The sequence below is a fragment of the Streptomyces soli genome, from assembly GCF_003999195.1.
In the GTDB taxonomy this organism is placed as follows: Bacteria; Actinomycetota; Actinomycetes; order Streptomycetales; family Streptomycetaceae; genus Actinacidiphila; species Actinacidiphila soli.
Genome location: NZ_RJVR01000309.1, coordinates 1 through 89,513 on the forward strand (window position 1 = coordinate 1; position 89,513 = coordinate 89,513).

At 71.2% G+C, this 89,513-nt stretch carries 86 protein-coding genes, 2 pseudogenes and 1 riboswitch; of the genes and pseudogenes, 43 read left to right on the forward strand and 45 right to left on the reverse strand.

Features of this window, described 5'->3' with window-relative positions; all coding sequences use genetic code 11:
- Positions 1 to 1,182 (forward strand): zf-HC2 domain-containing protein (locus tag EFK10_RS34965; protein WP_322973445.1); only part of this gene is annotated, 1,182 nt, incomplete at its 5' end.
- A gap of 10 nt (positions 1,183 to 1,192) precedes the next feature.
- Here the strand turns inward: EFK10_RS34965 and purU are convergent.
- From purU to EFK10_RS34985, 4 genes are all read right to left on the reverse strand, one after another.
- The gene (purU, locus tag EFK10_RS34970; protein ID WP_127359662.1) at positions 1,193 to 2,062 is read right to left on the reverse strand and encodes a formyltetrahydrofolate deformylase; all 870 of its coding nucleotides are present in this window, start codon (positions 2,060 to 2,062) and stop codon (positions 1,193 to 1,195) included.
- 45 nt (positions 2,063 to 2,107) lie between these two features.
- Positions 2,108 to 2,554, reverse strand: coding sequence for an SCO4402 family protein (locus EFK10_RS34975; RefSeq protein ID WP_206305717.1), 447 nt, complete (start codon positions 2,552 to 2,554; stop codon positions 2,108 to 2,110).
- A gap of 344 nt (positions 2,555 to 2,898) precedes the next feature.
- Positions 2,899 to 4,209, reverse strand: a complete 1,311-nt coding sequence (locus tag EFK10_RS52350; RefSeq protein WP_265737586.1) for a hypothetical protein — start codon at positions 4,207 to 4,209, stop codon at positions 2,899 to 2,901.
- A 189-nt stretch (positions 4,210 to 4,398) separates the two neighbouring features.
- Complete coding sequence (locus EFK10_RS34985) at positions 4,399 to 5,781, reverse strand: transcriptional regulator (RefSeq protein WP_127359665.1); 1,383 nt, start codon at positions 5,779 to 5,781, stop codon at positions 4,399 to 4,401.
- Positions 5,782 to 6,012: 231 nt separating this feature from the next.
- On the opposite strand from EFK10_RS34985, the gene EFK10_RS34990 reads away from it, so the two are divergent.
- From EFK10_RS34990 to EFK10_RS35000, 3 genes are read left to right on the forward strand one after another with little or no spacing between them, the layout of a single operon-like run.
- A complete protein-coding gene (locus tag EFK10_RS34990) occupies positions 6,013 to 6,684 on the forward strand; it encodes a bifunctional DNA primase/polymerase (protein WP_127359666.1) in 672 nt (223 codons plus the stop codon).
- Positions 6,685 to 6,732: 48 nt separating this feature from the next.
- Positions 6,733 to 7,566 (forward strand): ABC transporter ATP-binding protein, encoded by an 834-nt coding sequence (locus EFK10_RS34995; protein ID WP_127359667.1) that lies wholly within the window; start codon positions 6,733 to 6,735, stop codon positions 7,564 to 7,566.
- Entirely contained in the window at positions 7,563 to 9,146 is a 1,584-nt protein-coding gene (locus EFK10_RS35000; RefSeq protein ID WP_127359668.1) for a transporter, read from the forward strand. The genes EFK10_RS34995 and EFK10_RS35000 overlap by 4 nt, the downstream gene beginning before the upstream one ends.
- Here EFK10_RS35000 and EFK10_RS35005 read toward each other — a convergent pair.
- Together EFK10_RS35005 and EFK10_RS35010 are read right to left on the reverse strand one after the other, a co-directional pair.
- On the reverse strand, positions 9,133 to 10,017 hold the full coding sequence (locus EFK10_RS35005; protein WP_127359669.1) for an alpha/beta fold hydrolase: 885 nt from the start codon (positions 10,015 to 10,017) through the stop codon (positions 9,133 to 9,135). The two genes, EFK10_RS35000 and EFK10_RS35005, sit on opposite strands and share 14 nt — an antisense overlap.
- 316 nt (positions 10,018 to 10,333) lie before the next feature.
- The gene (locus tag EFK10_RS35010) at positions 10,334 to 11,026 is read right to left on the reverse strand and encodes a metal-dependent transcriptional regulator (protein WP_127359670.1); all 693 of its coding nucleotides are present in this window, start codon (positions 11,024 to 11,026) and stop codon (positions 10,334 to 10,336) included.
- 112 nt (positions 11,027 to 11,138) lie between these two features.
- Between EFK10_RS35010 and EFK10_RS35015 the strand changes: the two genes are divergently transcribed.
- Positions 11,139 to 11,900 (forward strand): SIS domain-containing protein, encoded by a 762-nt coding sequence (locus EFK10_RS35015; RefSeq protein WP_127359671.1) that lies wholly within the window; start codon positions 11,139 to 11,141, stop codon positions 11,898 to 11,900.
- An 84-nt stretch (positions 11,901 to 11,984) separates the two neighbouring features.
- On the opposite strand, the gene EFK10_RS35020 is transcribed toward EFK10_RS35015, so the two are convergent.
- Entirely contained in the window at positions 11,985 to 13,085 is a 1,101-nt protein-coding gene (locus EFK10_RS35020) for a citrate synthase 2 (RefSeq protein ID WP_127359672.1), read from the reverse strand.
- A 186-nt stretch (positions 13,086 to 13,271) separates the two neighbouring features.
- On the opposite strand from EFK10_RS35020, the gene pdxH reads away from it, so the two are divergent.
- The 3 genes from pdxH to serC all read left to right on the forward strand — a co-directional run bounded on the left by pdxH (position 13,272) and on the right by serC (position 16,796).
- A complete protein-coding gene (gene pdxH / locus EFK10_RS35025; RefSeq protein ID WP_127359734.1) occupies positions 13,272 to 13,892 on the forward strand; it encodes a pyridoxamine 5'-phosphate oxidase in 621 nt (206 codons plus the stop codon).
- Positions 13,893 to 14,254: 362 nt separating this feature from the next.
- The gene (locus EFK10_RS35030) at positions 14,255 to 15,601 is read left to right on the forward strand and encodes a PAS domain-containing protein (protein ID WP_127359673.1); all 1,347 of its coding nucleotides are present in this window, start codon (positions 14,255 to 14,257) and stop codon (positions 15,599 to 15,601) included.
- Positions 15,602 to 15,677: 76 nt separating this feature from the next.
- Positions 15,678 to 16,796 (forward strand): phosphoserine transaminase, encoded by a 1,119-nt coding sequence (gene serC, locus EFK10_RS35035; RefSeq protein WP_127359674.1) that lies wholly within the window; start codon positions 15,678 to 15,680, stop codon positions 16,794 to 16,796.
- A gap of 309 nt (positions 16,797 to 17,105) precedes the next feature.
- Here serC and EFK10_RS35040 read toward each other — a convergent pair whose 3' ends face one another.
- A complete protein-coding gene (locus tag EFK10_RS35040) occupies positions 17,106 to 18,116 on the reverse strand; it encodes a hypothetical protein (RefSeq protein WP_127359675.1) in 1,011 nt (336 codons plus the stop codon).
- A gap of 163 nt (positions 18,117 to 18,279) precedes the next feature.
- On the opposite strand from EFK10_RS35040, the gene EFK10_RS35045 reads away from it, so the two are divergent.
- From EFK10_RS35045 to EFK10_RS35055, 3 genes are read left to right on the forward strand one after another with little or no spacing between them, the layout of a single operon-like run.
- The gene (locus EFK10_RS35045) at positions 18,280 to 18,966 is read left to right on the forward strand and encodes a GDSL-type esterase/lipase family protein (RefSeq protein WP_127359676.1); all 687 of its coding nucleotides are present in this window, start codon (positions 18,280 to 18,282) and stop codon (positions 18,964 to 18,966) included.
- Positions 18,967 to 19,025: 59 nt separating this feature from the next.
- On the forward strand, positions 19,026 to 20,021 hold the full coding sequence (locus EFK10_RS35050) for an aldo/keto reductase (RefSeq protein ID WP_127359677.1): 996 nt from the start codon (positions 19,026 to 19,028) through the stop codon (positions 20,019 to 20,021).
- Positions 20,018 to 20,251: a hypothetical protein gene (locus EFK10_RS35055; protein ID WP_206305719.1), complete on the forward strand. Its 234-nt coding sequence runs from the start codon at positions 20,018 to 20,020 to the stop codon at positions 20,249 to 20,251. Before EFK10_RS35050 ends, EFK10_RS35055 begins: the two co-directional genes overlap by 4 nt.
- Before the next feature lie 124 nt (positions 20,252 to 20,375).
- On the opposite strand, the gene thpR is transcribed toward EFK10_RS35055, so the two are convergent.
- From thpR to EFK10_RS35080, 5 genes are all read right to left on the reverse strand, one after another.
- Positions 20,376 to 20,939, reverse strand: coding sequence for an RNA 2',3'-cyclic phosphodiesterase (thpR, locus tag EFK10_RS35060; RefSeq protein ID WP_127359678.1), 564 nt, complete (start codon positions 20,937 to 20,939; stop codon positions 20,376 to 20,378).
- A complete protein-coding gene (locus EFK10_RS35065; protein WP_127359679.1) occupies positions 20,936 to 21,727 on the reverse strand; it encodes an RsiV family protein in 792 nt (263 codons plus the stop codon). Before EFK10_RS35065 ends, thpR begins: the two co-directional genes overlap by 4 nt.
- A gap of 89 nt (positions 21,728 to 21,816) precedes the next feature.
- The gene (locus EFK10_RS35070) at positions 21,817 to 22,428 is read right to left on the reverse strand and encodes an antibiotic biosynthesis monooxygenase (protein ID WP_127359680.1); all 612 of its coding nucleotides are present in this window, start codon (positions 22,426 to 22,428) and stop codon (positions 21,817 to 21,819) included.
- Between the two features lie 91 nt (positions 22,429 to 22,519).
- Positions 22,520 to 23,878 carry an MFS transporter gene (locus EFK10_RS35075; RefSeq protein WP_127359681.1) on the reverse strand — a complete coding sequence of 453 codons (1,359 nt, stop codon included), beginning with the start codon at positions 23,876 to 23,878 and terminating at the stop codon, positions 22,520 to 22,522.
- Positions 23,879 to 23,932: 54 nt separating this feature from the next.
- Complete coding sequence (locus EFK10_RS35080; protein ID WP_240677667.1) at positions 23,933 to 24,310, reverse strand: MarR family winged helix-turn-helix transcriptional regulator; 378 nt, start codon at positions 24,308 to 24,310, stop codon at positions 23,933 to 23,935.
- Between the two features lie 220 nt (positions 24,311 to 24,530).
- Here EFK10_RS35080 and EFK10_RS35085 point away from each other — a divergent pair, with 220 nt between their 5' ends.
- Positions 24,531 to 24,743, forward strand: a complete 213-nt coding sequence (locus tag EFK10_RS35085; protein WP_127359683.1) for a ribbon-helix-helix protein, CopG family — start codon at positions 24,531 to 24,533, stop codon at positions 24,741 to 24,743.
- Here EFK10_RS35085 and EFK10_RS35090 read toward each other — a convergent pair.
- Positions 24,710 to 26,167 carry an NCS2 family permease gene (locus EFK10_RS35090; RefSeq protein WP_127359684.1) on the reverse strand — a complete coding sequence of 486 codons (1,458 nt, stop codon included), beginning with the start codon at positions 26,165 to 26,167 and terminating at the stop codon, positions 24,710 to 24,712. The two genes, EFK10_RS35085 and EFK10_RS35090, sit on opposite strands and share 34 nt — an antisense overlap.
- A 146-nt stretch (positions 26,168 to 26,313) precedes the next feature.
- Here EFK10_RS35090 and EFK10_RS35095 point away from each other — a divergent pair, with 146 nt between their 5' ends.
- Together EFK10_RS35095 and EFK10_RS35100 are read left to right on the forward strand one after the other, a co-directional pair.
- Positions 26,314 to 26,592 (forward strand): DUF2530 domain-containing protein, encoded by a 279-nt coding sequence (locus tag EFK10_RS35095; RefSeq protein ID WP_127359735.1) that lies wholly within the window; start codon positions 26,314 to 26,316, stop codon positions 26,590 to 26,592.
- A gap of 75 nt (positions 26,593 to 26,667) precedes the next feature.
- Positions 26,668 to 29,064, forward strand: coding sequence for an HAD-IC family P-type ATPase (locus EFK10_RS35100; RefSeq protein WP_127359685.1), 2,397 nt, complete (start codon positions 26,668 to 26,670; stop codon positions 29,062 to 29,064).
- Between the two features lie 11 nt (positions 29,065 to 29,075).
- Here the strand turns inward: EFK10_RS35100 and EFK10_RS35105 are convergent, their stop codons facing one another.
- From EFK10_RS35105 to EFK10_RS35115, 3 genes are all read right to left on the reverse strand, one after another.
- Positions 29,076 to 29,648: a hypothetical protein gene (locus tag EFK10_RS35105; protein ID WP_127359686.1), complete on the reverse strand. Its 573-nt coding sequence runs from the start codon at positions 29,646 to 29,648 to the stop codon at positions 29,076 to 29,078.
- Positions 29,636 to 32,791, reverse strand: a complete 3,156-nt coding sequence (locus tag EFK10_RS35110) for a sacsin N-terminal ATP-binding-like domain-containing protein (RefSeq protein WP_240677662.1) — start codon at positions 32,789 to 32,791, stop codon at positions 29,636 to 29,638. The genes EFK10_RS35105 and EFK10_RS35110 overlap by 13 nt, the downstream gene beginning before the upstream one ends.
- Before the next feature lie 413 nt (positions 32,792 to 33,204).
- A complete protein-coding gene (locus EFK10_RS35115; protein ID WP_127359687.1) occupies positions 33,205 to 34,086 on the reverse strand; it encodes a DUF3027 domain-containing protein in 882 nt (293 codons plus the stop codon).
- A 225-nt stretch (positions 34,087 to 34,311) separates the two neighbouring features.
- On the opposite strand from EFK10_RS35115, the gene EFK10_RS35120 reads away from it, so the two are divergent.
- The 4 genes from EFK10_RS35120 (at position 34,312) to EFK10_RS35135 (ending at position 38,118) form a co-directional block, all read left to right on the forward strand.
- On the forward strand, positions 34,312 to 35,673 hold the full coding sequence (locus tag EFK10_RS35120) for an MFS transporter (RefSeq protein WP_127359688.1): 1,362 nt from the start codon (positions 34,312 to 34,314) through the stop codon (positions 35,671 to 35,673).
- Positions 35,674 to 35,963: 290 nt separating this feature from the next.
- Positions 35,964 to 36,446 (forward strand): hypothetical protein, encoded by a 483-nt coding sequence (locus EFK10_RS35125; RefSeq protein WP_127359689.1) that lies wholly within the window; start codon positions 35,964 to 35,966, stop codon positions 36,444 to 36,446.
- Between the two features lie 5 nt (positions 36,447 to 36,451).
- The gene (locus EFK10_RS35130; RefSeq protein ID WP_127359737.1) at positions 36,452 to 37,219 is read left to right on the forward strand and encodes a futalosine hydrolase; all 768 of its coding nucleotides are present in this window, start codon (positions 36,452 to 36,454) and stop codon (positions 37,217 to 37,219) included.
- Positions 37,220 to 37,233: 14 nt separating this feature from the next.
- Complete coding sequence (locus EFK10_RS35135) at positions 37,234 to 38,118, forward strand: 1,4-dihydroxy-6-naphthoate synthase (RefSeq protein ID WP_127359738.1); 885 nt, start codon at positions 37,234 to 37,236, stop codon at positions 38,116 to 38,118.
- Positions 38,119 to 38,140: 22 nt separating this feature from the next.
- Here EFK10_RS35135 and EFK10_RS52885 read toward each other — a convergent pair whose 3' ends face one another.
- Complete coding sequence (locus EFK10_RS52885) at positions 38,141 to 38,524, reverse strand: cold-shock protein (protein WP_127359690.1); 384 nt, start codon at positions 38,522 to 38,524, stop codon at positions 38,141 to 38,143.
- Positions 38,525 to 38,692: 168 nt separating this feature from the next.
- Here EFK10_RS52885 and EFK10_RS35145 point away from each other — a divergent pair, with 168 nt between their 5' ends.
- Complete coding sequence (locus EFK10_RS35145; RefSeq protein WP_127359691.1) at positions 38,693 to 38,914, forward strand: hypothetical protein; 222 nt, start codon at positions 38,693 to 38,695, stop codon at positions 38,912 to 38,914.
- On the opposite strand, the gene EFK10_RS35150 is transcribed toward EFK10_RS35145, so the two are convergent.
- Together EFK10_RS35150 and EFK10_RS35155 are read right to left on the reverse strand one after the other, a co-directional pair.
- Positions 38,893 to 39,531, reverse strand: a complete 639-nt coding sequence (locus EFK10_RS35150) for an HAD family hydrolase (protein ID WP_127359692.1) — start codon at positions 39,529 to 39,531, stop codon at positions 38,893 to 38,895. The two genes, EFK10_RS35145 and EFK10_RS35150, sit on opposite strands and share 22 nt — an antisense overlap.
- 17 nt (positions 39,532 to 39,548) lie before the next feature.
- The gene (locus EFK10_RS35155; protein ID WP_127359693.1) at positions 39,549 to 40,481 is read right to left on the reverse strand and encodes a hypothetical protein; all 933 of its coding nucleotides are present in this window, start codon (positions 40,479 to 40,481) and stop codon (positions 39,549 to 39,551) included.
- A gap of 352 nt (positions 40,482 to 40,833) precedes the next feature.
- Between EFK10_RS35155 and EFK10_RS35160 the strand changes: the two genes are divergently transcribed.
- Positions 40,834 to 43,275 carry a helicase-associated domain-containing protein gene (locus EFK10_RS35160; RefSeq protein ID WP_127359694.1) on the forward strand — a complete coding sequence of 814 codons (2,442 nt, stop codon included), beginning with the start codon at positions 40,834 to 40,836 and terminating at the stop codon, positions 43,273 to 43,275.
- Here the strand turns inward: EFK10_RS35160 and EFK10_RS35165 are convergent.
- A complete protein-coding gene (locus EFK10_RS35165; RefSeq protein ID WP_127359695.1) occupies positions 43,238 to 43,786 on the reverse strand; it encodes a VanZ family protein in 549 nt (182 codons plus the stop codon). The genes EFK10_RS35160 and EFK10_RS35165 overlap by 38 nt on opposite strands.
- Positions 43,787 to 44,040: 254 nt before the next feature.
- Here EFK10_RS35165 and EFK10_RS35170 point away from each other — a divergent pair, with 254 nt between their 5' ends.
- Positions 44,041 to 45,681 (forward strand): DNA repair helicase XPB, encoded by a 1,641-nt coding sequence (locus EFK10_RS35170; RefSeq protein ID WP_127359696.1) that lies wholly within the window; start codon positions 44,041 to 44,043, stop codon positions 45,679 to 45,681.
- Here EFK10_RS35170 and EFK10_RS35175 read toward each other — a convergent pair.
- A complete protein-coding gene (locus tag EFK10_RS35175) occupies positions 45,645 to 45,851 on the reverse strand; it encodes a hypothetical protein (protein ID WP_127359697.1) in 207 nt (68 codons plus the stop codon). The two genes, EFK10_RS35170 and EFK10_RS35175, sit on opposite strands and share 37 nt — an antisense overlap.
- A gap of 264 nt (positions 45,852 to 46,115) precedes the next feature.
- Between EFK10_RS35175 and EFK10_RS35180 the strand changes: the two genes are divergently transcribed.
- Both EFK10_RS35180 and EFK10_RS35185 read left to right on the forward strand, forming a co-directional pair.
- Positions 46,116 to 48,209 carry a HelD family protein gene (locus EFK10_RS35180; protein ID WP_127359698.1) on the forward strand — a complete coding sequence of 698 codons (2,094 nt, stop codon included), beginning with the start codon at positions 46,116 to 46,118 and terminating at the stop codon, positions 48,207 to 48,209.
- Between the two features lie 136 nt (positions 48,210 to 48,345).
- Complete coding sequence (locus EFK10_RS35185; protein WP_127359699.1) at positions 48,346 to 49,359, forward strand: aldo/keto reductase; 1,014 nt, start codon at positions 48,346 to 48,348, stop codon at positions 49,357 to 49,359.
- Between the two features lie 114 nt (positions 49,360 to 49,473).
- On the opposite strand, the gene murQ is transcribed toward EFK10_RS35185, so the two are convergent.
- Positions 49,474 to 50,385 carry an N-acetylmuramic acid 6-phosphate etherase gene (gene murQ, locus EFK10_RS35190; protein ID WP_127359700.1) on the reverse strand — a complete coding sequence of 304 codons (912 nt, stop codon included), beginning with the start codon at positions 50,383 to 50,385 and terminating at the stop codon, positions 49,474 to 49,476.
- Positions 50,382 to 51,281, reverse strand: coding sequence for a MurR/RpiR family transcriptional regulator (locus tag EFK10_RS35195; protein ID WP_127359739.1), 900 nt, complete (start codon positions 51,279 to 51,281; stop codon positions 50,382 to 50,384). Before EFK10_RS35195 ends, murQ begins: the two co-directional genes overlap by 4 nt.
- 63 nt (positions 51,282 to 51,344) lie before the next feature.
- On the opposite strand from EFK10_RS35195, the gene EFK10_RS35200 reads away from it, so the two are divergent.
- The gene (locus EFK10_RS35200) at positions 51,345 to 51,704 is read left to right on the forward strand and encodes a hypothetical protein (RefSeq protein WP_127359701.1); all 360 of its coding nucleotides are present in this window, start codon (positions 51,345 to 51,347) and stop codon (positions 51,702 to 51,704) included.
- 5 nt (positions 51,705 to 51,709) lie between these two features.
- Positions 51,710 to 51,985, forward strand: coding sequence for a DUF4031 domain-containing protein (locus tag EFK10_RS35205; RefSeq protein ID WP_127359702.1), 276 nt, complete (start codon positions 51,710 to 51,712; stop codon positions 51,983 to 51,985).
- A gap of 202 nt (positions 51,986 to 52,187) precedes the next feature.
- Here the strand turns inward: EFK10_RS35205 and EFK10_RS35210 are convergent, their stop codons facing one another.
- A complete protein-coding gene (locus EFK10_RS35210) occupies positions 52,188 to 52,820 on the reverse strand; it encodes an HD domain-containing protein (protein ID WP_322973446.1) in 633 nt (210 codons plus the stop codon).
- A gap of 25 nt (positions 52,821 to 52,845) precedes the next feature.
- On the opposite strand from EFK10_RS35210, the gene EFK10_RS35215 reads away from it, so the two are divergent.
- A complete protein-coding gene (locus tag EFK10_RS35215) occupies positions 52,846 to 53,550 on the forward strand; it encodes a copper homeostasis protein CutC (RefSeq protein WP_127359704.1) in 705 nt (234 codons plus the stop codon).
- Between the two features lie 118 nt (positions 53,551 to 53,668).
- Here EFK10_RS35215 and EFK10_RS35220 read toward each other — a convergent pair whose 3' ends face one another.
- The 5 genes from EFK10_RS35220 to thrC all read right to left on the reverse strand — a co-directional run bounded on the left by EFK10_RS35220 (position 53,669) and on the right by thrC (position 59,157).
- Positions 53,669 to 54,817 carry an NADH:flavin oxidoreductase gene (locus EFK10_RS35220; protein ID WP_127359705.1) on the reverse strand — a complete coding sequence of 383 codons (1,149 nt, stop codon included), beginning with the start codon at positions 54,815 to 54,817 and terminating at the stop codon, positions 53,669 to 53,671.
- 136 nt (positions 54,818 to 54,953) lie between these two features.
- The gene (groL, locus tag EFK10_RS35225; RefSeq protein ID WP_127359706.1) at positions 54,954 to 56,582 is read right to left on the reverse strand and encodes a chaperonin GroEL; all 1,629 of its coding nucleotides are present in this window, start codon (positions 56,580 to 56,582) and stop codon (positions 54,954 to 54,956) included.
- 406 nt (positions 56,583 to 56,988) lie between these two features.
- Positions 56,989 to 57,192, reverse strand: coding sequence for a cold-shock protein (locus EFK10_RS35230; protein ID WP_037910665.1), 204 nt, complete (start codon positions 57,190 to 57,192; stop codon positions 56,989 to 56,991).
- Positions 57,193 to 57,601: 409 nt separating this feature from the next.
- On the reverse strand, positions 57,602 to 57,880 hold the full coding sequence (locus tag EFK10_RS35235) for a ubiquitin-like small modifier protein 1 (RefSeq protein WP_127359707.1): 279 nt from the start codon (positions 57,878 to 57,880) through the stop codon (positions 57,602 to 57,604).
- Positions 57,877 to 59,157 (reverse strand): threonine synthase, encoded by a 1,281-nt coding sequence (gene thrC, locus EFK10_RS35240; RefSeq protein ID WP_127359708.1) that lies wholly within the window; start codon positions 59,155 to 59,157, stop codon positions 57,877 to 57,879. Before thrC ends, EFK10_RS35235 begins: the two co-directional genes overlap by 4 nt.
- Before the next feature lie 15 nt (positions 59,158 to 59,172).
- A riboswitch (SAM riboswitch) is annotated at positions 59,173 to 59,300 on the reverse strand.
- A gap of 205 nt (positions 59,301 to 59,505) precedes the next feature.
- On the opposite strand from thrC, the gene EFK10_RS35245 reads away from it, so the two are divergent.
- Complete coding sequence (locus tag EFK10_RS35245; RefSeq protein ID WP_127359709.1) at positions 59,506 to 60,471, forward strand: glucosyl-3-phosphoglycerate synthase; 966 nt, start codon at positions 59,506 to 59,508, stop codon at positions 60,469 to 60,471.
- Positions 60,472 to 60,632: 161 nt separating this feature from the next.
- The gene (locus EFK10_RS35250) at positions 60,633 to 62,090 is read left to right on the forward strand and encodes an alpha,alpha-trehalose-phosphate synthase (UDP-forming) (protein WP_127359710.1); all 1,458 of its coding nucleotides are present in this window, start codon (positions 60,633 to 60,635) and stop codon (positions 62,088 to 62,090) included.
- Between the two features lie 2 nt (positions 62,091 to 62,092).
- Here the strand turns inward: EFK10_RS35250 and EFK10_RS35255 are convergent, their stop codons facing one another.
- Together EFK10_RS35255 and EFK10_RS35260 are read right to left on the reverse strand one after the other, a co-directional pair.
- Entirely contained in the window at positions 62,093 to 62,500 is a 408-nt protein-coding gene (locus EFK10_RS35255) for a hypothetical protein (RefSeq protein ID WP_127359711.1), read from the reverse strand.
- The gene (locus EFK10_RS35260) at positions 62,497 to 62,931 is read right to left on the reverse strand and encodes an ATP-binding protein (protein ID WP_407647218.1); all 435 of its coding nucleotides are present in this window, start codon (positions 62,929 to 62,931) and stop codon (positions 62,497 to 62,499) included. Before EFK10_RS35260 ends, EFK10_RS35255 begins: the two co-directional genes overlap by 4 nt.
- On the opposite strand from EFK10_RS35260, the pseudogene EFK10_RS53570 reads away from it, so the two are divergent.
- From EFK10_RS53570 to EFK10_RS35270, 3 genes and pseudogenes are all read left to right on the forward strand, one after another.
- Positions 62,834 to 63,031 (forward strand): annotated as a pseudogene (locus EFK10_RS53570) (Scr1 family TA system antitoxin-like transcriptional regulator); the annotation flags it as partial. The gene EFK10_RS35260 and the pseudogene EFK10_RS53570 overlap by 98 nt on opposite strands.
- Positions 63,032 to 63,224: 193 nt before the next feature.
- Positions 63,225 to 63,602, forward strand: coding sequence for a hypothetical protein (locus tag EFK10_RS35265; RefSeq protein WP_127359712.1), 378 nt, complete (start codon positions 63,225 to 63,227; stop codon positions 63,600 to 63,602).
- Positions 63,599 to 63,826, forward strand: coding sequence for a hypothetical protein (locus EFK10_RS35270; RefSeq protein WP_127359713.1), 228 nt, complete (start codon positions 63,599 to 63,601; stop codon positions 63,824 to 63,826). The genes EFK10_RS35265 and EFK10_RS35270 overlap by 4 nt, the downstream gene beginning before the upstream one ends.
- A 53-nt stretch (positions 63,827 to 63,879) precedes the next feature.
- On the opposite strand, the gene EFK10_RS35275 is transcribed toward EFK10_RS35270, so the two are convergent.
- Complete coding sequence (locus tag EFK10_RS35275) at positions 63,880 to 64,857, reverse strand: SAM-dependent methyltransferase (protein WP_240677664.1); 978 nt, start codon at positions 64,855 to 64,857, stop codon at positions 63,880 to 63,882.
- Positions 64,858 to 65,036: 179 nt separating this feature from the next.
- Between EFK10_RS35275 and EFK10_RS35280 the strand changes: the two genes are divergently transcribed.
- The gene (locus tag EFK10_RS35280) at positions 65,037 to 65,984 is read left to right on the forward strand and encodes a carbohydrate-binding protein (protein ID WP_127359715.1); all 948 of its coding nucleotides are present in this window, start codon (positions 65,037 to 65,039) and stop codon (positions 65,982 to 65,984) included.
- A gap of 433 nt (positions 65,985 to 66,417) precedes the next feature.
- Here the strand turns inward: EFK10_RS35280 and nagA are convergent, their stop codons facing one another.
- Positions 66,418 to 67,608, reverse strand: coding sequence for an N-acetylglucosamine-6-phosphate deacetylase (nagA, locus tag EFK10_RS35285; RefSeq protein ID WP_127359716.1), 1,191 nt, complete (start codon positions 67,606 to 67,608; stop codon positions 66,418 to 66,420).
- Complete coding sequence (locus EFK10_RS35290; protein WP_127359717.1) at positions 67,608 to 68,507, reverse strand: ROK family protein; 900 nt, start codon at positions 68,505 to 68,507, stop codon at positions 67,608 to 67,610. Before EFK10_RS35290 ends, nagA begins: the two co-directional genes overlap by 1 nt.
- A gap of 89 nt (positions 68,508 to 68,596) precedes the next feature.
- Between EFK10_RS35290 and EFK10_RS35295 the strand changes: the two genes are divergently transcribed.
- The 3 genes from EFK10_RS35295 (at position 68,597) to EFK10_RS35305 (ending at position 71,069) form a co-directional block, all read left to right on the forward strand.
- The gene (locus EFK10_RS35295) at positions 68,597 to 68,845 is read left to right on the forward strand and encodes a DUF3263 domain-containing protein (protein ID WP_127359718.1); all 249 of its coding nucleotides are present in this window, start codon (positions 68,597 to 68,599) and stop codon (positions 68,843 to 68,845) included.
- Positions 68,846 to 68,995: 150 nt separating this feature from the next.
- Complete coding sequence (gene otsB / locus EFK10_RS35300) at positions 68,996 to 69,886, forward strand: trehalose-phosphatase (protein ID WP_127359719.1); 891 nt, start codon at positions 68,996 to 68,998, stop codon at positions 69,884 to 69,886.
- 40 nt (positions 69,887 to 69,926) lie between these two features.
- Positions 69,927 to 71,069, forward strand: a complete 1,143-nt coding sequence (locus EFK10_RS35305) for an NADH-quinone oxidoreductase subunit D (RefSeq protein WP_127359720.1) — start codon at positions 69,927 to 69,929, stop codon at positions 71,067 to 71,069.
- A gap of 44 nt (positions 71,070 to 71,113) precedes the next feature.
- On the opposite strand, the gene EFK10_RS35310 is transcribed toward EFK10_RS35305, so the two are convergent.
- Both EFK10_RS35310 and EFK10_RS35315 read right to left on the reverse strand, forming a co-directional pair.
- A complete protein-coding gene (locus tag EFK10_RS35310) occupies positions 71,114 to 72,139 on the reverse strand; it encodes a hypothetical protein (RefSeq protein ID WP_127359721.1) in 1,026 nt (341 codons plus the stop codon).
- A 182-nt stretch (positions 72,140 to 72,321) separates the two neighbouring features.
- Positions 72,322 to 72,587, reverse strand: a pseudogene (locus tag EFK10_RS35315) (glycine betaine ABC transporter substrate-binding protein); the annotation flags it as partial.
- Between the two features lie 197 nt (positions 72,588 to 72,784).
- On the opposite strand from EFK10_RS35315, the gene EFK10_RS35320 reads away from it, so the two are divergent.
- From EFK10_RS35320 to EFK10_RS35345, 6 genes are all read left to right on the forward strand, one after another.
- Positions 72,785 to 74,470: a phosphatidylglycerol lysyltransferase domain-containing protein gene (locus EFK10_RS35320; RefSeq protein WP_127359741.1), complete on the forward strand. Its 1,686-nt coding sequence runs from the start codon at positions 72,785 to 72,787 to the stop codon at positions 74,468 to 74,470.
- Positions 74,471 to 74,703: 233 nt separating this feature from the next.
- Complete coding sequence (gene folP, locus EFK10_RS35325) at positions 74,704 to 75,558, forward strand: dihydropteroate synthase (protein WP_206305721.1); 855 nt, start codon at positions 74,704 to 74,706, stop codon at positions 75,556 to 75,558.
- Positions 75,555 to 76,034 carry a nuclear transport factor 2 family protein gene (locus tag EFK10_RS35330; protein WP_127359722.1) on the forward strand — a complete coding sequence of 160 codons (480 nt, stop codon included), beginning with the start codon at positions 75,555 to 75,557 and terminating at the stop codon, positions 76,032 to 76,034. Before folP ends, EFK10_RS35330 begins: the two co-directional genes overlap by 4 nt.
- Positions 76,035 to 76,242: 208 nt before the next feature.
- Complete coding sequence (folB, locus tag EFK10_RS35335) at positions 76,243 to 76,602, forward strand: dihydroneopterin aldolase (protein ID WP_127359723.1); 360 nt, start codon at positions 76,243 to 76,245, stop codon at positions 76,600 to 76,602.
- On the forward strand, positions 76,599 to 77,189 hold the full coding sequence (gene folK, locus EFK10_RS35340; RefSeq protein ID WP_127359724.1) for a 2-amino-4-hydroxy-6-hydroxymethyldihydropteridine diphosphokinase: 591 nt from the start codon (positions 76,599 to 76,601) through the stop codon (positions 77,187 to 77,189). Before folB ends, folK begins: the two co-directional genes overlap by 4 nt.
- Positions 77,190 to 77,256: 67 nt before the next feature.
- Positions 77,257 to 77,748, forward strand: coding sequence for a DUF3180 domain-containing protein (locus EFK10_RS35345; RefSeq protein WP_127359725.1), 492 nt, complete (start codon positions 77,257 to 77,259; stop codon positions 77,746 to 77,748).
- 12 nt (positions 77,749 to 77,760) lie between these two features.
- Here the strand turns inward: EFK10_RS35345 and folE are convergent, their stop codons facing one another.
- The 6 genes from folE to dacB all read right to left on the reverse strand — a co-directional run bounded on the left by folE (position 77,761) and on the right by dacB (position 85,185).
- A complete protein-coding gene (gene folE / locus EFK10_RS35350; protein ID WP_127359726.1) occupies positions 77,761 to 78,369 on the reverse strand; it encodes a GTP cyclohydrolase I FolE in 609 nt (202 codons plus the stop codon).
- 93 nt (positions 78,370 to 78,462) lie between these two features.
- Positions 78,463 to 80,499, reverse strand: a complete 2,037-nt coding sequence (gene ftsH / locus EFK10_RS35355; RefSeq protein ID WP_127359727.1) for an ATP-dependent zinc metalloprotease FtsH — start codon at positions 80,497 to 80,499, stop codon at positions 78,463 to 78,465.
- Positions 80,500 to 80,717: 218 nt separating this feature from the next.
- Positions 80,718 to 81,272 carry a hypoxanthine phosphoribosyltransferase gene (gene hpt, locus EFK10_RS35360; RefSeq protein ID WP_407647217.1) on the reverse strand — a complete coding sequence of 185 codons (555 nt, stop codon included), beginning with the start codon at positions 81,270 to 81,272 and terminating at the stop codon, positions 80,718 to 80,720.
- Between the two features lie 20 nt (positions 81,273 to 81,292).
- The gene (gene tilS / locus EFK10_RS35365) at positions 81,293 to 82,279 is read right to left on the reverse strand and encodes a tRNA lysidine(34) synthetase TilS (RefSeq protein WP_127359728.1); all 987 of its coding nucleotides are present in this window, start codon (positions 82,277 to 82,279) and stop codon (positions 81,293 to 81,295) included.
- Positions 82,280 to 82,430: 151 nt separating this feature from the next.
- Complete coding sequence (locus EFK10_RS35370) at positions 82,431 to 83,606, reverse strand: zinc-dependent metalloprotease (protein ID WP_127359729.1); 1,176 nt, start codon at positions 83,604 to 83,606, stop codon at positions 82,431 to 82,433.
- Between the two features lie 163 nt (positions 83,607 to 83,769).
- The gene (dacB, locus tag EFK10_RS35375) at positions 83,770 to 85,185 is read right to left on the reverse strand and encodes a D-alanyl-D-alanine carboxypeptidase/D-alanyl-D-alanine endopeptidase (protein WP_240677665.1); all 1,416 of its coding nucleotides are present in this window, start codon (positions 85,183 to 85,185) and stop codon (positions 83,770 to 83,772) included.
- 111 nt (positions 85,186 to 85,296) lie between these two features.
- On the opposite strand from dacB, the gene EFK10_RS35380 reads away from it, so the two are divergent.
- Positions 85,297 to 85,791 carry an inorganic diphosphatase gene (locus EFK10_RS35380; RefSeq protein WP_127359730.1) on the forward strand — a complete coding sequence of 165 codons (495 nt, stop codon included), beginning with the start codon at positions 85,297 to 85,299 and terminating at the stop codon, positions 85,789 to 85,791.
- A 58-nt stretch (positions 85,792 to 85,849) separates the two neighbouring features.
- Here the strand turns inward: EFK10_RS35380 and EFK10_RS35385 are convergent, their stop codons facing one another.
- Together EFK10_RS35385 and EFK10_RS35390 are read right to left on the reverse strand one after the other, a co-directional pair.
- A complete protein-coding gene (locus tag EFK10_RS35385) occupies positions 85,850 to 87,517 on the reverse strand; it encodes a threonine/serine exporter family protein (RefSeq protein ID WP_240677666.1) in 1,668 nt (555 codons plus the stop codon).
- A 52-nt stretch (positions 87,518 to 87,569) separates the two neighbouring features.
- Positions 87,570 to 88,280, reverse strand: coding sequence for a DedA family protein (locus EFK10_RS35390; protein WP_127359732.1), 711 nt, complete (start codon positions 88,278 to 88,280; stop codon positions 87,570 to 87,572).
- 128 nt (positions 88,281 to 88,408) lie between these two features.
- Between EFK10_RS35390 and EFK10_RS35395 the strand changes: the two genes are divergently transcribed.
- Positions 88,409 to 89,513, forward strand: a 1,105-nt coding sequence (locus EFK10_RS35395; RefSeq protein WP_164836278.1) for an ABC transporter ATP-binding protein, incomplete at its 3' end; no start/stop codon positions are given.

Sequence of the window (89,513 nt, forward strand, 5' to 3'; positions counted from 1 at the left end):
CTGCCGGAGCTGCCACCCGAGCCGGCCGCGCCGGCCGGCCCGCTGCCGCCCGCGCCCCCCGCCGCCCCAATGCCGGAGCCGGCCGAGCTGACCGCCTACAACCACAACACCCTGCGCTCCCTCCTCGGCGCCTGGGCACTGACCGCCTGCTCCCGCGACGAGGCCGCCGCCGTCGAGATGCACCTCGGCGACTGCGCCTCCTGCGCGGGCGAGGCTCTGCGGCTGCGCGACGCCGTCGGCCTGCTGCACCAGGAGGAGTCCCTCGAGCTCGATCCGCTGCTACGGGCCCGGGTCCTGGAGAACTGCCTCGGCCGCCGCCCGGCGCGGATCCCCGTCCCCGAGTGGGCCGCGCCCTACGACGCCGAAACCGCCCGGCTCGACGCACTCCTCGGCGACCTCGGCATCCCCGAGTGGGAAGTGCCGATCAAGCTCACCTGGGCCCGCGGCGAACGCACCCTCACACTGTGCGGAGTGCTGGCCCACCTCGGCTCGGTGGACGGCATCGTCGCCACCTCCCTCGGCCTGGACGACCCGCTCGGATCCGGCGCGCCCCGCACGATGCTGGACCGTACGAACGCGGCGGTCGACCGGTGCAGGGAACACCCGAAGGACTTCGTACGGAACAAGTGGCGCAACCAGACCCGCAACATCGTGCGGACGCTGTCCTTCGCGGGCTCCTCGACCGGCGGACTGCCCGTCGGCTTCACCGAGTTCGACGTGCCGATGCGCGACGCGCTCATCGACCGGGCCTTCGAGTGCTGGATCCATGCCGAGGACATCGCCAACGCCCTCGACTACCCGGAGTACGGACCGCCGGCCCCGCGCCACCTCAACCGGATGATCGATCTCGCCGCCCGCATGCTGCCCACGGCGATAGCCGAACGGCGCCGGGCGGGACTCGCCGCCTCAGCCACCCGCCTGGTCGCCGCGGGCTCCCCGGGCCGGGCACTGCATCTCCATGTCGAGGGCCCCGGCGGCGGCCACTGGAACATCTCACTCGACTCCCCGGGCGCAATGGCCTCCGAGGAGAACATCGTCGCGGAAATCGCCGTCGACCAGTTGGACTTCTGCCAGCTCACCGCCGGCCATCTCGCACCCGAGCGGATCGCCGCAGGCCAGCAGGGCGATCGGGCCGCGATCCGGGACGTGCTGTTCGCCGCGGCGAACCTGTCGCGGCTCTGAGCAGCAGGCCCTAAGCGAAGACGACCGTACGGCGGCCGTTGAGCAGCACGCGGTGCTCGCTGTGCCACTTCACGGCCCGCGCCAGCGCCTGGCACTCGACGTCGCGGCCGACGGCGACCAGCTGCTCGGGCGTGACCTCGTGCCCGACGCGCTCGACCTCCTGCTCGATGATCGGGCCCTCGTCGAGGTCGGCGGTGACGTAGTGCGCGGTGGCGCCGATCAGCTTCACACCGCGAGCGTGCGCCTGGTGGTAGGGCTTGGCGCCCTTGAAGCTCGGCAGGAAGGAGTGGTGGATGTTGATGATCTTGCCCGACAGCTCCTTGCAGAGGTGGTCCGAGAGCACCTGCATGTAGCGGGCGAGCACGACCATTTCGACGCGCTCCGCCTCCACCAGCGCGAGCAGCTCCGCCTCCGCCTCCGCCTTGTTCTCCTTCGTCACGGGGATGTGGCGGAAGGGAACACCGTAGGAGCCGACCAGCTCCTCGAAGTCCGTGTGGTTGGAGACCACCGCGGCGATCTCGATCGGCAGCGCGCCGATCCTGGTGCGGAACAGCAGATCATTCAGGCAGTGCCCGAACTTGCTGACCATGAGGACGACCCGCATCCGCTCCTCGGCGAGGTGGATCTGCCAGTCCATGTGATACGAGTCACCGATCGCCGCGAAGCTGGCCCGCAGCTTGTCCGCGGTCACCGGAGCATCGGCCGAGAAGTGCACCCGCATAAAGAACAGACCCGTGTCGTGGTCCCCGAATTGCTGGCTGTCCTCGATATTGCAGCCGGTCATGAAGAGGTAGCTCGACACGGCGTGCACGATGCCCTTCTTGTCGGGGCAGGACAAGGTCAGGACGTACTGCTCGGGCTTGGGCTGCGACTCGTTCACGAAGCTAGCGTCGCATACCGCGTGTGCCCCGGACCAAGCCGTCCGTCAGGCGGAACGTGTATAGATCTTCAGCACGTCCAGCGAACGCGGCGGCGTGTCCGGGTCCTCCCCGTCGGCCGTCGCGAGGCGTACGTGGGCCTCGCGCGCGGCCCGCACGGCCTCCGGCCACGCGTGATGCTCCAGGTATGTGGCGACCGGGGCGTCGGCGCCGACCTGGTGCAGGATCTTCAGCACACGCAGCACCGCGAGATCGACCAGCGCGGCCTCCTGCGAGTCACGGAAGATCGTCCCGACGTATTTCTCGGCGGACCAGTTGTCGAGCCAGGTGTCCTCGACGAGCCGGTAGACCGCGTCCGTGACGTCCCCGTAGCCCGGCAGGCCGGCCAGCCAGCACTCCTGCTGGAAAACCAGGTCGCTGATCATGTGCAGCGCCGAGCGCACATTGCTGCGCCAGCGCCACCAGGGCATGTCATTGAGGGGCATGCCACCCATCGTGGATGAGCGGGCGCCTCGACGGGAAGACTTTTGCGGACTCTGCACGATGCACGATCGTACGTGCCTGTGGATCCGGCCCCGCAGGCACAGCCTGTTCACCGGAAGGTGACCCTCTGTTCCCCTCCACTCACCCAAGCGTTGAGTCCGGCGCGGAATCTTCACTTGCCAGGGGCGACAGGCGCGAGGGGCGCGACCGCCGTAAGCGCAAGGCCGTACTGCTCGGCATCGCCATGGCCAGTGCCGCGCTACTCAGCGGCTGTGGTGTGGTCCCGGGGGGCGCGGGGGGCTCCCCGGCGCCAATCACCGCCCTGGCCCCCGGGCCAGGGGCCAGGGCCCTGGGCTCAGAGCTGGGTGTACGAGCGCTGGGTCAGGCCGTACTTCTTGGCGATGGTGTTCCAGAGCCGGACGGCGGTCTTCTTGTTCTGCGAGGCGGTGCCGCTGGCCTTGGTGCCGGCGGAGGTCTGGCCGGTGTTGCGGGCCGAGCCGTGCTTGCAGTACTTCTTGCCGTCGTTCGCGACCTGGTCGCCCCAGGCCGCGTAGTGGGTGTCGGCCTCGGCGGAGGCGTTCCACGCCTTGGTGAGGGCGTCGGTGAGCGCCTGGTGGTTCGGGAGCTGGTCGACCGAAAGGGTGCCGAGCTGGGTGACCAGGCTCTTACGCTGGGTAGCGGCCGACCGCAGGTCGGAGGCGGCCGTGCCGGCGTTCTGGCAGGACTGAATGCTCGCCACGGCGCTGATCACGGACGCCCGGCTGCTGCCGCTCGTCTTGAGCAGCGCGTCCAGCTTCTTCGCCTGCTCCTCCGCGGCGCTCGCGCCGCTGCCCGAGTCCGCCGCCGTGGACGTGCTCGCCGCCGCCGACGGTGAGCCTGTCGGCGTCGCCTGCGCGCCGCCCCCGCCGCCGCTGAGCAGGGCGCCGGCCAGGAGGCCCGCGACAGCGCAGCCGGCCACCACGATGCCGATCACCGCGGCCGGGGACAGCTTCTTGCGGCCGGCCGGCGGCGGGGCATACGGGGGCTCGTAGGACTGCTGCTCGTAGGACTGCTGCTGGTACGGCTCCTGGTAGGGCGCCGCCTGGGGAGCGGGGGGCGCCGGCGGGGCACCGTCCTGCCGGTAGAGGTGCGCGAAGGCGTCCTGGGGCTGAGGCTGGGCCTGCTGGGGCTGGGCCTGAGGCCCCCCGTAGCCGTAGTCGTCGAAGCGCGGCAGGTGCTGGGTCGGCTCCGCGTCGCCGGGCGCACCCGGCCGTATCGCGAACGGCGCCGCCTCCGGAGGCAGCTCCGCCGGCACCGGCCGCAGGATCTGCGTGGCGTCCGCCACGGGAGGCATGGTCTGCGGCATGCCCTGCGGGTACGGAGGCAGCATCTGCGTCGCGTCCGCCGCCACGTGCGCCGGCGCCGGGGCCTGCGGATAGGGCGGGAAGAGCTGCGTGGCGTCGCTGTCCGGCAGCGGCGGCGGGGACTGCGGCTGCGGGGGGTACAGGGGCTGCGGCTGCTGTACGTAGCCGCCGTCGAAGGGCGAGTACGAACCCTGCGGCAGCTGCTGCGGCGGCTGGCCCCAGGGCTGGCCGCCTACCGGCGCCACGTCCCACGGCTCGCTCTGCGCGGGCAGCACCACACCCTCACGCACCTCCGGCGTCTCCTCGTCGCGCCCGTTGTGCATCACCGGAACTCCTGCCTCAACCCCACGTACGGAATCGTCAGCTCACGCTACCCGGTGCCGTTCGCGCCCGACCACGCCGCATGGTGAGGGTGGGACGGCGTGCGTCCCGATCGCTCTGCATATCCGCCCAATTGGGCTGGCCGGGGCGCCGCGACGCCCCGGTGTCGGTCCCGTAACGATTCCGGATGACTAGGCCGCTGCGTCCAGTTCCTCCAGCCGGGAGCCGAATTCGCGGACGACGGGCTCCCGGGCGTAGGGCTCGAGGCGCTGGCGGAAGTCGTCGAGATATTCGGCGCCGCGGGTGGAGCGGAGGCCGGAGAGGAGTTCGACGGCCTGGGTGCCGGAGTGGCAGGCCTGCTCGATCTCGCGTTGCTGAACCTGGGCCTGGGCGAGGACCAGGAGGCCGATGGCGCGGCGCCGCGCCTTCGTGGGGCCGTGACCGGCTAGGGCTTCCTCGGCGCGGCGGACGGCGAGGGCGGACTGGGCGAGATCGCGGTGGCAGTGGGCGAGTTCGTCGGCGAGGTAGGCCTGGTTGAAGTGGGCGATCCAGTCGGGGTCGTCGTCGGGGGTGGCGCGTTCCAGGGCCTCGACTGCCTGGCCGGCGACGGCGGTACAGGCACGGGCATCGCCGAGCAGCGCATGGCCGCGGGCCTCGGCGGCGTAGAACATGGCCTGGGCGGTGGGAGTTACCTGCCCTCGGGTGCCTTCCTGGGCGGCACGGGCGAGTTGGGCGATCTCCCGCGGATTGCCGAGCTGGGCGGCGAGGTGACTCATCCCGGCGGCGAGCACGTATCCGCCGTAGGCGCGGTCGCCGGCGGCCTGGGCGAGGCGGAGGGCCTGGATGTAGTAGCGCTGGGCCAGGCCGGGTTGGCCGGTGTCGACGGCCATGTAACCGGCGAGTTCGGTCAGGCGCGCGACGGCGCCGAAGAGTTGACGGCCCGTCGACTCACGGTAGGAGCCGGCGAGCAGCCCGGAGACGACACTGTTGAGGTAGTGCACGACGACGGGCCGCACATGGCCGCTGCCGAAACGGTGGTCGAGGTCGGTCAGGGCCTGGGTGGTGGCCTGCACGGCGGCGACGTCCGACATGCCGACCCGCGGCCCGCCGGTGCGGGCGACAGCCGCGTCGGTACGGGTGATCAGCCAGTCCCGGCTGGGCTCGACGAGGGCGGAGGAGGCGACGGTCGAGCCGGTGAGGAAGTCACGGCGGCCAACGTCGCTGCGCCAGAGCTCGCAGACCTGCTCGATCGCGCCGAGCACGGTCGGCGCGAAGTGCAGGCCGACGCCGGTGGCAAGGTTCTTGCCGTTGGCCATGCCGATCTCGTCGATGGTCACCGTACGGCCCAGCTTGCGACCGATCGCCTCGGCGATGACGGCCGGGGCGCGCCCGCGCGGCTGCTGGCCGCGCAGCCAGCGGGCTACGGAGGTCTTGTCGTAGCGGAGGTCGAGGCCGTGCTCCGCGCCGCACATGTTGACCCGGCGGGCCAGTCCGGCGTTGGAGCAGCCTGCCTCCTGGATCAGCGCCTGCAGCCGTTCGTTCGGCTGCCGGGCCACGAGTGGACGTGCGGCCATGGGATCCCCCTCATCACTGCCGCGGCTGGCATCTTCAAGATCCATGCCCGGTGCGCGGCATCCCAATTCGCCATAATCGCGTTTATTTGCGGCTGGATGTACGTCTACGCACCCAAGGGTGATTACCCGGATCACGGGGCCAAGCCTCACGCGCGCCCCCGTTCGTGCATCCGTGCGCCCGCCATGAGACCGGAAGTTCGCCGCGCATCGGCGCGTAGCTGCCCGTAACCCATGCTGTACGCCGGAGTTGTGAAGGTCGTGGACGACACCATCACGACCGGCGGCCAACTGCTCGACGCGGCGGTCCGATACGCCGAGGAGCGGCACTGGGACGTGCTCCCCGGCGCCTGGCTCGAAGACGGCCCCGGCACCGGCGCGCTCTGCTCCTGCGGCGAGCCGCGCTGCGGGGCGCCCGGCGCACACCCCAACCGCCCGGACTGGGCCAGGCAAGCGGGCGGCAGCGTGATGGCCGTGCGCCGGATGTGGACCAGGGAACCGCGCGCCTCGATCCTGCTGCCCACCGGGCGGACCTTCGACGCGATCGATGTGCCCGAGGTCGCGGGCTGCCTGGCGCTGGCGCGGATGGAACGGATGGACCTGCCACTCGGCCCCGTCCTGGGCACCCCCGCCCGCCGGCTGATCTTCCTCGTCCTCCCCGGCGCGTCGGTCAAGGTCCCCGACCTCCTGCGCCGCCTCGGCTGGCCGCCCGCGTCCCTCGACCTCACGGTGCACGGCGAGGGCGGCTACGTACCGGCCCCGCCGACCCGGCTGGCGGGCGGGGCCTCGGTTCAGTGGGCGCGCCGGCCGACCGCCCTCAACCGCTGGCTGCCGGACGTGGAGGAGCTGCTCAGCCCGCTGGCGTACGCGTGCGGGCGCGAGGCGGCGGGAGCGCGCGGCCGGTAACGACCACCGGCAGTCGGCTTGGTCATACGGCAGTCGTACGCTGGGCGCGTGTCTGACGATGTGGTGGCGGAGGCGGACCCTGCGGTCCGGGTGCACGGGCTGTGGAAGCGGTTCGGGCAGCAGGTAGCGGTGGCCGGGATCGACCTGACGCTGCCCGCCGGGCGCTTCGTCGGCCTGGTCGGTCCCAACGGTGCCGGGAAGACCACGACCCTGTCGATGGTCACCGGGCTGCTCCGCCCGGACGACGGCACCGTCGAGGTCCGGGGCACGGACGTGTGGCGGGATCCGGTGGCGGTGAAGGCGCGGATCGGCGTACTGCCCGAAGGGCTGCGGCTGTTCGAACGGCTCAGCGGCCGCGAGCTGCTCGCGTACACCGGCAGGCTGCGCGGCATCCCCGGCGCGGAGACCGACCGCCGCGCCGCCCAGCTGCTCGACGTACTCGACCTGACGGCGGACCGGCACAAGCTGGTGGTCGACTACTCGACCGGCATGCGCAAGAAGATCGGCCTCGCGGCGGCGCTGCTCCACAACCCCGAAGTGCTGTTCCTGGACGAGCCGTTCGAAGGTGTCGACCCGGTCTCGGCGCAGGTCATCCGGGGTGTACTCGAACGCTATACGCAGTCCGGGGCGACCGTCGTCTTCTCCTCGCACGTCATGGAGTTGGTGGAGAGCCTCTGCGACTGGGTCGCGGTGATGGCGGCCGGCCGGATCGTCGCGCAGGGCCCGCTCGCGGAGGTACGCGGTGCCGCGCCGAGCCTGCAGGACGCCTTCCTGACCCTGGTCGGCGCGACCGGACGCGGCAGCGGCCAGGACCTGGACTGGCTCGGCAGCGGGGGCGTCAACGGCGGAGGCAACGGCGGCCGACCGAGCGGAGCGAAGTGACCGGCACCTTCGTCCGGCTGAAGCTGGCCATCATCCGCAACGGCCTGCGCCAGTCCACCGGCCGCACCGTCGGCTGGGTCCTCGGCACGGTCTTCTCGCTGCTCTACGCACTCGGCGCGGCCGCCGGGATGATCGTGCTGCGCGGCAACGACCACGCGCCGTCCGTCGCCGTCGGTCTCGCCGTCGTCCTCGTCCTCGGCTGGGCGGTGATGCCGCTGTTCCTCTTCGGCGGCGACGACACCCTCGACCCGACGCGCCTGGCCATGCTGCCGCTGCGCCCTCGCCCGCTGGTCACCGCCCTGCTGGTGTCGTCGCTGGTCGGCGTCGGCCCGCTGGTCACGCTGCTGGTGACGGTGGGCGCGGCCGTCGCCCTCACGGGCGGTGCGGCGTCGGTGGTGGTGGCGGTGGTGTCCGTACCGCTGGTGCTGGTGCTGTGCGTCGCGCTGTCCCGGGCCGTGGCGGCGGCCAATACGCGGCTGCTCACCAGTCGCAGGGGCCGCGATCTGGCCATCCTCAGCGGGCTGTTCGTCGCAGTCGGCGTGCAGCTGGTCAACCTCGCCGTGTCCTCGTTGTCCTCCTCCGGCGGCCTGGACCGGGTCGCCTCCATCGCCTCGGTGCTGCGCTGGGTCCCGCCGGCCCCGGCGCTGGACGCCGTGCGGACGGCGGCGCACGGCTCGTACGGGGAGGCTGTGGCCCAACTCGCGTACGTGGGCGTGGTGCTGGGTGCCGTGCTGGTGTGGTGGTACCGCAGCCTCTACCGGCTGATGGTCGTGCCGGACGCCTCGACGCTGCCGGCCGCCGAGGGACGGGACCGGTCCGGCCGCTCGACCGGGCTGCACCGGCTGCTGCCCGCCGGGCGCACCGGCACCGTGATGGAGCGGCAGTTCCGCTACGCCTGGCGTGACCCCCGCTCCAAGGCCGCCTGGGCGTCCGCCCAAGCGGTGGGACTGCTGCTGCCGGTGGTATCCGCCGTGCAGCACGGCAGCGTCTACTCCTCCTGCTGGGCGGCCGGGCTGCTCGGCCTGCAGATGTACAACCAGTTCGGCGTCGACGGCTCAGCCTTCTGGACCGTCGCGGCGACCGTCGCCACGCGCGACGACGCCCGGGCCGAGCTGCGTGGGCGGGCGGCCGTCATCGCGTCCGTCGCCGTCCCGTACGTGGTGCTGGTGACCGTCGGCGCGGCCCTGCTGCTGCATCGCGCCGCCGCCGTTCCCGAGGTGCTGGGGCTTTCGTTCGCGCTGCTGGGCGCGCTGATCGGCACCGGTGCGTACGCGAGCGTCCGCTTCCCGTACTCCATGCCGCAGGAGACCCGCTTCGGCGGCGGCTCGGCGGCCCCCGGCCAGGGCGGACTGGCCGCGCTCAGCCTCTTCGGCGGCGGCCTGCTGGGCGCCGCGCTGATCGTGCCCGTACTGGTGCTCGTCGTCGCCCTGCATGTCACCGGGCGGTACGGACTGCTGTGGCTGGTCCTCCCGGCCGGCCTGGCTTACGGCGCCGGGCTCGCGGCGGCCGGGCTGCGCTTCGCCGCGCCCCGGCTGACCCGTCGGCTGCCGGAGATCCTGACCGCGGTCAGCCGGGGCTGAGCCCGGCCGTCTCGGCGAGGAAGCGCTCGACCACCTCGTACCAGGCCTCGGGCTGGTCCCAGGGCACGAGATGCCCGGCGTCGGGGATCTCGGCGTACGAACCCCGGGGCAGCACGCGGACCATCTCCTGGGCCTCGGCGCGGCCGAGTTCGCCGTCCCAGCCACGGACGACGAGGGCGGGGCAGCGGACCTGGGACAGCTCCTCCCAGTGCGAATCGGAGACCCAGGGCTCGCGGGAGCGGAGCATGTGGCGGCGGGCGAAGACGGGACGCCAGCCGTCGCCGCGCTCCTCCATCAGCTCGGCGAAGAAGGCACCGCGCGTGGGCCGGGGCTGTTCGAGCACCCAGGCGTCGTCCTCGGCGAACCAGCGGCGTACGTCGTCGAGCGAGGCGAAGGGCAGCGGCCAGCTCTTGAACCAGGCCTCCCAGGCGCGCTGGCTCTCCTCGCCCAGCGCCGAGGCCCGCATGTCGCAGATGACCACCGCACTGACCAGGTCGGGCCGGCGGGCGGCGAGCTGCCAGGCGGTGAGGGCACCCATGGAGTGGCCGATAAGGACGGCGGGGCCGAGGCCCAGCTGTTCGATTACCGCCTCGGCATCCGAGACGTACGCCTCGCGCGAGTACGGCCCCTCGGGCTTGCCGCTGGCGCCGTGGCCGCGCTGGTCGAGGGCGACGGCGCGGTAGCGGGGGGCGAGCCGGCGAACGATGCCGGCCCAGTGCGAGGCGCGGCCCATCAGGCCATGCAGGAAAAGGACTCCGGGCAGGTCGGAGAGGGTCCCGGGGGCTGGCTGAGGGGGCACCGGGGCGGCGGTGTGATCCCACGTGACCAGCGGAACGGCGCCCGCTCCGGTGACCTCGACGCGCCTGGCCATGTGCCGCACCCCCTTCATGACGTTCTAGGCTGTCACGTTATCGAACTCAGGTTCGAGACTCCTCTTCACACACGCAACACCGCTCTTTCGAGTGACAACGCTCAAGGATTGGCAGCCTGCGCCGAGGGGAGGACTCCAGCGGGACGCAGCCCGGCGGGGAAGACGGGCAGCGGGGAGCCACCCGGAAAGCTCGGGGTTCCGGGTGCCTCCTGGGGAGCACCAAGGGGGGCAGGGGGAGGAGGGCCCCGGCGCCGAAAAGCGCCGGGGCCCTCAACCCCGATGGAGGCCATCGAGCCGTGCCGCCCCCGGTCCCTGCCTACCGCTTGGCCACGAACACGTGCGAGGCGACCCCCGAGCTCAACTCCGCCGCCTCTCCCCCGCTGCCGACCAGCACACCACCGGCCGACTGCGTCACGCTCACCACCGCGCCCGGCTGCACACCGGCCCGCCGCAGCGTGTACATCAACTGCGCGTCCGTCTGAATCGGCTCCCCGATCCGCCGAACGACGACGCTCGATCCGGCCGGCCCCGGGTCCAGCTCGGACAGGCTGACCATGCCCTCGTCCAGGAAGGGATCGGCGCCGTCCTTCTCGCCCAGCTCCTCCAGGCCCGGGATCGGGTTCCCGTACGGCGACTCGGTCGGGTGCCGGAGCAACTCGAGGACGCGGCGCTCGACCGCCTCGCTCATCACGTGCTCCCAGCGACACGCCTCGGCGTGCACCTGTTCCCATTCCAGGCCGATCACGTCGACCAGGAGGCATTCGGCCAACCTGTGCTTACGCATCACCCGCGTCGCGATCCGGCGCCCCTCATCCGTCAGCTCCAGATGGCGGTCGCCCGCGACGTGCACAAGCCCGTCACGCTCCATCCGCGCAACCGTCTGGCTGACCGTCGGGCCGCTCTGATCCAGCCGCTCGGCGATTCGGGCGCGCATGGGGACCACACCCTCCTCCTCCAGCTCCAGGATGGTGCGGAGATACATCTCCGTAGTGTCAATGAGTCCTGACATGCGTGCCCCTCGATGGCTGGTGCGTGGCCCTGCCCCAATTCTGACGCATCGCGCGGACAACCGGCCCCAGCATGGTTGACAGCGGGCCCGGCAGCCCTTCATGGTCCTCGGCATGAGCGATCCGGCAGGGCACTTCGCAGGGCGGTACCTCGACGCCGCCATCACCTTGCTCCAGCGTGTACGGGACGAGGAGGGCGGCCCCATCGCCGCCGCCGGCGCCGCCATCGCCGACACCGTGGCCGCCGGTGGACGGATCTTCGCCTACGGCGCCGGCCACTCCTCGCTGGCCGCGCAGGATCTCGTCTACCGCGCGGGCGGGCTGGCTCTGGTCAACCTGCTCGTCGTCCCCGGCACCGTCGGCGTCGACGTCATGCCCGCCACCCTCGGCTCCGCCCTGGAACGGGTCGACGGCCTCGCCCGCGTCTGCCTCGACGCGTCACCGGCCCGGGCCGGTGACCTGCTCATCGTCATCTCCCTGTCGGGCCGCAACGCCCTGCCGGTGGAGATGGCCCAGCACGCACGGACCCTCGGGCTCACGGTCATCGGCGTCACCTCGGCCGCGTACGCGAAGGAGACGACGCCGCGCAATCCCTCCGGGACCTTCCTGAAGGACCACTGCCACGTCGTGCTGGATTCCAAGATCGCCCTCGGCGACGCGGAGCTCACGGCGCCGGAGATCCCGGCGCCGTTCGCCCCCGCGTCGACGGTCGTGACGTCCGCCCTGCTCCAGGCCGTCATGGCGACCGCCGCGGTCAGCCTCGCGGAGCGTGGTTTCGCGCCGCCCATGCTGCGCTCCGGCAACGTGGAGGGCGGCCTCGAGTGGAACGCGGAAATCGTCGAGCGGTACGCGGACCGCGTGTTCTGGCGGCAGTGATACGCGGCGAGTAGGTCGGCTTCCGGCCGACGGCGGTTACCCGCCGACGGCCGGATCAGCCCCGATTCAGCCGGATCAGCCCGATCAGTGCTTGATATCGCCGAAGCCCTCAACATCGCGCGGGCTGCGCGACCCGGGGCCGATGTAACGGGCCGACGGCCGTACGAGGCGACCGGTGCGCTTCTGCTCCAGGATGTGCGCGGACCAGCCGGCGGTCCGCGCACAGGTGAACATGGAGGTGAACATGTGCGCCGGGACCTCCGCGAAGTCCAGGACGATGGCCGCCCAGAACTCGACGTTCGTCGCCAGCACCCGGTCCGGGCGGCGGGCGTGCAACTCGTCCAGGGCCGCCTTCTCCAGGGCCTCGGCCACCTCGAAGCGGGGGGCGCCCAGCTCCTTGGCCGTACGGCGCAGCACGCGCGCCCGGGGGTCCTCGGCGCGGTAGACGCGGTGGCCGAAGCCCATCAGGCGCTCGCCCTTGTCGAGCGCCTGCTTGACGTACGCGACCGCGTCGCCGGTGCGCTCGATGTCCTCGATCATGCCCAGCACCCGCGAGGGCGCCCCGCCGTGCAGCGGCCCCGACATCGCGCCCACGGCGCCCGAGAGAGCGGCCGCGACGTCGGCGCCGGTGGAGGCGATGACGCGGGCGGTGAAGGTGGAGGCGTTCATGCCGTGCTCGGCCGCCGACGTCCAGTAGGCGTCCACCGCCGCGACATGCTTCGGGTCGGGCTCGCCGCGCCACCGCACCATGAAGCGCTCGACGATCGAGTGGGCCTTGTCGATCTCGCCCTGCGGCACCATCGGCAGCCCCTGCCCGCGCGCGGACTGGGCGACGTACGAAAGTGCCATCACAGCCGCCCGCGCCAGATCGTCGCGGGCCTGCTCGGCATCGATGTCGAGCAGCGGTTTCAGGCCCCACACCGGCGCGAGCATGGCCAGCGCGGACTGCACGTCCACCCGGATGTCACCGGAGTGCACCGGGATCGGGAAGGGCTCGGCAGGCGGCAGGCCGGGGTTGAAGGCGCCGTCCACGAGAAGGCCCCAGACGTTCCCGAAGGAGACGTGCCCCACAAGCTCCTCGATATCGACGCCTCGATAGCGGAGGGAGCCGGCTTCCTTGTCGGGTTCGGCGATCTCCGTTTCGAACGCGACGACTCCTTCGAGTCCGGGTACGAAGTCGGACATCAGGCGGCTCCTCTTGATGCGGTCGACGTGCCTGGCCTTCCGGGTGATGCCCCGCGGGAGTGAAGGTCACCCTGCTCCATCCGGGCCAGGATCCGGGGAAGAAACGATATCTCTTGATGTCAAGAGTCAATAGGGCAAGATGGCCGGGTGCAGCACCTCCGTGATGAAGCCCACGACCCCGCCGCCATGCGCAAGCAGTACCGCGCCCAGGGCCTGGCCGAGGCAGACCTCGCCGCCGATCCGTACACGCAGTTCGCGCACTGGTTCGCCGACGCGGTCAACGGCGGCATCACCGAGCCGAACGCCATGGTCGTCTCCACCGCGGACCCCGACGGCCGGCCCAGCTCGCGCACCGTGCTCCTCAAGAGCTACGACCACCGCGGGTTCGTCTTCTACACCAACTACGAGTCCCGGAAGGGCCGGGAACTCGAGGCCAACCCGTACGCCTCGCTGCTCTTCCCCTGGCACCCCATCGCCCGCCAGGTGATCGCCTGCGGCCCCGTGGAGCGCGTCTCCCGCGAGGAGACCGAGGCTTACTTCCGCAGCCGCCCCCACGGCTCCCGCCTGGGCGCCTGGGCCAGCGCCCAGTCCCGCCGCGTCGCCCGCGAGGAGCTGGAGCGGGCGTACGAGGAGCTGGCCGCGCGCTACCCGGATGGCTCGGACGTGCCGGTGCCGCCGCACTGGGGCGGCTTCCGGGTCCGGGCGGACCGCGTGGAGTTCTGGCAGGGGCGGGAGAACCGGCTGCACGACCGGCTGCGGTACGAGAACGGCGACGGAAGCTGGTCCGTACAGCGGCTGGCTCCGTAACAGGCCTCCAGTACGCCTCCAGAAATACTCATCCGGAACGCAGACGACCCGCGGGCTGCTCCCCGGAGCGACGAGCGCTCCGAGCACCGGCCGAACGAATCCGGCGAGCCCGCGGGTCGGATGACTGCGTTGGATTTGGCCCGTCGCGCACAGCGCCACAGGCAAGGTGCGCGGCCTTAGCCCGCAGCCACCTCACGCGTCCGAGTGCTACTCATTCTCGGGACCACCTCCTTTCGTGTGTGCTCGACAGCCTAAGAAGGTGTCCCGCGCATCACAAGCGATTTAAGCCACCCGTCACCAATAGGCATCGATTTTCCCGAAGGACGTGTGTCCTGGGTCACATCGGAGTTGAATGGTTCGACGTGCAGTCATTCGATGCGACGCCGCTCAGTGACGGCGGCGAGCAGCTGCTCGCCGCCCTCCTCGACGGTATGGAGGCCGGTCTGTGCGCCTTCGACCGCGACGGGGTCATCACGCACTGGAACTCCGAGGCCGCCCGCATCCTGGGCTGGTCCGCCGAGGAGGCCGTCGGCCGCCACGGCTTCTCCGGCTGGGCCGCGCGCAGTGCCGACGCGACCGAGGTCCAGGAGCGGTTGCTGGGCGTCATGGACGGGCCCGGGCGTCAGGTCCATGAGTTCGCCCTGCTGACCAAGGACGGTCGGCGGGTCCTCGTACGGACCCAGTCCGCGGCCGTCCAGTCGGCCGGGGGACAGCCGGTCGGCGTCTACTGCGCCTTCTCCGAGGTGCACGCCCAGATCGACCTGGAACGGTCCATCGCGCTCAGCGAGGCGCTCTTCGACGACGCCTCGTCGGGGGTCGTACTGATCGACGCCGACCTACGGCCCGCCGTCGTCAACGCCTACGCCGCCCGCGTCCTGCACAGCAGCCGTGACGCCCTGCTCGGGCGGCCGCTCGGCGACCTCCTCGACCAGGGCGTCGAGGAACTGGAGACCGTCCTCCAGCACGTCCTGGCCGAGGGCGCCCCGCCCGCCCCCTCCGACCTGTGGATCAGCCTGCGCGGCGACGACGGGGGCCACCGCTACTGCTGGCGCAGCGGCTTCGTACGCCTCGGCTCCCCTCTTGGTGAGGAGCCGGTGCCCTTGGGGGTCGGCTGGCTCTTCCACGACATCACCGACGCGAAGCTCGCCGAGCAGGAGGCGTCGCTGCTGCGCTTCCGTACGAACCAGCTGCAGCGCGCGGCCCGGGCCGCCGCCGAGTGCGCGGTGCCGATGGAGGCGGCGACGACCTACGTCGACTTCGCGCTGGCCGGCTTCGCCGAGCACGCTCTGCTCGACATGGTCTCCGCCTCCGACTCCGGCAAGCTCGTACGCATCGCCGCCACCCCCACCGGCGGTGCGGCCGGCCCCTGCCTCCCCGTCCCCGGCGCCATCCCCGTCCGCTACACCGAGGGCCACCCCGCCCTCCAGGCGGTCGAACGCTGCGGCGCGATCCGCGCCAGCTTCGGCGCCGAACCCCCCACCTCCCCCGCCCAGGTCGACGCCTGGGCCGCCGCCCGCCGCTGGCCCGACGGCACCATGCACGGCCTCTGCGTCGTCCTCCGCAGCCGCGGCCGCACCCTGGGCGCCCTCACCTTCCTTCGGGGCGCCGGACGCCGCCAGTTCGACCGGGGCGACGCCGCCTTCGCCGAGGACGTGGCCCTGCGGGTGTCCGCTGCGCTCGACCTGGGCGAGGCGACCCGTGCCTCATGAGACGGCCCTGCACCCGACACGTCTCATCGGGTGGACCCCGCCTCGAAACCCGCCCGTAACGGATTAGGCTGCGGCCGTGGCCGATATCCAGATCCCCGCTGACATCAAGCCCGCCGACGGTCGCTTCGGCTCGGGTCCCTCCAAGGTGCGGCCGGAGTCGCTGAGCGCGCTCGCCGCAACCGGTACGTCCCTGCTCGGCACGTCCCACCGCCAGGCCCCGGTGAAGAACCTGGTGGGCCAGGTGCGGGACGGCATCCGGCAGCTCTTCTCCCTCCCCGAGGGATACGAGGTGGTGCTCGGCAACGGCGGTTCGACCGCGTTCTGGGACATCGCGACGCACGGTCTCATCCAGCAGAAGTCCCAGCACCTCTCCTTCGGTGAGTTCTCGTCGAAGTTCGCCAAGGCGGCCAAGCTCGCGCCCTGGCTGGACGAGCCGACCGTGATCTCCTCCGACCCGGGTTCGCACCCGGAGCCGACCGCCGAGGCGGGCGTGGACGTCTACGGACTCACCCACAACGAGACCTCGACCGGTGTCGCGCTGCCCATCAAGCGCGTCGCCGGAGCCGACGAGGGCTCGCTGGTCCTGGTCGACGCCACCTCCGGCGCCGGCGGCCTGCCGGTCGACATCACCGAGACCGACGTCTACTACTTCGCCCCGCAGAAGTCCTTCGCGGCGGACGGCGGCCTCTGGATCGCCGTCTTCTCCCCGGCAGCGCTGGAGCGGGCCGAGGCGATCGCCGCCTCCGGCCGCCACATCCCGGCGTTCTTCGACCTGCCGACCGCGATCGACAACTCGAAGAAGAACCAGACGTACAACACCCCCGCGCTGGCGACCCTCTTCCTGCTCAACGACCAGCTGGAGTGGATCAACGGCCAGGGCGGCCTGGACTGGGCGGTCTCCCGCACCGCCGACTCCTCCTCGCGCCTCTACAACTGGGCCGAGAAGTCCGAGCACGCCACGCCCTTCGTCACCGACCCTGCCAAGCGCTCGCAGGTCGTCGGCACGATCGACTTCGCCGAGGGCATCGACGCCGCCGCCGTCGCCAAGGTGCTGCGCGCCAACGGCATCGTCGACACCGAGCCGTACCGCAAGCTGGGCCGCAACCAGCTGCGCGTCGCGATGTTCCCGGCCGTCGACCCGGCGGACGTCGAGGCGCTGACGGCGTCGGTCGACTACGTCATCGACCGCCTCTGACACAGACGTACGCCTCCGGCCGAGGGGCCCGGCACGCGCACGACGCGCGTACCGGGCCCCTGGCCACTCAGAGCCTGTCGGATGACCTCTGATCGGGCGGCCACGCCTCCCCCAGCCTGGCGGCTGGGTGGGGGTACCCCCGGCCGAAGGCTGGTGGGGGCACCTCCCAGACGGAGTCTGGGGGAGAGTGCCCCCAGGCACGCACGCTTCCCGCGTTGCCGAAATGCCCTAGTAGCTCTCCCCCAGTGCCTTGGAATCGCACGCACCAGACCGCGTACGCTCTCCGATCGAAGGTCACCCGACAGGCTCTCAGCGGCCCCGCCGCAACCGCCGCGCCGCCACCAACACCGCCACAACCGCCGCCAGGGTGACCGCGCCGACCGTGAAGTTCCGGGTCGACGTGCCGTCGGAGGCCGACGGCTGGGACGGCGACGATCCGGACGCGCCCGTACCGGCAGGAGCCGATGCCGAGGCCGACGTCACGGAGTCCGGCAGGTCGTCCCCGCTCAGGTTCTTCCGCGTCACGTCGCTGTCCTTGCCCTCGCTGCCGTACATCAGCGCGCGGCCGTCCGGCGTGAAGGACACCGACTCGCCCTGCTGCTGGATGGGCACGTCCAGGTCGTCGATCTTGTGCGGGGCGCCGCCCGACCAGCGGTACATCAGCCCGCCGAAGTAGCCGCGCACCGCCAGCCGGGTGCCGTCCGGCGAGAAGGCGGCGTCGGTCGCCCACAGCGGGATGTCGGCGATCCGGCGGAAGATGTTGACCCCGCTGGCGCTGAGCTTCTGTGGTCCGGCGTACAGGCCGCCGCCGTTCTCGTTCTTGCTGATGATGTAGGCCCGGCCGGTCTTGGGGTCGATCATCAGCGACTCGGCGTTGCGCGCGCCGTCCTGGTAGCGGACGACGTACTGCGTGGCGGTGACCGTCATGTCCTTGAGCTGGGACGGCTCCGGGAAGCGGTAGATCCAGACGTGGTCCCAGGCGCCGTCCAGGTTGTCGCCGATGTCGCCGACGTAGATCTGGTCGTCCGGGCCGATGGAGATCGCCTCGACGTCGCGCGGGGTGCCGACGCCGCGCATGGTGACGGTCGCGACGGTCTTGCCGGTCGCCGAATCGACGGCGTAGATGTACGGGCCGTCGCCGCTGTCGTTGTGCGTCCAGTAGACGCCCTTGTGGAGGTGGCTGGCGGCGAGCCCGCTCGATTCCTTGATCCGCGAGTCGGTGATCGTAAAGGAGGACGGCGAACCGTCGTCGGCCATGGCCGGACCCGCGACGAAGCAGGCCATGAAGAGGGCGACGGCAACGGCCGTAAGGTGGCGCATGGGCCAAGCCTGCCATCAAGCGCTGAGGATACGGCCGTCGGCGGGGGCCGTGGCGGACCTCACGCCGCGCCGCGTGGCCCGGGGGCGTTCGGATCCGCGATGATGCAACGTGCTCCGGGCACCGGTCCCGGCGGATGGTCGACCCGGACCCGGAGGCAACACCGTGCGTTTCATGTTTGTCGGCGACAGCATGACGATCGGCGCCGCCGGGGACTTCACCTGGCGCTACCGCATGTGGCAGCACCTTCGCGGCAGCCTCGGCGAGCCCTTCGCCATCGTCGGCCCGCGCACCACCCTGCACGACGAGGCGGCCGACGCCCCGGTGTCGTACGACTACGCCGACCCGTCCTTCCCCGAGCGCGCCCGGCGCCACCTCGCCGGCTGGGGCGAGGGATGGCAGCACATGGCGCCGGTGATCGCGGACGAGGTGCGGGCACACCGGCCGGACATCCTGCTGGTCTCCCTCGGCCTGATCGACCTCGGATTCTACACCAACGCCGGGCAGACGGACGCCAATCTGCGGGCCTTCATCGAGCAGGCCCGTACCGCCAACCCGGACATCGCCGCCGTCCTGCTGCCCGTCATCCCCAACACCCGGGCGGACCTCGACCCGGACTTCGCCGGTGAGTGCGACGAGCTCAACACCCGCATGGCCAAGGCCGTCGCCGACCTCGACACCCCCGCCTCGCCGCTGCTGCTCGCCTCCCGCCCGGCGGATTACGACATCCTGCTCGACACGTACGACGGCACCCACCCCAACGCCTCGGGCGAGCACCGGCTGGCCGCCGCATTCGCGGACGCGATGCACCAGGCGTGGGGGATCGGCACGCCATACGACGCGGGAGCTTGATCCCTCCTGATCTGGGACCTCTTGATTCGAGTGCACTCCAAGCGGTTGGCTTGTGAACCATGGAGTACACACAACTCGGACGCACCGGTCTCAAGGTCAGCCGACTCGTACTGGGGACCATGAACTTCGGTCCGCAGACGAACGAGGACGACAGCCACTCGATCATGGACTCGGCGATCGACGCCGGCGTCAACTTCTTCGACACCGCCAATGTCTACGGCTTCGGTGAGAACAAGGGGCGCACCGAGGAGATCATCGGCAGCTGGTTCGCCAAGGGCGGCGGCCGACGCGAGAAGACTGTCCTGGCGACCAAGGTCTACGGCAACATGAGCGCCGAGGGCTCGTCCTGGCCCAACGAGGACAAGCTGTCCGCCCTCAACATCCGCCGGGCCGCCGACGCCTCGCTCAAGCGCCTGGGCACGGACTACATCGACCTCTACCAGTTCCACCACATCGACCGGGCCACGCCCTGGGACGAGATCTGGCAGGCGATCGACGTCCTGATCCAGCAGGGCAAGATTCTCTACGCGGGATCTTCCAACTTCAACGGCTGGGGCATCGCCCGCGCCAACGAGGCGGCCGCCCGCCGCAACTCCCTCGGCCTGGTCAGCGAGCAGTGCCTCTACAACCTCGCCGAGCGCCGCGCCGAGCAGGAGGTCATCCCGGCCGCCCAGGTCTACGGCCTGGGCGTCATCCCCTGGTCCCCGCTGCACGGCGGCCTCCTCGGCGGCGCGCTGCGCAAGGAGCGCGAGGGCGGCGGCGCCCGCTCGACCTCCGGCCGCAGCGCCGACGCGCTCAAGGACACCGCCCTGCGCAAGCAGGTCCAGGCGTACGAGGACCTGGTCGACAAGCACGGCCTGGAGCCCGGTGACGTGGCCCTGGCCTGGCTGCTGGCCCAGCCCGGCGTGACCGGCCCGATCGTCGGCCCGCGTACGCAGGAGCAGCTGGACTCGGCCCTGCGGGCGGTGGAGTTGAAGCTGTCGGAGGAGTTCCTGGCCTCCCTGGACGAGATCTTCCCCGGCACCGGTCCGTCCCCGGAGTCCTTCGCCTGGTGAGTGAGAACGCCGAGATAACCATCCGCCAGGGTGACGAGGACGACCTCCCCGTCATCCTGGCGATGCTCGATGGCGCCGTGGAATGGCTGGTCGCCAACGGCCACGAGGGCCAGTGGGGCACCGAGCCCTGGTCCGCGCGGCCGAAGGCTGCCGCACGCGTGCTGGAGCTGGTGCGGACCGGGACGCCGTGGATCGCGGAGATCGACGGCGTCCCCGCCGGGACCGGCTAGCGGCTAGCGGAAGACCGACGCGATCACCACGACTGCCAGCAACAGCACCAGCGCGGCGGTCATCACTCGGGTACGGGTCTTCGGGTCCACGTACCGAGACTAACCGCAGGGCGTCGGCGTCCCGTCAGCGCCCCAGCGGGCAGGTCCGCAGCGCCTCGTAGCGCGGTTGAGCCCCCGGCACCCCGGGGGCCGGGGGGTGGCTGCGTACGAGAGTGATCGCGCCCGCCGTCCACGGCGTGCCGGCGAAGCCGCTGAGCTCGTCCGCGAACGGCCGCAGCGCGACGCTGCCGTGCGGGCGCTGCCGGGCCAGCGTGAGGTGGGCGTGGAAGCCGTGCTCGGCGGTGATCTCCACTCCGGCCTTCCGGGCCGCCGCCCCCGCCGAACCGGCCAGCCGACGCAGATCGCCGCCGGTCAGCCCGGCCCAGAGCGTACGGTCGCCGAACCTCCCGCCGCCGGCCAGCCCGAGGTCGTACGGCTCGTGGCGGCGGGCCGCGCGGTCCAGGCGCTCGCCCAGCTCGGGGAGCAGCGCCTCCGGCACCTCGCCGAGGAAGGCGAGGGTGAGGTGCCACCCCGCCCGCTCCGTCCAGCGCAGCTCGTCGGCGCCGGGCAGCCCGCGCAGCCCGCGTGCGGCCTGCTCCAGCTCGCGCAGGGCGTCCTCCGGCGGCACCACTGCCACGAACAGCCTCAACGCTGCGACCGCAGCGTGAGGTGGTGCCCGGGGTGGAGAGCCTGCCGCTGCACCCGGCGCCCGAAGCCGGACAGCAGCGGCGTCACCTTGACCCGGGACAGCACCACTTCCTGGCGCCCGGCCGACGCAAGCGCCACCGTGCCCTGGTCGAAGGTCGCCACCAGGGAGCCGTTCTCCGCGAACGCCAGGTTGTTCAGCGTGTGCACGCGAGCGGCCGGGTCGTCGAGCGCCGCGTGTGCGGCATTGGGGTCGGCACCCTTCCGGTGCATCAGCGCCGTCTCCACCATCTCCGCGAACCGGTCCGCTGACCCCTCCGCGATCATCCCGAGGGCCGGCACCACCCTGCCGGTCCTGCCGTCGTACCAGAAGGTGGCCAGCGTCATGCCGTCCGTGGCCGCCGTCTCGTCCAGCGCCGTGGTCTGCACCCCGATCACCTCCCCCGCGGCCACCAGAAAGTCGAAGCTGACGTTCAGCCCGGAGTCCCCCGCACCGCCCGAACCGCAGTCCGCGTCGAAAGACCTGCGCCGCGCCTCCACGTCATGCCGCACGGCCTCCGTGAGCGCTTTCGCCACCGGGATGGACGGATAGCTCGTCGTCCAGCGGCATGCCTTGCCGCCGCTGGACCGGACGACCCGCAGCCCGCCGATCCACGTCGGTAGTACCGTCCTGACGTTGCCGGATGCCCTGGTGGGCACACTGCCGCTCACAGCCGCTTCACCGCTCGAGTCGCAAGCGGCGGCGAGCAGCGCGGTGGCGGCGGCAAGCCCGATGGCAATACGGCGTTTCATGAGAGGGACATTAAGCGGACCACAGGACAATCGTTCATCCCTGGAAGCAGCCACCACACATTTGTTACGGAACGGCGACTCGGTCCGTCCTAGTCCCCCCGGACCTCGCTGGCCACCACGTCGAACTCCTCGAGTCCGGTCACGGTCACATGCGCCTTCGCCGAGCCTTCGTGCCGCGCCGACGCCTGTCCCGCGCGTGACGCCGCGAGGGCCTTGCGGTCGGTGAAGATCACGCCCACCAGACCCCGGCCCTGCGCCTTGTCGAGCATGAGGGTCGCCCTGGCGATCCCCGGCAGCGTCTCCAGCTTCGGCAGCACCGTGCCCCCGAAGGTGTCGGCGAACAGCTCAGCGTCCGACGGGTCGAACTCCACCTGGGTCATCCGCATCGCCGCGCCGGTGCCCGGCTGCTGGGCCTCGTGGAAGACCACGGCCTCGTAGTTGTCCACCGCCACCGTCGCCGCGAACGGCTCGAGGATCTCCGCGCGCCGCTGCCGCAGCCGCTCGTTGCTGCCCTCCCTGGCGTCCTCGGTCTCCCACCAGGTCGACACCAGCAGCTTCCCGAGATCCCGGTCCACGAAGATCCCGAACCCCCGGTACCCCGGCTGGTCCGCCAGCAGCCGCCGGCCCTCGGTGTTCAGCCCTTCGGCGGCCTTGTCGATCTTTCCCGGGTCACCCGTCGCGTAGACGATGCGTACGAACATGACGCCTCCCAGAAGCGGGCGCGTACAAACCTGACAACGGCCAGTCTTCTACCGGGTACAAACCGGAGCAATAGGGCCTGGATGTCCCGTTCTAGGCCGCCGGAGCCAGCTCGCCTTCAATCTTCTCCTCGCGGGGGACGAAGGTGATGAAGCGTCGGTCTTTTCCCCGGTGCAGGTCGATCTTCAGACGCAGGCCGCCGACGTGGGCCAGGACCAGGGCGACGCCGAGCGAGGCCGCCGCGGCGATCAGGCCGCCGCTGAGGAAGCCGACGCGGGCGCCGTAGGTGTCGGTGACCCAGCCCATGATCGGGCCGCCGATCGGGGTGCCGCCCACGAAGACCATCATGAACAGGCTCATGACGCGGCCGCGCATGATCGGGTCGGTGGCGAGCTGGACGCTGGCGTTGGCGGTCGTGTTGAAGGTCAGGCCGAAGATGCCGATCGGGGCGAGCAGCAGCACGAACATCCAGTACGCGGGCGCCAGTGCGGCCACGGCCTCCAGCATCCCGAAGGCGAACGCGGCGGCGACGAGCAGCCGCAGCCGGGTCTTGCCGCGGCGGGCGGCCAGCAGCGCGCCGACGACCGAGCCGACGGCCATGAGGGTGTTGAAGAGGCCGTACATGCCGGCGTCGCCGTGGAAGACGTTGGAGACGAAGGCGGAGAGCCAGATCGGGAAGTTGAAGGCGAAGGTGCCGACGAAGCCGACCAGGACGATCGGCCAGATGAGCTCGGGGCGTCCGGCGACGTAGCGCAGGCCTTCGCGCAGCTGGCCCTTGCCGCGCGGGGCGCGTTCGACGACGTGCAGTTCGGAGGCGCGCATGAGCAGCAGGCCGGCCAGCGGAGCGAGGAAGGACAGACCGTTGAAGAGGAAGGCCCAGCCGCTACCGACCGCAGTGATCAGCACACCGGCGACGGCGGGACCGATGAGCCGGGCGGACTGGAAGTTGGCGGAGTTCAGCGAGACCGCGTTGCGGACGTCGGACGGGCCGACCATCTCGACCACGAAGGCCTGGCGGGTCGGGTTGTCGACGACGGTGACCATGCCGAGCCCGAAGGCGATGGCGTAGACGTGCCACACCTGGACCTGACCGCTCAGCGTCAGGACGGCCAGGATGAGTCCAAGGGCGCCCATGACGGCCTGGGTGAAGAGCAGGAGCGTCCGCTTCGGGTAGCGGTCGGCGATGACGCCTCCGTACAGCCCGAAGAGCAGCATCGGCAGGAACTGCAGAGCGGTGGTGATGCCGACCGCGAACGACGAGTGCGTAAGACTCAGCACCAGCCAGTCCTGGGCGATACGGGACATCCAGGTGCCGGTATTGGATATGAGGCCGCCCATGGCGAAGAGACGGTAGTTACGGTTCTTCAGCGAGCTGAAGGTCCCTCTACGACTTGGGGTGGCCTGGGCGGTGTTCGGTTCGGGTGCGGCGTCTGATGCGGCTGCCGAACTCAATCGGGGTTCGCCTCCTCGGGAGGGACGCTCGTGGGGGAACGTCGGGGGTCTTCCTTACAGTTGTGCGAGCTTCTCCAGGACGGGCGCGGCCTCGCGAAGCACCGCGCGCTCCTCATCGCTGAGGCGCTCGGTGAGCTGTGCCAGCCAGGCGTTCCGTTTGCGGCGGCTCTCGCTCAGCATGGCCTCGGCCTGCTCGGTCTGCCTTACGACGACCTGGCGACGGTCGTCCGGATGAGGGTCCCGGCGGACCAGGCCCTTGGCTTCGAGCATGGCCACGATGCGGGTCATCGACGGCGGCTGCACGTGCTCCTTGCGGGCCAGCTCCCCGGGGGTGGCGGAGCCGCAGCGGGCGAGGGTGCCCAGCACCGACATCTCGGTCGGGCTGAGCGATTCGTCCACTCGCTGGTGGCGCAGTCGTCGCGACAGCCGCATCACGGCGGAGCGCAGTGAGTTCACTGCGGCGCGGTCGTCCTCGGACAGTTCAGTCACGATAGTTAGCATAGCTCATTACCTACCCTAAGTAAACCGCTCGGAGCAGCGGCTCAGCAGTGGCGCCGTGACCCAAACGCATCTGTGCCCGAACTCACCCGTCCGAGTGATTTCGCCCTGGAAAGAGCCGCACGGTGGGGTATGGGGGTCGGACTCTGGCTCCATGGCTACGAGAGTGCTCAGCGTGCGCATCGACGGGGAGCTGCTGGACCGGCTCCGTACACACGCCGCCAAACGCGGAATGAGCGTCCAGGACTACATAGTCCGGACGCTCATCCGCGATGACTTCGACGAGCGGCTCAAGGCCTCGGTCGACGAGACGGAACGTTTCTACGAGGAGGTCTACGAGGCCAGGCCCAGCGCCGGCATCAGGTAGTAGAAGGCGAAGACCGCCGCCACCGCGTAGAGCGCCACCGGCACCTCGCGGCCCCGCCCGGCGGCCAGCCGCAGCACGCAGAAGACGATGAAGCCGATACCGATGCCATTGGTGATCGAGTACGTGAACGGCATCAGCAGCATGGTCAGGAACGCCGGGATGGCGATCGTGAAGTCGCTCCAGTCGATGTCCCGGATGCCGCCCGCCAGGATCAGGAAGCCCACCGCGACCAGAGCCGGCGTCGCCGCCTGGGCCGGGACCATGGTGGCCACCGGCGTGAGGAACAGCGCGACCACGAACAGCAGCCCGGTGACGATCGAAGCCAGGCCGGTGCGCGCACCCTCGCCCGCCCCGGCCGTGGACTCGGCGAAGCAGGTGTTGGCGGAGCTGGAGGTGAAGCCGCCGGCGGCGGTCGCGATGCCGTCCACCATCAGCACCTTGCTCATGCCGGGCAGGTCACCGTTCTTGTCCAGCAGATGCGCCTCGTCACTGACGCCGAGGATCGTGCCCATCGCGTCGAAGAAGCAGCTCAGCAGCACCGTGAAGACGAACAGCACCCCGGTCAGGAAGCCGACCTGATGGAAGCCGCCGAAGAGGCTGACCTTGCCGATGAGCCCGAAGTCCGGCGACGAGACCGGGTTGCCCGGCCACTGCGGCACCGTGAGGCCCCACGCGGCGGGCTTGATGTCAGCGAGCGTGTTGATGATCAGCGCCAGCACGGTCATCGAGACGATGCTGATCAGGATCGCTCCCGACACCTTGCGGATGATCAGGATCAGGGTCAGCAGCGTGCCCAGGATGAAGATCAGCACCGGCCAGCCGGTGAGGTGACCGTCCGACCCGAGCTGCACCGGGACGGTGGTGTGCGCGGCGTCCGGCATCCGGCTGACGAAGCCGCCGTCGACCAGGCCGATCAGCATGATGAACAGGCCGATCCCGATCGCGATCGCCTTCCGCAGGCCCAGGGGCACGGCGCTCATCACTCGCTCCCGCAGCCCCGTGGCCACCAGGACCATGATCGCGAAGCCGGCCAGTACGACCATCCCCATCGCGTCCGGCCAGCTCATCTTCGGCGCGAGCTGCAGCGCGACCACGCTGTTCACGCCAAGACCGGCGGCGAGCGCGATCGGGACGTTGCCGATCACGCCCATCAGCAGCGTGGTGAACGCGGCGGTGATGACGGTGGCCGTCACCAGCTGGCCGTTGTTGAGGTGGTGACCGAACTTGTCGGTGCCCGAGCTGAGGATGATCGGGTTCAGCACGATGATGTAGGCCATCGCGAAGAAGGTCGCCAGGCCGCCGCGGACCTCCCGGGCGACGGAGGATCCGCGCTCGGAGATCTTGAAGTAGCCGTCGAGGGCGTTCTTCGGCGGCTTGGAGGGCAGCTTGGCAGCGTCGACCGACGCGGTGGCCGAGGGGGACATTACGGGTCCTTGCGGGTGCGGGTTCAGATGTTTCTACGAATGATTCCGGTCAGACCCGGAGCGTTTCAGTATGAACATATGAACGGCTTAAACGCTATCTCCGCGCGTAGATGACTGGCTGGAGCGCATACCCTGTGCACATGCGACTGAGCCAGTGGACGACGCCGGAGCGCGAGGCGCCCGAGCCCTTGGAGGCGAACGACGTCGCGACCGTCACGATCGGCACGATCGTGTGGTTCGCCCTCTTCGTCGTCCAGGTGCCCTTCTACGGCTGGTACGCCGCCCACGGCCACGCCTGGTGGATCTGGACCTGCCTCGCCGGCGCCGGCCTCGGCCTCATCGGCCTGCGCTACGTACGCGCCCGGCGCGACGCACTACGCCGCGCGGCTGCCAAGGACGACACCTCGGATCAGCCTCAGGAATGACACCGACCCCGAGATCTCCCGCACAGCAGGGGGCTCGGAAGGTGCCGGGGCGATTCCGCACGTACCGTCGAATTCATGACGGATCGCGTGGAGCTCGAGGTCATTCCACAAGCCGGGCTGAACGCGGCGCAGGTCGCGGAGCGGGTCGCGCGTGGGGAGGTCAACGACGTACCGGTGCGTTCGTCGCGCTCGCTGGCGGAGATCGTACGGTCCAACGTCTTCACGCGGTTCAACGCGATCATCGGTGTGCTGTTCCTGATCATTCTGGCCGTGGGGCCGATCCAGGACGGTCTGTTCGGCTTCGTCATCGTCGCCAACACCGCGATCGGCATCATCCAGGAGTGGCGCGCCAAGCAGACCCTCGACAGCCTCGCCGTCATCGGCGAGGCGAAACCCACGGTCCGCAGGGACGGGGTCGCCGCGCCCGTGGCGACCTCCGAGATCGTCCTCGACGACGTCATCGAGCTCGGCGCGGGCGACAAGGTCGTGGTCGACGGTGAGGTCGTGGAGGCGGAGAGCCTCGAGATCGACGAATCCCTGCTCACCGGCGAGGCGGACCCGGTCGTCAAACGCCCCGGCGACAGCGTGATGTCGGGCAGCTTCGTGGTCGCCGGCAGCGGCGCCTTCAGGGCCACCAGGGTCGGCCGGGAGGCGTACGCCGCACAGCTCGCCGAAGAGGCAGCCCGGTTCACGCTGGTCCACTCCGAGCTGCGCAGCGGTATCAGCCAGATCCTGAAGTACGTGACCTGGATGATGGTGCCAACCGCCATCGGGCTCATCGTCAGCCAGCTCGTCGTCGAGCGGCACAACTGGCGCGAGGCCGTCCTGCGCATGGTCGGCGGCATCGTGCCGATGGTCCCGGAAGGACTGGTCCTGCTCACCTCGGTCGCCTTCGCGATCGGCGTCATCCGGCTCGGCCGCAAGCAGGTCCTGGTGCAGGAGCTGCCCGCCATCGAGGGGCTGGCCCGGGTCGACGTGGTCTGCCTGGACAAGACCGGCACCCTGACCGAGGGCGGCATGGACGTCACCGACCTGCGGCTGCTCAGCGGCGCCGACGAGGAGTACGTCAAGCGGGTCCTCGGCGCCCTCGGGGCCGCCGACCCGCGCCCCAACGCCAGCCTGCGGGCGATCATCGCCACCTACCCGGACCCCTACTGGCGCTACACCGAATCGCTGCCCTTCTCCTCCGCCCGCAAATACAGCGGCGCCACCTTCAACGACCCCGACGGCGACACCAGTACGTGGCTGCTCGGCGCCCCCGACATCCTCCTGCCGGCCGGCGATCCGGCACTGCGCGAGGTCGATGAGCTCAACGACCAGGGCCTGCGCGTCCTCCTCCTCGCCCGCGTCCACAACAGCCCAGGCCGCATCGAGCTGTTCGACCCGGCGGTCGCGAACGGCGCCACGCCGACTGTCCTGGTCGTCCTGGAGCAGCGGCTGCGCCCCGACGCCGCCGACACGCTGCGCTACTTCGCCGAGCAGGACGTCCACGCCAAGGTCATCTCCGGTGACAACGCGGTCTCCGTCGGCGCCGTCGCCGCCAAACTCGGCCTCCCCGGAGCCGAACAGCCGGTAGACGCACGCCAGTTGCCCGCCGACCCGCACACCATGGCGGCGGAACTCGACAAGGCCGCCGTCTTCGGCCGAGTGAGCCCGCAGCAGAAGCGGGAGATGGTGGGCGCGCTCCAGACCCGTGGCCACACGGTCGCGATGACCGGCGACGGCGTCAACGACGTACTGGCCCTGAAGGACGCCGACATCGGCGTCGCGATGGGCTCCGGCAGCGAGGCGACCCGGGCCGTGGCCCAGATCGTCCTGCTCGACAACAGCTTCGCCACCCTGCCGTCGGTCGTCGCCGAGGGCCGCCGCGTCATCGGCAACATCACGCGCGTCGCGACCCTCTTCCTGACCAAGACCGTCTACTCGGTGCTGCTCGCCATCCTCGTCGCCATCTGCCAGGTGCCCTACCCCTTCCTGCCCCGCCATCTGACGCTGCTCTCCACGCTCACCATCGGCGTGCCCGCCTTCTTCCTGGCCCTGGCCCCCAACAAGGAGCGCGCCCAGCCCCACTTCGTACGCCGCGTGATGCGCTACTCCATGCCGGCCGGCGTGATCGCGGGCGCCGCGACCTTCGTGACCTACCTGCTGGCCCGCCACCACTACCAGGGCCCCGGCGCCCTCGACGCCGAGACGAGCGCGGCCACCCTGACCCTCTTCCTGGTCTCGATGTGGGTCCTGGCCATCGTGGCCCGCCCCTACACCTGGTGGCGGATCCTCCTGGTCCTGGCCATGGGCGCCGCCTTCCTCGTTGTCCTCGCCACACCCGGGCTGCAGACCTTCTTCGCGCTCAAGCTGGTCGGCACGCAGGGGCCCTGGACCGCCGTGGCGGTGGCGGCGGCCGCGTCCGTCCTCCTGGAGGTCGCGTGGCGCCGGGCCGCCGTGGCAGACGGCAACCCGGCGCGGAGCGCGTGAACTTACGTGAATTACCGAACATCGACGAAGTCGCCGGCCGTTGTCTTCGCCGCCGTGGTCGACGTGCCCGCGAAGCTCCAGCGCCAGTAGCGGTCGGCGGGAGCAGTGACGTTGGTCTTCAGCGCCCCCGTGCTGCTGGACTTCACCGTCTTGACGGTGCTGTACGTCGAGCTGCCCTTCTTGCGGAACTGCAGCTTCACGTCTCGCTTGCCGTAGGGCGTGTACTTGTTGGTGCCGGACCAGCTCGCGCGGGTCAGCTTGCCCTTGACGGTGAGGGTCCGGCCCTTCTTCACCGGCTCCGGCGAGGCATCGACGCCCAGCTTCGTCGCGCGCTTCATCTTGACGGTGCCGTAGTAGTCGCCGTAGATGTCACCGTCCTTGCCCGTGGCCTGGGCGTGGACCTTCCAGTCGTCCGCGTATGCGTTCTTGAAGACCTCCTCCCGGGGGTCGATGGTGATCGTCGCCTTGCAGGTGTACCTATGACTGCCGGCGGAAGTGCACGTCGCCGCGTGCCAGTAGTAACAAGCCGGGGCTACCGCACGACGACGTAGTCGCCCGTCGGATTCGCTTGTCAGTCGAACCAACGGTCCCGCGCCAGCTCCTCGGTCCGGGTCGGATCCTCCAGCAGCGCGGCGACCTCGAAGCGCCGCTGCCACTGCCCGGCCGCCCACGCCAGACCGGCCGCGACGCCCTCCAGGGTGGCGGCGTGGAGGACGCCGTCGACCCAGCGCCAGTCGAGTTCGATGTCGCCTTCAACCAGCAGTTCTTCGTGCTCGATGTACGTGAGCGGGGCGCCCGGCAGCAACTCCCTGACGGAGTCCGGGACATCGCGCGGTTCGCCCTGGGACGTGACCGGTGCGGCGTAGGCCTCGCTGAGCCGGCTCACCTGGAAGAGCTCGGCCAGCTCGGCCGCGCGGAAGGGCGGGACGGGGAGGAGGGGGCGGCCGGTGGCGAGGGGAAGGAGGTCGGGGGCGTCGGCGACGAGGGCGTCGGGGGCGTCGACGACGGTCACGTTTCGGCCATCGACGACGGCCCGGAGCTCGTCGGGGAGGGTGACCTGCTCGGGGTCGAGGGCGGCCAGCTCCGCGTAGAGCCGGTGCAACTGGGCCGGGGTGACCGGGCGGTCGGGGTCGGCGAGGCGGGCCAGCACCTCGGCGGCGCCGCCGGGCTCGTCGAGGAGGGCGGCGACGGAGGTGCGTACACCGAGAGCGCGCAGGACCTGCTCGTCGGCGGCGCCCGCCTCGACCTCGTCGTACAGCCCGGCGAGCAGCGAGTCCCCGCCGGCCGCGCGGAGACCGACGGGGTGACGGCCGTCGAGGACGGGGTGGTCGCGCAGCCACCAGGCGGCGTAGGAGCGTACGGATTCGGTGGTGCCGTCGGGCAGCAGGACGCGCAGCGGCTGGGTGATCGCGTCGCGCAGCGGCGGCCGGGACAGCATGGCCAGGGCTTCCGGCCAGGCGTCGTCGTCGACCAGGTCGAGGTCGCGGACGGCGATGATCTCGGTGGCGACGGGCGGCACGTCGGTCTCCGGGAGGTGGTCCAGGACGTCCTCGCACCACACGTCGACGGCGTCCAGCAGACCCACGTCGTCCGGCTCTGCCCAGTCGCTCTCGCGCGGCTCCAGCTCGTCCGGGTCGAGGACCACATCGGCGGCACGGACGAGCGCGAAGGTGGCCAGGACGCCGACGGCGGTCAGCGGCTGCTCGCCCCAGCGGTCGGCCAGGTCGGCGTCCACGGCGCCGAGTTCACCCTCGCGGATGACCCGTTCGAAGGCGCTGCCGGGCAGGACCAGCTCACCGGCGGGGGCCAACTCGCCCTCGTCGTCGGGAAGGGCCAGGGCGCCGAGCCAGGGCTCGTCACCGGGGGCGAGGTTGGCGGCCCGTACGAGACCGAGCACGACCTCGGCCAGTTCCTCGGCGTCCAGGGCGGCGCCCCCGGCGTCGCCGTCGTCCCAGGACTCGTCGGCGTCCAGCGAGCCGGCGACGGCCGCCCGCACCTGCGGGGTGGTCAGCACGGCCCGGGGGGTCGCCGGGGTGGCGCCCAGCTTTTCGAGCAGGGGGTGCGCGGCCTCGGGGTGCGCCACCTTCAGGCCGAGCCGGGCCAGTTCGGCGGCGGCGGGCAGCGCGTCACGGGCGGCGGGGTCGGAGTCCCCGTACACCGTGTCCATCTCGGGCAGCGGAAGCAGGATCTGGCGGGGCCCGACCACGGTCCGGCCGTCGGCGAGCGGCACGGGGAGCCCGCTGAGCCGGTCGGGGTCGGTGCCGGCGAGGGAGTCGTAGAGCCGCCGCCACCAGGGCGCGGGGCGCTCGGCCCCGCCCAGGCGGTCGATCGCCTCGCCCAGCGGCAGCCGCGCCACGCCGAGGACGCGCAGTTCGGGGCGCCGCTCGAGCCCGGAGGGCAGCAGGGTCGGGAAGACCTCTGCCAGCACCTCCACGGTCGCCGCGCTCGCGCCCTCCAGCACCTCGGCCTCGACCGGCCGCAGCGCCTCCGGGTCGCCCTCCTCCGCCGCCACCGCCCGGGGCAGGAACGCGGTGCGGGGCAGCGCGGCGACCACGTGCCGGCGCAACTCCGCGTCCAACTCGCCCTTGCCCAGCGGCCCGGGAACCAGATCCACGATGCCTGGGCCGACCGGCCGCCATTCGCGCAGCAGCTTCACGTAGGCCTCGGCGGCCCGCTCGATCAGGAAGTCGGTGAGCGGGCCCGGCGCGGCGTGGCGCCGGGTCGGGTCCAGCGGCAGCGAGGCGATCAGCAGGGCGGGCAGGCCGAGCGGCTCGTCCGTCGGCGTCGGTGCGTGCACGACCGGCGTCGTCCGGGGGCGCTCCGGCGCACCCTCCGCCGCCACCGGCACCGCCCAGGTCAGCGACCACACCGGCCGCAGCCGCTCCTCCACCGGCCGGTCGGCCAGCAGCGCCGCGTCGAGCCGGCCGGCCTCGGTGACGGTGCGCCAGCGGGTCGTACCGCTCGCGCTGTCCTCGATGACGACCGCCTCGTCGTCCTGGCGGCGGGTCAGCGTCCGTACACCCTCCGGCGTGTCGACGACCACCTCGTCCAGGCCGGTGAGCGTCAGCAGCAGCGCGTCGTCGATCCCGGCGAGCAGATGCTGTACGAGATCCTCGGCCGCGCCGTCGCGCAGCGGCAGCACGACCACGGTGTCGTACCCCTCCGGCGCGGTGCCCTCGGCGGGCAGCGGCAGGCGCAGGAGCGGGACATGGCCGTCACGGCGCCGCAGCTCGTCCTCGAGCGCCGGGACATGCGCGGCCAGATCGCGGGCCTCGGCCAGGGACCAGCGCACGCCGCCGGTACGGCTCACAACGGCGGGCTCGTCACTGACGGCCAGTACAGCGGAGAAGCCGACGCCGAAGCGGCCGACCGTCTCCTCGGTGTCCTCCCGCTTGGCGCTCGCGCGCAAGGTCGAGAGCGACTCCACGGCTGCCGCGTCGAGCGGTGCGCCGGTGTTGGCGGCGGCGAGCACGCCCTCACGGAACGTCAGCCGCAGCCGGCCCGGCGTCTTGGCCCGTACGGCGGCATCTGCCGCGTTCTGGGCCAGCTCGATGACCAGCCGGTCCCGGTAGCCGCCCAGCGCGAGGTCCTCCTCGGCGTTCGCGTCCTCCCGGAACCTCGCCGGCGACGCACCCCACGCGTCCAGCACGCCCCGACGCAGCCGCGCGGTCCCGAACGGATCAGCCCCGCCCTCCGGCTCCCGCCGCACCACTCCCGTGCCGCTCACGTCGTCTCTCCCTCTGCGAATGTTCTGCCGAACCCTTGTCCGGCGAAGGTACCCCGCGCACGCGGGCCGCCGCCCCGGGGCCTTTTCGCCCACCCACCCTCCCGTTACCGGGTTGTGGGAGAACGTTCCGCTGGGGGTGGGGGCACTCTCCCCCAGACTCCGTCCGGGGGGACCCCCACCAGCCTTCGGGCGGTGGGGGCACTCCCCCAGCCTTCGGCCGGGGGGACCCCCACCCAGCCGCCAGGCTGGGGGAGGACCCCCACCCAAAGGAAGCTTTGGGGGGCTGACACAACCCGGCCACCGGCGGAAAGCCGCCGACGCACCCGCAACCGTCCAACTGCCCAAGCGCACCGGGCGAAGCCCGAAAGGCTCTCGGGGGCTGGGGCCGAACCGAGTGCGGACGGCGCCGCAGGCTAGGAGTGGCCCAACTCCTCCGCCGGCCCGCCGTCCTCGACGGAGCCGTGGCGGTCGGGGTGAAGAGGAAGCGGCTCGACGGCGGTCTCGTCGAGAACGGGCGGCGCCGGCCGCGGAGGCTTCGGCATGACCGCCGCCTCCGAGTGCCCCCCGCAGCCGTACGCGAGCGAGACGACGTGCCCGTCGGCCGGCGAGAACTCGTTCGCGCAGACACCGAAGGCCTGCCGCAGGGAGCCCGCCAGGGGGACGAGGAAGCCGCAGGTGATGCAGGGCGCCGGGGCGGCCTGGGCCATGGCGGTCTTGGGGCCGAACTTCTCCTCCCAGCGGTCGGCGGCGGCGTGCAGCCCGTAGCGCGAGAGGACCCGGGGCCGGCCCATGCCGATTTCCAGGGCGACCGCCCCGATCGTGCCGACGGCCGGCAGATCGGTGGATTCGAGGGCGACGTCGTCCTCGCCGACCGTCTCCGCGAGCTCGGCGACGACGGAGTTCGGCGGCGGGGTGTCCTCGCCGGTCCAGCCAGGTTCCAGCCGAAGATCCTCGGCCTCGGTCGGCAGAAGATCGCCGGGGCCCATGTCACCCGGACGGAGTCGCTCGCTCCAGGGAACCCACTCGGGCGCGAGCACCGCCTCGGGGCCGGGCAGCAGGACGGTCTCGTCCAGGGTGACCGCCTTGGCGCGCGCCGCGCGGGTGATTGTCACCGCCCAGCGCCACCCCCGGTAGGCCGGCTCACGGCACTCGAACAGGTGCGTGACGACGCGTTCTCCCTCGGCCACCGCCCCGAGGTGGTCCCCGACCGCGTCGGCCCCGAAGGCCTCCTCGGCCGCCGAGAGAGCGACATCGACGGCCTCGGCGCACAGGCGGTCAGGGGTACGGCTTCGCATCGCAGCACTCACAAGAATCGATTCTCTCCTACGCCGTTTCACGCGTGCGCCGACCGGAGGGCGGGCGGTGGCGGAGCGGACCGTAGGACCGCGTCGACGCCACCTTCCGGACAACCTCGGGCGCACCTGTTGACACTATTCTGCGGGATCGCACGCTATCGGTGCGCACCGCATGCGCAAAGGATGGGGTGTGGATCGGGTAGAGATGCCGTCCCGTGGGGCAGTATGGCCTGCGTGGCACGCACGGTGACGTCCGGACCCGGACCGATTCGCAAAGCGGGGCTTGCCGTCGCGCGCGCCGCGCACCGCAGCGGTAGCGCGACGCGCCACCGCATCCGCCGCCATACCCACGCGGGCGGCGCGGGCGAGTCCGGCCTGGCGAAACTCATCGAGCTGCACGCAGTGAACTCCGCCGGTGACATGCTGATCACGATCGCGCTCGCCAGCACGATCTTCTTTTCGGTCCCGACCGGTGAGGCCCGCGGCCGAGTCGCCCTGTACCTGCTCGTGACGATGGCCCCCTTCGCGCTGCTCGCGCCCGTGGTCGGTCCGCTGCTCGACCGGATCCCGCACGGTCGGCGCGCCGCGATGGCGGTGTCCATGCTGGTCCGGGCGATCCTCGCCTGGACGATGGCGAGTGTCGTGTCAACGGCCGGCTTGGAGCTGTATCCGGCCGCGCTGGGCGTGCTGGTCGGGTCGAAGGCGTACGGAGTCGTACGGAGCGCGGTCGTGCCGCGGCTGCTCCCGGCCCGTACGACCCTGGTGAAGGCCAATTCCCGGGTCACCCTGGCCGGGCTGCTGGCGACGGCGGTCGCGGCGCCGTTGGGCGGCCTGCTGCATCTGATCTCGCCGGGTGCGCCGCTCTACGGGGCGTTCGTGATCTTCGTGGGCGGCACGCTGCTGTCCTTCTCGCTGCCGCACAAGGTCGACTCCTCGAAGGGCGAGGCCCGGGCGGAGCTCAGCTCCGGTGAGTATCTGGGCGCCGACGGCCCGGCGAAGGGGCTGCGGAGTGTCGGACCGGCGGTCCTCAGCGCGCTCGGGGCGAATGCGGCGCTGCGGTTTCTGTCGGGGTTCCTGACGCTGTTCCTGGCGTTTCTGCTGCGCGAGCACCCGCTGGGCGGGCTGAGTGCGGCCTTCTCGCTGGGTGTCGTGGTCGTGGCGGCCGGGGTCGGCAATGCCTTCGGCACGGCGCTCGGCTCGTGGCTGCGGGCCCGCCTCCCCGAGAAGATCATCGCCACGGCGCTGTTCTGCGCGCTGACCGCCGCCGCCGCGGCCGCCGCTTGGTACGGGACGCTGACCATCGCTCTGGTCGCCGCCGTGGCGGGCATCTCCCAGGCCCTCAGCAAGCTCTCGCTGGACTCCACCATCCAGCGCGACGTTCCCGAGCAGTCCCGCACCTCCGCCTTCGCCCGCTCCGAGACCGCCCTCCAGCTCGCCTGGGTCATCGGCGGCGCCCTCGGCATCGTCCTCCCCCTCAACGGCACGGTCGGCATGTCGGTCGCCGCCACCGTCGTCGCCCTCGGCTTCGTCGTCGCTCTGCGCGGCCTGAGCGGCCCGACCCGCGCGCCCCATACCCGCGCGGCGTAGGGCCTGTCCGGCCGATCTCCGCGGCGTCGCGTGCCTCCCCCAGCCTGGCGGCTGGGTGGGGGTCCTCCCCCTGGCTTCGCCGGGGGCACCCCCACCGGCCGAAGGCTGGTGGGGGTCCCCCCGGACGGAGTCTGGGGGAGAGTGCCCCCACCGCCTTGCGATCGCAGGCGCCAGTCCCCGCTCCTTCTCCCACGGAGATCCGCCGGACAGGCCCTGGGCGGGAGGCGTCGAAACCGGAACACGCGCACCCGGGCGCGGGCGGGCGGTGGCCGCCGGGTAGCCTCACCACCATGAGCATTCGCCGCCGTGCCGCCGTCATCGGTGCCGTGTCCCTCGGGCTGGTCGCCCTCTCCGCGTGTGAGAAGCCGACCCCGCTGGCGACCGTCACCGTGGGCGACAAGACAGTGACCACCGAGGCCAACACCAAGTGCTACGGCAATGGCAAGGACCTCACCACCACCGCCTTGACCGCTTGCCTGAACATGGTCAAGCCCACCAAGACGATCACCGTTGGCGCGGGTGACGAGGTGCATATCGGCGTCGACCCGGCCGTCGCCAAAAAGGGCTGGCTGGTGGCCGCGGGGCTGACGCCGAAGACGAACGTGCTGACAAACAAGACCTACTGGTCGCTCGGTGAGCAGGACGCGCTGTTCACCGACGCGTCGACCGGCGCCAGCACCAACAGCGTCACCCTGAACATCATCGAGACAGCCGGGGCGAACGCCAAGGCCTACCTCGGCGTCTGGCAGGTCAAGCTCGTCAAGAAGGACTAGTGCCCATCCGCGTGCTCATCGTGACCGCCGTGGCGGCGGAGGCCGACGCCGTCGCCACCGGGCTGTTGCGCACGCTCGCGCCGGTCCAGGCCCCGGACCTGCCGGGATACGTCCTGAAGCGCGCCGCGTACCTCGGCCCGCCGCCCGGCAGCCGCTCCGGGTCGGCCGGCCAGGGCTGCGTATCGGCCGCCGACATCCTCGCCGCCGGGGTCGGCCCGGCAGCCGCCGCGGCCGGTACCGCCACCGCGCTGGCGATCGCGGCGGCCGAGGACCGGCCGTACGGGCTGGTGATATCGGCCGGAATCGGCGGCGGCTTCCCGTCGGCCGCGCCCGTCGGGTCGGTCGTCGTCGCGGACGCGATCGTCGCCGCCGACCTGGGCGCGGAGACGCCGGAGGGCTTTCTGCCCATCGACGAACTCGGCTTCGGGCGTGCGACCCACCTCCCGCCCGAGAAGCTGTCGCGGACGATCGCCGAGGCCCTCGGGGCCGCGTACGCCCCCGTCCTCACCGTCTCCACCGTGACCGGCACCGCCGCCCGCGCCGCCGAGCTGACGGTACGTCACCCACGGGCGGCCGCCGAGGCGATGGAGGGCTTCGGAGTCGCCGAGGCCGCGGCCGCCCACGGCATCCCGGTCCTCGAGATCCGCGCGATCTCGAACCCGGTCGGGCCCCGCGACCGCTCGGCATGGCAGATCGGCCGCGCCCTGACCGAGCTGGCGCACGCGTTCCGTGCCGCCGCCCCCGTACTCGACGCCTGGGAGGCTCAACCGTGACCGAGGCACTGCGGATGGCACACTCCCCGTGCCCCAACGACACGTTCGCCTTCCACGCGTGGTCGCACGGCCTGGTGCCCGGCGCGCCCGAAATCGACGTGACGTTCGCGGACGTCGACATCACCAACGGCATGGCCGAGCGCGGCGAGTTCGACATCCTCAAGGTGTCGTACGCGGTCCTGCCGTACGTCCTCGACGAGTGGACGCTGCTGCCCTGCGGCGGAGCCCTCGGCCGTGGCTGCGGCCCGCTCGTACTCACCTGCGAGCCGGGGACGGCGGACGACCTCGCCGGGAAGACGGTCGCCGTGCCGAGCGAGCGCTCGACCGCGTACCTCCTCTTCCGCCTCTGGGCGGCGGCCTCCGTCGGCCCCCTCCCTTCGGCGGTGGGGGTGCCCCCGGCGAAGCCAGGGGGAGGACCCCCAGCCGGGATCGGCAAGATCGAGGTGCTGCCGTTCGACGAGATCATGCCGGCGGTCCGCGACGGCCACGTGGACGCGGGACTGGTCATTCACGAGGCCCGCTTCACCTACCAGAACTACGGCCTCCACAAGCTGGCCGACATGGGCGAGCACTGGGAGGCCACGACCGGGCTGCCGATCCCGCTCGGCGCGATCATCGCGAAGCGCTCGCTCGGCGAGGCCCGGCTACATGATCTCGCGGCGGCGGCCCGGCAATCCGTACTGATGGCGTGGGACGAGCCCGAGGCTTCGCGCTCGTACGTCCTCGACCACGCCCAGGAGATGGACCCGGCCGTCGCGGACCAGCACATCGGGCTGTACGTCAACGAGTTCACCGCCGCCCTCGGGGACGACGGCTACGCGGCGGTGCGCGGGCTGCTCACACGTGCGGCGGCCGAGGGACTGGTACCGCCCCTCGGCCCGCACGCACTCGAATTCTGACGCCCGACCGGACGTCCCAGGGCTACACGTCCAACTGGTCGGCGACCACCCTCAGCACGGAAGCGATCTTGTTGCCGTGGGCCTTGTCGGGATAGCGGCCGCGCTGCAGCGAGCGCGCGACGTCCTCGAGGAGCGTCGTCAGATCCTGGACGATCGGGAGCAACTCGTCCGGCTTGCGGCGCTGCGCGGCCGCGACCGAGGGTGCCGGGTCGAGGAGGGTCACCGAGAGTGCCTGGTCGCCGCGCTGGCCGGCGACGACGCCGAACTCCACGCGCTGGCCCGGCTTGAGCGTGGCCACCCCGTCAGGGAGCACGGAGGAGTGCACGAAGACGTCGCCGCCGTCGTCGCGGGAAAGGAAGCCGAAGCCCTTCTCGCTGTTGAACCACTTGACCTTGCCGGTAGGCACGTCCGACCTCGTCCTCAGATGTAGTGAAAGGGGGTGAAACCGAAGGCGGGTCCATCCGTAGACCCGCTGCCCATAGGCTAATGGCCCCGGGGCGTGTGTCCAGACGCTGTGATGCCTCTCATTTGGCCAATGCGCTGCGGTTTCCTGGACGCGACCTACCCTTGTCGGGTGACGCATGAAACCAACAACGCGGGCGATCTGCTGGTCCGCGCCGGCGCGGTCGTCTTCATCATCGGCGCGCTCGGCACACTGGCCACCATCGCCCCGCTCTTCCTCGGCTCGGACCCGCTTCCGACGGCCGCGTACCTGGTGTCGATGCTGATGGCGGTCGGTTTCGCGCTGGCCCTTGCCGGGCTGCTGCGCTCGGCTCAGGCCGCTTCCCGCAAGTAGCCCTCGAACCACTCCGGGAACTCCGTCAGGTCCGCCAGCACCACATCCGCGCCCGCCGCGCGCAGTTCCGCTGCGCTGACCGGCCCGGTGGCCACCGCGACGGACAGCGCACCCGCCGTACGGGCTCCGCGCACATCGCCGATGTGATCGCCGACGTAGACCGTGGCTCCGTACTCGATCAGCGCGGCGCCCTTGCCCTCGGCCCACAGGTCGCCCACCACCGCGTCCGCGGCGATGCCCAGGTGCTCCAGGTGGCGTTCGGCGTTGGCCTGGTACTTGGCGGTGACGACCACGGCCATGCCGCCCACGCTGTGGATCACCTCGACGGCCTCCCGGGCGCCGGGCAGGGCGAAGGTGCCGGTGATGGCGTGGACGGGGTAGATCTCCTGCCGGTACACCTCGGAGATGGCCGGGATGTCCTCGGCGGGGAACCAGTGCGCCAGCTCCTCCGCCAGCGGCGGCCCGAGCCGGGTGGTAGCCAGGTCGGCGTCCACGTACACGCCGGTCGCGGCGGAGAGCGCCTCGAAGGCGGCCTTGATGCCGGGGCGTGAGTCGATGAGGGTCATGTCGAGGTCGAAACCGACGGTGAGTGCGGATTGCATGGCCATAGCAGCCATTCTCGCAGAGCCCCGTTTCACCGACGGCTCCGCCAGACCAGGAAGGCCGCCGACGCGACCGCCGCGACCCGCACCACCACCGGGAACGCGTCGCCGATCGCCGTACCCATATGCCCCTGCGCAATCGGCTCACCCCAGCGGTGGTCGAACCGGCCCCACAGCCACACCAGGGCGCCGCCCGCCACCAGCCCCGGCAGGGTCAGCGCGGCGAACTTCGCCTCCCGGCGCGACAGCGTCGGCGAGTAGTACGCGATGAGCCATCCCGCGCCCAGGGCCAGCCACGAGCCGATCACCGCCCCCGCCACGAGCAGCACCGCGGCCAGGATCTCCAGCCACGCCGCCCGGCGCCGCGGCGCCGCCGTGACGACGACCTCCTCGGCCTCCTCGACGACCGGCCGCCGCCGCTCCCGCAGCCTCCGCCACCGCGACGACCGCTCCGGCTCCGACTCCTCGGCTTCGTCCTCTTCCTTCGCGTCCTCGGCTGCCTTGGTCTTCCTGGCCTCCTCGGCCTCCAGTTCCTCGGCCGACGGGATCGTCACGCCGCCCGTCATCCCGCGGAGCCCCTCCAGCTCCTCCCCCGGCAGCATCGGCCGCCGCAGCGACTGCGGCCCATTGAGCCGCCACCACTCCTCGTCCTCCAACGCCTTCGCCTGGCGCGGCACTTCCGCCCGGGCCGCCTCCCTCGGCCCCGGCTGCGGCTGCGGCGCCTCCTCCTGCGGCTGCGCCGCCCCCGCCGCGGCGCCCACCACCTCATCCGGCGACCCCAACCTGCCCAGAATCCGCCGCACCGCCGCCGGGCTGTCGCTCCCGCTTCTGCTGCGCTGCCGGTCGATGTCACTCCGCAGCTGCGCCACGAGCCGCATCCTCTGGGCGGCGGGCAACGCGGTCTGGGCCAGGTCGCCGACCCGGCTCAGATAGTCGTAAATCAGGTGATCACTCTCAACGCCCACGGGTCGATTCTGGCCCATGCCGGGTGGGCTTCCCAGGCCTTTGGTGCGGCCGGTGCGTTGAATCCCCCACCCCGCCCACGGACCCACAGGCGCCAACGCAACCCCAGCCACTCACCCAGCAAGGGCGCGGCGGCAGCCCCGGCACGGCGGAGGGGGCACTCTCCCCCAGACTCCGTCCGGTGGGGGCACTCCCCCAGACGGTGTCTGGGGGAGAGTCCGACGCAGCCGTCCCGAAGCCCGGGAGGCCCCCAAGGGCCGAACGGCGCGAGAGGCGCGGGACAAGAGGGGGACCGGCGCCGGACAGGGCATGCTCAGGCCCGCACCCGGCACCGGCGCGGCTAATGTGGATGGGATGAGCAGCACGCAACGGCCCCGCACGCTCGCGGAGGCTCTCCGCGCCCGGGGTGACGACGCCCTGCGGGCGCTCCTGCAGGCACGCCCTGACCTGCTCAATCCGGTGCCGAATGACCTGACGCAGTTGGCGACCCGCGCGGGCACGCGCGCTTCCGTAGTCCGGGCATTGGAGAGACTCGACCGGTTCACGCTGCAGACAGCGGAGGCGCTGGCGATCGCGCCGGACGACTGCACGTACGAGACGTTGCGCGGCCTGATGAGGGGCGACGACGCGGAGGCGACGGACGCCGCGCTGCCCCACGCAGTGGACACGCTCCGCGGGCTGGCGCTGCTATGGGGGGATGAGCGGCTGCGGCTGATCCGGACGGCCAGAGACCTGCTGGCGCCGGCCGCGGGGGCGCCGTCGCCCACGGGGCTGGGGCCGACGGTGTCCGAGGCGACGGCTGCGGTTCCCCATGCCGCAGGCCAGGGGCGGATGTCGCCGGGGAGGCTGCAGCAGCTGCTGGCGGATGCGGGGTTGCCGCCGACGCATGACCCGGTGAGCGCGGTCGCGTCGCTGACGGAGCTGTTCCAGGACCGCGAACGCCTCGGGGCCGTGCTCGCGGAGGCGCCGGAGCAGGCCGCGGCAGTCCTGGCGAGGCTGACGTGGGGGCCGCCGTACGGCGAGGTCACCGACGTCACGGCGACGCAGGCGCACATCCGCTGGCTGCTGGACCGGGCGCTGCTGCTGCCCTCCGGCCCGAAGAACGTCGTGCTGCCCAGGGAAGTGGCCCTGCACCTGCGTGGTGGCCGGGCGCACCGCGACACCGAGCCGACGCCGCCCCCGGTGACCCCCACGCCGCACGATCCACAGGCTGTGGACGGAACGGCGGCCGGCCAGGCCTTCGCGGCCGTACGGACCACCGAGGAGCTGCTGAAGCACCTGGAGCTCAACAGCCCGCCCGTCCTGCGCGCCGGCGGCCTGAGCGTGCGCGACCTCAAGCGCATTGCGGCGACCCTCGACGTACCGGAGAACCTGGCCGCGTTCTGGCTGGAACTGGCCTACGCGGCCGGGCTGCTGGCGACCGACGGGGAGCTGGACGAGGCGTACGCGCCCACGCCCGCGTACGACGACTGGCTGAGGCTGCCCACCCAGGAGCGGTGGACCGCCCTGGCCACTGCCTGGCTCGCCGCGACCCGCACGTCGGGGCTGGTCGGCGGGAAGGACGCGAAGGGCCGCGCCCTGGCCGCGCTCGGGCCGGAGCTGGACCGCTCGCTGGCCCCCGAGGTGCGGCGCCGGGTCCTGGAACTGCTCGCCGGGCTGCCGGGCGGCGCCTCCGCCACCCCGGACGCGCTACTGGAGCGCGTGCGCTGGGAGCGGCCGCTGCGCGGCAACGCGGGGCCGGACAGCCTGCGCGCCGACCTCGTCCGGTGGACGGTCACGGAGGCTGAACTCCTCGGCCTCACCGGCCGGGGCGCCCTGGCCGAGCATGCCCGCCGCCTCCTGGAGGCCGGCACCCCCGTGGAAGCCGCCGCCGCGACGCTCGCGCCGCTCCTGCCCGCGCCGCTGGACCACGTACTCCTGCAGGCGGACCTCACCGCGATCGCCCCCGGCCCGCTGCAGCCCCACCTCGCCGAGACCCTCAATGTGCTGGCCGACATCGAGTCGAAGGGCGGCGCGACGGTCTACCGCTTCACGCCCGGCTCCGTACGCCGTGCCCTGGACGCGGGCCGGACCGCCGCCGAGCTGCACGAATTCCTCGCCGCGCACTCCCGGACCCCGGTCCCGCAGCCCCTCACCTACCTGATCGACGACGTGGCCCGCCGCCACGGCCGGCTCCGGGTGGGCGCGGCATCGGCGTACGTACGCTGCGACGACGACGCCCTGCTCAGCGAGCTGCTGGCCGACCGCCGCGCGGCGGGGCTGGGCCTGCGCCGCCTCGCGCCGACCGTGCTGGCCGCGCAGAGCGATCCGTCAGCGCTGCTGGAGAAGCTGCGCGCGATGGGCTTCGCACCGGCCGCCGAATCCGCCGACGGGGACGTCCTGATCACCCGCGCCGATGCCCGCCGCACCCCGCCCCGGTCCGCGCCCACCCCCGTCAACGACGGTCCGCCGACGCCCGCCGCAACGCTGCTCGGGGCGGCCGTGAGGGCGATCCGGGCCGGCGACCGGGCCTCGACGGCGGTCCACCGGCCGACCGTCCCGGCGCCGGCGACGAACGGGCTCCCCCGCAGCGCCGCCGCCGAGACCCTGGCCACCATGCAGGCGGCGGTCCTCACCGGCGAGTCCGTCTGGATCGGCTACGTCAACGCGGACGGCGCCGCCAGCCAGCGCGTCATCGGCCCGGTCCGGGTCGAGGGCGGCTTCGTGACCGCGTACGACCACACCGCCGAAGAGGTTCGCACCTTCGCCCTGCACCGCATCACGGGCGTTGCCGAGCTGGCTGACGACCCCGCCTGAAGCGGTCCTTGACGCGGTCCGCCAGCGGCCGCTGCTTGACGCGGGCCTTTGCCGGGGCCTTCGCGGGGGCCTTGGCGGGGGCCTCAACCGGCGCCTCCGGTACCCGATGCACCTTCCGCCCCAGCCACCTGCCCAGCACCACGTACCCCAGCAGCGCGCCGGTCGTGTTGAGGATGACGTCATCGATGTCGAAGGCCCTCCCCGTCACGATTGCGCCCTGCACCAGCTCGACCAGCAGCATCACCACAGCCGTGGTGAGCAGCACGCGGAACACGCCCCGCGCCTTCGGCGCCAGCACCGGCAGCAGCACCCCGAAGGGCACCCCCAGCAGCAGATTCCCGCCGACCTGGCGGAGTGCGCCCATGACGGTGTACTGCTGGAAGTACTGGCGCAGCGAAGCGCCGGGGTGCACGTTGGAGTGGGCGATGCCCTTGGAGGCGTACGAGGGCTCGAGCGTCGCTCTGGCGAGGAGGGCGGCGAAGGCCACCATCAGGGCGAAAGCCACCGCCATCGACAGCCATCGCGCAAGTGCCGCCAGCGGTGATCGCCGGGCGGGCCCGGGCGTCCGGGACTTCCGGGTGGTCTTGCCGGCACCTGACGCCGGCTTTTCTCTTCGGACTCGCAAGGCTTGACGTGTCACGGGCAGACGACTACCCGCCCCCAACATCCATACGCACCTCACGGGCCTCCGCCGATGGTGGACACTGGAGGCTTGTCCCGAATCGCGCGCACCGAGCGCAAACCGGAAACCGGAAGGGCGGCGGCGTGAACAACGGGCCCCTCATCGTCCAAAGCGACAAGACGCTACTTCTGGAGGTCGACCACCCCCAGGCGGACGCCTGCCGCCGCGCCATCGCGCCCTTCGCCGAGCTGGAGCGTGCCCCCGAGCACATCCACACCTACCGGGTGACCCCGCTCGGCCTGTGGAACGCCCGCGCCGCGGGCCATGACGCCGAGCAGGTCGTCGACGCCCTCGTCGCGCACTCCCGCTACCCCGTCCCGCACGCCCTGCTGGTCGACGTCGCCGAGACGATGTCCCGCTACGGCCGCCTCACCATCGCCAAGCACCCCACCCACGGCCTGGTCCTGACCTCGACCGACCGCCCGGTGCTGGAGGAGATCCTCCGCTCGAAGAAGATCATCCCCCTCGTCGGCGCCCGGATCGACGCCGACACCGTCGCCGTCCATCCCTCCGAGCGCGGCCAGATCAAGCAGACCCTCCTCAAGCTCGGCTGGCCCGCCGAGGACCTCGCCGGTTACGTCGACGGGGAGGCCCATCCCATCGAGCTGGCCGAGGACGGCTGGGCCCTGCGCCCCTACCAGCAGCAGGCCGTCGAGGGCTTCTGGCACGGCGGCTCGGGCGTCGTGGTGCTGCCCTGCGGCGCCGGCAAGACGCTGGTCGGGGCGGGCGCGATGGCCACCGCCAAGGCCACGACCCTGATCCTGGTCACCAACACCGTCTCCGCCCGCCAGTGGAAGCACGAGCTGGTCAAGCGCACGTCACTCACCGAGGACGAGATCGGCGAGTACAGCGGTACGAAGAAGGAGATCCGGCCGGTCACCATCGCCACGTACCAGGTCCTCACCACCAAGCGGAAGGGCGTCTACTCGCACCTGGAGCTCTTCGACTCCCGCGACTGGGGCCTGATCGTCTACGACGAGGTGCATCTGCTGCCTGCCCCCGTCTTCAAGTTCACCGCCGATCTGCAGGCCCGGCGGCGGCTCGGCCTGACCGCGACCCTCGTACGCGAGGACGGCCGCGAGTCGGACGTCTTCTCGCTCATCGGGCCCAAGCGCTTCGACGCCCCCTGGAAGGAGATCGAGGCGCAGGGCTACATCGCGCCCGCCGACTGCGTCGAGGTCCGCGTCAATCTGACCGACGCGGAGCGGCTGGCGTACGCGACCGCCGAGACCGAGGAGAAGTACCGCTACTGCGCCACGACGGCGACCAAGCGGAAGGTCACCGAGGCGCTGGTCGCCAAGCACATGGGCGAGCAGACGCTGGTCATCGGCCAGTACATCGACCAGCTCGACGAGCTCGGCGAGCATCTGAACGCGCCGGTCATCAAGGGCGAGACCTCCAACGCACAGCGCGAGAAGCTGTTCGAGGCCTTCCGGCAGGGCGAGATCTCGGTGCTGGTCGTCTCGAAGGTCGCCAACTTCTCCATCGACCTGCCCGAGGCGACCGTCGCCATCCAGGTCTCCGGCACCTTCGGGTCCCGGCAGGAGGAGGCCCAGCGCCTCGGCCGTGTCCTGCGTCCGAAGGCCGACGGCCATGAGGCCCGCTTCTACTCGGTGGTCGCCCGCGACACCATCGACCAGGACTTCGCCGCCCACCGGCAGCGCTTCCTGGCCGAGCAGGGGTACGCCTACCGGATCGTGGACGCCGACGAGCTGCTGGCCTGACGCTGCGGGTGTGTGCCGTCGGCGCCGAGCAGGACGACGCGGAAGACGGTGTCGGCGAAGATGCCTATCGCCCGGAGTGCGGTCCCGAGAAGGTGGGCGAGGTGGTGGCGGGCAGATTCCGGCCCGAGGGCCGAGCTGCCCCTTACGGGGGGAGTCATTGCGCTAGCCATGTCTCCAATGTAGGAATTCGCCAGGTCCGAGCACATCCGTCCATGGGGGTAAAGACCGGTGCCCACTGCATCAGCCCATAGTCGGACAAGCGAAGGACCGGGATCAGCCTCAGGTCCACCCCGGAAAACCATTCGCTTATGCCGGGCCTGCCCGCGTAAGCTCTTCCGTCTTGCCGCCTCCCCTGCACGGGAGCGCCACCGACCGGACGGAAACCGGCCGGCTTCCCCGCCAGACCGCCATCGCGTACCGCCGGAGGCAAAGCCGTGCCCTCGCACGCCCCCACGTCCACAAGCACCGACGACCCAGCCGACCCCCTCGCCCGTGAGCGCGCCCATCTCTTGGGGTCGCGGGCCGCGCTGCGCGCGATGCGCGAGGACGCCGAAGCACTCGACATCCGGGATGTGACGGCGGGCTGGGTCGCCGCCGAGGTTCTGCAGCACCAGATCGAACTGCGGATCAAGGCGCTCGCGGACCTCTCCCACACGCCGCTCTTCTTCGGCCGGCTGGACTACGTCCTTCACGACGCCGGCAACCGTTTCTACATCGGGCGGCGCCATGTCCACGACGCCGAGGGCGACCCGATGGTGGTCGACTGGCGCGCGCCGGTCTCCCAGCCCTTCTACCGGGCGTCCCGCAAGGATCCGCAGGATGTCGCCTTGCGCCGCCGGTTCGGCTACACCAGCGGTGAGCTGACCGCGTACGAGGACGAGCACCTCACCGACCCGGCGGAGGCGGACACGACGAGCGCGCTGCTCCAGACGGAGATCGAGCGGCCGCGCGTCGGCCCGATGCGGGACATCGTGGCGACGATCCAGCCGGAGCAGGACGAGATCGTGCGTGCCGGTATCGGCGGCACGGTCTGTGTCCAGGGCGCCCCCGGCACCGGGAAGACGGCGGTGGGCCTGCACCGGGTGGCGTATCTGCTCTTCGCACACCGCGAGCGCCTGGCGCGCACCGGGACGCTGGTCATCGGTCCGAACGCGTCGTTCCTGAACTACATCGAGCAGGTGCTGCCCGCTCTCGGTGAGATCGGCATCAAGCAGGCCACCGTCGACGACCTGGTCGCCCACGTGCCGGTCGGGGGCAGGGACACCGTGGCCGCCGGGCGCATCAAGGGCGACGCCCGGATGGCGGAGGTGCTGCGCAGGGCCGTACGATCCGGGATCCGGATGCCCACCGAGCCGGTGGTCGTGGTGCGCGGCTCACGACGCTGGCGCATCCCGGCGTACGAAATCGAGGAACTGGTCCGCGAGATGATGGACCGTGACATCCGCTACGGGGCCGCCCGCGAGGCGCTGCCGCAGCGGATCGCCCACGCCGTGCTCGTACGGATGGAGCAGTCCGGCGAGGCGCCCGACGACCGCGTGCAGGACGCGGTGGCCCGGAACGCGGCGGTGAAGGCCGCGGTGAAGGCGGTCTGGCCGCCGGTCGACCCGGCAAAAACGGTGCTCCGGCTGCTCTCCGACGCGGACTTCCTGGCGGAATGCGCGGACGGGATCCTCACCGAGGAGGAGCGGAAGGAGATCCTCTGGGCCAAACCGGCCAGAGGCCTGGCCTCCGCGCGCTGGTCCGCCGCCGACGCGGTGCTGGTCGACGAGGCGACGGATTTGGTCCAGCGCACGCACTCCCTCGGCCATGTCGTGCTCGACGAGGCCCAGGACCTCTCGCCGATGCAGTACCGCGCCGTCGGCCGCCGCTGCTCGACGGGCTCCGCGACCGTCCTCGGCGACATCGCGCAGGGCACCACCCCCTGGGCCACCGCCACCTGGGAGGAGGCCCTCGCCCACCTCGGCAAGCCCGGCGCCGCTGTCGAGGAGCTGACCCGTGGCTTCCGCGTCCCGCGCTCCGTCATCGCGTACGCCTCCCGGCTGCTGCCCGCCATCGCCCCCGGCCTGACCGAGGCCACCTCCGTACGCGACAGCCCCGGCGACTTCTCCGTACGCGCCGTCCCCGTCGACGGCCTCGACGCGGCCGTCCTCGACGCCTGCCGCGACGCCCTCCGCCACGAGGGCTCCGTCGGCCTCATCGCCGCCGACGCCCGCATCCCCGCCCTCGCCGAAGCCCTCGCCGCCGAAGGGCTCGCCTGCCTCGCCCCCGGCGAGGAGACCTCGGCCGAGGCCCGGCTCACCCTGGTCCCCGCCACGCTCGCCAAGGGCCTCGAGTACGACTACGTCGTCCTGGACGAGCCCGCCGCCGTCGTCGACGGCGAACCCGACGAGCGCACCGGCCTGCGGCGCCTCTACGTCGCCCTCACCAGGGCCGTTTCCGGCCTCGCGGTCGTCCACGCCGCGCCGCTACCGGAGCAACTCAGCAACCTCAACGCGGCGGCCGACGGGGAGCCGGGCACGGCGGTGTAGGTGACCCATACGTCGAGTATCGCCCGGGCCCAGCCTGGTACTGGCAGACCCCGGCTGGACCGGGCCTGGTCCGTGCGGCCTCGGGAGGGAAGTGTGATGCTCGAAGCATCTGCTCCCGACGGAGGAAGATCACGAAATGAAGCGCAGGATTCTGGGCGGCACCGGCATCTCGGTGAGCGAGTACGCGCTCGGCGCGATGATGTTCGGCCCGTGGGGCAATCCGGACCACGACGACTCGGTGCGGATCATCCATACGGCCCTGGACGCTGGCATCAACTTCGTCGACACGGCCGACATCTACAGCGCGGGCGAGTCCGAGGTGATCGTCGGCAAGGCGCTGAAGGGCGGCCGGCGTGACGGCGTCGTCCTCGCCACGAAGTTCCACAACCCCATGGGCGAGGACCCCAACACCGGTGGCAACTCCCGGCGCTGGATCATGCGGGCGGTCGAGGACAGCCTCCGCCGCCTCGGCACCGACTACATCGACCTCTACCAGGTCCACCGCCCCGACCCCACCACCGACATCGACGAGACCCTCTCCGCTCTCTCCGACCTCGTACGGTCCGGCAAAGTGCGCGCCATCGGCTCCTCCACCTTCCCCGCCGACCACATCGTCGAGGCCCAATGGACAGCCGAACGGCGCGGCCACATCCGCTTCCGCACCGAGCAGCCGCCGTACTCCATCCTCGCCCGCGGCATCGAGGCCAACGTCCTCCCCGCCGCCCAGCGCTACGGCATGGGGGTCCTAACCTGGGGCCCCCTCAGCGCCGGCTGGCTGTCCGGCCGCGACGTCACCGCCGGCACGGGGCGCTCCGCGCTGGAGCAGCAGAAGTTCGACGTGACGGTGCCGGAGAACGCACGCAAGCTTGAGGCTGTCGCCGGGCTCAAGAAGGTCGCGGCGGATGCGGGGCTTCCGCTCACCCATCTCGCCACCGCCTTCGTCCGTGCCCACCCCGCCGTCACCTCCGTCATCATCGGCCCCCGCACGGCCGACCAACTCACCGACCTCCTCGCCGGAGCCGACGTCACCCTCGACTCCGCCACCCTCGACCGCATCGACGCCATCGTCCCTCCCGGCACCGACCTCAACCCCGCCGACAACTACTACGTGCCGCCGGCGTTGAGCGACGCGTCGCAGCGGCGCCGTTAGCGAAGGTTTGGGGAAGAGCCCCCTGGTTTCGGGAAGGGGCGGGGTGGTGGGGGTCCTCTCCCCCAGACTCCGTCCGGGGGGGACCCCCACCCAGACGAAGGTCTGGGGGAGAGGTCAACGCACCGCGGACGCCAGCGCGGCCCGCAGATGGCCACCCGCGTCCGCCAGCAGACGCGCGGCCGTGGGGCCGTCAACTCCGCCCAGGACAACCAGGATCGCCGGCTTGACCTCACCGCCCGTGGCGGCGAGCGCCGCCTCGACGGCCTCCGCCCCCGCCCCCGTCGCGAGGGCGACAATCCGCCGCGACCGGGCCCGAAGCTTCTCGTTGGAGGCCCGCACGTCGACCATCAAATTCCCGTACGTCTTCCCCAGCCGGATCATCGTGATGGTCGAAAGCATGTTGAGGACCAGCTTCTGCGCCGTTCCGGCCTTCAACCGCGTTGACCCCGTGAGGAATTCGGGCCCGACGACGACCTCGATGCCGTGCTCGGCGGCAGCCGCCAGCGCGGAGCCCGCGTTGCACGAAACCCCCACCGTCAGAGCGCCGAGGGCGCGGGCGTGCTCGACGGCGCCGACGGCGTAGGGCGTGCGGCCGGACGCGGCGACGCCGACGACCGTGTCGTCGGGGGTCAGCTTGAGCTCGTCGAGGTCGGCGGCGGCGAGCGCCTTGCTGTCCTCGGCTCCTTCGACGGAGGAGACCATGGCGGAGGGGCCGCCCGCGATGAGCCCGAGGACCTGCTCGGGCGGGGTGTTGAAGGTGGGCGGGCATTCGCTCGCGTCGAGGACGCCGAGGCGGCCCGCCGTGCCGGCACCGGCGTAGACGAGGCGGCCACCGCGGGACATGCGGGCGGCGATGGCGTCGATCGCGGCGGCGATGGCGGGGAGTTGCGCGGCGACCGCGGCCGGGACGCCGGCGTCCTCGGCGTTCATGAGGCGGGCGATCTCCAGCGTGGGCTGCCGGTCGATCTCGGCGAGCTCGGGGCGGAAGGCCTCGGTGGTCAGGGCGGCGAAGGCGTCGTCCGTCATCGGGCGTGGTTCCTCCGGGGGGTGTGGCGGTGCGCCAGCGCTTCGTACGACGCGGACAGGGCCGGGGCCGCGGTGTCGTACGTGCGCTGCGCGACGCCGATGAACAGGCAGTCCACGACCAGGAGTTGGCTGGTCCGGCTGGACATGGCGGCCGGCCGCAGCTCGCTCTCTCGGGAGGTGGAGGTGGTGAGGACGTGGTCGGCGTACTGGGTGACCGCGCCGTCGGGGCGGCCGGTGACGGCGATGGTGGTGGCGCCGTGGTCGAAGGCGACGCGCAGCGGCTCGATGACGTCGTGCGTGTTGCCGGAGTGGGTGATCGCGACGGCGACGTCCCCCGGCCGGAGCTGCACGGCGTTGGTGACGGCGAGGTGCGGGTCGTTGTGCGCGTGGGCTATCCGGCCGATCCGCAGCAGCTTCTGGACCAGGTCCTGGGCGACGAGGCTGGACGCGCCGATGCCGTAGACGTCGGTGCGGCGTGCAGTGGCCAGGGCGCCGACGGCCGCTTCGAGCTGGGCGAGGTCGAGCTGGGCGGCGGTGTCGGCGAGGCACTGCTGCTCGTCGTGGGCCAGCTTGGCCACGACGCTGGGCAACGGGTCGTCCACGGCTATGTTCGCCGTGACGGCGGCCGGCGCGCCCGCCGCCTGCTGGGCGGCCAGTGCGGCGAGGGCGAGCCGCAGATCGCGGTAGCCGGGGTAGCCCAGCAGCCGCGCGGTGCGCACGACGGTCGCCTCGCTGGTGCCGGTGCGGGTGGCGAGGGCGGTGACGGTCAGCTTCGCGCAGCCGGCCGGGTCTCCGGCCACGGCCTCGGCGACGCGGTGCATCGAGCGGGTCATGGACGGCGCGAGCGTCCGGAACTTGGCGGCCAGCGCCCCACTGCCACTGAAGGTTTCCTTCATGAGCTCAGTCACAGGGTGAAAGATATTTTCGAAGGCCCGCGAGCGTCAAGGGACAATGGAGGCATGAACCTGGACGGCGCACCGGAACGCGCTCTGCACACCGCCCGCGCACTCATCCTGGCCGACCTCGCCGCGGCGGACGTCGCCGACGCCGAGGTCGTCTCGCTGGTCGAGGACGCTGTCGCGCAGCGACGCTGGTGGGTCGAGCAGTGGCCGGACGGCGCGGAATTCGTCGCCTCCCTGATCGCACAGGACGTACAGGACGCCCTCCTGGAGCGGTACGGCCGCTGGCCGGTCTGCCCGCTCTGCGAGAGCCCGCACGCGCTGGCCGTCGAACCCGAGCTGGGCCCGGACCCGCACTGGGTGTGCGAGGCGGCCGGGGCGGTCGTCGCGCCCGTGGGCGCCCTGAAGGGGGCCCTGTAAAGCCGATGGCCCTGTACATCGATCCGCCGACCTGGCCCGGCCACGGCCGGATGTGGTCACACCTCGTCAGCGACGTCTCGTACGACGAGCTGCACGCCTTCGCCGCCCGCATCGGCGCGCCCCGCAGGGCCTTCGAGCGCGACCACTACGACGTGCCGAGCGACCGCTACGTCACCGCCGTCGCCGAGGGCGCGATCGAGGTCGGCAGTAAGGAGCTGCTGCGCAGGCTCACCGAGGCGGGACTGCGCCGCCCCAAGCGGGACTTCTTCCCCCGGGCCTGAACCGGACCTGACGACCCCAATCCGAGCCGCATACCGCGGTGCACGCCACCCGGCCCGACGACGAGGAGATCGATCTGCTCGCGGGCCGCCGCTGCCCCCGTCTCGCACAACGCCGCGAGACGGGGCTCGCCTCCATCGTCCAGAAGGGCCTGCACCGCGACCCCACCGGCATCGACGGCGGCAGTACGCGAGCGGGCCGGCCTCAGGCCGTGAGCAGCTCCAGCTCCGTGCCGAGGTTGTGGCGGGCGGTGCGCTCCCAGCGGTCGTAGCCCTCGGGCGTACGGAAGAGCCGGGGCAGCGCCAGCAGCTGGCGCAGGACGTCGGCGCGGCCCGCGCGGAAGAGGCCGTCGGGCACGAAGCCGTACTCCTGGCGGACGGCTGCCGCATAAGCGGCGTACGCGGCCGGGCCGCCGGCCAGCACCGCCAGGTCGGCGTCGCACAGCACCTCGCCGTTGTGGTCGCCCTCGGCCGGATCGTGGCTGACCGTGAGCCGCACCAGGCGGGCGACCTCGGCGGTGACGGCGGCTGGGACCCCCGCCTCCGGGAGAGCGCGCTCGGCCAGCCGCGCGCTGCGCTCCTCGTTGCTGGAGCGGTCCGGCAGATAGACCACGTCGTGGAACCAGGCCGCCAGCCGGACCGCGTCCGCGTCGTCGGCATACCCGGCCAGCTCGTCGACCCGGTCCAGGACCGCGCCCAGGTGATCGGTGGTGTGGTACCGGCGCTGCGGCTCCGCCCAGCGGGCGAGCAGGTCCCGGCCGTACGGGGTCGGGTCCACGTCTTCGGTCTGCACTCGGCGCAGAAGCTCGGACCAGCGCTCCGGGAGGGTGGCAGTCATACGTCCAGTGTGGCAGGCTGGCCACATGTCTAGACCAATTTTCGAGGTGATCGCTCTCGGCGCGGACGACGCCGTCGCGGCGGAGGCCGGCGGCGCGGACCGCCTTGAGCTGGTCACCGACATAGCCGCCGACGGTCTCACCCCCGCCCGCGAGACGTTCGCGGCCGTGCGGGCGGCTGTCGCCATCCCCATCCGGGTCATGCTCAGAGCCACGGACGGCTTCGCCGCCGGTTCCGCCGCTGGCCTGGACGCCCTCTGCATCGCCGCCGACGGCCTGTGCTCCGAGGGGGCCGACCAATTCGTGCTCGGCTTCCTCAACCCCTCCGGCGGCCCCGACCTCCCCGCCCTCCACACCCTCATCGACGCGCTCGGCCCCGGCGCCCGCTGGACCTTCCACCGCGCCATCGACCACTCCGCCGACCGCGCCGCCTTGCGGGCCGCCCTTCTTGGTCTCCCCGGCCTGGACACCTACCTGACGGCCGGCTCCGCACGGGGCGTCGACTCCGGCCTCCCCACCCTTCTGGCCGAAGCCGCCCTCCCCTCCTCCCAGCCCCAACTCATGGTCGGCGGCGGCCTCCGCCAAGACCACCTCCCCGCTCTCCTCTCCTCCGGCCTCACCGCCTTCCACGTCGGCGGCGCCGTCCGCTCCACGGGATGGTCCGGCCCGGTGGACCCGGACGCCGTCCGCGCCTGGCGCGACACGCTCGACGCGCCCGTCACCGTGCCGTAGCTCCGCCTCAACCGGGTTGGGGGTAGGCCGCCCGCCTTGCGGAACGTTCTCCCACAACCCCCTGGGAAGGGGTCCAGGGGCGGGGTGGGGGACGAATCCCCCGGCCCCGCCCACGGGGTTAGCGGAGGACGCTGAGCGCCTCCGGGGTGAAAGGCGTGAGCTCGGCCGTGCGCCCCGCGAGGGTCTTGGCGGCCCAGTCGGGGTCACCGAGGAGCGCGCGCCCGACCGCGACGAGGTCGAACTCATCCCGCTCGAGCCGCTTGACGAGCCGGTCGATCGCCTCAACGCCAGACGACGCCCCACCAAAAGTCGCGATGAACTCCCCGTCCAGCCCGACCGACCCGACCGTGATCGAAGCTTTACCGGAGAGCTTCTTCGCCCACCCCGCCAAGTTCAGCTCCGAGCCCTCGAACTCCGGCAGCCAGTAGCGCCGCGTAGACGCGTGGAACGCGTCGACCCCCGCCGCCACCAGCGGAGCGAGCACCGCCTCGAACTCCTCCGGCGTGTCGGCGAGCCGGGCGTCGTAGTTCTTGGACTTCCACTGCGAGAGCCGGAAGATGACGGGGAAGTTTGGCGAAACGGCCGCCCGTACCGCCGCGGCGATCTCCGCCGCGAAACGCGCACGCGACACGGCGTCACCCCCATAAGCGTCGGTACGCCGATTCGTGCCGGCCCACAGGAACTGGTCGATCAGGTAGCCGTGCGCGCCGTGCAACTCGACGCCGTCGAAGCCGAGCCCTTCCGCCGACGCGGCGGCCTCCGCGAAGCCCCGCACCACATCGTCGAGGTCGTCGAGGGTCATCGCGTGGCCCGCGCCCGCCGTGCCGTCGAGGGCGATGCCGGACGGCCCGACCGGCGGGGCGTCAACGACCGGCGGGGAACCGGCCTCGCGGGCCATGCCGACGTGCCAGAGCTGCGGCACGATCTTGCCGCCGGCCGCGTGGACGGCCTCTGCGACGCGGGCCCACCCGGCGAGGGACTCCTCGCCGTGGAAGCGGGGGACGCGGTCGCTCTGACCGGCCGACGGGTGGTCGATGTACGTGCCCTCGGTGATGATCAGGCCGACCCCGGCGGCCGCCCGCCGGGCGTAGTACTCGGCGACGTCCGCGCCGGGCACCCCCTCGGGGGAGAAGTTCCGGGTCATCGGCGCCATCGCAATGCGGTTCCGGACAGTGAGGCCGTTCAGCGCGAACGGGCGGGACAGCGTCTCCTCAATACGGTTTCCCACAGCGGGCGTCTCCTTGCTGGAACTCGAAAGGACATACATCCGCCCAGGTCAACTGCCGCACCCAGCAATAATATTCCGGTACACATAATGCACGTACACATATACAACGCCCGAGGGCGGCACCCCCGCGATGGGAGTGCCGCCCTCGGTCAGGTACTGCCGATCCGCAAGCGGATCAGAAGTCCATGTCACCGCCAGGCATGCCGCCACCGGCGCCCGCGCCGGCACCGGCCTTCTCGGGCTTGTCGGCGATAACGGCCTCGGTGGTGAGGAAGAGCGCGGCGATGGAGGCCGCGTTCTGCAGCGCGGAGCGCGTGACCTTGGCCGGGTCGATGATGCCCGCGGCGATCAGGTCGACGTACTCACCGGTCGCGGCGTTGAGGCCGTGACCCGGGGTGAGGTTGCGCACCTTCTCCACGACGACGCCACCCTCAAGGCCGGCGTTGACCGCGATCTGCTTCAGCGGGGCCTCGAGGGCGAGCTTGACGGCCTGAGCGCCCGTCGCCTCGTCACCCTCCAGCTCCAGCTTCTCGAAGACCGAGGACGCCTGGATGAGAGCCACGCCACCACCGGCGACGATGCCCTCCTCGACGGCGGCCTTGGCGTTGCGCACCGCGTCCTCGATGCGGTGCTTGCGCTCCTTGAGCTCAACCTCGGTCGCCGCACCGGCCTTGATGACGGCCACGCCGCCGGCCAGCTTGGCGAGGCGCTCCTGGAGCTTCTCGCGGTCGTAGTCCGAGTCGCTGTTCTCGATCTCGGCACGGATCTGCCGCACGCGGCCCGCGACCTGCTCCGGGTCACCGCCGCCGTCCACGATGGTGGTCTCGTCCTTGGTGACGACGACCTTGCGAGCGCGGCCGAGCACGTCCAGGTCGGCGTTCTCGAGCTTGAGACCGACCTCCTCGGAGATGACGGTGCCACCGGTGAGGATGGCGATGTCACCGAGCATGGCCTTGCGGCGGTCGCCGAAGCCCGGGGCCTTGACGGCGACGGACTTGAAGGTGCCACGGATCTTGTTGACGACCAGGGTCGACAGGGCCTCGCCCTCGACGTCCTCGGCGATGATGACCAGCGGCTTGCCGGACTGCATGACCTTCTCCAGCAGCGGGAGCAGGTCCTTCACCGAGGAGATCTTGGAGTTGACGATCAGGATGTACGGGTCGTCGAACGACGTCTCCATACGCTCCAGGTCGGTCGCGAAGTACGCGGAGATGTAGCCCTTGTCGAAGCGCATGCCCTCGGTGAGCTCAAGCTCCAGACCGAAGGTCTGCGACTCCTCGACGGTGATGACGCCTTCCTTGCCGACCTTGTCCATGGCCTCGGCGATGAGCTCGCCGATCTGGGGGTCAGCGGCGGAGATGGAGGCGGTCGAAGCGATCTGCTCCTTGGTCTCCACGTCCTTGGCCTGGTCGAGCAGAGCGGCGGAGACGGCCTCGACGGCCTTCTCGATACCGCGCTTGAGGGCCATCGGGTTGGCACCCGCGGCCACGTTGCGCAGGCCTTCGCGGACCAGCGCCTGGGCGAGGACAGTCGCGGTCGTCGTGCCGTCGCCGGCTACGTCGTCCGTCTTCTTCGCGACTTCCTTGACCAGCTCGGCGCCGATCTTCTCGTACGGGTCCTCGAGCTCGATCTCCTTGGCGATGGAAACACCATCGTTGGTGATCGTGGGGGCGCCCCACTTCTTCTCGAGGACGACGTTCCGGCCCTTGGGGCCGAGGGTGACCTTGACGGCGTCGGCGAGCTGGTTCATCCCGCGCTCGAGACCGCGCCGTGCCTCCTCGTCGAACGCGATGATCTTGGCCATGTGAAGTGGTCCTCCCGGACGGGGTGGATTGCTCCGGACCGCGCTGGCGCCCGCGACGGACGGCCTGCCGAACGCCGGTCTCTTACCGACGGTCGGACGGGCCTCGCCGACCCGGTCCTTCTGTCACTCTCAACGTCAGAGTGCTAACGCCAATGATTAGCACTCGACCCCAGAGAGTGCAAGCGGCCCGAAGGGTCTCGATGAGGGGTGGCGGTCGGGCGACGGGCGGGCGCAAGCGCCAGAGCAAGCGTCAGGGCCCGCATCCCGGGATGGGATGCGGGCCCTGACGTGTGAGCGATGAGCGTTGAGCGTGTTTAGGGCCCGTCCGGCCGATCTCCGCGACGTCGCGGAGATCGGCCGGACAGGCCCTAGTGTCGAGCGTGTCTGTTGGCCGATGCCGCGCCGGTCAGACTGCGAGACGGACCATGTCCGCCTGCGGCCCCTTCTGACCCTGCGAGATTTCGAACTCGACCCGCTGGCCTTCTTCGAGGGTGCGGTAGCCGTCCATCTGAATCGCGCTGTAGTGCACGAAGACGTCCGCACCACCGTCGACCGCGATGAAGCCGTAACCCTTCTCCGCGTTGAACCATTTGACGGTGCCCTGAGCCATCCCTAACTCCCCTATTACTGGCCCTTCGCAGACCCGCACCTCGCGGACCCGGGTCAGACCTCACCCCCTACAGCCCAGGGGGCGTGCGCCGGAACGCGTCGACCGCCGCCGAATGTATCTGCCCGGATGCCCTCTGCAACAGGTCAATCGGACGAGAATTCTGGGCACGCGCGAACGGGAAAAAGAAGGGAATTGATCGTAATCCGGGGCAACTCGGACCGGACATAACTGACCAACGCGACAATCATCGCGTGAATTTGGCGATAAATCGCCGTCAGTGGGTATCGGTTGCGCGGGACTCTGCGGCTACTGTACCGCCATTCAACTACCGCTCAGCACACAGGTGCCCCGCCCTCCCCACGGAGGACGGGGCACCTGTGACGAAGCTGTGGCGTGGCTGTGAGGTGGCTCAGCAGCCGCCGGCGACCGCCGGGATGATCGAGACGCTGGAGCCCTCGGTGACGGCCGTCTGGAGGCCCTCGGAGAAGCGGACGTCGTCGTCGTTCACGTACACGTTCACGAAGCGGCGCAGCTTGCCCGTGTCGTCGAGCACGCGGGCCGAGATGCCCGGGTGGTTCTTCTCCAGCGAGTCGATGACCTCGGCCAGCGTCGCGCCCTCGGCGGGAACCTCGGCCTGTCCGCCGGTGTACGTACGAAGGATGGTCGGGATGCGGACGGATGCACTCATACGAGGCCAGCCTCTCGGAACGCGGCAAGGGTCGGACGGATGATGGCGGACGGGCCGGTGGTCGGCGCGACGGCGTCAAGGGTCTTGAGGCCGTCGCCGGTGTTGAGGACGACGGTCTCGGCGGCGGGGTCGAGCTGACCGTTCTCGATGAGCTTCTTGAGTACGCCGACCGTCACGCCGCCCGCCGTCTCGGCGAAGATGCCCTCGGTGCGGGCCAGCAGCTTGATCGCGTCCACGCACTGCTCGTCGGTGACGTCCTCCACCGCGCCGCCTGTGCGGCGGGCGATGTCGAGGACGTACGGGCCGTCGGCCGGGTTGCCGATGGCCAGCGACTTGGCGATGGTGTCGGGCTTCTGGGGGCGTACGACGTCGTGGCCGGCCTTGAAGGCGGTGGAGACCGGGGAGCAGCCCTCGGCCTGGGCACCGTAGATCTTGTAGGCCTTGTCGGGCACGAGGCCGAGCTTGATCAGCTCCTGCAGACCCTTGTCGATCTTGGTGAGCTGCGAGCCGGAGGCGATCGGGATCACGATGTTGTCCGGGAGCCGCCAGCCGAGCTGCTCGGCGATCTCGTACGCGAGCGTCTTGGACCCTTCGCCGTAGTAGGGGCGCAGGTTGACGTTGACGAAGCCCCAGCCCTCGCCGATCGGGTCGCCGATCAGCTCGCTGCAGAAGCGGTTGACGTCGTCGTAGTTGCCCTCGATGCCGACCAGGTCGCCGCCGTAGACCGCGGCCATGACGACCTTGCCGGCCTCCAGGTCGTGCGGGATGAACACGCAGGAGCGGAAGCCGGCCCGGGCGGCCGCAGCACCCACCGCACCGGCCAGGTTGCCGGTGGAGGAGCAGGACAGGGTGGTGAGGCCGAAGGTGCGGGCGGCCTCCAGGGCGATGGCGACGACCCGGTCCTTGAAGGAGTGGGTCGGGTTGCCGGAGTCGTCCTTGATGTGCAGGCCGCCGGTGATGCCCAGCTCGCGGGCCAGGTTGTCGGCCTTGACGAGCTTGGTGAAGCCGGGGTTCAGGTTCGGCTTCTCGGCCACGTCCGCCGGGACGGGCAGCAGCGGCGCGTACCGCCAGATGTTGTTCGGCCCGGCCTCGATCTGCTTGCGCAGTGCCTCGGGATCGCCGGTCGGGAGGTCGTACGCCACTTCCAGCGGCCCGAAACATTCCTGGCACGCGAAGATCGGCGTCAGTGGGAAACGCTCACCGCATTCGCGACACGACAGGGCGGCGGCGGGGCCGAAGGCGCTGTCGGCGGCAGTGGCAATGGTCTGCAAAGACATGGAGGCGAGGCCCTTTCCTCATCTTCCCCGCGACGCATTTCGCCGCGAGACGGAATTGGCACCTTCCCCACCTGGACCTCGCGGTCGGCGGGAGGGTTGCCGGGGCTTCAACGGGCCGTTCCCTCTGCCCCTCTGGATGAGCGGTATGGCGGTGGCATATCGTCACCGCATTTGTCGTTCGTCCGTCACCGACAAACGTAACAAGGCGTGATCATCGAGGACATACGATGGTCATGTCTCGTGTTCAAGACTGTAACCGACGACCCCGAACCTGGTCATAGGTAGTCCGTCCACCGAGACAGACCGCCCTGCCGGAGGGGGGACACTTCCGACAGATCGGAGCCGCACGTGCTCGACGAGGTAGCCCGCTGGCTGCAGCGCCGGTCATGGTCAGCCGACCGCCGCCCGCTTTCGACTCTGCTCACCGCCAAGCGTTCGGCGGGACCGAACGGCACGGTGAGCGTCGTCCTGCCCGCGCTCAACGAAGAAGCCACGGTCGGAAGCATCGTGGAGACGATTCGCCGCGAGCTGATGAGCGATGCCGTGCCCCTGGTCGACGAGCTGGTGGTCATGGACTCCGGCTCCACGGACCGCACCGCCGCGATCGCAGAGGCCGCAGGCGCGACGGTCGTCCACCGTGACGACGTCCTCCCCCGGCTACCGGCCCTGCCCGGCAAGGGTGAGGTGCTCTGGCGTTCCCTGCTCGCGACGAGCGGCGAGATCGTCGCCTTCGTCGACGCCGACCTCCGCGACTTCGACTCCCGCTTCGTGTCCGGCATCATCGGCCCGCTCCTCACCGACCCCGGCGTCCAGCTGGTCAAGGCCATGTACGACCGCCCCCTCGAAACCGGCGGCACGGTCGTTCCGGCGGGCGGCGGCCGCGTGACGGAGCTCGTCGCCAGGCCCCTGCTCAACTTGCACTGGCCCCAGCTCGCCGGCTTCGTCCAGCCCCTCGGCGGCGAATACGCCGCCCGGCGCTCCCTGCTCGAACAGCTCCCCTTCCCCGTCGGCTACGGCGTCGAGATCGGCATGCTCATCGACTCCCTCAACACCGTCGGCCTCGATGCTTTGGCCCAAGTCGACGTCGGCGTCCGCCACCACCGCCACCAAGACGGCCAAGCCCTCGGCCGCATGGCCGCCACGATTTACCGCACCGCCCAGCTTCGGCTTGCGCGGGGCCACCTCGTCCGTCCCGTCCTCACCCAGTTCGACCGCACGGACGACGGCTTCACGCCACGTATGCACGACGTCGCCACGGAAGAGCGCCCCCCCATGCTCACGGTCCCCGAATACGCCAAACGCCGCGCCGCCTAAGGCTCCGCCCCGCCCCCTCCCGGGTCGGTGCCGCCACCCGGGAGCTTCGCCCCCTCGCCCCCGAGCCAACCGGGTTGGGGGTAGGCCGCGGGGCGCGGGGCGGAGCCCCGGACGGCCTGCGCCAACGTTTGGCGCCGCGCCTGCGCGGCTAGGCTGGCGACATGGTCGCCTCACACGCCGCACGAGTGCTGGTCGCTTCGAACCGGGGACCGGTGACGTACGCCCTCCACAAAGAGGACGGCTCGCTGACCGCGAAGCGCGGCGGAGGAGGCCTGGTCTCAGGCCTGAGCGCCATCGGCCCGGACGCGGACGCCGTCTGGGTCTGCGCAGCCCTGAGCGAGGGCGACCGAGCAGCCGTAGAGCGCGCCGCAGGCGAAAGGCTGGACCCCGCAGACAGCGGCGGCCAGCACGTACGGATGCTCGACATCCCGGAGGAGATCTTCACCGGCGCCTACAACGGCATCGCGAACTCCGTCCTCTGGTTCATCCACCACCTGCTCTTCCAGACCCCGCTCGAGCCCATCTTCGACGAGGACTTCCGCAGCGACTGGGCCGCCTACGAGGCCTACAACGCCGCCTTCGCCGACGCGCTGGCCGAGGAGGCCGCAGAGGGCGCCGCCGTCCTCATCCAGGACTACCACCTCACCCTGGTCCCGAAGCTGCTGCGCGCGCGGCGGCCGGACCTCAGGATCGGCCACTTCTCGCACACGCCCTGGGCGCCGCCGGACTACTTCCGGATCCTGCCCGACGACGTCGCCGCCGACGTCCTCACCGGCATCCTCGGCTCCGACCGTGCCGCCTTCCTGACCCGGCGCTGGGCCGACGCCTTCGCCGACTCCTGCGCCGCCGTGCTCGGCGCCTCCGTCATCCGCGACGCGGGAGCCCTCACGGTCACGTACAAGGGCCGTACGACCCGCATCGGGGTCCACGGCCTCGGCGCCGACGCCGACTTCCTGCGGGAGCGGTCCCGGCAGCCCGATGTCGAGGAGCGGCTGGCCGACCTCCGCGACGCGGTCGGCGGGCCGGACGTGAAGGTGATCGTCCGCGTGGACCGGACCGAGCTGTCCAAGAACATCGTGCGGGGGCTGCTTGCGTACGGGCAGCTGCTGCGGGACCACTCGCAGTGGCACGGCCGCGTCGTCCACGTCGCCTTCGCCTACCCCTCGCGGCAGGACCTGTCCGTGTACGTCGAGTACACCGACGAGGTGCAACAGGTCGCCGAGGAGATCAACGAGGAGTTCGGCACCCCCGGCTGGAAACCGGTCCTCCTGCACGTCAGGGACGACTTCGCCCGCTCCCTCGCCGCTTACCGCCTGGCCGACGTCGCCCTGGTCAACCCCATCCGCGACGGCATGAACCTGGTCGCCAAGGAGGTCCCGGTCGTCTCCGACGAGGGCGTCGCGCTCGTCCTCTCGCGGGAGGCGGGCGCGTACGAGGAGCTGGGCAACGACTCCTTCGTCGTGAACCCGTACGACCTCCGCGCCACCGCCCGCGCCCTGCACGAGGCGCTGACCCTGCCGTTGCACGAGCGGGCGGAGCGCAGCAAGCGGCTGGCGGCGGCAGCGACCGCACTGCCGCCGCAGCAGTGGTTCCTGGACCAACTGGCCGCGCTGGGCTGACCTCACGGCGTGGCGACGTGCCGTCGGCTCACGCCGAGCCGGAGCCGGGCCGACAGCGTGGTCGCGGCGACGTACGCCTCGACCGCGTCCCGGTCCGCGCCCCGGGCCAGCGGCTCCAGACCGACCAGGATCGCCGCCGGGCCGCCCGCGTCCACGAACGCCGACCACCGCTCCCCCACGGCCAGCTCCATGGCGTGCGACGCGCCATCGAGCCGGACCCCGATCCGGCCCGGGTGCAGGACGGTGATCCGCCCGCCGATGTCCGACAGCCGCGCCCCCGGATCCGCCAGCCCCAGCGCCGCCGCCACCGCCTCGCCGTCCGTCGGCACGAGCAGCAGGAACGCCACCGGCCCGAACCCCGTGTCGTCCAGCCACGACCACGCGGCCGTGTCCACGATCAGCCGGCTCACCGCAGCACCGCCCACACCTGCTTGCCGGTGGGCGTGAGGTCGGTGCCCCAGCGCTCTGCGGTCGCGGCCAGCAGGAGGAGCCCCCGGCCCGTCTCGGTCCACGGCTGCGGGGCGCTGGGCGTCGGGAGCGCGCCGCACTGGTCACTGACGGCGAGCCGTACACCCTCCCCGGCCCCGGGAAGGCGGTCGAGGGTCAACTCGCATTCCGGGGAGCCCGCGTGGCGGTGCACGTTCGCCAGCATCTCGGTCGCGCAGAGCGTCGCCGCGTCGGACAGGTCCTCGCCCCCGCCCAACTTCATCGAGAAGGCGGTGGCCGTACTCGGGACCGGCGAGGTGCTGAGCAGGGCGGCCCGGGATTTGGAGCGCGGCGACTTCCCGTCGTGGTTCAAGGAGTACGCGGAGCTGGAGGCGAAGGCAGTCAGCCTGTACACGTACAGCACGCTCGTCCTCCACGGGCTATTGCAGACCGAGGAGTACGCACGTGCCATGTTCGGCCTCCGCTGCCCAGTGCTGGACGCGGAGGAGACCGAGCGCCGCGTACAAGCCCGAATCGCGAGGCAATCACTGCTGACTCGGAGCCCGGCCGCACAGCTCGCCGGGCCTGCCCGGCCCCGCCCTGGCCCGCGCAGGCATCGTCCGCCGCCGCCTCCCGCGCATCCCGCTGGGGCTGGCGGTGTAGCGGGGCCGTCTCAGCGAGGTATTTTCAGGAAAGGCTGCCCCGACCGTGCTCAAGCTTCTGGAGGCGCAGATGGGCGCACAGCCCGCACATCACGACGGCCCGAGCATTCCCCGGCCGGACCGCGCTCCCGACGCGCTGAGGGAAGCCATCGCCCGCGTCGCGCCCCACCGCCTGTCGGAGATGGAGAAGGAGAAGAACGAGACGCTGGCACTGGCGGTCCAGGAAAACTCCATCGGTCCCATTCACATGTTTCTTCTGCGGTGGGCTGTCGCCGTGGAGATCGAGCGTTTCCCGGAGACGTCCAAGCGCCTGCACAGGGCTGAACAAGTGGCAGCGGAATCCGCCGATGCAGATCTGGCCCGTAGGGCCGTTCGGGAGGCGGCAGAGATCATCCGCGCGGCATACCGGGAACTCGGCGCGTGACCTTGGCCTGGGAGTACGAACCGGACGCGACGCACGTCGTCGGCGAGGCCGACCCAGGATTTGCCGCGGAGGTCGAGAAGAAGGCCGACGAGTTGGTCCGCGCAGCCTCAGCGCTGTATCTCGACGGCAGCTCATACCAGGGGATCGGTCCCGGCGTCGCCACGGCTTACGTCCCGGGAGGCATGTTGGAATACCTCACTGCGGTCCGACAGGAACACCTTTAGGTGCTCCAGGTCACGCAGTACTGAGCGCCTCCGTCGGGACCTGTCGGTCTCCGTCACGTACGTCGTGAAGTGAGCCACCCGAACGCCCCAAGCCCCACCGGGTCCGTCAGCTCGGCGGCGTCCGAGGCGCCCGCCAGGGCGCGGACGTACGCGGTGGGGTCGGTGGAGGCCAAGGTGAGCGGGGGGCGGCGGCCGGTGAGGCCAAGGGCGTGGAGGGCTTCGCGCTGGGTGGTGAGGGTGCCGCCGTCCGCCGCTGCGGCGCACGCGTCGAGGGCGACGTGGGCGGTGATGTCGCAGGAGCCGTCCGGGACGGGCTGGACTTCGCGGCCGTCGCGGAAGCCGGTGAGAGTGCCGTAGGGCGGGCGGGTTTCGCGTACGTGGGCGTAGTCGACGGCGACAGCGAGCCCGGCTGTGAGGCAACTCACGGCGGCGGCCCACGCGGTGTCGCGGGGGCGGCCGATCTCGGCCCGGGTGCCGGCCGGGGAGCCGGCCAGGGGCCACCAGCGGGCGAGCCATTCCGCGTCGTCGCCGTCGACCGGATCGCCAAGGCGTTCGGCGCCGTCACGGGGGCGTACGAGGACCTGGCGGGGGATGCCGTCTGGGTCGGCCTCGGCGAGGTCGAGCGGGACGTTGTCGAGCCATTCGTTGGCGAAGAGCAGCCCGCGTACGCCCTGCGGAGGCGCATCGGTCCAGGTGACGCGGGGGTCGAGACCGGCGGGGCGATCCGCCTTCTCGACGGCGTACGGGCGCAGCCGCGCCGCCAGTTCCTCCGGCACAGCCGCGAGCACGGCGGCGGTCAGCTCACCGCGTCCGGCGCCGACATCGACGAGGGCCAGCTCCGCCGGGTGCCCCAGATCGGCGTCAGTCCGGGCGAGAAGGGCGGCCACGGCCCGCGCGAAAAGGGGTGAGGCGTGTACGGAGGTCCGGAAATGCCCGGCCGGGCCCTCGGGCCGTCGGTAGAAGCCTTCCGGGCCGTAAAGGGCCTGCTCTGTGGCGTGCCGCCAGCCGGTCCACGGGTCGATGTCGGTCACGGCACCACCGTAGGGGCAAGGATTCCGGGTAGGCTGCTGGGGGCCGCAGTGGATTAATCGATCATGAACATTGACCATCGGAGCGGCCGCTTCCCTATACGGGGAGTCCAAGCACTGATAGGTGCTGTACAGGCGCGCACGCGTCGCGAACGCCATATGCAGTGGAAGGTGAACAGCCGATGACGGCCGGCAACAACGGCACGCCCGAGCCCGGGACCGACGACCCCTTCGCGTACCTGTACCGCCAGGAGGGCGCCGAAGCGGGTCAGACGGCAGCCGCCCCCACAGGGCAGCCGGGCGTGCCGCGCACCTCGTACAACCAGGTCCGCGCGGTCGGCGAACGCCGCCCCTCGCCCCAGCAGCCGCCCGCGTACGGCTACCCGCCCCAGCAGCCGCCGCAGTACGGCACCCAGCCCCTCCCCGAGCAGCCCAGCCGCAGTGGCGGCCACGGCGGCCACGGCAGCGGCCACAGCGGCGGCACCGGGCGCGGCCCCAACAACAAGGGCCTCCTCATAGGCGCCGTCGCCGTTGTCGCCGCCGTCGCCATCGGCATCGGCGTCGCCATGGCCAACGGCTCCGACACTCCCACCGGCACCGGCGCCGGCTCCTCCCCCACCGCCGGTGCGGGCACCACCAGCGGCAGCAACGGCTCTTCCACGCCGTCCGAATCGCCGTCGGCCAGCACCTCGACCGGTCTCGGCACCGTGGACGCGGCCGCCCAAAGCCTCACGGGCGGCGCCCAGAAGAACACCGAGCACTCCGGCGCCAGGGCCGCAGGTGGCGTGTACGTCGACCACATGACCTCCGTCGGTGCCACGGTGACCTGGACCGTGGACATGTCCAAGGCCGGCTCGTACACGCTGTACGTGCGCTACGCCAACGCCCAGAAGGACCCGGCGAGTGCCACGACCGTCGTCAACGGGACTCCTCTGAGCTACAAGCAGAGCCTCAAGAACTACGGCAAGGAAGGCAACTGGGACGCCTGGTACGAGTCCTACCAAACGGTGAACTTGAAGCAGGGCTCCAACACCATCGCCATGACCTGCGGCAACGGCGACGCCTGCCACTTCAACCTCGACCAACTGGCCTTGACGGACGGCTCCAAGCCCGCCGGCTGGTCCTCCTGACGGAACAACGGAAGAAGGCCGGTGTCCCTCTCGGGGGGGACCGGCCTTCTTGGCTTCGTCAGGCGACCGCAAGGACAATCGAGGACAAACAACCGATGGTCACGTTTAAACCTCGATGCTGCCATTCAACGTAACGTATCTGCGTTCCGTGGTCGCGGCCGCGCCACCAATCGGGGTTCTGAAACAACTGACCGGCAGGGCAGGAAGGCATGGCCAGGACGCAGAGCCGCTTTCCAGCGTCCAAGAGGACGAGGATCGGCCAACTGCCGCACATGACGCGCGCCATTCAACGGAACGGTCCTTAGGCGATCCAACTTTCGATCGCTCGGTGTGCTAGAAGACTACGTCTGATACGAACGGCAAAATATGCCCCTTTTATTAACTCATTCCGATAATCTTCGGAAGTGGTCCAAGTTTCTCTTGCCCGTACAAGCTAGGTGCGGCGTCCCCGGTCGCCGCTCTGAGGGTGCACCCCCGGCGGCGTCACCAGCCACTGCCCCTTGCGCATCACGCCCACAAGGTCGTACGCCTCGTCCAGGACCACCAGGTCGGCGTCCTTGCCGGGCTCCAGGGAGCCGATGCGGTCGTAAGCGCCCAGCAGGCGGGCGGGGTTGGCGGAGAGGGCGCGTACGACATCGCCGACCGGCAGGCGGTCGATGGTGACGGCACGCTTGAAGGCGGTGTCGAGGGTGAGGGTCGAGCCCGCGATGGCGCCGCCTTCGACCAGTCGGGCGACGCCGTCCGTGACGTCGACCTCCATCGGGCCGAGGAGGTAGCGGCCGTCGCCGAAGCCTGCGGCGTCCATGGCGTCGGTGATCAGGGCGACGCGGTCGGCGCCGGCCCCGCGGAAGGCCAACTCCAGGATGGCGGGGTGGAGATGGACGCCGTCGTTGACCAGCTCGACGGTGACCCGCTCGTCCTCCAGCAGCGCGGCGATCGGGCCCGGCTCGCGGTGCAGCAGGCTCGGCATGGCGTTGAAGAGGTGGGTCGCCACGGTGGCGCCCGCGTCGATGGCCTTGAGCGTCGCCTCATACGCCGCGTCGGTGTGACCGACGGCCGCGATGACGCCGTGCTCGGCCAGCAGCCGTACGGACTCGAGCCCACCCGGGAGTTCGGGGGCCAGCGTCACCATGCGGGCCGCGCCGCGCGAGGCGTCGAGCAGCTTGCGCACGTCGGCCGGGTGCGGGTCGCGCAGCAGCGAGGGCTTGTGGGCGCCGCAGCGGTGCGGGGAGATGAACGGGCCCTCGAAGTGGATACCGGCCAGCTCGCCCTGCTCGACCAGCTCCGACAGCAGGGCCGCCTGCCGGGCGAGGTCGTCCAGGTCACCGGTGACGGTGGAGGCGAGCATGGTGGTCGTGCCGTGCGTGCGGTGCGTGTCGACGACCGTCAGGATCTCCTCCGTACGGTCGGAGGAGAAGGACGCGCCACCGCCGCCGTGGACGTGAATGTCGACAAAGCCGGGGACAATCCAGTGCCCGGACAGATCGACGGTCCCGAGGGTGGAGGCCTGCCCGGACTCACGGTTCGGGACGATCGTGCCGCCCTCGACCGTGACCCGGCCGTCCTCGACGATGCCGTCCGGCAGAACAACCCTGGCGCCGGCCAGCACGCTTGCTTCCGCCATCAGGCGGTCACCTCCACGTCAGCAGAAAGAAGATCCCAGGCGAGCAGCCCTGCGCCCAGGCAACCGGCGGCATCCCCAAGGGTCGCCGGAACAATCAGGGGGAGCCTCTGGAAGGTCACCCGGCTCGCCACCGCTTCGCGCAGCGGCGTGAAGAGCGTGTCCCCGGCCTCCGCCAGCCCGCCGCCGATGATCAGCACGTCGGGATCCATGAGAGTGAGCCCGGTCAGCAGCCCGTCCGCGAGCGCGGCGAGCATGTCCTCCCAGACCGCGACGGCGCGCGGGTCGCCCGCCTCGACAGCCTTCGCGCAGCCGGCAGCGTCGCCGCCCCAGGCTCGGCCTACCGCTGCGGCGGAGGCGAGCACCTCGACGCAGCCGCGCTGGCCGCAGCCGCAGTCCGGGCCCTTGCGGCGGACCACGATATGGCCGAGTTCGGTCGCCTCGACCCGGCCGCCGATGCCGATGGCGCCCGCGATGCCGGTGCCCAGGGCGACGAACAGGAAGCGGTCGGCGTCCTTGCCCGCGCCCACCCGGCCCTCCGCCAGGCCACCGGTCCGTACGTCGTGGCCCAGGGCGACAGGTGCGCCCTCCAGCCGCTCCGACAGCAGCGCCCGCAGCGGTACGTCCCGCCAGCCGATGTTCGCGGAGTAGACCGCGACGCCCTCTGCCTCGCGCACGACACCGGGCACCGCGACCCCGGCCGCCGCCGGCGGCTCGCCGTACGCCTTGAGCCCGTACGCGCGTAGCTCCTCGGCGAAGCCGAGCACGGCCGCGATCACCGCCTCGGGGCCGCGCTCACGGTCCGTCGGGCGGCGCGCCTCGTGCAGAAGCGTGCCGTCCGCCCCTACCAGCGCGGCCTTCATCCCGGTGCCGCCCACATCGAGGGCGATGACATGTCTCACGGGAACAGTCTGGGGCCTTACCCCGCGAAAGGTCTAGTCCACTTGGTCCCACGGTTCCCCGCCTTGACCCGAATGGCTAGGGTGACCGGGTGACCGACCCGACCGAGCCCGAACCGACGCTGAGCGACCAGGACCTCGCCGTCCTCGACATCGCCCGCCGCCAGTGGGCCGGCCCCGGCGCCCGCGAACGCGCCATACGCGAACGCCTCGGCATCTCCCCCACCCGCTACTTCCAGCTCCTCAACGCCCTCCTCGACGACCCCCGCGCCCTCGCCCACGACCCCATCACCATCAACCGCCTCCGCCGCACCCGCGACGCCCGCCGCGACCACCGCTAACCCCTCCGGGGCCGCTCCTGACACCCCACGGGGCTGTCGCCCGCAGGCCGCGCCAACGCACCCCGACCACCCACCCGGCAAGGGCGCGCCCCGCGCCCAAGCTTCCGTGCGCCCGGCGTGCCCCCTGCAAGGGCCGGTAGGGTCGAGGCCATGGGAAGCAACCCCGGTAAGCCGCGCGACCTCCCCACGCCCACCACTGCAGAGGGAAAGGAAGGGCTCGCCGCCCTGCTCGCGGAGCCCGGGCGGGCCGTGATCGCCCTGGACTTCGACGGCACGCTCGCGCCGATCGTCCCCGACCCCGACAGCGCCCGAGCCCACCCCGGCGCGGTGCCCGCGCTGGCCCGGCTCGGACCCCGCGTGGGGTCGATCGCGGTGGTCACCGGCCGCCCGGCGGGCGTCGCCGTCCGGTACGGCGGCTTCGCCGGGGTGCCGGGCCTGGAGCGGCTCGTGGTCCTCGGGCATTACGGCGCCGAGCGCTGGGACGCCGCCAGCGGCGAGGTGCACGCCCCGGCACCACACCCCGGCGTCGACGCCGTACGGGCCGAACTCCCCGGCTTCCTCGACCGGATCGGGGCCTGGGGCGGCACGTGGATCGAGGACAAGGGGCGGGCGGTGGCCGTCCACACCCGCCGTACGGAGGACCCGCAGGCCGCCTTCGAGGCGCTGCGCGAGCCGGTGGCCGAACTGGCCGCTCAGCACGGCCTGATCGTCGAGCCGGGGCGGGCCGTCCTGGAACTGCGCCCTCCCGGCATGGACAAGGGCGTCGCCCTCAACGACTACCTCCGCGAGGTGCACGCCGGGCCCGTCCTCTACGCCGGCGACGACCTCGGCGACCTGGCCGCCTTCGGCGCCGTCGAGAAGCGCCGGGCCGCCGGCCTGCCAGGGCTGCTGGTCTGCAGCGGCAACGAGGAGGTCGCCGAGCTGGCCGCCCGCGCCGACCTGGTCGTCGACGGCCCGGCGGGGGTCGTGGCCCTGCTCGACGCGCTGGCGAACGCTCTGGAGGACGCGGCGGTGAAGGCCTGGCCGGACGCACCCGGGTAGGCCCGACCGGGGCAAGAGCGGCCAGTGGGAGACTGTCCCCATGACGGAGACCACGATCGGCATCGGCGGCGCGGCCGAGAGCACCGACATGGTGCTGAACATCGGCCCGCAGCATCCCTCCACGCACGGCGTGCTGCGCCTTCGCCTGCGACTGGACGGCGAGCGGATCAGCCATGCCGAGCCGATCATCGGCTATATGCACCGGGGCGCCGAGAAGCTGTTCGAGGCCCGCGACTACCGGCAGATCATCATGCTGGCCAACCGCCACGACTGGCTGTCCGCGTTCTCCAACGAGCTCGGCGTGGTCCTCGCCGTCGAGCGGATGCTGGGTATGGAGGTCCCCGAGCGCGCCGTGTGGACCCGCACCCTCCTCGCCGAGCTGAACCGGGTGCTGAACCACCTGATGTTCCTCGGCTCGTACCCCCTCGAACTCGGCGCGATCACCCCGGTGTTCTACGCCTTCGACGAGCGCGAGAACCTCCAGCACGTCATGGAGGAGGTCTCCGGCGGCCGGATGCACTACATGTTCAACCGCGTCGGCGGCCTCAAGGAGGACGTGCCGAACGGCTGGTACGGCCGCGCCCGGCAGGCGGTCGCCGGCGTCAGGGCCCGGATGCGGACCTTCGACGACCTCGTCCTGGGCAACGAGATCTTCCGGGGCCGCACGCGCGGCGTGGGCGTCCTCTCGCAGGAGGCCGTGCACGCGTACGGGGTGAGCGGGCCGGTCGCCCGCGCGTCCGGGGTGGACTTCGACCTGCGGCGCGACGAACCGTATCTGGCGTACGGGGACCTCCAGGACACGCTGAAGGTGGTGACCCGGGGCGAGGGCGACTGCCTGGCGCGTTTCGAGGTGCTGCTGGAGCAGACATACAACGCGCTGGCCCTGGCGGACGCCTGCCTGGACCGGCTGGCGGAACTGCCGCCGGGCCCGATCAACCAGCGGCTGCCGAAGGTGCTGAAGGCCCCGGAGGGGCACACGTACGCGTGGACCGAGAATCCGCTCGGCCTGAACGGCTACTACCTGGTGTCTAAGGGCGAGAAGACGCCGTACCGGCTGAAGCTGCGCTCGGCCTCGTACAACAACATCCAGGCGCTGACTGTGCTGCTGCCGGGGACGTTGGTCGCCGACATGGTGGCGATTCTGGGCTCGATGTTCTTCGTCGTGGGCGACGTCGACAAGTAAGAGGCCGCGCGAAGGCCCGATAGTCAGGCAATTGCCTTACGAAGTCACGAGGACTTGACGCGCAGCTCCCGCACATCCAGGTGCTCGGTCTCGTCGTGCACCGTGAGGTCGATGACCTCGAGCTGCCGGGCCTCATGCTCGGCCACCGCCTCGTCCCCGACGACATCCGCCAGGTCCTCCTTGGCCGGCGCCGGGTCCTGCGCCGACTTCAGGGCGGGCGCGGGCGCCGGGCCGAGCGCCTTCGGCGTCTGCGTACCGAAGAAGTCGAAGCCGCCCTGCGTGCGGCTGGCGGTGCGCTGCGGCTTCGCGTACGGCAGTACGGCGGCCGCGACCGCCGGCACCAGCTGGTGCCGGCGCACCGGGAGGGCCGGGGGCTGGGCGGCGCTGCCGTGCTCCTCGGAACCGGCGGAGTCCGCGGAAGCGGCCGCGTGCCGGCCCTGCGGCTCCTGCTCCTCGCGCGAGTGCTCGGCGTCGCGGCGGCGAGCCTCCTCGACGGTGCGTAGAGCCTGCTGGCGGGCGGCGTTGCGGCCGAGGTTGCGCAGGGCCTCGTCGGCCCGGGCGTACGCGGCCGAGTCGGCCGGAGCGCCGGCCACCGGGACGGCGGCGGGCGCGGCGGCGGTCTCTATGGCGAGCTGGCGCCGCCTCTCCAGGGCGCTGGCACGCTCGGACTCGGCGGTGGCGTAGCGCCGCAGCAGGTCGGCGTGCTCGCTGCGGAGCCGGGCGAGTTCGGCACGCTTGACGCGCAGCTTGTTCTCCAGACGGCCACGCAGCTCGCGGGAGTCGTCGAGGTCGACCTCCAGCTCGGCGATCCGCTCGTCCGTACGCCACTCGTCGCGCACCCGGGCCGCTTCGAGGTCGGCGACACGCTTTCCGGCCGCGCGGTCCCAGCTGCGCAGCATCACCCCGCCCACGATCGCGGCGGCGGCAGCGGCGGCCGCGATGGCGCGAAGTATCACCGGATCAGCCACGGCCCACGCGCCGGCGGCGAACAGAGCGGCAGACCCTGCGACCGTCAGTGGCGGCAGGAGCCGGTGCAGGGGCTGGGAATGGCGGTGTCGTCCACGTGGCATGGCCTGAAACTTAGCGTGCCAAAGAGGCCTGTGGGGGCCCGCCATCCGATTTCTCACTCAACATACAACGACTAATACGGAGGGCATCCGTACGGATACGAAGCGTTGCCGCCGCCTCGAACGAACGCCCTCCATCAGGCATTCTTTGATCTTGCTACGAAGCGTCAGCCACTCAGCAGCCCCTACGACTGACGGTATTTCCGCGCCACATCCTCGGGCTTCATACGCTCCGAGTCGACCTGCTTGTTGAGGGATGTGAGATCGGCGGTGGTGAGCACCTTGGTGAGCTTTGCGAGGTATCCGCGATGTCACTCGAACCGGCGTTGGCATTGACGACCGGCAGCACCTTGTCGGCGTTCCGCAGTTTCTTGTCGTCCTCGAGCAGCACCAGTCCGAACTGGTCGAGCGTGGCGTCCGTCGTCGTGGTCAGCACCATCTGGTCGGTGCCGACTCGGCCACGGACGCGTGAAGAATCGCGTGTGACGTGGAACTTCGGCTTCAGTATCCGAATACTGGAACCCGCAGGCCCGAAATCCCCTCGTAGAGGGCGCACCATATTCGTATCGATTGGTAGTGCAAGTGTCCGCTGATCGCGCTGACTCCGTCGCCGTACAGTCACGGGAGACGGGCCGGCCGCCGCGCCGACTGATCCGCCCCTCCGCCGTACCGAAGGTCATCGGCACCGCATGCGCCCTGGTGGGCCTGATCGATGTCGCGGCAGGTGTCTTCCCCCGTTTCCGGCACAGCCGTATGCACGTCATGGCGGGCGTCTTCCCGGGCGCCGTCACCTCGTTGGCGGCGGCCACGTCCGTCGTCACCGGCATCCTGATGCTGCTGCTGGCGCACGCCCTCAAGCGCGGCAAGCGGCGCGCCTGGCGGGCGACTGTCGTACTGCTTCCGGTCAGCGCGGGCGCGGCGATGGTGCACCGGCACTCCTTTGGTGGGGCTGCCATCGCCCTGGGTCTGCTGGGGCTGCTGGTCGTCTATCGCGAGCAGTTCACCGCCAAGGCCGATCCCCGGACCCGGTGGCGGGGCCTCGCCGCCTTCCTCGGGCTCAGCGCGCTCAGCCTCGCGCTGGGCCTGGTCATCGTCAGCGCCCACCCCGAGTCCGTCATGGGCGACCCCGACTGGGGCGCGCGGCTCCAGGAGGTGCTGTACGGCGTCTTCGGCTTCCAGGGCCCCGTCTCGTACGCCACCGACCAGGCAACGGACGTCGTCGGCTACACCCTGGCCGGCCTCGGCTTCCTGACCGCGTTCACCACCGCCTACCTGGCATTGCGGCCCGCCAAGCCCATTGCCGAGCTCACCCCGGACGACGAGGCCCGGCTGCGCGCCCTCCTCGCCGCGCACGGCGCCCGCGACTCCCTCGGGCACTTCGCACTGCGCCGCGACAAGAGCGTCGTCTTCTCCCCGAGCGGCAAAGCGGCCGTCTGCTACCGCGTCGTCAGCGGCGTCATGCTCGCCAGCGGCGACCCCATCGGCGACGTCGAGGCCTGGCCCGGCGCCATCGAACGCTTCATGGCCGAGGCACGCGCCCACGCCTGGATCCCCGCCGTCATGGGCTGCAGCGAGACCGGCGGCGAGGTCTGGACCCGCGAGACCGGCCTCGACGCGCTCGAGCTCGGCGACGAGGCGATCGTGGAAACCGCCGCCTTCACCCTCTCCGGCCGCGCCATGCGCAACGTACGGCAGATGGTCAAACGCATCGAGCGCGCCGGCTACGAGTGCCGCGTGCGGCGCGTCGCCGAGCTCGGCGACGACGAGCGCGCCCTCATCCGCCGCGCCTCCGACGCCTGGCGCGGCACCGAGACCGAGCGCGGCTTCTCCATGGCCCTCGGCCGCTTCGGCGACCGCGCCGACGACGACTGCGTCGTGGCCACCGCCCACGACGCGGACGGCGCGCTACGCGCCATCCAGCACTACGTGCCCTGGGGCACGGACGGCATGTCCCTCGAACTGATGCGCCGCGACCGCGCCGCCGACCCCGGGCTCAACGAACTCCTCATCGTCGCCGCGCTCCAGTCCGGCCCCGAGATGGGCATCGAGCGCGTCTCCCTCAACTTCGCCATGTTCCGCGCGGCCCTCGCCCGCGGCGAGCGCATCGGCGCCGGGCCGGTGCTGCGCGGCTGGCGCGGCGTCCTTGTCTTCCTGTCCCGCTGGTTCCAGATCGAGTCCCTCTACAAGTTCAACGCCAAATTCCAACCCCAATGGGTGCCCCGCTTCGTCGTCTTCCGCGCCACCGGCGAACTCCCCCGCATCGGCTTCGCCGCCATGCAAGCCGAAGGCTTCGTCACCCTCTCCCTCCCCCTCTGGCCCCGCCACCGCAGCTGAGCACGAACGGGGGACGCCGCCCCCGGGCTGGGGTGGTCGGTCCGGTGCGGGCCGATGGCCAGGAGGCTTTCCCCCACCCCGCCCCTTCCCGAAACCACGGGCTCTCCCCCACCCCTGGACCCCGCTGGGGGCGCCGCCCCCAGACCCCCGGTCCTCAAACGCCGGACGGGCTGGGTTGCCCGATGCCCCGCCGCAGGCGCGGCGGGGCATCGGGCAACCCCTACGCTGGACGCATGGGTACGTTGCGAGGTCGGGTGGACGGGCTGCCGGAGTGGGACCGGTGCGCGGTGATGGGCGTGGTGAATGTGACGCCGGACTCGTTCTCGGACGGCGGGCGGTGGTTCGACACCGGCGCAGCCGTGAAGCGCGGCCTGGACCTGGTGGCCGCGGGCGCGGACCTCGTGGACGTGGGCGGCGAGTCGACCCGCCCCGGGGCGCAGCGCGTCGATGAGGCGGAAGAGCTGCGCCGGGTGATTCCGGTCGTACGGGAGCTGGCCGCGGCCGGCGCCGTGGTGAGCGTGGACACGATGCGGGCGCGGGTCGCCGAACAGGCGGTGAGCGCGGGCGCGGTGCTGGTGAACGACGTGAGCGGCGGCGGGGCGGACCCGGCGATGATCGCGGTCGTGGCTGCCGCGGGGGCGCCGTTCGTCGTGATGCACTGGCGCGGCCAGAGCATCGACATGAACAACCGGGCCGTCTACACGGACGTGGTCCCCGAAGTGGTCACCGAGCTGCGCCAGAGCCTCGACCGCGCGGTCGCCGGCGGCATCGACCCGGCCCGGATCGTCCTGGACCCGGGACTGGGCTTCGCCAAGAACGCCGAGCACGACCTCACCCTGATCGCCCACCTCGCGGAGCTCCGCGCGCTGGGCCGCCCGGTACTCGTCGCGGCCTCCCGGAAGCGTTTCCTGGGCCGCGTGCTGGCCGGCGAGGGCGGCGATCCCCCACCCGCAAGGGAGCGGGACGCGGCGACGGCGGCCGTGACGGCGATCGCGGCCCGCGAGGGCGCCTGGGCGGTACGCGTGCACGAGGTGCATGACAGTGCGGACGCGGTCCGGGTGGCCCGCGCGATCGAGGGAGCCGTATGACGCCACGCACCGCGGAGGCAGCGCAGGTCGAGGAGGCCAATCAGGCGTTCTACGACGCCGTGGAGCGCTCCGACCTGGACGGGCTGGAGGAGCTGGTGCTGACCGGCCCGCTCGCGGAAACCGTGTCCGTGGTGCACCCCGGGTGGCCGGTGCTGCGCGGACGCCGCGAGGTGATGCGTTCGTACGCCCTGATCATGGCGAACACCGAGTACATCCAGTTCTTCCTCACCGACGTGGAAGTGGCGGTCGACGGCGACACCGCCCTGGTGACCTGCACCGAGAACATCCTCACCGGCGGTCCCGCCGACGAGGACGGCGAGAGCGGGATGGGGTCGCTCGTGGGCGGTCTCGTCGTGGCCACGAATGTGTTTCGTCGCACACCTGCCGGCTGGCGGCTGTGGGTCCACCACGGCTCCCCGGTGATGGCCGACGGGGTCGACGAGGACGAGGACGAACTCGGAGAAGGGTCAGCCTGAAGGGCTGTTGGCCACTCGTTCGAGCCAAGTTGCGGGCAAGCCAGGAGTACCTTCGGGCACCCCGGGGTAAGGGCGGGGCGGCTGCCTCCGGCCACTTCGACGGCTAGTGCTGTCGGCGGTCGCAGGTAGATTCGAGTAAGGGCGGTGCGGCCACGTGGGTGGTCGGTGCCCTTTTGTCCGACGACCTGACGACTGCTGGAGTGATTTCGTGGATCGTGTCGCGCTGCGCGGCCTGAAGGCGCGCGGACACCACGGCGTGTTCCCCAAGGAGCGCGAGGAGGGCCAGACCTTCGTCGTGGACCTCGTGCTCGGCCTGGACACCGCTCCCGCCGCCGCCTCCGACGACCTCACCAAGACGGTGCATTATGGCGTCGTGGCCGAGGAGGTCGTCGACGTCGTGCGCGGCGAGCCGGTCGACCTCATCGAGACCCTCGCCCAGCGCATCGCCGACCAGGTCCTCAAGCACGACCTGGTCGAGGAGGTCGAGGTGACCGTGCACAAGCCGGACGCCCCGATCACCGTTCCTTTCGACGACGTGACCATCAGCATCACCCGGAGGCGCCCGTGAGCTACGACCCCACCGTGCAGCCGGTACCGGCCTTCGTCGTCGCACAGGTCGACGCCGCCGACACCACCCTGCAGAATCCCAAAGTCGCCGTGCTCTCGCTCGGCTCCAACCTCGGCAACCGAGCGGAGACCCTCCAGGGCGCCATCGACGCCCTCGAGGACACCCCGGGCGTCCGGGTCAAGAAGATCTCCCCGGTCTACGAGACCGAGCCGTGGGGCGTCGAGCCCGGCAGCCAGCCGAACTACTTCAATGTGGTGGTCGTGGTGAAGACCACCCTGCCGCCGTCCTCGCTCCTGGAGCGCGGCCGCGCCATCGAGGACGCGTACGCCCGCAGGCGTACCGAGCGCTGGGCCGCCCGCACGATCGACGTCGACATCGTCGCGTACCAGGACGTCGTCTCGGACGACCCGGAGCTCATCCTCCCGCACCCCAGGGCCCACCAGCGCGCCTTCGTGCTCGCGCCGTGGCATGACATCGATCCGGGCGCCGAACTGCCGGGTGTGGGGGCGGTCGGGCAGCTGCTCGCCACCGTCGGCCGCGACTCGGTTCAAGCGCGTGCGGACGTGGAACTCCGACTGCCTGAATAATCGTTACGACGATCGTTACGGACCACGGGACAATCGTGGTCGGACCACGGCGGAGGGCGAGTACTCGGTGAAGCAGCTGCGCATCAGGACACTGGTCGGGCTGTTCGCCGTGGCCGGGGTGCTCTCGTGGGCCGGAGCCAAGCTCTGGAACTCCTTCGGCACCCTGCCCAGCGTTCCGGTGGCCGCGCCCATCGTGCTGGGGCTGATCGCCGCCGTACTGGCCGCCACCGCCCTGTCCATCCGCTCCCGGCTGCGTGCCCAGCGCGAGCGGCGGCCCGGCGCCAAGGGCGTCGACCCGCTGCTCGCCGCCCGGGCGGTGGTCTTCGGCCAGGCCAGCGCGCTGGTCGCCTCGCTCGTCGCCGGGATGTACGGCGGCACGGCCGTCTTCCTGCTCATGTACGAGCTGGACAACCCGCCCCGCCGCGACCAGGCGATCTACTCCGGCGCCGCCGTCCTGGCGGGGATCGCCGTGGTCGCCGCAGCGATCCTGCTGGAGCGCATCTGCAAGCTCCCGGAGGACGAGGACGAGAACCGCAGCACGGCGGGCACGACCCCGTAAATCAGCCGTAGATCAGCGGGCCATGATCAGGCTCATGGCCTCGGCCCGCGTCGCCGGGTCGCGCAGCTGACCGCGCACCGCCGAGGTGATGGTCTTGGCGCCCGGCTTGCGCACCCCGCGCATGGTCATGCACATGTGCTCGCACTCGACGACGACGATCACCCCGCGCGGCTCCAGAATCCGCATCAGCGAGTCGGCGATCTGCGTGGTCAGCCGCTCCTGGACCTGCGGGCGGCGGGCGTACACGTCCACGAGGCGGGCGAGCTTCGACAGACCGGTGATCTTGCCCTCGGTCGACGGGATGTACCCGACGTGCGCGGATCCCACGAACGGCACCAGGTGATGCTCGCAGGAGCTCATCACCTCGATGTCCTTGACCAGCACCATCTCGTCATGACCCAGGTCGAAGGTCGTCGTCAGGACGTCCTCCGGTTCCTGCCACAGCCCGGCGAATATCTCCCTGTACGCCCGTGCCACGCGCGCCGGGGTGTCCCGGAGCCCCTCGCGGTCGGGGTCCTCGCCAACGGCGATGAGAAGCTCGCGCACGGCGTTCTCGGCCCGCTTCTCGTCGAAGTCTCCGACGCGGCCGAAGCCGTCCACCGTCGTGATCGGGTCGGTCATGGTGCCCTCGTTCCTCGTCCGTACGGCAACAGCGGAAAGCCGCGCCCCCAAGGCTACAAAACCTTGGGGGCGCGGCTTGCATTCCGCTATGACCTAGTGGTCGTCCTCAGGCAGCTCCGCCGTGTCGACGGGCGGCTTGCTCAGCGACGTGGCCCCGTTCGCGGACTGGGCGCCGTTGGTGAGGGTGAGCTCCTTGGGGGAGAGCACCGGAGGGCGGGTGGAAGGCGTACGGCGCGAGGAACCGGTCCAGGCCGGACGCGGCGGGCGCTTGACGATCGGCTTGAAGATCTCGGCGATCTGCTCCTTGTTCAGGGTCTCCTTCTCGAGGAGGGCCATGACAAGGCTGTCGAGGACGTCGCGGTTCTCGACCAGGATCTCCCACGCCTCGTTGTGCGCGGTCTCGATGAGCTTCTTGACCTCTTCGTCCACCAGCCCGGCGACCTCTTCCGAGTAGTCGCGCTGGTGAGCCATCTCACGTCCGAGGAACGGCTCGGAGTCGCTCGTCCCGAACTTGATCGCGCCTAGCCGCTCGGTCATGCCGTACTGGGTGACCATGGCACGGGCGGTGGCGGTCGCCTTCTCGATGTCGTTCGCAGCGCCCGTGGTCGGGTCGTGGAAGACCAGTTCCTCGGCCGCGCGCCCGCCCAGCATGTACGCGAGCTGGTCGAGCATCTCGTTGCGGGTGGTCGAGTACTTGTCCTCGTCCGGCAGAACCATGGTGTAGCCCAGAGCCCGTCCACGGGACAGGATCGTGACCTTGTGCACCGGGTCGCTGTTCGGAGAAGCCGCCGCGACCAGGGCGTGTCCGCCCTCGTGGTACGCGGTGATCTTCTTCTCCTTCTCGGACATGATCCGAGTCCGCTTCTGCGGGCCGGCCACGACACGGTCGATCGCCTCGTCCAGCGTGTGGTTGTCGAGCAGCTTCTTGTCGCTGCGGGCGGTGAGCAGCGCGGCCTCGTTGAGCACGTTGGCCAAGTCGGCACCGGTGAAGCCGGGGGTGCGGCGGGCGACGGCACGGAGGTCGACGTCCGGAGCGACCGGCTTGCCCTTCTGGTGGACCTGGAGGATCTCCAGGCGGCCCTGGAGGTCCGGGCGGTCCACGGCGATCTGGCGGTCGAAGCGGCCCGGGCGCAGCAGCGCCGGGTCCAGGATGTCCGGCCGGTTGGTGGCGGCGATCAGGATGACGCCGCCCTTCACGTCGAAGCCGTCCATCTCGACGAGCAGCTGGTTCAGCGTCTGCTCGCGCTCGTCGTGGCCACCGCCGAGACCCGCACCGCGGTGCCGGCCGACGGCGTCGATCTCGTCGACGAAGACGATGGCCGGGGCGTTGGCCTTGGCCTGCTCGAACAGGTCACGGACACGCGAGGCGCCGACACCCACGAACATCTCGACGAAGTCGGAGCCGGAGATCGAGTAGAACGGCACGCCCGCCTCACCCGCGACAGCGCGGGCGAGCAGCGTCTTGCCCGTTCCGGGCGGGCCGTAGAGCAGCACACCCTTGGGGATCTTGGCGCCGACGGCCTGGAACTTGGCGGGCTCCTGGAGGAACTCCTTGATCTCCTGGAGCTCCTCGACGGCCTCGTCCGAGCCCGCGACATCCGCGAAGGTGGTCTTCGGGGTGTCCTTGGTGATCAGCTTGGCCTTGGACTTCCCGAAGTTCATGACCCGGGAGCCGCCGCCCTGCATCTGATTCATCAGGAACAGGAAGACGACCACGATGAGCACGAAGGGCAGCAGCGAGAGCAGGATGCTGACGAACGCATTCTGCGACTGCGGCGACACGGTGTACCCGTTGGGCAGCGTGTTCGCGTTCTGGTCATCGACCTTGGACTGCAGAATCTTGGCCACATCGACACCCTGGGTGCCGATGTAGCTCGCCTTGATCTTGGTGCCGAGGTCCTTGCCTCCGACCTTGGCACCGGGCTTGAGCTCGACCTTGATCGTAGTCTCGTCGCCGGTCGTCAGTTCGGCCGACTTCGCCTGGTTGCTGTTGATCGCCTCAATGGCCTGGCCGGTGTCAACCGTCTTGTAGCCGCCGGACGACCCGACGACCTGCATCAATACGACCACGGCGAGGACAGCCAGCACGATCCACATCACTGGCCCACGGAAATAGCGCTTGACGTCCATCCATGCGGGGCGGCTTAAGCCCCGTCCCTCCTGCCACAGTGAGGCACCCCGGCCGGCTGGCCGCTGTGCATCCGGTGTTTGACCCGACCTTCGGACGGTACCCCAGCATTGTCACCCGAAGTCGCCGGAGACCGTTAACAAACCTTGGTTCCGAGACTCCAACGCGGGAAAACGGGGAGAGGTTCCCCAGGGCCCCTCGGCCGGTCCCCAGCCGGTCCTCAGCCGCCGTAAACGTGCGGCGCGAGGGTCCCGACGAAGGGAAGATTGCGGTACTTCTCGGCGAAGTCCAGGCCGTAGCCGACCACGAACTCGTTGGGGATGTCGAAGCCGGTGTACTTCACATCGATCTTGACCTTGGCCGCCTCCGGCTTGCGCAGCAGGGTGCAGACCTCCAGCGAGGCGGGGCGGCGCGAGCCGAGGTTGCTGATCAGCCAGGACAGCGTCAGACCCGAGTCGATGATGTCCTCGACGATGAGGACGTCGCGGCCCGCGATGTCGGTGTCCAGGTCCTTGAGGATCCGTACGACGCCGGAGGACTTGGTGCCGGCCCCGTACGAGGACACCGCCATCCAGTCCATCGTGACGTTGCTGGAAAGGGCCCGCGCCAGGTCCGCCATGACCATCACCGCGCCCTTGAGCACGCCGACGATCAGCAGGTCCCGGCCCTCGTAGTCCTTGTCGATCTGGGCTGCGAGTTCGGCCAGCTTGGCGTCGATCTCGGGTTTGGTGATGAGCACCTTCTCGAGGTCGGCGCCCATGTCCTTCTCGTTCACCTGTGGTACTTCCTCAAGGTCTACGACGGCGAGAAGAACAGTCTGCCATTGCGGCGACCGGCGACGATGCCGCCGGGGAGGTTGAGGGGCTTCTGGCCTCGCCAGTCGGTGACCAGGCGGTCGGTCTCCTCGATGTGGCGGGCGAAGAGCGAGCCGGCCGGAGAACCGGCGGCGATGGCCGCCCGGCGCAGGACACGGCGGCGTACGGCGGGCGGCAGATCGAGCAGCCGGACGGCCGCGAGACCGCCGTCACTGTCTGATGCGTCACGCTCGGCGGAGGCGGCCCACTGGTCCAGGGCGTCGGCGTCGTCACGGGAGAGCTGGGCGGTACGGGCCAGGGCCTCGATCACACCTTTGCCGAGGGACTTCTCCAGCACCGGCAGGGCCTCGTGGCGGACCCGGGAGCGGGTGTAGGCCGGGTCGTGGTTGTGCGGGTCCTCCCACACGTCGATGCCCTGGACGAGGCAGGCCTTACGGACCGTGTCGCGGTCGAGGAGGAGGAACGGGCGGCGGTAGCGGCCGTTCACGGCGGGCATCCCGGACAGCGAGCGCGTACCGGAACCCCTGGCCAGACCCAGCAGGACGGTTTCCGCTTGGTCGTCCCGGGTGTGCCCGAGCAGCACAGCGGCCGCCCCGCGGTCCCGGGCGGCCCCGTCCAGCGCGGCGTACCGCGCGTCCCTGGCGGCCGCCTCGGGTCCTCCCTGGCGGCCGACGGTGACACCGATGGCGTCCACGGGGTCGAGGCCGAGGTCGCGCAGGCGCGCGGCGACGTCCCGCGCCCGGGTGTCGGAACCGGGCTGAAGGCCGTGGTCGACGGTGACGGCTCCGGCACGGATGCCGAGCTTGGGGGATTCGAAGGCGAGGGCGGTGGCGAGGGCCATCGAGTCGGCTCCGCCGCTGCAGGCGGCGAGCACGACCGGACTGCCGCCCGGGTTGTCGTTCAGCACGTCGTGGAGTACGCGGCGGACCGCCAGGCGTATCGCTGCGACCGCGGGGTGGGGACCCATGTCCGGTTCCCTCCTAGGGAGGCTGTGGGGCTGATGACGCAGGGTAGCTAGATGGTGACAGAAGTCGGGCAATACCCGAGCATCGCACGCCATGGCCTGCGGTCACGGTCCCTCGGACGGGTGAACCGGGGGGCGTCGCCTGCCCCCTTCGTCACGTTTCGCTACGCCGGTGCACCCGCGCCACCCACTCCGCGGGTTTGGCGATCTCCGCTTTGGTCGGGAGTGTGTTCGGCGACGTCCAGATCCGGTTGAAGCCGTCCATGCCCACCTGCTCCACCACGGCCCGTACGAACCGCTCCCCGTCCCGGTACTGGCGCAGCTTCGCGTCCAGCCCGAGCAGCTTGCGCAGCGCCAGGTCCAGCCGGCCGGCCCCGCTCTGCCTGCGCTGCTGGAACTTCTCCCTGATCTCGGCGACCGACGGGACGACCTCGGGGCCGACGCCGTCCATCACGTAGTCGGCGTGGCCTTCGAGCAGGGACATCACGGCGGTGAGCCGGCCCAGAATCTCTCGCTGGTTCGGGGTCTGGACGAGGTTGATGAGGCTGCGGTCGCCGGCCTCGTCGGCATCGACGGCCGCCTCGTCGTTGTCCGCGCGGCCGCCGGTGGCGAAGGACTGGAAGGCCTCGCGGACCCGCTCGATGAGGGCGGAGGGGTCGATCTCGGTCTCGGCCAGGAAGTCCTGAATCTCCGACTCGATGTGGTCGCGCAGCCAGGGCACGGCCGTGAACTGCGTCCGGTGCGTCTCCTCATGGAGGCACACCCAGAGGCGGAAGTCGTGCGGGTTGACCTCGAGTTCGCGTTCCACGTGGACGATGTTCGGCGCCACGAGCAGCAGGCGGCCGGCCTTCCGCTCCCCCGGGGTGGGGGCGGCCGGGCCAGCGGGCATGTCGCGGGTCGCGGGGGCGAAGGTCTCGTACTGGCCGAGCACGCGGGAGGACAGGAAGCTCAGCAGCATCCCGACCTCCACGCCGGTCACCTTGCCGCCGACCGTGCCCAGCACCGCTCCGCCGGGGCCGCCCGGGCGGCGGGCCTCCATCTTGCCGAGCAGGGGCTTGAGGACTTCCCGGAAGCCGGCCACGTTCGCCTTGATCCAGCCGGGGCGGTCCACGATCAGGACGGGCGTGCCGTTCTGATCGGGCCCGTCCCCCTCGTCGAACATACGCGTGAACGAACGGACGTGCGCCTCCGAGGACTTGGCATGTCGCCGCAGCTCCGCGACGACTTCCCTGGCCTCGTCCCTGGACACCTCTGGTCCGGGCCGCACGAATCGGGTCGCGGTCGCCACCGCGAGGTTCCAGTCGACCATCTCCGCACCACCGATGCTCATTCCTTCACCGTACGTGCTGCGTCCCCCGCACGGGAGTTCCCCCACCCCGCCCCTTCCCGAAACCGGGGTCCCCCCGGCCGAAGGCTGGTGGGGGTCCCCCCAGACGGAGTCTGGGGGAGAGTGTCCCCAGTCCTCAAACGTCGGACGGGCTGAATTTGACCCCTCAGCGGCAGCCACAGTTCGCGACGGCCGCGGCGAGGCGGTCCAGGGAGGAGACGGCGGCGGTCGGGTCGGTGGTGCCGGAGGTGAGGAAGGCGAAGGTCAGGAGGCGGCCGTCGGCGTCGACGACGGTGCCGGCGAGGGCGTTGACGCCGGTGAGGGTGCCGGTCTTGGCGCGGACGAAGCCGGCGCCGACGCGGCGGACGCCGGCGGAGAAACGGTTGCGCAGGGAGCCGGAGAAGGCGGCGACCGGGAGGCCGGTGAGGACGGGGCGGAGCTCGGGGTGGTGGGAGGAGCCGGCGAGGACGAGGAGGCCGGCGAGTTGCTGGGCGGAGAGGGCGTCGCGGTGGTTGAGGCCGCTGCCGTCGGTGAACCGGGCGCCGGTGAGGTCGACGCCGAGGTGCTTGAGGGTGGCAGCGATGGCCTGGGCCCCGCCGGAGAAGGAGGCGGGTCGGCCGGAGGCGATGGCGGCCTGGCGTGCGAGGGCCTCGGCGATGTCGTTGTCGCTGTTGGTGAGCATGCGCTCGACCAGGTCGGACAGCGGTACGGACTGCACCTCCGCCAGCTCGCCGCCGGAGGCCTTCGCGGCGGACGGGGTGCCGGTGACCTTGATTCCCCGGCCCTCCAGCAGGGCCGCGAAGGAGTTCGCCGCCGACTGCGCGGGGTCCCAGGAGCGGGCCGCCGGGCCCTGGTACGTGGAGCCGTCGGCACGGCCCTCGTCGGCCATCAGGGCGGTGACGGGGGCGAGGTTGTCGTTGTGGCCGATCGGATGGACGGAGGGGCCGCTGTAGAGCGAGGTGTCGTACGAGAGCCGGACCGTCGTCTCGCCCTTCGTGAGCAGCGCGCGGGCCGTGTCGTCGGCCAGCGTCCGCAGGGACGCCGCGTCGTAGCCGCCACCGGCCTGGGCGCGGGCGGTGAGCGTGGGGTCGCCGCCGCCGACGAGGGTGATGCGGCCGCCGTCGCGGGCGGCGACGACGCTGGTGGTGAAGGTGTGGTCGGGGCCGAGCAGCGACAGGGCGGCGACAGCGGTCGCGATCTTCGTGGTGGAGGCGGGGGTCCCGGCCCTGGCGGCGTCGTAGCCGTAGACCGTACGCCCCGTGGTGGCGTCGATGACCGCGGCCGTACGGACCGGGCCGAGCCCGTCCGCGTCGAGCAGCGGGGCGAGGGTGTCGGCCAGGCCCGCCCGGGTGGGGAGGGGGACGCCGGAGGAGCCGGACGCGGCGGTGAGGACGTCGGAGGCCAGGGGCGCCGTGGCGGCCTCCGGCACCTTGGAGGCACTGCGCTGCGAGGCCTGCGACGACGCGTCCCGGGAGGCGGCAATCGCCCGTTCGGCCGTACGCTGACCTGACTCCCACGGGCCCGACGCGGCCACCGCCACGAGCGCCACTGCGAGGCCGACCCCGGCGGACACCGCCGTCACCTGCCAATTCCTGGTGAGCGGCACCCCGGACCAGCCCCTTTCGCGATCACACAGTTGCGTGGGAGACACTTAATCACCAGAAGTATGTGCTGATCATGGAGGAGTGGAGTCTTGGAGTTCGACGTCACGATCGAGATCCCGAAGGGTTCCCGGAACAAGTACGAGGTGGACCACGAGACCGGTCGTATCCGCCTGGACCGCCGGCTCTTCACTTCGACCAGCTACCCGGCCGACTACGGCTTCGTGGAGAACACCCTCGGCGAGGACGGCGACCCGCTCGACGCCCTGGTCATCCTGGACGAGCCGACCTTCCCCGGCTGCCTCATCAAGTGCCGCGCCATCGGTATGTTCCGGATGACGGACGAGGCCGGCGGCGACGACAAGCTGCTGTGCGTCCCGGCGTCCGACCCGCGCGTGGAGCACCTGCGTGATATTCACCACGTGAGCGAGTTCGACCGGCTGGAGATCCAGCACTTCTTCGAGGTCTACAAGGACCTGGAGCCCGGCAAGTCCGTCGAGGGCGCCAACTGGGTCGGCCGGATCGAGGCGGAGGCCGAGATCGACGCCTCCTACAAGCGCCTCAAGGAGTCCGGCCAGGCGCACTGACACCTGGTCCGCGCGTTCTGCGGGCGGCGCCCCGCGCGGGGTGCCGCCCGCACACGTGTCAGAAGCCGCGCGTGCGCTTTGCCGCGCGGCGTCGCGCCGGGTCGGACGTGGCCGGCACCGGACCCGGCACCTTGAGGAACATCCGGGCGATCTCGCCACCTAGGTTGACCCCGATCGCCACCGCGAGCGCCAGCGCCGCCGCCTTCGTGAGCGAGGCCGCGCCCTGGCTCAGGTGGCCCTGCGTGAGGCCGAGGAGGCCGAAGTACGTCGCCGAGCCGGGCAGCAGCGGGCCGATGGCGGCGGTGACGTACGGCAGCGCGGAGGCGTGCCGGTGCCGCGAGAGCAACTGCCCGAACAGGCCGACCAGGCCCGCCGCGACGGCGGTCGCGGCGACCGGGGACATGCCGACGTCCTGGTGCAGCACGCCGTAGACGGTCCAGGCCACGCCGCCGTTGAGGGTGGCGAGCGGTAGCACCTCGCGCTCGCACTGCAGCAGCACCGCGAAGGCAAGACTGAGCGCCATGGCCGCGACCAGCTGCACAGGGGCGTTCTCGTACGTACTCAGCGACTGCTGCGGGTCGAGTACGGCGCCGAGGCTGACGCCCGCGTACAGGACGAGGGTGACGCCGACGACGATGCCGGTGAAGAGGTACATGACCTCCAACAGCCGGGCCGAGGCGGTGATGTAGAAGCCGGTCAGCCCGTCCTGGACGGCGGCGACCAGCGCTCGGCCCGGGATGAGGGCGAAGAGGCCACCGGTGATCACCGCGGAGGCCTGGATGGTGGACGTGCCGGGGAGGTAGTGGCCGAAGCGGTCCACCAGGACCCCGAAGACGGCCGCCGGCATCGCGGCGGCGGTGAACTGGTAGAACTCCGGCAGCCCGCGTCCCGCGCACAGCCAGGCCAGCCGGTCGCCGAGCATCGCGCCGATCGCCGCGATCAGGAAGACCAGCGGGCCGCCACCGCCCACCAGCATGCTCGCCGCGCCGGCCAGCAGCCCGGCGGACGCGGTCAGCAGCCAGCCCGGGTACGGGTGGCGGTTGCGGCGGATCTCGGCAAGGCGGCGGTAGGCGTCCTCAAGGGTCAGCTCGGAGGTGGTGATGTCGTCCACGAGCCGGAAGACGGCGGCGAGGCGGGTGTAGTCGGTGCCCCGGCGGCGTACGGTCCGGTTCGCGGTGACCGGCGGGTCGATGAGGGATGGCTGGTACGAGATCCCCAGCAGCGTGAAGGTCACCGTCGGCTCGACCCGGGCCAGCCCGTAGGCGTGCGCCACGCCCAGCATCGCGGCCTCCACGTCCTCCGCGCCCTCGCCGCCCGCCAGCAGCAGCTCCCCGATCCTCAGGGTCAGGTCCAGCACGCGCGGCACCGGCGGCCCCGCCTCGGAGCGCTCGGCGGCCTGCTCCGGCGCGGGCCGGTCGGTGACCGACATCCGCAGCATCGCCCGCATTCGGTCCGGCCAGGGCGTCTCCTTGGACAGGCTGACGACCGGTATGCCGGTGGGCGGGGTGAAGGCGGGGAACCACGCCTGCGCCTGGGCGCCGGGAGGCGTGTTGGGAGACGTGCCCGTCGTGCTGGGCGGCGCGAAGGCGGAGCCCTCCGGCTCGGGCTCAGCCGGCAGGTCCACACCCAGCGGTGGCGTGAACTCGGAGCGGACCTCGTCCGAATCCGGCTTGCCCTCGTCCACCACGTCTGTGCCCTTCGCTGCGCTTTGCCGTACTGCGCTCACCTTGCCGGATCGCGGTGCGGCATGCGCGACGGGGGGTGCGGAGTTCGGGACCTCAGCGGCGGTTCGCCCGGTGGCGGCCACCTCCGCGCTGGACGGGGCCCTGGGCGGGACCGTGGTTGTCGGGGCCTGCCGCGGGCGCCTTCTTGGCCTTGCCGCGGGCCCGCAGGTACTCGATGACGATCGGCACGACCGAGACGGCGACCACGCCGATGAGGATCAACTCGATGTGCTTGTTGACGAAGGCGAACTTGCCGAGCCAGAAGCCGAGGAGGGTGACGCCGCCGCCCCATAGCGTGCCGCCGATGACGTTGTAGGTGACAAAGGTGCGGTAGTTCATGCGGCTGACGCCGGCGATGATCGGCGTGAAGGTCCGGATGACGGGGACGAAGCGCGCAAGGACGATCGACTTACCGCCGTACCTCTCGAAGAACTCGTGCGCCTTCTCGATGTTCTCCTGCTTGAAGAGCTTGGAGTCCGGCCGCCGGAAGAGCGAGGGCCCGACCTTCCGGCCGAAGAGGTAGCCGACCTGGTCACCGGCGATCGCCGCGACGATCACCATCAGGGCCACCGCCCAGATCGGCCAGTTCAGCTTGCCACCGGCAACGAGGAGGCCGCCGGTGAAGAGGAGGGAGTCACCCGGGAGGAAGAAGCCGATGAGCAGACCTGACTCGGCGAAGACGACCACCAGAAGGCCGATGAGGCCGGCCGACGAGATGAGGTAGTCGGGGTCGAGCCATTGCGGGCCCAGGGCGAGGTTCGTCACTCGCACAAAGTATCAACGGTGTCTTGACCAAACCGTTCCCAGTCCGGGAACCGTGCACTACCTTCGGCGCAAGCGATTCCCCCTGCACCACCGCAAGTCACCTGTAACAGCTGATTCCGGCGGACCCCATGACTCGCGCCATCGCACTGCACGACGTGTCCAAGGTCTACGGCCGCAACGTCCGCGCCGTGGACCGCTTCTCACTGGCCATCGACCCCGGTGAGTTCCTGGTGCTGCTCGGCCCGTCCGGCTGCGGCAAGTCGACCGTCCTGCGCATGATCGCCGGGCTGGAGGAGATCACCAGCGGCGAACTTCTGCTCGACGGCGAGTACGCCAACGACCTGGCACCCGGCGACCGCCGCATGGCGATGGTCTTCCAGAACTTCGCCCTCTACCCGAGCATGACCAGCCGCCAGAACATCGGCTTTCCGCTCCGCTTCGAGATGCCGGGCGAGGATTCCGGGCCCAGGGTCGACGAGACGGCCCGCACTCTCGGCATCGAGGACATCCTCGACCGCTATCCGGCGCAGCTGTCGGGCGGTGAGCGGCAGCGGGTCGCAATGGGGCGGGCGATATCCCGGCACCCGTCCGTCTTCCTGATGGACGAGCCGCTGTCGAACCTCGACGCGAAGCTGCGCTCGCATCTGCGGGCCGAGATCTCCCGCCTGACCCGGGGGATGGGCGTGACTACGGTCTACGTGACCCACGACCAGGCCGAGGCGATGTCGCTGGGCGACCGCGTGGCGATCATGCGCAGCGGCGTGCTCCAGCAGGTCGGCAGCCCCCGGGAGGCGTATCACCTCCCCGAGAACGTCTTCGTGGCCGCCTTCATCGGCACGCCCCGCATCAACCTCCTCCAGGCCACCGTGCTGGCCCCGCTCGGCGGCGGGATCTGGATCGACTTCGGGCGGCAGCGGCTCGGGCTGCAGGAGCCGCTGAGCCAGGACCACCAGCTGCTGCGGATCCAGCAGGGCCGGCAGATCATCGTCGGCCTGCGCTCGGAGGCCGTACGGATCGCACAGCCGAGCTCCGCGCACGCGGGTGAGGTGGTGCTGAGCGGCATCGTCGAACATGTGGAGTACCAGGGCCACGAGTCGCTGGTGCACCTCAACACCGGCTCGCGGCCGGCCGTCGTACCCGAGCTGGAGGCACCCAGGCCGGCGCCCTCGCGTGCGGCGCGCACGGCGGCCAGGCGAGCGGGCGCCGGCGGCTTCGGGCGGCTGGTGCAGCGCG

What these genes read in the sequence shown, in the direction of transcription:
- EFK10_RS35310 (WP_127359721.1), bottom strand. Translation starts at nt 72,139, where the DNA reads ATGCCACGTGGACGACACCGCCATTCCCAGCCCCTGCACCGGCTCCTG.
- EFK10_RS35070 (WP_127359680.1), bottom strand. Translation starts at nt 22,428, where the DNA reads ATGTTCGTACGCATCGTCTACGCGACGGGTGACCCGGGAAAGATCGAC.
- EFK10_RS35135 (WP_127359738.1), top strand. Translation starts at nt 37,234, where the DNA reads ATGGCACACTCCCCGTGCCCCAACGACACGTTCGCCTTCCACGCGTGG.
- EFK10_RS52350 (WP_265737586.1), bottom strand. Translation starts at nt 4,209, where the DNA reads ATGCACAACGGGCGCGACGAGGAGACGCCGGAGGTGCGTGAGGGTGTG.
- EFK10_RS34985 (WP_127359665.1), bottom strand. Translation starts at nt 5,781, where the DNA reads ATGGCCGCACGTCCACTCGTGGCCCGGCAGCCGAACGAACGGCTGCAG.
- nagA (WP_127359716.1), bottom strand. Translation starts at nt 67,608, where the DNA reads ATGGCGGAAGCAAGCGTGCTGGCCGGCGCCAGGGTTGTTCTGCCGGAC.
- EFK10_RS35090 (WP_127359684.1), bottom strand. Translation starts at nt 26,167, where the DNA reads ATGTCCCCCTCGGCCACCGCGTCGGTCGACGCTGCCAAGCTGCCCTCC.
- EFK10_RS35125 (WP_127359689.1), top strand. Translation starts at nt 35,964, where the DNA reads ATGAGCATTCGCCGCCGTGCCGCCGTCATCGGTGCCGTGTCCCTCGGG.
- EFK10_RS35250 (WP_127359710.1), top strand. Translation starts at nt 60,633, where the DNA reads ATGGTCGCCTCACACGCCGCACGAGTGCTGGTCGCTTCGAACCGGGGA.
- EFK10_RS34990 (WP_127359666.1), top strand. Translation starts at nt 6,013, where the DNA reads ATGCTGTACGCCGGAGTTGTGAAGGTCGTGGACGACACCATCACGACC.
- EFK10_RS35005 (WP_127359669.1), bottom strand. Translation starts at nt 10,017, where the DNA reads ATGGCCAGGCGCGTCGAGGTCACCGGAGCGGGCGCCGTTCCGCTGGTC.
- EFK10_RS35150 (WP_127359692.1), bottom strand. Translation starts at nt 39,531, where the DNA reads ATGGCTGCTATGGCCATGCAATCCGCACTCACCGTCGGTTTCGACCTC.
- EFK10_RS35215 (WP_127359704.1), top strand. Translation starts at nt 52,846, where the DNA reads ATGTCTAGACCAATTTTCGAGGTGATCGCTCTCGGCGCGGACGACGCC.
- EFK10_RS35020 (WP_127359672.1), bottom strand. Translation starts at nt 13,085, where the DNA reads ATGTCCGACTTCGTACCCGGACTCGAAGGAGTCGTCGCGTTCGAAACG.
- ftsH (WP_127359727.1), bottom strand. Translation starts at nt 80,499, where the DNA reads ATGGACGTCAAGCGCTATTTCCGTGGGCCAGTGATGTGGATCGTGCTG.
- EFK10_RS35330 (WP_127359722.1), top strand. Translation starts at nt 75,555, where the DNA reads ATGACGCCACGCACCGCGGAGGCAGCGCAGGTCGAGGAGGCCAATCAG.
- EFK10_RS35305 (WP_127359720.1), top strand. Translation starts at nt 69,927, where the DNA reads ATGACGGAGACCACGATCGGCATCGGCGGCGCGGCCGAGAGCACCGAC.
- EFK10_RS35015 (WP_127359671.1), top strand. Translation starts at nt 11,139, where the DNA reads ATGAGCGATCCGGCAGGGCACTTCGCAGGGCGGTACCTCGACGCCGCC.
- EFK10_RS35115 (WP_127359687.1), bottom strand. Translation starts at nt 34,086, where the DNA reads ATGCGAAGCCGTACCCCTGACCGCCTGTGCGCCGAGGCCGTCGATGTC.
- EFK10_RS35085 (WP_127359683.1), top strand. Translation starts at nt 24,531, where the DNA reads ATGGCTACGAGAGTGCTCAGCGTGCGCATCGACGGGGAGCTGCTGGAC.
- EFK10_RS35220 (WP_127359705.1), bottom strand. Translation starts at nt 54,817, where the DNA reads ATGTATGTCCTTTCGAGTTCCAGCAAGGAGACGCCCGCTGTGGGAAAC.
- EFK10_RS35370 (WP_127359729.1), bottom strand. Translation starts at nt 83,606, where the DNA reads ATGAGCATCGGTGGTGCGGAGATGGTCGACTGGAACCTCGCGGTGGCG.
- thrC (WP_127359708.1), bottom strand. Translation starts at nt 59,157, where the DNA reads ATGTCTTTGCAGACCATTGCCACTGCCGCCGACAGCGCCTTCGGCCCC.
- EFK10_RS35120 (WP_127359688.1), top strand. Translation starts at nt 34,312, where the DNA reads ATGGCCTGCGTGGCACGCACGGTGACGTCCGGACCCGGACCGATTCGC.
- EFK10_RS35195 (WP_127359739.1), bottom strand. Translation starts at nt 51,281, where the DNA reads ATGAAGGAAACCTTCAGTGGCAGTGGGGCGCTGGCCGCCAAGTTCCGG.
- EFK10_RS35080 (WP_240677667.1), bottom strand. Translation starts at nt 24,310, where the DNA reads ATGCGGCTGTCGCGACGACTGCGCCACCAGCGAGTGGACGAATCGCTC.
- EFK10_RS34975 (WP_206305717.1), bottom strand. Translation starts at nt 2,554, where the DNA reads ATGGGTGGCATGCCCCTCAATGACATGCCCTGGTGGCGCTGGCGCAGC.
- tilS (WP_127359728.1), bottom strand. Translation starts at nt 82,279, where the DNA reads ATGGGTCCCCACCCCGCGGTCGCAGCGATACGCCTGGCGGTCCGCCGC.
- otsB (WP_127359719.1), top strand. Translation starts at nt 68,996, where the DNA reads ATGGGAAGCAACCCCGGTAAGCCGCGCGACCTCCCCACGCCCACCACT.
- EFK10_RS35010 (WP_127359670.1), bottom strand. Translation starts at nt 11,026, where the DNA reads ATGTCAGGACTCATTGACACTACGGAGATGTATCTCCGCACCATCCTG.
- EFK10_RS35230 (WP_037910665.1), bottom strand. Translation starts at nt 57,192, where the DNA reads ATGGCTCAGGGCACCGTCAAATGGTTCAACGCGGAGAAGGGTTACGGC.
- EFK10_RS35165 (WP_127359695.1), bottom strand. Translation starts at nt 43,786, where the DNA reads ATGGCGGTGGCTTTCGCCCTGATGGTGGCCTTCGCCGCCCTCCTCGCC.
- EFK10_RS35205 (WP_127359702.1), top strand. Translation starts at nt 51,710, where the DNA reads ATGGCCCTGTACATCGATCCGCCGACCTGGCCCGGCCACGGCCGGATG.
- groL (WP_127359706.1), bottom strand. Translation starts at nt 56,582, where the DNA reads ATGGCCAAGATCATCGCGTTCGACGAGGAGGCACGGCGCGGTCTCGAG.
- EFK10_RS35100 (WP_127359685.1), top strand. Translation starts at nt 26,668, where the DNA reads ATGACGGATCGCGTGGAGCTCGAGGTCATTCCACAAGCCGGGCTGAAC.
- murQ (WP_127359700.1), bottom strand. Translation starts at nt 50,385, where the DNA reads ATGACGGACGACGCCTTCGCCGCCCTGACCACCGAGGCCTTCCGCCCC.
- folE (WP_127359726.1), bottom strand. Translation starts at nt 78,369, where the DNA reads ATGACCGACCCGATCACGACGGTGGACGGCTTCGGCCGCGTCGGAGAC.
- EFK10_RS35210 (WP_322973446.1), bottom strand. Translation starts at nt 52,820, where the DNA reads ATGACTGCCACCCTCCCGGAGCGCTGGTCCGAGCTTCTGCGCCGAGTG.
- EFK10_RS35280 (WP_127359715.1), top strand. Translation starts at nt 65,037, where the DNA reads ATGACGGCCGGCAACAACGGCACGCCCGAGCCCGGGACCGACGACCCC.
- EFK10_RS35160 (WP_127359694.1), top strand. Translation starts at nt 40,834, where the DNA reads ATGAGCAGCACGCAACGGCCCCGCACGCTCGCGGAGGCTCTCCGCGCC.
- EFK10_RS35065 (WP_127359679.1), bottom strand. Translation starts at nt 21,727, where the DNA reads ATGAAACGCCGTATTGCCATCGGGCTTGCCGCCGCCACCGCGCTGCTC.
- EFK10_RS35050 (WP_127359677.1), top strand. Translation starts at nt 19,026, where the DNA reads ATGGAGTACACACAACTCGGACGCACCGGTCTCAAGGTCAGCCGACTC.
- pdxH (WP_127359734.1), top strand. Translation starts at nt 13,272, where the DNA reads ATGCGCAAGCAGTACCGCGCCCAGGGCCTGGCCGAGGCAGACCTCGCC.
- EFK10_RS35235 (WP_127359707.1), bottom strand. Translation starts at nt 57,880, where the DNA reads ATGAGTGCATCCGTCCGCATCCCGACCATCCTTCGTACGTACACCGGC.
- folP (WP_206305721.1), top strand. Translation starts at nt 74,704, where the DNA reads ATGGGTACGTTGCGAGGTCGGGTGGACGGGCTGCCGGAGTGGGACCGG.
- EFK10_RS35175 (WP_127359697.1), bottom strand. Translation starts at nt 45,851, where the DNA reads ATGGCTAGCGCAATGACTCCCCCCGTAAGGGGCAGCTCGGCCCTCGGG.
- EFK10_RS35040 (WP_127359675.1), bottom strand. Translation starts at nt 18,116, where the DNA reads ATGCGCCACCTTACGGCCGTTGCCGTCGCCCTCTTCATGGCCTGCTTC.
- EFK10_RS35200 (WP_127359701.1), top strand. Translation starts at nt 51,345, where the DNA reads ATGAACCTGGACGGCGCACCGGAACGCGCTCTGCACACCGCCCGCGCA.
- EFK10_RS35185 (WP_127359699.1), top strand. Translation starts at nt 48,346, where the DNA reads ATGAAGCGCAGGATTCTGGGCGGCACCGGCATCTCGGTGAGCGAGTAC.